Annotated in this window: 99 protein-coding genes and 1 other RNA gene (2 of these 100 cut by a window edge); 70 read left to right on the forward strand and 30 right to left on the reverse strand. The window is 41.3% G+C overall.

Features of this window, described 5'->3' with window-relative positions:
• The 8 genes from nuoH to JMX18_RS00250 form a co-directional block, all read left to right on the forward strand.
• Window positions 1–408: the 3' portion of an NADH-quinone oxidoreductase subunit NuoH gene (gene nuoH, locus JMX18_RS00215; protein WP_201588153.1), read on the forward strand. 588 nt of this gene lie to the left of the window's left edge; only the last 408 of its 996 coding nucleotides appear in the window; its start codon lies off the left edge, out of view; the stop codon is at window positions 406–408.
• 91 nt (window positions 409–499) lie between these two features.
• On the forward strand, window positions 500–1,048 hold the full coding sequence (nuoI, locus tag JMX18_RS00220) for an NADH-quinone oxidoreductase subunit NuoI (RefSeq protein ID WP_265088801.1): 549 nt from the start codon (window positions 500–502) through the stop codon (window positions 1,046–1,048).
• Complete coding sequence (gene nuoJ / locus JMX18_RS00225; RefSeq protein WP_201582566.1) at window positions 1,045–1,740, forward strand: NADH-quinone oxidoreductase subunit J; 696 nt, start codon at window positions 1,045–1,047, stop codon at window positions 1,738–1,740. Before nuoI ends, nuoJ begins: the two co-directional genes overlap by 4 nt.
• A gap of 98 nt (window positions 1,741–1,838) precedes the next feature.
• Window positions 1,839–2,147: an NADH-quinone oxidoreductase subunit NuoK gene (gene nuoK / locus JMX18_RS00230; RefSeq protein ID WP_201588155.1), complete on the forward strand. Its 309-nt coding sequence runs from the start codon at window positions 1,839–1,841 to the stop codon at window positions 2,145–2,147.
• 4 nt (window positions 2,148–2,151) lie between these two features.
• A complete protein-coding gene (gene nuoL / locus JMX18_RS00235; protein WP_201582568.1) occupies window positions 2,152–4,026 on the forward strand; it encodes an NADH-quinone oxidoreductase subunit L in 1,875 nt (624 codons plus the stop codon).
• 1 nt (window position 4,027) lies between these two features.
• Window positions 4,028–5,656: an NADH-quinone oxidoreductase subunit M gene (gene nuoM, locus JMX18_RS00240; protein ID WP_201582570.1), complete on the forward strand. Its 1,629-nt coding sequence runs from the start codon at window positions 4,028–4,030 to the stop codon at window positions 5,654–5,656.
• Between the two features lie 3 nt (window positions 5,657–5,659).
• On the forward strand, window positions 5,660–7,138 hold the full coding sequence (locus JMX18_RS00245) for an NADH-quinone oxidoreductase subunit N (protein ID WP_201582572.1): 1,479 nt from the start codon (window positions 5,660–5,662) through the stop codon (window positions 7,136–7,138).
• A gap of 225 nt (window positions 7,139–7,363) precedes the next feature.
• Window positions 7,364–8,185 (forward strand): ferredoxin--NADP reductase, encoded by an 822-nt coding sequence (locus tag JMX18_RS00250; protein ID WP_201582574.1) that lies wholly within the window; start codon window positions 7,364–7,366, stop codon window positions 8,183–8,185.
• 133 nt (window positions 8,186–8,318) lie between these two features.
• On the opposite strand, the gene JMX18_RS00255 is transcribed toward JMX18_RS00250, so the two are convergent.
• Window positions 8,319–9,203, reverse strand: coding sequence for a hypothetical protein (locus JMX18_RS00255; RefSeq protein ID WP_227674506.1), 885 nt, complete (start codon window positions 9,201–9,203; stop codon window positions 8,319–8,321).
• 265 nt (window positions 9,204–9,468) lie between these two features.
• Here JMX18_RS00255 and JMX18_RS00260 point away from each other — a divergent pair, with 265 nt between their 5' ends.
• Complete coding sequence (locus tag JMX18_RS00260; protein ID WP_201582576.1) at window positions 9,469–10,356, forward strand: energy transducer TonB; 888 nt, start codon at window positions 9,469–9,471, stop codon at window positions 10,354–10,356.
• Window positions 10,357–10,444: 88 nt separating this feature from the next.
• Complete coding sequence (locus tag JMX18_RS00265; protein ID WP_201582578.1) at window positions 10,445–11,323, forward strand: mechanosensitive ion channel family protein; 879 nt, start codon at window positions 10,445–10,447, stop codon at window positions 11,321–11,323.
• Between the two features lie 39 nt (window positions 11,324–11,362).
• Here JMX18_RS00265 and ybeY read toward each other — a convergent pair whose 3' ends face one another.
• Together ybeY and JMX18_RS00275 are read right to left on the reverse strand one after the other, a co-directional pair.
• Complete coding sequence (gene ybeY, locus JMX18_RS00270) at window positions 11,363–11,923, reverse strand: rRNA maturation RNase YbeY (RefSeq protein ID WP_201582582.1); 561 nt, start codon at window positions 11,921–11,923, stop codon at window positions 11,363–11,365.
• A 188-nt stretch (window positions 11,924–12,111) separates the two neighbouring features.
• Window positions 12,112–13,203, reverse strand: a complete 1,092-nt coding sequence (locus tag JMX18_RS00275) for a PhoH family protein (protein ID WP_201588157.1) — start codon at window positions 13,201–13,203, stop codon at window positions 12,112–12,114.
• A gap of 625 nt (window positions 13,204–13,828) precedes the next feature.
• Between JMX18_RS00275 and JMX18_RS00280 the strand changes: the two genes are divergently transcribed.
• The 5 genes from JMX18_RS00280 to JMX18_RS00300 all read left to right on the forward strand — a co-directional run bounded on the left by JMX18_RS00280 (window position 13,829) and on the right by JMX18_RS00300 (window position 19,669).
• Window positions 13,829–15,160, forward strand: coding sequence for a UbiH/UbiF/VisC/COQ6 family ubiquinone biosynthesis hydroxylase (locus tag JMX18_RS00280; RefSeq protein WP_201582583.1), 1,332 nt, complete (start codon window positions 13,829–13,831; stop codon window positions 15,158–15,160).
• A gap of 35 nt (window positions 15,161–15,195) precedes the next feature.
• The gene (locus JMX18_RS00285) at window positions 15,196–16,473 is read left to right on the forward strand and encodes an FAD-dependent oxidoreductase (RefSeq protein ID WP_201582584.1); all 1,278 of its coding nucleotides are present in this window, start codon (window positions 15,196–15,198) and stop codon (window positions 16,471–16,473) included.
• A 27-nt stretch (window positions 16,474–16,500) separates the two neighbouring features.
• Window positions 16,501–17,097 carry an OmpA family protein gene (locus JMX18_RS00290; protein ID WP_201582585.1) on the forward strand — a complete coding sequence of 199 codons (597 nt, stop codon included), beginning with the start codon at window positions 16,501–16,503 and terminating at the stop codon, window positions 17,095–17,097.
• A gap of 392 nt (window positions 17,098–17,489) precedes the next feature.
• A complete protein-coding gene (locus tag JMX18_RS00295; protein WP_201582586.1) occupies window positions 17,490–18,689 on the forward strand; it encodes a hypothetical protein in 1,200 nt (399 codons plus the stop codon).
• A 170-nt stretch (window positions 18,690–18,859) separates the two neighbouring features.
• Entirely contained in the window at window positions 18,860–19,669 is an 810-nt protein-coding gene (locus JMX18_RS00300) for a DUF3644 domain-containing protein (RefSeq protein WP_227674508.1), read from the forward strand.
• A 235-nt stretch (window positions 19,670–19,904) separates the two neighbouring features.
• Here the strand turns inward: JMX18_RS00300 and JMX18_RS00305 are convergent, their stop codons facing one another.
• The 3 genes from JMX18_RS00305 to nadA all read right to left on the reverse strand — a co-directional run bounded on the left by JMX18_RS00305 (window position 19,905) and on the right by nadA (window position 23,864).
• Window positions 19,905–20,816 carry a lysine exporter LysO family protein gene (locus JMX18_RS00305; RefSeq protein WP_201582587.1) on the reverse strand — a complete coding sequence of 304 codons (912 nt, stop codon included), beginning with the start codon at window positions 20,814–20,816 and terminating at the stop codon, window positions 19,905–19,907.
• A gap of 110 nt (window positions 20,817–20,926) precedes the next feature.
• On the reverse strand, window positions 20,927–22,723 hold the full coding sequence (gene nadB / locus JMX18_RS00310) for an L-aspartate oxidase (protein WP_227674509.1): 1,797 nt from the start codon (window positions 22,721–22,723) through the stop codon (window positions 20,927–20,929).
• Between the two features lies 1 nt (window position 22,724).
• Window positions 22,725–23,864 (reverse strand): quinolinate synthase NadA, encoded by a 1,140-nt coding sequence (nadA, locus tag JMX18_RS00315; RefSeq protein ID WP_201582588.1) that lies wholly within the window; start codon window positions 23,862–23,864, stop codon window positions 22,725–22,727.
• 326 nt (window positions 23,865–24,190) lie between these two features.
• Here nadA and JMX18_RS00320 point away from each other — a divergent pair, with 326 nt between their 5' ends.
• The 4 genes from JMX18_RS00320 to JMX18_RS00335 all read left to right on the forward strand — a co-directional run bounded on the left by JMX18_RS00320 (window position 24,191) and on the right by JMX18_RS00335 (window position 28,962).
• The gene (locus JMX18_RS00320) at window positions 24,191–25,231 is read left to right on the forward strand and encodes an NUDIX hydrolase (RefSeq protein WP_201582589.1); all 1,041 of its coding nucleotides are present in this window, start codon (window positions 24,191–24,193) and stop codon (window positions 25,229–25,231) included.
• Between the two features lie 134 nt (window positions 25,232–25,365).
• Window positions 25,366–26,226, forward strand: a complete 861-nt coding sequence (gene nadC, locus JMX18_RS00325; protein WP_201582591.1) for a carboxylating nicotinate-nucleotide diphosphorylase — start codon at window positions 25,366–25,368, stop codon at window positions 26,224–26,226.
• 396 nt (window positions 26,227–26,622) lie between these two features.
• Entirely contained in the window at window positions 26,623–27,264 is a 642-nt protein-coding gene (locus tag JMX18_RS00330; RefSeq protein ID WP_201582593.1) for a MarC family protein, read from the forward strand.
• A 315-nt stretch (window positions 27,265–27,579) separates the two neighbouring features.
• A complete protein-coding gene (locus JMX18_RS00335) occupies window positions 27,580–28,962 on the forward strand; it encodes a flavin-containing monooxygenase (RefSeq protein ID WP_201582595.1) in 1,383 nt (460 codons plus the stop codon).
• 322 nt (window positions 28,963–29,284) lie between these two features.
• On the opposite strand, the gene JMX18_RS00340 is transcribed toward JMX18_RS00335, so the two are convergent.
• Entirely contained in the window at window positions 29,285–29,887 is a 603-nt protein-coding gene (locus tag JMX18_RS00340) for a LysE/ArgO family amino acid transporter (protein WP_201582597.1), read from the reverse strand.
• A 148-nt stretch (window positions 29,888–30,035) separates the two neighbouring features.
• On the opposite strand from JMX18_RS00340, the gene JMX18_RS00345 reads away from it, so the two are divergent.
• The 3 genes from JMX18_RS00345 to JMX18_RS00355 are packed head-to-tail and all read left to right on the forward strand — an operon-like array spanning window position 30,036 to window position 32,090.
• The gene (locus JMX18_RS00345; protein WP_227674510.1) at window positions 30,036–30,833 is read left to right on the forward strand and encodes a hypothetical protein; all 798 of its coding nucleotides are present in this window, start codon (window positions 30,036–30,038) and stop codon (window positions 30,831–30,833) included.
• Between the two features lie 35 nt (window positions 30,834–30,868).
• On the forward strand, window positions 30,869–31,471 hold the full coding sequence (locus tag JMX18_RS00350; protein ID WP_201582599.1) for a hypothetical protein: 603 nt from the start codon (window positions 30,869–30,871) through the stop codon (window positions 31,469–31,471).
• 43 nt (window positions 31,472–31,514) lie between these two features.
• The gene (locus JMX18_RS00355) at window positions 31,515–32,090 is read left to right on the forward strand and encodes a hypothetical protein (protein ID WP_201582601.1); all 576 of its coding nucleotides are present in this window, start codon (window positions 31,515–31,517) and stop codon (window positions 32,088–32,090) included.
• 90 nt (window positions 32,091–32,180) lie between these two features.
• Here JMX18_RS00355 and rluB read toward each other — a convergent pair whose 3' ends face one another.
• The gene (gene rluB, locus JMX18_RS00360; protein ID WP_201582603.1) at window positions 32,181–33,110 is read right to left on the reverse strand and encodes a 23S rRNA pseudouridine(2605) synthase RluB; all 930 of its coding nucleotides are present in this window, start codon (window positions 33,108–33,110) and stop codon (window positions 32,181–32,183) included.
• 352 nt (window positions 33,111–33,462) lie between these two features.
• Between rluB and JMX18_RS00365 the strand changes: the two genes are divergently transcribed.
• From JMX18_RS00365 to JMX18_RS00505, 29 genes are all read left to right on the forward strand, one after another.
• Window positions 33,463–34,584 carry a polysaccharide biosynthesis/export family protein gene (locus tag JMX18_RS00365; protein ID WP_201582605.1) on the forward strand — a complete coding sequence of 374 codons (1,122 nt, stop codon included), beginning with the start codon at window positions 33,463–33,465 and terminating at the stop codon, window positions 34,582–34,584.
• Window positions 34,585–34,603: 19 nt separating this feature from the next.
• The gene (locus JMX18_RS00370) at window positions 34,604–35,035 is read left to right on the forward strand and encodes a low molecular weight protein-tyrosine-phosphatase (protein WP_201582607.1); all 432 of its coding nucleotides are present in this window, start codon (window positions 34,604–34,606) and stop codon (window positions 35,033–35,035) included.
• A gap of 19 nt (window positions 35,036–35,054) precedes the next feature.
• A complete protein-coding gene (locus JMX18_RS00375; protein ID WP_201582609.1) occupies window positions 35,055–37,268 on the forward strand; it encodes a polysaccharide biosynthesis tyrosine autokinase in 2,214 nt (737 codons plus the stop codon).
• A 41-nt stretch (window positions 37,269–37,309) separates the two neighbouring features.
• Window positions 37,310–39,331, forward strand: coding sequence for a polysaccharide biosynthesis protein (locus JMX18_RS00380; protein ID WP_201582611.1), 2,022 nt, complete (start codon window positions 37,310–37,312; stop codon window positions 39,329–39,331).
• A 23-nt stretch (window positions 39,332–39,354) separates the two neighbouring features.
• Window positions 39,355–40,632 (forward strand): lipopolysaccharide biosynthesis protein, encoded by a 1,278-nt coding sequence (locus tag JMX18_RS00385; RefSeq protein ID WP_201582616.1) that lies wholly within the window; start codon window positions 39,355–39,357, stop codon window positions 40,630–40,632.
• 7 nt (window positions 40,633–40,639) lie between these two features.
• On the forward strand, window positions 40,640–41,830 hold the full coding sequence (locus JMX18_RS00390) for a UDP-N-acetylglucosamine 4,6-dehydratase (RefSeq protein WP_227674511.1): 1,191 nt from the start codon (window positions 40,640–40,642) through the stop codon (window positions 41,828–41,830).
• Between the two features lie 7 nt (window positions 41,831–41,837).
• Complete coding sequence (locus tag JMX18_RS00395) at window positions 41,838–42,977, forward strand: LegC family aminotransferase (RefSeq protein ID WP_201582618.1); 1,140 nt, start codon at window positions 41,838–41,840, stop codon at window positions 42,975–42,977.
• 29 nt (window positions 42,978–43,006) lie between these two features.
• Entirely contained in the window at window positions 43,007–43,666 is a 660-nt protein-coding gene (locus tag JMX18_RS00400; RefSeq protein WP_201582620.1) for an acetyltransferase, read from the forward strand.
• Window positions 43,667–43,769: 103 nt separating this feature from the next.
• A complete protein-coding gene (gene neuB, locus JMX18_RS00405; protein WP_201582622.1) occupies window positions 43,770–44,771 on the forward strand; it encodes an N-acetylneuraminate synthase in 1,002 nt (333 codons plus the stop codon).
• Window positions 44,768–45,925 carry a UDP-N-acetylglucosamine 2-epimerase gene (gene neuC / locus JMX18_RS00410; RefSeq protein WP_201582624.1) on the forward strand — a complete coding sequence of 386 codons (1,158 nt, stop codon included), beginning with the start codon at window positions 44,768–44,770 and terminating at the stop codon, window positions 45,923–45,925. The genes neuB and neuC overlap by 4 nt, the downstream gene beginning before the upstream one ends.
• Before the next feature lie 19 nt (window positions 45,926–45,944).
• A complete protein-coding gene (locus JMX18_RS00415; protein WP_201582625.1) occupies window positions 45,945–47,006 on the forward strand; it encodes a nucleotidyltransferase family protein in 1,062 nt (353 codons plus the stop codon).
• A gap of 3 nt (window positions 47,007–47,009) precedes the next feature.
• Window positions 47,010–47,984, forward strand: coding sequence for a Gfo/Idh/MocA family protein (locus tag JMX18_RS00420; RefSeq protein WP_201582626.1), 975 nt, complete (start codon window positions 47,010–47,012; stop codon window positions 47,982–47,984).
• 4 nt (window positions 47,985–47,988) lie between these two features.
• A complete protein-coding gene (locus JMX18_RS00425) occupies window positions 47,989–48,699 on the forward strand; it encodes an acylneuraminate cytidylyltransferase family protein (RefSeq protein ID WP_201582627.1) in 711 nt (236 codons plus the stop codon).
• Complete coding sequence (locus tag JMX18_RS00430; protein WP_201582628.1) at window positions 48,677–49,447, forward strand: oxidoreductase; 771 nt, start codon at window positions 48,677–48,679, stop codon at window positions 49,445–49,447. The genes JMX18_RS00425 and JMX18_RS00430 overlap by 23 nt, the downstream gene beginning before the upstream one ends.
• Before the next feature lie 417 nt (window positions 49,448–49,864).
• Window positions 49,865–50,518 carry a hypothetical protein gene (locus JMX18_RS00435; RefSeq protein ID WP_201582629.1) on the forward strand — a complete coding sequence of 218 codons (654 nt, stop codon included), beginning with the start codon at window positions 49,865–49,867 and terminating at the stop codon, window positions 50,516–50,518.
• Between the two features lie 270 nt (window positions 50,519–50,788).
• Window positions 50,789–51,721, forward strand: a complete 933-nt coding sequence (locus JMX18_RS00440; RefSeq protein WP_201582630.1) for a glycosyltransferase family 52 — start codon at window positions 50,789–50,791, stop codon at window positions 51,719–51,721.
• Between the two features lie 85 nt (window positions 51,722–51,806).
• Window positions 51,807–52,880, forward strand: a complete 1,074-nt coding sequence (locus JMX18_RS00445; protein ID WP_201582631.1) for a glycosyltransferase family 4 protein — start codon at window positions 51,807–51,809, stop codon at window positions 52,878–52,880.
• Entirely contained in the window at window positions 52,881–53,969 is a 1,089-nt protein-coding gene (locus JMX18_RS00450) for a glycosyltransferase (RefSeq protein ID WP_201582639.1), read from the forward strand. It begins immediately after the preceding gene.
• Window positions 53,962–55,047, forward strand: a complete 1,086-nt coding sequence (locus JMX18_RS00455) for a hypothetical protein (protein ID WP_201582641.1) — start codon at window positions 53,962–53,964, stop codon at window positions 55,045–55,047. The genes JMX18_RS00450 and JMX18_RS00455 overlap by 8 nt, the downstream gene beginning before the upstream one ends.
• A 4-nt stretch (window positions 55,048–55,051) precedes the next feature.
• Window positions 55,052–56,179 carry a glycosyltransferase family 4 protein gene (locus tag JMX18_RS00460; protein WP_201582643.1) on the forward strand — a complete coding sequence of 376 codons (1,128 nt, stop codon included), beginning with the start codon at window positions 55,052–55,054 and terminating at the stop codon, window positions 56,177–56,179.
• Window positions 56,180–56,782 carry a sugar transferase gene (locus JMX18_RS00465; RefSeq protein ID WP_201582645.1) on the forward strand — a complete coding sequence of 201 codons (603 nt, stop codon included), beginning with the start codon at window positions 56,180–56,182 and terminating at the stop codon, window positions 56,780–56,782.
• Window positions 56,772–57,308 carry an acyltransferase gene (locus JMX18_RS00470; RefSeq protein ID WP_201582647.1) on the forward strand — a complete coding sequence of 179 codons (537 nt, stop codon included), beginning with the start codon at window positions 56,772–56,774 and terminating at the stop codon, window positions 57,306–57,308. Before JMX18_RS00465 ends, JMX18_RS00470 begins: the two co-directional genes overlap by 11 nt.
• A 151-nt stretch (window positions 57,309–57,459) precedes the next feature.
• Window positions 57,460–58,671, forward strand: coding sequence for a DegT/DnrJ/EryC1/StrS family aminotransferase (locus tag JMX18_RS00475; protein WP_201582649.1), 1,212 nt, complete (start codon window positions 57,460–57,462; stop codon window positions 58,669–58,671).
• A 110-nt stretch (window positions 58,672–58,781) separates the two neighbouring features.
• Window positions 58,782–60,215: a capsule assembly Wzi family protein gene (locus JMX18_RS00480; protein ID WP_201582651.1), complete on the forward strand. Its 1,434-nt coding sequence runs from the start codon at window positions 58,782–58,784 to the stop codon at window positions 60,213–60,215.
• A 178-nt stretch (window positions 60,216–60,393) separates the two neighbouring features.
• On the forward strand, window positions 60,394–62,211 hold the full coding sequence (locus JMX18_RS00485) for an acyltransferase family protein (protein ID WP_201582653.1): 1,818 nt from the start codon (window positions 60,394–60,396) through the stop codon (window positions 62,209–62,211).
• A gap of 45 nt (window positions 62,212–62,256) precedes the next feature.
• Entirely contained in the window at window positions 62,257–64,170 is a 1,914-nt protein-coding gene (locus JMX18_RS00490) for an acyltransferase family protein (RefSeq protein WP_201582658.1), read from the forward strand.
• Window positions 64,171–64,275: 105 nt separating this feature from the next.
• Window positions 64,276–66,213, forward strand: a complete 1,938-nt coding sequence (locus tag JMX18_RS00495) for an acyltransferase family protein (RefSeq protein WP_201582659.1) — start codon at window positions 64,276–64,278, stop codon at window positions 66,211–66,213.
• Window positions 66,214–66,328: 115 nt separating this feature from the next.
• On the forward strand, window positions 66,329–68,278 hold the full coding sequence (locus JMX18_RS00500) for an acyltransferase family protein (RefSeq protein WP_201582660.1): 1,950 nt from the start codon (window positions 66,329–66,331) through the stop codon (window positions 68,276–68,278).
• A gap of 236 nt (window positions 68,279–68,514) precedes the next feature.
• Window positions 68,515–70,425, forward strand: coding sequence for an acyltransferase family protein (locus tag JMX18_RS00505; protein ID WP_201582661.1), 1,911 nt, complete (start codon window positions 68,515–68,517; stop codon window positions 70,423–70,425).
• 15 nt (window positions 70,426–70,440) lie between these two features.
• On the opposite strand, the gene scpB is transcribed toward JMX18_RS00505, so the two are convergent.
• The 8 genes from scpB to mrdA form a co-directional block, all read right to left on the reverse strand.
• The gene (gene scpB, locus JMX18_RS00510; RefSeq protein WP_201582667.1) at window positions 70,441–70,992 is read right to left on the reverse strand and encodes an SMC-Scp complex subunit ScpB; all 552 of its coding nucleotides are present in this window, start codon (window positions 70,990–70,992) and stop codon (window positions 70,441–70,443) included.
• Between the two features lie 278 nt (window positions 70,993–71,270).
• Entirely contained in the window at window positions 71,271–72,104 is an 834-nt protein-coding gene (locus JMX18_RS00515) for a segregation and condensation protein A (protein WP_201582670.1), read from the reverse strand.
• 3 nt (window positions 72,105–72,107) lie between these two features.
• On the reverse strand, window positions 72,108–73,193 hold the full coding sequence (gene trpS / locus JMX18_RS00520) for a tryptophan--tRNA ligase (RefSeq protein ID WP_201582671.1): 1,086 nt from the start codon (window positions 73,191–73,193) through the stop codon (window positions 72,108–72,110).
• Window positions 73,194–73,303: 110 nt separating this feature from the next.
• On the reverse strand, window positions 73,304–74,395 hold the full coding sequence (locus JMX18_RS00525) for an LpxL/LpxP family acyltransferase (protein WP_201582672.1): 1,092 nt from the start codon (window positions 74,393–74,395) through the stop codon (window positions 73,304–73,306).
• Window positions 74,396–74,673: 278 nt separating this feature from the next.
• Window positions 74,674–75,060 (reverse strand): 30S ribosomal protein S9, encoded by a 387-nt coding sequence (gene rpsI / locus JMX18_RS00530; protein ID WP_201582673.1) that lies wholly within the window; start codon window positions 75,058–75,060, stop codon window positions 74,674–74,676.
• 10 nt (window positions 75,061–75,070) lie between these two features.
• Window positions 75,071–75,499: a 50S ribosomal protein L13 gene (rplM, locus tag JMX18_RS00535; RefSeq protein WP_201582674.1), complete on the reverse strand. Its 429-nt coding sequence runs from the start codon at window positions 75,497–75,499 to the stop codon at window positions 75,071–75,073.
• Window positions 75,500–75,837: 338 nt separating this feature from the next.
• Window positions 75,838–76,560: a 16S rRNA (guanine(966)-N(2))-methyltransferase RsmD gene (gene rsmD, locus JMX18_RS00540; RefSeq protein WP_201582677.1), complete on the reverse strand. Its 723-nt coding sequence runs from the start codon at window positions 76,558–76,560 to the stop codon at window positions 75,838–75,840.
• 70 nt (window positions 76,561–76,630) lie between these two features.
• Window positions 76,631–78,604: a penicillin-binding protein 2 gene (mrdA, locus tag JMX18_RS00545; RefSeq protein ID WP_201582682.1), complete on the reverse strand. Its 1,974-nt coding sequence runs from the start codon at window positions 78,602–78,604 to the stop codon at window positions 76,631–76,633.
• Window positions 78,605–79,198: 594 nt separating this feature from the next.
• Here mrdA and JMX18_RS00550 point away from each other — a divergent pair.
• The 5 genes from JMX18_RS00550 to adk all read left to right on the forward strand — a co-directional run bounded on the left by JMX18_RS00550 (window position 79,199) and on the right by adk (window position 85,562).
• Window positions 79,199–80,530 carry a hypothetical protein gene (locus JMX18_RS00550; protein ID WP_201582683.1) on the forward strand — a complete coding sequence of 444 codons (1,332 nt, stop codon included), beginning with the start codon at window positions 79,199–79,201 and terminating at the stop codon, window positions 80,528–80,530.
• A 327-nt stretch (window positions 80,531–80,857) separates the two neighbouring features.
• A complete protein-coding gene (locus tag JMX18_RS00555; RefSeq protein WP_201582684.1) occupies window positions 80,858–82,861 on the forward strand; it encodes a heme lyase CcmF/NrfE family subunit in 2,004 nt (667 codons plus the stop codon).
• A gap of 45 nt (window positions 82,862–82,906) precedes the next feature.
• Window positions 82,907–83,482: a cytochrome c-type biogenesis protein gene (locus JMX18_RS00560; RefSeq protein ID WP_201582685.1), complete on the forward strand. Its 576-nt coding sequence runs from the start codon at window positions 82,907–82,909 to the stop codon at window positions 83,480–83,482.
• A complete protein-coding gene (gene ccmI, locus JMX18_RS00565; protein ID WP_201582692.1) occupies window positions 83,479–84,762 on the forward strand; it encodes a c-type cytochrome biogenesis protein CcmI in 1,284 nt (427 codons plus the stop codon). Before JMX18_RS00560 ends, ccmI begins: the two co-directional genes overlap by 4 nt.
• Before the next feature lie 143 nt (window positions 84,763–84,905).
• A complete protein-coding gene (gene adk, locus JMX18_RS00570) occupies window positions 84,906–85,562 on the forward strand; it encodes an adenylate kinase (RefSeq protein ID WP_201582699.1) in 657 nt (218 codons plus the stop codon).
• A gap of 179 nt (window positions 85,563–85,741) precedes the next feature.
• On the opposite strand, the gene secB is transcribed toward adk, so the two are convergent.
• From secB to rsgA, 4 genes are all read right to left on the reverse strand, one after another.
• Window positions 85,742–86,194, reverse strand: coding sequence for a protein-export chaperone SecB (gene secB / locus JMX18_RS00575; protein ID WP_201582703.1), 453 nt, complete (start codon window positions 86,192–86,194; stop codon window positions 85,742–85,744).
• 132 nt (window positions 86,195–86,326) lie between these two features.
• Window positions 86,327–86,590 carry a glutaredoxin 3 gene (gene grxC, locus JMX18_RS00580; protein WP_201582707.1) on the reverse strand — a complete coding sequence of 88 codons (264 nt, stop codon included), beginning with the start codon at window positions 86,588–86,590 and terminating at the stop codon, window positions 86,327–86,329.
• Between the two features lie 337 nt (window positions 86,591–86,927).
• Entirely contained in the window at window positions 86,928–87,380 is a 453-nt protein-coding gene (locus JMX18_RS00585; RefSeq protein ID WP_201582708.1) for a rhodanese-like domain-containing protein, read from the reverse strand.
• 133 nt (window positions 87,381–87,513) lie between these two features.
• The gene (gene rsgA / locus JMX18_RS00590; protein WP_201582712.1) at window positions 87,514–88,614 is read right to left on the reverse strand and encodes a ribosome small subunit-dependent GTPase A; all 1,101 of its coding nucleotides are present in this window, start codon (window positions 88,612–88,614) and stop codon (window positions 87,514–87,516) included.
• Between the two features lie 141 nt (window positions 88,615–88,755).
• Between rsgA and orn the strand changes: the two genes are divergently transcribed.
• Window positions 88,756–89,349: an oligoribonuclease gene (gene orn / locus JMX18_RS00595; protein WP_201582713.1), complete on the forward strand. Its 594-nt coding sequence runs from the start codon at window positions 88,756–88,758 to the stop codon at window positions 89,347–89,349.
• A gap of 89 nt (window positions 89,350–89,438) precedes the next feature.
• Here the strand turns inward: orn and JMX18_RS00600 are convergent, their stop codons facing one another.
• Together JMX18_RS00600 and JMX18_RS00605 are read right to left on the reverse strand one after the other, a co-directional pair.
• A complete protein-coding gene (locus tag JMX18_RS00600; RefSeq protein ID WP_201582714.1) occupies window positions 89,439–90,266 on the reverse strand; it encodes a UDP-2,3-diacylglucosamine diphosphatase in 828 nt (275 codons plus the stop codon).
• Window positions 90,267–90,321: 55 nt separating this feature from the next.
• Window positions 90,322–90,837 (reverse strand): peptidylprolyl isomerase, encoded by a 516-nt coding sequence (locus JMX18_RS00605; protein WP_201582715.1) that lies wholly within the window; start codon window positions 90,835–90,837, stop codon window positions 90,322–90,324.
• Window positions 90,838–91,112: 275 nt separating this feature from the next.
• Between JMX18_RS00605 and JMX18_RS00610 the strand changes: the two genes are divergently transcribed.
• The 4 genes from JMX18_RS00610 to JMX18_RS00625 all read left to right on the forward strand — a co-directional run bounded on the left by JMX18_RS00610 (window position 91,113) and on the right by JMX18_RS00625 (window position 95,889).
• Complete coding sequence (locus JMX18_RS00610; protein ID WP_201582716.1) at window positions 91,113–92,855, forward strand: glutamine--tRNA ligase/YqeY domain fusion protein; 1,743 nt, start codon at window positions 91,113–91,115, stop codon at window positions 92,853–92,855.
• 303 nt (window positions 92,856–93,158) lie between these two features.
• Window positions 93,159–93,797, forward strand: coding sequence for a peroxiredoxin (locus tag JMX18_RS00615; RefSeq protein ID WP_201582717.1), 639 nt, complete (start codon window positions 93,159–93,161; stop codon window positions 93,795–93,797).
• A gap of 183 nt (window positions 93,798–93,980) precedes the next feature.
• Window positions 93,981–94,640 carry a glutathione S-transferase family protein gene (locus JMX18_RS00620; protein ID WP_201582719.1) on the forward strand — a complete coding sequence of 220 codons (660 nt, stop codon included), beginning with the start codon at window positions 93,981–93,983 and terminating at the stop codon, window positions 94,638–94,640.
• Window positions 94,641–94,965: 325 nt separating this feature from the next.
• Complete coding sequence (locus tag JMX18_RS00625) at window positions 94,966–95,889, forward strand: META domain-containing protein (protein ID WP_201582721.1); 924 nt, start codon at window positions 94,966–94,968, stop codon at window positions 95,887–95,889.
• A gap of 32 nt (window positions 95,890–95,921) precedes the next feature.
• On the opposite strand, the gene ruvC is transcribed toward JMX18_RS00625, so the two are convergent.
• A complete protein-coding gene (gene ruvC, locus JMX18_RS00630; protein WP_201582722.1) occupies window positions 95,922–96,506 on the reverse strand; it encodes a crossover junction endodeoxyribonuclease RuvC in 585 nt (194 codons plus the stop codon).
• Window positions 96,507–96,658: 152 nt separating this feature from the next.
• On the opposite strand from ruvC, the gene JMX18_RS00635 reads away from it, so the two are divergent.
• Complete coding sequence (locus JMX18_RS00635; protein ID WP_201582723.1) at window positions 96,659–97,273, forward strand: FxsA family protein; 615 nt, start codon at window positions 96,659–96,661, stop codon at window positions 97,271–97,273.
• A 150-nt stretch (window positions 97,274–97,423) separates the two neighbouring features.
• On the opposite strand, the gene ssrS is transcribed toward JMX18_RS00635, so the two are convergent.
• Window positions 97,424–97,619, reverse strand: a non-coding RNA gene (gene ssrS / locus JMX18_RS00640) — 6S RNA.
• 270 nt (window positions 97,620–97,889) lie between these two features.
• Between ssrS and gpmI the strand changes: the two genes are divergently transcribed.
• Window positions 97,890–99,530 (forward strand): 2,3-bisphosphoglycerate-independent phosphoglycerate mutase, encoded by a 1,641-nt coding sequence (gene gpmI, locus JMX18_RS00645; protein WP_201582727.1) that lies wholly within the window; start codon window positions 97,890–97,892, stop codon window positions 99,528–99,530.
• Window positions 99,531–99,774: 244 nt separating this feature from the next.
• Complete coding sequence (locus JMX18_RS00650; RefSeq protein WP_201582729.1) at window positions 99,775–101,301, forward strand: S41 family peptidase; 1,527 nt, start codon at window positions 99,775–99,777, stop codon at window positions 101,299–101,301.
• Between the two features lies 1 nt (window position 101,302).
• Here JMX18_RS00650 and JMX18_RS00655 read toward each other — a convergent pair whose 3' ends face one another.
• The 3 genes from JMX18_RS00655 to JMX18_RS00665 all read right to left on the reverse strand — a co-directional run bounded on the left by JMX18_RS00655 (window position 101,303) and on the right by JMX18_RS00665 (window position 105,745).
• Window positions 101,303–103,003 (reverse strand): sigma-54-dependent transcriptional regulator, encoded by a 1,701-nt coding sequence (locus JMX18_RS00655; protein ID WP_201582730.1) that lies wholly within the window; start codon window positions 103,001–103,003, stop codon window positions 101,303–101,305.
• 180 nt (window positions 103,004–103,183) lie between these two features.
• Entirely contained in the window at window positions 103,184–104,989 is a 1,806-nt protein-coding gene (locus JMX18_RS00660; protein WP_201582732.1) for a sensor histidine kinase, read from the reverse strand.
• 120 nt (window positions 104,990–105,109) lie between these two features.
• Window positions 105,110–105,745, reverse strand: a complete 636-nt coding sequence (locus tag JMX18_RS00665) for a response regulator (RefSeq protein ID WP_201582737.1) — start codon at window positions 105,743–105,745, stop codon at window positions 105,110–105,112.
• Window positions 105,746–106,130: 385 nt separating this feature from the next.
• Between JMX18_RS00665 and JMX18_RS00670 the strand changes: the two genes are divergently transcribed.
• Window positions 106,131–107,198, forward strand: coding sequence for a serine hydrolase (locus JMX18_RS00670; protein WP_201582738.1), 1,068 nt, complete (start codon window positions 106,131–106,133; stop codon window positions 107,196–107,198).
• A gap of 222 nt (window positions 107,199–107,420) precedes the next feature.
• Here JMX18_RS00670 and JMX18_RS00675 read toward each other — a convergent pair whose 3' ends face one another.
• A complete protein-coding gene (locus JMX18_RS00675; protein ID WP_201582739.1) occupies window positions 107,421–107,750 on the reverse strand; it encodes a TraR/DksA family transcriptional regulator in 330 nt (109 codons plus the stop codon).
• 283 nt (window positions 107,751–108,033) lie between these two features.
• On the opposite strand from JMX18_RS00675, the gene JMX18_RS00680 reads away from it, so the two are divergent.
• The 5 genes from JMX18_RS00680 (at window position 108,034) to ruvB (ending at window position 112,938) form a co-directional block, all read left to right on the forward strand.
• Window positions 108,034–109,251 (forward strand): phosphoglycerate kinase, encoded by a 1,218-nt coding sequence (locus JMX18_RS00680; protein WP_201582741.1) that lies wholly within the window; start codon window positions 108,034–108,036, stop codon window positions 109,249–109,251.
• Window positions 109,252–109,487: 236 nt separating this feature from the next.
• Window positions 109,488–109,832, forward strand: coding sequence for a hypothetical protein (locus JMX18_RS00685; RefSeq protein ID WP_201582742.1), 345 nt, complete (start codon window positions 109,488–109,490; stop codon window positions 109,830–109,832).
• 217 nt (window positions 109,833–110,049) lie between these two features.
• The gene (gene fba / locus JMX18_RS00690) at window positions 110,050–111,087 is read left to right on the forward strand and encodes a class II fructose-bisphosphate aldolase (RefSeq protein ID WP_201582744.1); all 1,038 of its coding nucleotides are present in this window, start codon (window positions 110,050–110,052) and stop codon (window positions 111,085–111,087) included.
• A gap of 61 nt (window positions 111,088–111,148) precedes the next feature.
• Complete coding sequence (gene ruvA / locus JMX18_RS00695; protein ID WP_201582746.1) at window positions 111,149–111,769, forward strand: Holliday junction branch migration protein RuvA; 621 nt, start codon at window positions 111,149–111,151, stop codon at window positions 111,767–111,769.
• A gap of 191 nt (window positions 111,770–111,960) precedes the next feature.
• Window positions 111,961–112,938 carry a Holliday junction branch migration DNA helicase RuvB gene (gene ruvB / locus JMX18_RS00700; protein WP_201588161.1) on the forward strand — a complete coding sequence of 326 codons (978 nt, stop codon included), beginning with the start codon at window positions 111,961–111,963 and terminating at the stop codon, window positions 112,936–112,938.
• A 132-nt stretch (window positions 112,939–113,070) separates the two neighbouring features.
• Here ruvB and JMX18_RS00705 read toward each other — a convergent pair whose 3' ends face one another.
• Window positions 113,071–114,501, reverse strand: a complete 1,431-nt coding sequence (locus JMX18_RS00705; protein ID WP_201582749.1) for an FAD-binding oxidoreductase — start codon at window positions 114,499–114,501, stop codon at window positions 113,071–113,073.
• A gap of 75 nt (window positions 114,502–114,576) precedes the next feature.
• Window positions 114,577–115,343, reverse strand: the 3' end of a protein-coding gene (locus JMX18_RS00710) for an ABC1 kinase family protein (RefSeq protein ID WP_201582754.1). It continues 904 nt past the right edge of the window; the window shows 767 of its 1,671 coding nt (coding positions 905–1,671); the start codon falls outside the window, past its right edge; it ends in the stop codon at window positions 114,577–114,579.

Here is a 115,343-nt window from a genome sequence, read left to right on the forward strand (position 1 = left end):
TTTGTAGTTGCTGGAGTAGCGGTAACTCACCGGCATCCCTTTGATCAACCAGAAGCGGAGCAAGAGCTTGCTGAAGGATATCATGTAGAATATTCTGGCATGAAATTCGGCATGTTCTTTATTGGCGAATATGTCAACGTAGTATTGATATCCGCCTTGATGACGACGCTGTTTTTTGGTGGCTGGCTGGCCCCGTTTAATTTAGATATTCCATTTATTCCACCAGCTTTTTGGTTCATTATTAAAACTTTGTTTTTTATGACTATGTTTGTTTTAGCTCGGGGCTCACTAATACGTCCGCGTTATGACCAAGTGATGAATTTTGGCTGGAAGGTTTGCTTGCCAATAACCTTAGTCAATCTGTTAGTGACGGCGGCGGTTATTTTGATCTTTTCCCCCGCTGGATAACTACAGTTAGCATTGACCAGCTAGCGTTGAATGACAGGCATTGATGTCATAAATGATGAATTAGGGTAAAGCTGATAAGGATAATAAATCCATGTTTACTAGCATAAAAAAAATTGTCGTTGGTTTCTATACCATCGTCCGCAGCATGTGGATGGTTAATAGCCACGCAATCAGGCCGCGCGATACTATTCTATACCCTGAAGAGCCGGTGCCGGTACCACCACGGTTTCGTGGGCGTATTATCCTAACTCGTGATCCTGATGGTGATGAGCGCTGTGTGGCTTGTAACCTATGTGCGGTAGCTTGTCCAGTGGGCTGCATCTCGCTACAAAAAGCTGAGCGTGAAGATGGACGTTGGTATCCAGAGTTTTTCCGCATTAACTTCTCGCGCTGTATCTTTTGTGGTATGTGTGAAGAAGCTTGTCCGACGACCGCTATTCAGATGACCCCTGACTTTGAGTTAGGTGAGTACGTTCGCCAAGATTTGGTCTATGAAAAAGAGCATTTACTAATATCAGGACCGGGTAAGTACCCTGATTACAACTATTATCGCGTAACGGGTATGGCGGTAGCAGATAAACCAAAAGGCTCAGCACAAAATGAAGCTGCGCCTGTGGATCTAAGGAGTTTGCTGCCATGATGGATTTTTTAAATCACCCTGAATTGGTAGGGTTTTATGCGCTAGGTGCGGTAGCAATTTTTGCCAGCTTACGTGTAGTCACTCAGGCCAATCCAGTGCACGCTATCTTATCGATGATTGTGTCGTTGTTAGCGGCAGCCGGCATTATGTTTATATTGGGTGCGCCATTTGCTGGTGCGCTTGAAGTAGTGGTTTATGCTGGCGCTATTTTGGTACTGTTCGTGTTTGTGATTATGATGCTCAATTTAGGTATGGAGAGCGAGGAGCGTGAGGAGCGCTGGCTCGATGCTCGTACTTGGGCGGTACCTACAGGATTAACCATTGTCATTGCGGTTACACTCTACGCAATGATTGGTCTGAATCATGATGAGACGGCAATGATTGGTGGCACTACGGTTTCTGCCAAGGCTGTTGGTACGGTATTATTTAGCAAATATGTAATGTTAGTAGAGGTGGCGGCTTTATTACTGCTCGCCGCACTGGTTGCCGCTTATCATTTAGGTAAAGCGTCGTTAGATGATGAAGGTATTGATGACAATACCATGAGTCAAGCTGATAGCTCTACAATTAATAATGAATCAACTGCTAATGCTACTGATGATGTTCAATCCACTGAAGCTTATGAATATACAGATGTCGATCCACATGATTATGTGGGTATACAACGAGTCACGCGCAAGGAGTCAGACTGATGGTACAAGCAGTGAGCGTGGCACAAGAAGTGTCGAACGTGCCGTTTGCCCATGAAGTGGTGGGCTTAGTACAGCCAGCTACTGAGGCGCAAAACGTACTGGGTATGATACCAATGAGCCATGGACTGATATTGGCTGGTATTATATTTGCAATCGGTTTGTGCGGCGTAATGGTGCGACGTAACTTCTTATTTATGTTGATGAGCCTTGAGATCATGATGAATGCAGCTGCGCTAGCATTTGTGGTGGCGGGCAGTCGCTGGGTTGATCCAGATGGGCAGATAATGTTCATCTTTATTTTAACCTTAGCCGCTGCTGAGGCTTCAATAGGGCTAGCAGTATTATTGCAGTTTTATCGTAAGCGTGGACACCTCGATGTCGATAGCGCCAATGAGATGAAAGGATGATGTCATGAGTTTATTACCATTAACCTTTATATTCCCGCTCATTGGCTTTTTAATTTTAGCCTTTATGCGTGACAGGTTAACCGAACAGGCAGCTGCGTTTGTAGGGGTGGGTAGCATGCTGCTATCGGCGCTGTGTACGCTGGCTGTCAGCTTTACTTTTTTAACCACTAATCCTGCTGGTACGGTGGTGCAAATACCACTATGGACTTGGTTTCAGGTAGGCGATTTTAATCCAGGCTTTAGCTTGAGTTTTGATGGACTGGCATTAACGATGACCGGGGTGATTACCGGAATCGGCTTTTTGATCCATCTATTTGCTGCTTGGTATATGAAGGGTGATACCGGTTTTGCCCGCTTCTTTAGCTATATGAATCTGTTCGTCGCCAGTATGTTATTACTGGTATTAGCGGATAATTTATTATTATTATATCTAGGCTGGGAAGGCGTTGGTATTTGCTCGTACTTGCTGATTGGTTTTTATTATCACGACCGTGCCAATGGGCGGGCGGCGATGAAAGCTTTTACGGTAACTCGGGTTGGTGATGTGTTTTTGGCCTTCGGATTGTTTTTATTGTTCCGCGAATTTGGCACCCTTAATATTCAAGAGATTATTACTCGTGCCCCTGAGCTATTCGATATCAATAACCCAACGATGATTTTGACCACCATGATGTTAGTGGGCGGTGCGATGGGTAAATCTGCTCAGCTACCATTACATACTTGGCTTGCTGATGCGATGGCAGGGCCAACGCCGGTATCAGCACTTATTCACGCTGCTACTATGGTAACGGCTGGGGTATATTTAATTGCCCGTATGCATCCGTTATTTATGCTAACCCCGGGTATCTTATTATACTGGGTTGGGGCAGTCGGGGCGTTAACCTTGGTGGTTGCTGGCTTTTGTGCATTGGCACAGACTGATATTAAGCGTATTCTTGCCTATTCGACCATGAGCCAAATTGGTTATATGTTCCTCGCTTTAGGTGTTGGCGCTTGGCAGGGGGCAGTGTTCCATCTGATGACCCATGCTTTCTTTAAAGCCTTGTTATTCTTATCCTCTGGTGCGGTTATTTTAGCGGTTCATCATGAGCAAAATATATTTAAGATGGGCGGCCTGCGTAAAAAGATACCGTTAGTATTTTGGAGCTATATCGTTGGTGGTGGGGCGCTGGCAGCCATTCCTTGGGTAACCGTTGGTTTCTATTCAAAAGAAGCTATCCTGTGGGAAGCCTATGCTACTGGTCATCAGGTGCTATTTTATATGGGGGTGTTCGGTGCCTTCTTAACCGCACTTTATACCTTTAGAATGATTTGGATTATCTTCTTTGGTGAAGAAAAAACCCCTGCGCATAAGTTATCAGGGATGTCATATTGGCTACCCCTTAGCGTATTGCTAGTACTATCGACCGCTGTTGGTGCCTTGATTGTTCCGCCTCTACAAGGCGTACTCCCTGAGAGCTTTGGACATTTATTAGAAGTGGCCAATCAAGCTGATGGTAAGCATACTGCCGAATATATTGCTATGGGAGCGATGGTTGCCGGTTTAGTGTTAGCCGCCTTATTATATGTTGCTGATAAAGGTCGGATGCTGACTCGCTTTAAGCAATCTAGCATTGGCGGAGCGCTATATCACTGGTGCTACCATGGTCTAGGCTTTGATGCGCTGTATGATTTGATTTTCGTAAAACCCTTTTTACTTATTGGCCGCTTATTTAAAGCCGATCCTATCGATAAGACTTGGAATATATTACCGACGCTGGCATCAGCGGGTAACAAAGCCATGTCCGCTACGCAAACAGGGTCACTTCGAGGCTATGCCGCAAGCTTTGGCTTGGGTGTCGCTGTGCTGTTAGTGCTGGTAATGATAACGGTGGTATAAAATGATAGAGTTACAACAAACGTGGATGCTACCGGCACTGATCGCTATTCCCTTTATTGCTGGATTGCTATGCTGGTTAGTTGAAAAAGTTAATAAACGCCTACCGCGTTGGATTGCTCTGATCGGTATGATATTGACTTTTGCGCTATCACTAGTGCTTTGGCAATATGGCGATTTTGCAGGCATGAGTAAGCAGGTGATAGCCCCTGATACTGCCGTACCTTGGATGGCTGAATTTATTGTACCTTGGGTACCTGCTATGGGTATTAGCTTTCATTTAGCGATGGATGGTATGTCGCTATTGATGATTGCCTTGACGGGTTTGCTAGGGATTGCTGCTGTTGCCTGTTCATGGAATGAGATCCAGCGCCGTGTTGGCTTTTTCCACTTGAACTTGTTATGGAGTTTAGGCGGCGTTATTGGCGTATTCTTAGCCATAGATATGTTTTTGTTCTTCTTCTTTTGGGAGATGATGCTGGTTCCTATCTACTTCTTGATTGCTATTTGGGGTCATGATGTGGTCGGCGGCAAAACTAAAGAATATGCGGCTACCAAATTTTTTATCTATACCCAGCTCTCTGGGCTTATCATGCTCATCGGTATCTTGCTATTGGTGTTATTCAACCAAGCTTATACTGGAGTTCTAAGCTTTAATTATAATGACTTAATCGGCACGCCTTTGGGTGGTTGGGAATATCCGATCATGCTGTGCTTCTTCATTGGTTTTGCGGTCAAGCTACCTATTGTGCCCTTTCATGGCTGGTTGCCGGACGCGCATGCGCAAGCACCAACAGCGGGCTCGGTGGATTTAGCTGGGGTATTGATTAAGACTGCCGCTTATGGTTTGATTCGTTTTGTCTTGCCATTTTTCCCTGAAGCCTCACAAGAGTTTGCTCCGATTGCCATTACTTTAGGTACTATTGGTATCTTCTACGGGGCGTGGCTGGCCTTTATGCAAACGGACATGAAGCGCTTACTGGCTTATACCAGTATCTCGCACATGGGTTTTGTAGTGTTAGCTATTTATGCCGGTACGCTAATCAGCCTACAGGGCCTAATGATACAAATGCTGGCGCACGGTCTAAGCTCAGCCGCCCTATTTATTATGGCAGGTCAGTTATACGAGCGCTTGCATACGCGTGATTTGACCTTGATGGGTGGTATGTGGGGCCAGTTCCGCTATTACGCTCCGCTATTGATGTTCTTCTGTGCCGCCTTGCTAGGTATTCCTGGTACCGGTAACTTCATCGGCGAGTTTATGATTTTGTTTGGTGCCTTTGGCCAGTATCCGGTATTTGTAGTGTTTGCAACCTTTAGCTTAGTGTTAGCAGGTTTGTACTCTCTCATCTTGATTCATCAAGCATTATTTGGGGTGAATAATACCAAGGAGTTGGCGCTACATGAGACCAAATCCCATGGTTTACCGACCCGACCACTAAAGGATTTGGGTAAGCGCGAGATATCATTGCTATTGATGTTGGCAGGAGGGTTAGTGTGGCTTGGCTTATATCCACAGCCTATATTGGACACTTCAAGTCATGCGATGCAGTGGATTAATAATGCGTATATTTATAGTGAAGTATCACAGATCAATATACTGCAGTCACTTGATGCGATGGAGGCACGTTAAGTCATGAATGATATTACGATGAATGATTTGATGGGATTGTTGCCTTACGCCTCAATAATTGCGGTAGTGATTACGGTGTTACTGGTGATGATTGCCATTACGATTAACCGCTCACATTTTATAACCGGTACGATTACGGTAGTAGGTCTAAACGTTGGTCTGTTTACCTTGCTGGGACAGATAACAGGGATAATAGGTAGCGGCTCGAGCTTACCGCAGATTGAGCAGCTGTTTGTTATAGATAACTTTGCCAAATTCAACATGGTGATTATCTTTATCTGTGCTTTGGCTTGCTGTACGCTTTCTTATGCTTATCTAGCTAAGTTTAAAGATAATAAAGAAGAGCTATATCTGCTGATACTGCTATCGACCGTCGGTGCTTTACTGATGGTGAGCGCTCAGCATATGGCTTCGTTCTTTGTCAGCTTAGAGCTGATGTCGATACCTATTTATGGTCTGTTGTCTTACACTTATTTGCGCAATCGCTCGCTGGAATCAGGACTCAAATACTTGGTGCTCTCAGCTACTGCTTCTGCCACTCTACTAATGGGTATGGCATTCGTATATGCGCAGGTAGGCTCATTAGGCTTTAAGTCAATTAGCCTGGTGTTGGTCAGTATGTTTGAGTCGCCGCTACTGATATTAGGCACGGCGCTGATGTTGTTTGGGATTACTTTTAAGCTCTCAGTAGCACCATTTCATACTTGGACACCCGATGTTTATGAAGGGGCGCCAGCACCGATTGCAACCTTTTTAGCTTCAGTCTCTAAAGTCGCTATGATGGCAGTGGCCATTCGCTTCTTGCTTGATACCAAACTATTAGCCTTACCCTCAGTACAGATGCTGATCATGGTCATGGCTACGCTATCTATTCTAGCGGGTAACTTATTAGCGATACGTCAGACCAATCTTAAGCGCCTATTAGGGTATTCCTCAATTGCGCACATGGGTTATGTGTTGATCGTGATTGTTAGTATTGGTGCCGCTGCCGATAGCATCTCTAGTATGTATATGGCCGCTTATGCCTTTACGTCTATCGGAGCTTTTGGGGTAGTGACTTTGATGTCGAGTCCTTATCGTTTGTCTGGTGAAGCTGATGAGCTCATTCACTATCAAGGACTATTCTGGCGTCGTCCGGTACTTACTGGCGTATTGACCATTATGATGTTGTCATTAGCAGGTATCCCTTTGACCGCCGGCTTTATTACCAAGCTATTTGCTATACTAGCAGCGGTACAAGGTACTCAGTGGTTCCTAGCCGCCATGATTATCATTGGTAGTGCGATTGGCCTATTCTATTACTTACGGGTCATGCTTACCCTGTTCAAGCGTCCAAAAGAGTTCCTTGAATTCGACGTCTCTGGACAGTGGGGTGTGCGTATGGGTGGTCTTATGGTTATCGGCGTTACCGCTGCCATTATCTTCTTTGGTATCTTACCTAGCAACTTGATTGAGTGGGCTAGATGGGCTCGTATTTGGTAACATTTATTACTAGTAGCAATTACTAAGGGTTAGTAGGCTAAATTACAGCAGAAGATTTTAGTTTAGCTCACTGCAATTTAGCTCATAACCCGCTCCTTAATGATTGTTACGGAGTGCAAAACAAGAAGCACCAAGTTTATGCTAAGCTTGGTGCTTCTTTTTATTCGTTTTCTAGTGCCTACTAATTATAAAATACCTATTAACTATAAATAAAGATGAAATATTATGAGTGAAAAAAACGTAGTACCAGTAACCGTACTGAGCAAAACCACTTGGACACCGAACTTATTTAGTTTTACCGTGACCCGTCCAGATAGCTTTAAATTTACCGCAGGACAGTTTGTACGTTTAGGCGTAAATCCCAGTAAGCTAAAGTATCATCAACAACAGAACTCAACGACGGATAAGGCCTTAGACGAGGATATTTTTCGTGCTTATTCTATAGTTTCCTCACCTTTTGATGAAGAGTTAGAGTTTTTCTCTATAGTCATTGCTGATGGTGCTTTTACCTCGCAGTTGCAGCACCTACAAGTGGGTGATGAGTTGATGCTCAATACTATCCCGTTTGGGTTTTTAACTTTAGCCCGTTATCAGCAGCCATTGCCTAAAGATTTATGGCTGTTAGCTACGGGTACCGGACTGGCACCTTTCTTATCTATGCTACAAGATTTGCAAACTTGGGAAGATTATGAGCATATTATCTTGGCTTATAGCGCCAGATCACAGGAGGAGTTGGCGTACGTTGAACAGATCGAGCAGCTGCAAGAAAACTTTGGCTCTTTAGTGGATAACCCTGCCAAGCTCATCTTTATACCGATTGTGACTCGTGAACCCATGGCAGGCGCCTTAACCGAGCGTTTACCGAAGCTATTGGTAGATGGCTCCTTACAACAAAAGGCTGGTGTGCCGTTAGATCCTGAAAGCGCACATGTAATGTTATGCGGCAACCCAGAGATGGTAGAGGATACCAAAGAGACCCTGAAAACTATGGGATTTGTGATGAATCGCCGCGGCGAAGGTAATATTGCCGTAGAGAATTATTGGTAAGAGCCTCTTTTAAAGGGTAGGGATTTAAATGCCGTGGTTTTAGAGAAAATCACGGCATCTGGTTACGAATTAAAGGTTAAATAGCCAGTAATAAGTCGGTTTGCTCTACAAGTTGGTTTGCTCTAAGAGTTTGCTACTCTTTGCTAGGGACGGCTGCGTCGTCTATAGGGTTTATAGGGCCTTTCATTAATGCTGGAGCTTCTTCGCCGCCATAATACTCACTAGCGTCAGCTTGTTTATCTTTATCGCCGATAATATCCTCACCGCTACTACCGCCTAACAAGTCGCGATAGTTGACCTGAGTTTTTAGGACAAGCTGCTCTTCTTCAACCTCGCCGTAATTCACTTGTACCTTATGTAAGGTGCTCATGATTTTGTCGTTTTTCTTGAGCCAACGATGAATATCTAAATAGATAATATCTTCTTTAGCACGAGCGATATTGATATAAGTTAAGATAACGCCTAACGGATCTTTTTTGAGCACACTATGATAGAACCAAATAGCCAGCTTGATACCTTTGAGCTTTACAAAGGACTCACAGCGCAGGTTTAATACATCAGTATAGGTTAATTGTCCAAATACAAAACGCTGCACATTACGATCCAGCTGCACGTGAACCAGACTAAAGTTACCGGCAACCTCAGCATAAATGCCTGCGACATTAACCGTACAATAAAGCCTAAACCACTCGTCGTGTAACTCAACACGCAGCTCTAGAATGGATGCGACATTGTCTGTGACGAATTTTTGTAGCGCATCATTGACGTACTTTTGGGCTACGGGTAGCGCAATTTCGTCATCAAGCTTATCAGTGGTTTTGTTATATAGATTTTTAATGGTATCGGTTAAGCTATCCCAACCATTATTAAAGGATTCAGTAAATCGGTAGCCGATATTCTCTGAAAAGTCATCAAAGCTCTCATGGCCAGCACTATCGGTATGATCAAAGCCATCATTATTAAAGCTACTGTGATCAAAGTTACGGGAATTAAGGCTATCAAAATCGCTCAAACTCATTATCCTTATGTTCTCTTGTAATAAAAATAGTATATAGTAAAACCGCATGGCACAGAACCAATGTGCTGGTATTGTAGCAAATCAACTAATTATTGCTTCTTGGATATTGTAAACGTTCAAGATATTATTAATAGTAAACCATGATGAATAGCAAGTATGGTGGTTTAATCGGTTCATGTTATCATAAGCAGCTTTATTAGCTCTTGGCTGCATCTGTTGGCTTTACTTATTGACTGTTGGATTGATTTATTAAACTGAGATCCCTGTGGCGCATATTAAAGACTCACAAAGTTACCACTTTTCAGCACAAACGCCCAAGCGTGACTTTAGCTTGCCTATAGCCACCTTTATTGCGGTTTTGGTCCATGTAATTATCATTTTTGGGGTCAGCTTTTCGATGGGTAAGGACCCAGCAGCCTTGATCCAAGACGTGGCCAAAGCGCTCACTGATAATGTGCAGCCCAATGAAGATGCGCATTATATTGCCAATGCCTCCCAGCAGGGCGGTGGCACTATACGCCAGCAGATTAGACAGGAGAGTGCGCAAACCAGTCCTTTATCTGCTGAGCAAATGAGTGAAACTCAGGATGTCATTGACTTACAACGGCAGGTACGCCAGCAGCGCTATCAAGAAAGCTACTTGCGTACCACTTTGAGCTGGCGTGAGGCTTCGGTTGAGTCTGATAACGATAGTAAGCAGCTCCAAGATGATTTAGCGGCACAAGAAGAGCGCATTCGTAAGCAGATTGCGACTTTAGAAGCCCAGCTATCGCAGCGTGAGCAGGTTTATGCAACCAAGTCGAAAGTGGTCACTATGGACAGTAATTCGACCACTCGCGGCGTAGCAGCTGACTATCTTGAGACCTTTCGGGAGCATGTTGAGCGCGTAGGTAATTTGCATTATCCGGTACAAGCCCGTGCCCAGGGTATCACTGGTGAGGTGCGGTTAATGGTTATTATTAGTGATGATGGTAATATCAAAGCCATTCGCTTGCTTGAAAGCTCGGGCTCCACTATTTTGGACGAAGCGGCAAAACAATCGGTACGTCAAGCGGCGCCATTTGGCAAGTTTACCGAAGATATGAGCGATATTGTAGAACTGCGCCTTATCCGCACTTACCGATACAGTGATAAGGTAGAAATCACTTATTAAAGAGTAGGGTTAAGTTAAGTTTAAAGATTATTGAGCCCTGAACGAACATAAAGCTATTAAATATAAAGCTATTGAGTAAAGAATCATTATGGAATTTTTAGGATTTACCCTTGATGTGGCAACGCTGACAGATAGTGCGCTTTCAGTATTATTCAAAATTACTTTGGCAATATTCATATTCGTAGTAGGGCGCTGGCTGGCCAAAAAGCTGGTCACTTTTGCTAATACGATTATGGTACGCAGCCACTTAGAGACTACAGCGGCCAACTTTTTGAGCCGTTTATTATATGGAATTCTATTAGTCGTTGTCACTTTGGCAGCGCTTAGTAAGGTGGGGGTGCAGACCACCTCGGTTGTCGCCATATTGGGCGGTGCAGCCGTTGCGATAGGTCTGGCATTAAAGGATCAGCTGTCTAATTTTGCCGCAGGTATCATGATTGTCACTTTTCGGCCGTTTGTACGGGGCGACTATGTGCAGATCAGCAGTTATACCGGTACGGTTACCGAGATTACCTTAGTTAATACTCACCTGACTACTATCAATAATCACGATATTATTATTCCTAACAGCGATATCACCACTTCAGCCATTACTAATTATACTGCCCTGCCGAATCGCCGGGTAGATATTACGGTAGGAATCGGCTATGACGCCGATATCAAAACCGCCAAAAATTTAATGTTAGATTTAGCTAGAAATAATCCGATGGCTTTTAGCGAGCCTGAACCGGTGATACGAGTGACTAATCTGGGTGATAATTCGGTTGATTTGACTCTTAATGTTTGGACAACCAATGATGACTGGTGGTCAATGCAGTGTGATTTACTTGAACAGTTCAAATACGCGCTTGACGATAATAAAATCGACATTCCATTCCCGCAGCGTAGTGTCCATGTTAAAGGTTTGGATGATATGATTAATCAGATGAATGAATCACAAAAATTACCGATGAAAAAGGAAAAGTGAAAGTAGATTAAGGCTGCCCTCGTTATAGTTATCAATAAGTTATAAATAGGGATTAGGTAGCCCTAAGTCTGCCAAAATATCAATCTCAAAACCCTCCATTTCATCTTGCTCTAGTTGTCCAATTTCATGGTCAAACCCCAGCAGGTGCAGCACCCCATGTATGACTAGGTGAGTTAAGTGCTGTGCTGATGTTTTATCTTGCTCGGCAGCTTCACGTATGACCACTTGATGGCAGATAATTAGCTCTCCCAGTGGCAAAGTGGGCATAAGCTCAAGGACGCTGGCAGGCAACTCACTAGGGTAAGATAAAATATTGGTGGCGTAGTCTTTAGCGCGCGCTGCCAAATTCAGCTCTCGGCCTTCACTATCGTCAGTGATATAGAGCGCTAATGATTTGGGCTTACTTTGCCAAAAATCGCTATCAATATCTGCAAAATAAGGCAGTGTTAGACCGTTATTAATGCGCTGCTCAATATAAGCTAAAGTCGCTGTTAGGACGGGCATTATACGCTGCTGATTGTACAGCTCATCTAGTAGCTGTCCATCGAGACTGTCTATAGCGCTGATATCCAGCTCAGCTTGATTATTAGAATGCTCCATTGCCTTGTTCCTTATCTTATGCGGCTAATAAACTCAAAAAGCTGAACTACTATGATATTGGACTGCTATGTTTATAGCCGTGTTAATAGCAGTCCAGTTGATAGTAATCCAGCTTTGGTAGTAATTCGACTTTTCGATACTGTAGTTATATATAGTTATAATTAATGGTTGAGCTTTAAAACTATAGATTAAAGCCTATTGGCCACATCAGCAATGGCTGCTTGTTTGCGTTCTTGCTCTTTAATACGCTCTTGTTTACGCTGCTCTTGTAGCGCCAATTGCTCATCGTCAAAGACATCGTAAGCTTCCACTATTTTTTGTACTAAATGATGACGAACCACGTCTTTTGAGTCAAACTTAGTGATATGAATCTCTTCGATACCACTTAGAATATCCATCGCCTGCGCAAGACCGGATTTGTGACCACGCGGTAAGTCCACTTGGGTAATGTCACCAGTAATGACCGCTCGTGAGCCAAAACCTAAACGGGTCAAGAACATCTTCATTTGTTCAGGCGTAGTGTTTTGCGCCTCGTCCAGAATTACAAATGAGTTATTAAGGGTACGACCACGCATATAGGCGAGTGGAGCAACTTCAATAGTTTGGCGCTCAAGCATTTTACCGACTTTTTCAAAGCCAATCATTTCATAAAGCGCATCATATAATGGGCGTAGATAAGGGTCGATCTTTTGGGTCAAATCACCAGGTAAAAAGCCCAGTTTTTCCCCAGCTTCAACCGCAGGGCGCACCAGTAAGATACGCTCAATCTCATTACGCTCAAGCATATCAACGGCGCAAGCTACTGCTAGATAGGTCTTACCAGTACCGGCAGGGCCGATGCCAAAGGAGACATCAGAGTCTAAGATGTTTTTGACATAACGTTGTTGGTTGCCGCCACGTGGGACGATTTTACCCTTACGAGTGCGTAAGCTTACCGGGGTAAAGTCACGAGCGGACTGTAGATCTTCTTCGCTATCATCAGCCGTTAAGTGCTCCTCGTCTTGCTGATCCTCATCACGGGAGAGACTAGATTGGATAATCAGGTGTAGCTCTTCTGCGCTGATATCTTTAGAGTTTTGCGCTTCATCAGCGAGCTTATATAAAATGCGCTCACCACGCTCAACACCCGTTAGGTCACCGCTCAAAGTGAAGTCACCTTGGCGCTGGCTAATCTTGATATCTAAGCGCTCTTGCAGATATTTCATATGGTTATTGTACTCACCTAACACAGTCTTTAATTGCGCAGGTGTCAACGATTCAAACTTTACACGACGGCTTATAGATTCAGTCAAGCGATTATCCTTTTATATGAGTTGCCTAGCTATCTTTGAAAGCGACATTTATAGGCAAAATAAATAAAGTAATTGTTTAATAAGTAGTTGTTTAATAGGTAATGATTTAAAGAGTTAGATAAAGTAGTTAAATGCTAGGTTGACCTGTTACGTCATAAAAATAACTAAATTTGCAGATAGTTATCAAATTAGGCTCAGACGAAATCAGGTTAATGCATGGTATGTCTTCATTATGGTTGATAGTTTTTAAATTTCAAGCACCACACCCCTTTAGTAAGACTGATTTTGTATGCCGATTGCAACTATTTAGCGCACCGTTAACAGCTTATTAGTTTTTTAACCTCGGCTTAATACTATCTAATTTATTATTTAATTAAATGCTTGAGCTTAGCGTTCACTAAAAACCTTAGCCATACAGTTAAGCTTAGTGAAATCTAAGCAATTCGTGATAACCTATGAGTCATCTAATAAAGGTTTCTTAATGATATTGAAAGCCGTACGATAGCATACAGTAATGATGGGTTTTCGCTAATGAATGAGCTTGTTAAATAGCTTGTTCAAAGACTTATCGAAAGGTTTTTTGACTCAGTAGATAACTACATAGGAGTAGATAATGGATAATAATAATTTACAGCATTCAAGCACTACCTCAGCTAATACGGCTAATAACGAGCCAAATAAAAAAAGTACCGCTAAGCTTACTGAGCAACAAGTACTCATCGCTGGTGGCGGCCATGTCGGCTTATCATTTGCGCTGCTATTGGCGCACCATGGTATTGCGAGCACCTTGCTTGAGAAGAATAGCTATCCTGAGATTAGCCCTGACGATGATGAGCAGCGTAGCCACTATTTGGATAGCCGTAATACGGCGCTATCACGGCGCACGGTACAAATTTATGAGGAAATTGGTTTATGGGAACAGCTACAAAGTCATGCTTGCCGCATTGATGCGGTCAAAATCAGCGAGCAAGGCAGCTTTGGACAAGCGCAGCTCAATAAAGCAGATGAAAATGTCGAATCCTTTGGACAAGTGATGGAAAATGCTTGGCTAGGGCGCAAGTTATTATTGGCCGCTCAGCAAGAGCCTTTAATTACCCTGATTGATAATGCTGATGTTACTGCGGTTGATCAACAGTATGACGGCGTTACCTTGAGCTTTAATTATTACGGTGATGAAGAAGGCGAGCAGCAATTGCAAGCCAGCGTCTTGGTCGCCTGTGATGGTAGAGACTCAACCGTGCGTCAATTATTAGGTATCGGCACCACGACTTATGATTATGAGCAAACCGCCATTGTAGGGGTGGTCGAGACCGACAAGGCGCACGAGCATGTCGCCATTGAACGCTTTAGCCCAGCGGGGCCGCTCGCTGTCCTGCCATTGACGGATCCCAATGGCGATGGCAATGATGAGTATCAACAAGGGTATAGACGTTCGGTAGTTTGGGTGTGTCCCAAAGGCGAGGAGACTCAATACCTAGAGGATGATGAGCACTTTTTGCAGACCTTGCAACAAGCTTTTGGTCAGCGTGCTGGCAAGTTTATAGCGGCAGGTCGCAGAGGCGCTTATCCTTTAACCCGAGTATTAGCGGACCAACAAGTCAAGGGTCGCTGCGTGATTATGGGCAACTCAGCGCATACCTTGCACCCGGTAGCGGGTCAAGGGTTTAACTTATGTATGCGTGATGCTCATGTACTGGCGCAAATGATGAGCAGACAGGTGCTAAAAGGAGAAGATCTTGGTGATCCGAGCCTGCTTAAGCGTTATGAAAAAGCCCGTCAGACCGATCAAAAGCGGGTTATTCGTTTCTGCGATGCGGTCGTTCATGGCTTTACCCATCCCAATCCAGCGATTAAGCTGGCGCGTAATGTGGCCTTGGTAGCTTTTGATAAACTGCCTAATATTAAGCCATTGGTTGCCAATTATGCCATGGGCTTAAAATCGTAATATAAATTAATAGCTTATACATTGAGAGATATCTTATGAAAAATAACCATACGCTGATTATTGGGGGCGGTATAGTTGGCGCTACGCTTGCGCTGAAGCTGGCTCAAGCCAAGCATCCAGTAACCTTAATCGATGCCCGCCCTAAGCGTAACCAAGCCGATTGGGAGCAAGTACTTAATAACCGTGATGCTCGCGTTTATGCGCTTAGCCTAGCTAGTATTGGTCTACTAAAAGAAGCAGGCGCTTGGCAAAAGATAGCTAGCTCAGGTCGCAAGGCGGATTACTCACAAATGCAAGTTTGGCAACGTAATGGTATCGGCGAACTGCTATTTGGCGAGAATGACAGTAGCAATGATAATAGCAATGATAGCGCAAAGCCTGAGATGCTAGGAAGTATGGTTGAGCCTTTGGTCATTGAGTATGCGCTGTGGCAACGCTTTTTTGAGCCCGATGTTAGCGACTATCTAACCGTTATTGACGGGCACAAAGTGGTACAAATGGATTGGCTGGGATCACAGCAAGGTTATCGGGTGACCTTGGATGATGGAACCGCTATTCAAGCGGCATTATTGATAGGCGCTGATGGTCGAGGATCGTTTGTCCGTAAGCAAGCCGGTATTGAGCTTGATACCCTTGATTATAAGCAAACCGCTATTTGCTGTGCTATTCAGACCGCCAAACCGCACCGTGCTACCGCTCGCCAAGCTATGCTACCGACTGGTACGCTGGCGCTATTGCCACTCGCCGATATCACCGATGAAGACAAAGCTCGCCCGCAACATTGGCAGTCAGTAGTTTGGACTTTGCCGCGTAATCAAGCGTTGTCATTGTTAGAAGAGGATGCGCGCGTTATCGCTGATAAACTTGCTGCTGCCAGCACTTATGAGCTTGGTGCTATAGATAAAGTTGAATCTATCGCCAGCTTTCCACTGGCGGCTCAGCAAGCTAAAAGTTACGTCGCTGATAATTTAGTACTGATAGGAGACGCCGCCCATGGGGTGCATCCGCTGGCGGGACAGGGGCTTAACTTGGGTATGCTCGATGTAAAAGAGCTATTTGAGCAACTGACTCACGATTTTGCCCGTAGTGGCGGTACGCTTTGGGGTGCTAATCAAACCCTGCGCACTTATGAGCGTCTGCGTCGCCCGCATAATAGTTTGATGATGCATAGCTTTTCGCTACTTAACTGGCTGTTTGCAGGGGAGTTGGCGCAATTGCGTCCTATCCAAATAATTCGTAATGAGGGCATGTATCGGGTGAGCAAGATTAGACCTTTGATGCGGTTATTTGCTAAGCAGGCGAGTGGGGTTTAGGGGTTTGGACTTAACGAAGAGTAGAGTATGAACGTGAAATTATGGACAATAGCGTCAATTATGATAGGCACTTTAGTACTGACAGGTTGCCAAACTACTAATTTGTCTAATCGAACAAGTCAAGCTATCAACATACCAACGGTTGTGGTTAATGTAGATAGCGACGGTGATGGTGTACCTGATGATTTAGATCAATGTCCAGCTACGCCATATAACGTGGTTGTCGATGAAAGAGGCTGCCCTTTTACGATGCCTGGGGTAGGTCTAAAAATGGAATATCGCGCTTTTTTTGATAAAGATAGCAGTGAGCTGTTGCCAAAGTATCAAGCCGAGCTTGACAAGGTAGGTATGAAATTGCAAGAGCATAAAACCGCTACCATATTGATTGAAGGTCATAATTCAAGAACTGAAGTTGATATCGCCTCTATAAACGAAGCGAATGCCTTGGCGCAAAACAGAGCCAATAAGGTTAAAAATTATTTAATATCGAAATATAACATTGCCTCTGAGCGCATCACGGCGACTGAGTATGGCGCAAGAAGACCAATTGCGCCTTCTGATAGTGAAGAGGGTAATATGTTGAACCGGCGCGTATATGCGATTGCGTCTGAACCTCAGGAGTAAAAATAACTTTATTACTCAAACGATTTGAGGTAACTCGTAAAGTCTAATTGAATAAGGACTCCAATTAGATATGAAAATAAATTTATATCTAGCCGGTACCATTTTTTTAGTTCTTTTGGGTTATCGGCGTGTCAAATCACTCTAACTATGCCGTTTAAAGATACAGCTCAACATGAAATTATCAGAACGATGCAGGCAGAGACTGATTTAGATGACAATAGTATGAGCTGATACCGATAAAATGAGAGTCCAGAAATAGAGAACCGCCACTTGCAAAAGCAGAGGTGACGGTCATATTGATATCTATATTATCATGTAAAAAGAAGGCATGTTATATTTTTTAGCAAACACACAAAAAATTACTATGAATATTAAGAGTAAAAGGCAAACCTATGCTCATCCCCAAATACTGGGCGCAGTATAAGCAGCGCTTTACCTCTCAAACGACAGGTGATAGCGGTTCTAAACAAGCCACTATCAAGCGTTATGGTTGGTCAGATGTTAGCCAAGTTGAAGCATTAAGCCATGCCAAAGCGCGCGTCACTGAAGCGCATCAGCGCTGGCTAGCTGGTGAGGATATCGTGCGCCGTGAACGCAAGGAGGAGTATAACCAAAGCAACGGCATTCCCATTCGTGAACAAATTATCTCTGAGCAGACTTATCCTAGCTCAAATTTATCTAACAGCTCTATACCTCTAACCCAGCTTATCGTTACTCGCAATAGCTACGGCGCCCAAGTGGCAAACGTCGATAATATCGCCATTATAGACATTGATAACGCTGAACTGTTGCATCATCTTTATCCAGATGACTATGATCAAGATGGCTTTATAACCACAAATTCAGTCAATAAAAGCCAACCTTCAACTAAGCTGATAGTTTGGAGCTTCATTATCGTCTCTGCGGTTATCGCCAGTATCATAGCGTGGCAAGAGTTATCTTGGCTGTGGCTGATTGCACTGATGATAGCCGCAACCGCTTTTTTATGGCAAAAAGCCAGTAAACAAGAGCAGGCGCGCCAGCAAAAATCAGAGGCTGATTTGGCTTCACTGCTACCGTTTATGACTGACTTAATTCAACAGCGTATTACTAATCATCCCGATGAAAGCTTTCGTTTGTATCAGACGCCCGCCGGCTTTCGTATTATCGCGACGCATGATGTTACTTTGCCTAGTGATAGCGTAGTTGCCGAGTGGTTTGAGTATTTCCATGCGGACGCCAATTATGCTCGTCTTTGTCAGTCGCAGCAGTGCTTTCGGGCGCGCTTGACGGCCAAGCCTTGGCGTATGACTAAGGTTACGGAGACTGGTAAATTGGATAAAGATATTCCAACCAAAGACTTTTGCTTTGGAGCTGATACTGAGGCGAGTGATGACATTAAGCGCCGTCAAGATAAGTTAAAAGCGCGTAGACAGTGGATTGCTGACTATGATGGTTTTGCTAAGGGTTATAAGGCTTGCCGTTATGTTGCAAGTTTTGACGGTAGAGACGCTACAACTCCTAACAATCAGCCTATACAAAAAGCTATTGATGAGTTTATACAGTGGCATGATAAGGTTTGTCAGGTGGATAGGGATTTGCCGTTAGCTTGATGGGTTTTTTAAATTTTCATTTGTTTTTGGTATAAGTTCATGGCACGATTATTTTATTAGATTCTAATTTTGAGTTCTATGATGACTATTGAAAGTGATGCCATTGTAACGGAAGGACAATAAGATCACATTTTTATTTTGATAATTATTTAAGCTAAAGTGGCTATAAAATGACTAAACTTAGAAAAGGTACTAAAAAATACGAATTAGTTATGAAGTCGAGAGAGGCTGCTTTAGCGGCAGTTCAAATATTCAACAACCCTAATATCACCTTTAAGTCAGAGTCATTTTCGGTATTGATAATAATTAGTTGGACATATTTATTACACGCTTATTATGAAAATAAAGGTATTGAATATCGTTACTACAAGAAGCCTAATAAACGTAAGATTTTTGACAGAACCAAGCATGGCGCATATAAGCACTGGGAGCTTGAAAGATGTTTAGATAATGATAAAAGTCCAATAGACTACGAGTCTGCTCTAAATTTAAAGTTTCTAATAGGGTTACGTCATGAGATTGAGCATCAAATGACATCTAGAATCGATGATAGTCTGAGTGCTCGATATCAAGCCTGTTGTTTGAACTATAATCATTATATCTGCAAGTTTTTTGGTAAAGAGCACGGAATAGAAAAACACTTGTCTTTTAGTCTTCAGTTTTCTAGTATATCTGAAGAACAAAAAAATCTTCTTTCTGAATTTGAAGAATTACCCGAAAATATTAAAAGCTACATAACTAAATTTGACGAGTCTATATCGGATGAAGAATATGGTAGCCCAAAATATGCCTACAGAATATTATTCGTACCTAAAACTGTTAATAAAAGAGGACAGGCAGATAAAGTCATTGAGTTTTTGAAGCATGATGACCCCTTGGCTGCAAAAGTGAATACAGAGTATCAGTTAATAAAGGAAACTGAGAAGGTTAAATATCTACCTAAAAAAATTGTAAGTATCAGAATGATGAAGGGTTCGTAAACTTTAAGATTCATCATCATACTAATTTATGGAAATCTTTAGATGGAAAAAATAAGTCTCAAGGATATGGCGTAAAAATTGAAAAACAATGGTATTGGTATGAGAGATGGTTGTATGTTGTAAGGAAGCACTGTCAAGACAACGCCAATCAGTATAGATAACTAATGAATTATAAATTATTTGTTATCTATGAGTATTATTTTACTCGAACCATTTTAGATTAAGTTCAAACCAGCTACCACCAAGCCGCAAACACCACCATCAATACCGGCGACACAATATTAATTATAAAACCAAAACTAATCGCTAACGGTACCACCTTTAAGCCGCCAGATTGCTGAATAATAGGCAGAGTAAAGTCCAAACTGGTCGCGCCGCCAAGGCCTACCGATGCTGACGGATACTTACGCATAAATACCGGAATAAATATCAGCGCAAAGAATTCCCGTATCAAGTCATTAAACAATGCGACACTGCCCCAAATCGCTCCATAAGCATCGGTCATCACGATAGCAGACAGCGAGTACCAACCAAAGCCCGAGGCCAGTGCCAAACCTTTTGTCCATGAGACCTCAGTGAATAGTAGCGCAAAAATCAGCCCGCCAATCAATACTGACAGCGTGAAGATAACACTCATCTCCACCCCGCGCTTATTAAGCAGCACCTGTTTGAGGGTGATGCCCGAGCCTTTAAGTCCAACGCCGACCAGTAATATCAATATCATTAGCATAATGGTCATGGTATTTTCAGGCGGCATGTAACCAGCGGGCAAGAAATAACCGATGATCATACCAATCACCACGCAGCTGACTTGCGCCAAACTGCCACGAATACTGACTCGATGTTGCTCGGTTTTAGTCGTTGTTTTTTTGGCCTGCCAAGGACGCCAGTGGTCGAATATCATCAGGGCCACTAAGCCGGTTCCAATGGTTAATATCGATAAAACGGTGACATACAGCGCAATCTCGCCCAACTGGCTGCCAAGCCCTTCGACTTGCGACAGCTCAATCCCGATAAGGGTTAAGATGATAAATACCAGATAAGACAGACCCTTGTCGGCAAGAAGCGTGATCCTGCGGTTGGAGGGCAGGGCAAAGCCAATAAACATCGGCATCAGTACCAAGACGAGGGTAATAAGGTTTTGCATGGTCTACAGGCTCGTAACATTTTGACAAGGCGTTTTTACAAGCCGGAGATTGTACCATACTAGGGGTCAAAAGCTGGTATAGGGCAGGATTTTTAGCTTTATAAAGGGGTTTAGCTCGCTACTTCTAAAGCGCTGTGGTTAGGCTGTTTTATCTTAGTGGGTTGAGGATTATTCTTTGGCGTGCTGTTTTCTTTAACTAGCGGCTCAATAATACTGACTTTCGGCTCAGCGGCTAAATTGGGGTAATCCGTTCGATAGTGCCCACCGCGACTCTCCTGCCGCTGATAAGCAGATTGAATAATCAGGCTAGCCAGCCCTAATTGGCGTGTAAGTCGAAAATAAGCCAGCCTGCCCATTTTATTTGGGAATGCGCAGTCAGAATCTCCCAGCATGGATTGCCATTTATTTATTTGTGCTAAGGCTTGCTCTAACGACTTAGCGCTACGCACAATACCTAAATTATTCGTCAGCAAAGCTTTTAATGGCGTCGTTATTTTATCGATGTCAGTAACAATATCAATATCGATATGACGGTTGTCATTAGCAATGACACCAGCAGTAAAATTAGCTTGCGATAAGTGAACAGACTGGTTATTCGATAAAGTAGGGGTTGCCCAAATATTAGTCATTAAATAGTGTGGTAAATGTGCCGCAATATTGCGACCAACCACTACGCATTCTAATAACGAATTACTGGCCAAGCGATTGGCACCATGCAGTCCTGTGTAAGCGACCTCGCCAGCGGCATACAGCCCTTGCAGGTCGCTCAAGCCATTAGCACAAGTGACGACCCCGCCGCAGCTATAATGAGCGGTCGGTGCAACGGGAATGGGGTCTGTGGTAATATCAATGCCAAGCGCTAATAGCGTCTGATAAATTTGCGGAAAGTGCGCTTGTATAAATTGACTTGGTAAATGGCTGATATCAAGATGCACATAACCCAGACCGTTATCGCTGATTTGTTCGGCAATCGCTCGGGCGACAATATCTCTAGGAGCAAGCTCAGCTCGCTCGTCTACATCTAACATAAAGCGCTTGCCGGTCTGCGGACAATACAAGCGTCCGCCTTCACCGCGCAGGGCTTCGGATATCAAAAAGCTGCTGTCATCCAGCGCTAATCCTGTCGGATGAAACTGGATAAATTCTAAATTCGCCAAACGACAACCTGCTTGCCAAGCCATCATCACCCCATCACCAACACAAACATCGGGGGCGCTGGCACGTTGAAACAGTTTACCTAAGCCGCCACTGGCGAGCACCACCGCTTGGCTATGAATAGTAAGCTGACGTTGGCTACGATGATCAAAAACGATGGCGCCTTGGCATTGTTTATCGCCGGTAGTATTAGCGTGCAGATTTGCCGCTGACGATTCTGTTAGTAAGCTTAAAGCCTCACAAAAAGGCATAATCGTAATATTAGCCGCCGCTTTTGCCTTGTTAATTAAAGTGTCCATGATATGGCGACCAGTGGCATCATCAGCGTGAGCCACTCGGCGACGGCCATGACCGCCTTCTTGCGTTAAATGCAGATTATCAGTATATAAAGTTTGAGCGGGCTCTTGAGCATGCTGGTTTTTCTGCGGAATTTGAGTAAAAGGCACGCCTTGCTCGCACAGCCATTGCACCGCTTGTTGGCCAGCGCTTAAAATATTACTAGTATTGTCAGCGGCGCATAGTCCGGCGCCAGCGATAAGCGTATCGGCGACATGATCGCTTACCTTATCGTCTTTATCTAAGCTCGCTGCGATGCCGCCTTGCGCGTAGTGACTAGAGCCGCTCTCCAGCGCCCCTTTACTTAGCACCATAACGGTTAACGATTTAGGCAGTGATAGGGCAGTGCTTAGTCCGGCAAGCCCAGCACCGATAATCAATACATCGGTCTGCTTACTTTGGCTATATTGAGCCATTTTATGCCGCTCCGACATTGGCAAATAATTCACGGTCTTTGACGATGTCACCGCTCGCTGCTACCCGCTGCTTTTGCGATTCGGCAAAGTCGAGCATACGCTGCAAAGGCTTTTTGGCGGCATCTGCTAGCTCTGGCGTCATGGTTATTTCGCCAGTTTTATGCAGCAGACACTGCTCGATACCTTGGAGGCCATTCATCGCCATCCATGGGCAAAAGGCACAACTTTTGCAGCTGGCACTTTCTCCAGCAGTGGGCGCCGCTAAGAAACGTTTATTCGGTGAGCGTTTTTGCATCTCGTGCAAGATACCCAAATCGGTGGCAACGATAAAGGTATCAGCGTCCATTTCATAAGTTGATTTGAGCAGCTTACTAGTAGAGCCCACGACATCGGCAAGTGCAACCACGCTATCAGGTGATTCAGGATGCACCAACACTTTCGCATCAGGATGCTCGGCTTTTAATTGCTCAAGCTCAGTGGCCTTAAACTCGTTATGTACTAAGCACGAGCCTTGCCATAACAGCATATCAGCGCCGGTCTCACGAGCGATATAGTTACCCAAATGACGGTCAGGCCCCCAAATGATAGCTTCACCTTGCTCATGCAAATGACGAATAATATCGATACCGACGGATGAGGTTACCACCCAATCAGCACGTGCTTTCACCGCAGCGCTAGTATTGGCATAGACTACCACTGTACGCTCAGGATGAGCATCACAGAATGCGGAGAACTCCTCGGCAGGACAGCCCAAATCAAGCGAGCATTCCGCTTCCAAATCCGGCATCAATACGGTCTTTTCCATACTTAATATTTTGGCAGACTCGCCCATAAAGCGTACGCCTGCAACTACTAAAGTTTGGGCGCTATGCGCTTGCCCAAAGCGAGCCATCTCCAGCGAATCACCGACACAGCCGCCAGTAGCTAATGCTAAATCTTGGATAAAAGGATCGACATAATAGTGGGCCACCAGCACTGCATTGTGCTCTTTTAATAAGCGTTTTATATTGCTTTCGATAGCGCGGCGCTCAGTACGGCTTAAGTCTTTTGGAATTTTAGCTTTGGCGTGCTCAATATCAAGCGTAGCTACGCTGCTATTATCAGTACTCAAGATAGGGGCGTCGTAAGGATAAGTATTCATGGCGGCAAGCCTCCGTGCAATAGCGATAATGATTATAGAAATAAGTTATAAAAATAAGTGATATAAATAAGAAGTAGTGAGTAATTCATCTAAAAAATAGGATTTATTAATAAGCTGTTTGTAATTATGCTCATTATGAGCATAATTACAAGTGGTTTTTCTATATTTTTATAAGTTTAATAAAATTATCTAACTGATTTAACAAAATTAGCACGGCCAAGTTGCATCCAGTAGCCACGATAGAACACAATCCACGCTATACTAAAGGCTATTAATTGAGCCTTATTATCAATAATTTATAATCAATAAAGGGTAATTATAAAAGGATGACTTTATCTTATTCACATGCGCACCAGCAGGGCAGTGGCACGACTGAGGTGGTCGCGGTACTTGTCGCTATTACCAATCATACGGCGCGCGTGCTAACCGTTGATCAGGGTAAGCTATTGCCGAACGGACCTTTGATGCCGCTTCACCGCTCCCTGCAAGCGGGCGTGCGCCAATGGGTGGAGGAGCAAACCGAGCAGCCACTCGGCTACATTGAGCAGTTATATACTTTTGTCGATACCAATAGGCGTAACGTTGATGGTCATGCTCTAGTCTATGTCAGTTATTTGGGGCTGGTACAAGAAGAGCAAACCCAGGAATTGCCTAGCAAAGCCTTATGGCGAGATTGGTATGATTATTTTCCGTGGGAGAATCATCTACAGGGCATGCCGAGTATAATTACTGACTTTATCCTTCCGGCTTTGTTTGACTGGGCAGCTGCAGCGCCAGATGAGATCACTCAGCAACGCCGCCGTCAGCGCATTGGTTTGTGCTGGGGAATAAACGGAGACGGTCCTGGTAACAGCACTCAAAGCACATCGAAAAATTACACCGATAGTAATGATGATAAAAACCAGCATGGTGGCTGGCTGCCAGAGCACGTGCTGCTACGTTATGAAATGCTTTATGAAGCAGGACTTATTCCGGAGGCGCCTAGTTATTCGCCTAGCAGTCAGGCTAGTAAGCTCCCTGCCGATTGGTCACAGATTATAGGCATGCCCATGTATTATGATCATCGCCGAGTGATAGCGACCGCAATCTCAAGACTGCGAGCGAAGATAGAGTATCGTCCGCTTATATTTGGCCTAATGCCTGATACTTTTACTTTGTCGCAGTTACAGCAAAGCGTGGAAGCGCTCTCAGGAGTGCGCTTGCATAAACAAAACTTTCGAAGATTGCTGGACTCGCAAAACTTGGTGATGGCAACAGGAGAGAGTAGTAGTGCTCAGCGTGGTCGCCCAGCCAAGCTCTACCGTTTCTGTCATGATATTGAGCTACAAAGCCTACTGATGGATAGTAAGCTACCTAAACGCAAATAGGTTTTATTGACGCAAACCTTCATCTTATCTTGTCAGCTTGGACACATTACGCTATATTTATGCTCATTTTGAGTTTAATTCAGTTAGATTTACTATCATAGATTATTTACCATTATTAATAAGGGTCAGAATAAATGAGCGTCCACATAGAGCCAGCGATAGATGAAGTGTTACTAAAACCTTTGGTGCAAGCAGCATTGGTAGAGGATTTGGGCAGGCGGGGCGATGTGACTTCGCAAGCCACCATTCCCGCCGATAAGCAAGCGCAGTTACAGATTAGAGCGCGGCAAGCTGGGGTGATTTGCGGGATGGACCTAGCGCACTTATCATTTGCTCTGATTGATAAACAGATTGAGTTTAGCGCCCAAGTGCATGATGGCGAATATGTCGAAGCTAATACCGTATTAGCAACGGTCAGCGGTAATGCGCGTCATTTATTAACGGGCGAGCGTACGGCGCTGAATTTTATGACCCATCTAAGCGGTATTGCCACCGCCACTCGGCAGATTGTCGATAGTGTCGCTGATTACCCAGCGCAGATTACTTGTACCCGTAAGACCATTCCGGGCTTACGTATCGTGCAAAAGTATGCAGTACGCTGCGGCGGTGGACGCAATCACCGTTTGGGACTCGACGATGCTATTTTAATCAAAGACAATCATATCGCTATCGCAGGTGACATCAAAACCGCTATTAAGCAAGCACAAGATTTTGCTGGGCATCTGATTCCTATCGAAGTTGAGGTTGATACCCTAGAGCAGTTGCAGCAAGCGCTAGACGCTGGCGCAAACTTGGTACTGCTGGACAATATGACGCCTGAAACGTTAAAACAGGCGGTAGCACTATGCAAAGGGCGAGCAAAAACCGAGGCTTCTGGCGGCATTACGCCTGAAACCGTAACAGCCGTTGCAGAGGCTGGCGTGGACTTTATTGCCATGGGTTATCTGACCCATAGCACCACCGCGCTCGATATTGGCCTTGATTTTAGTGCTTAGCGTTGCAGAGGTTTTTTGATTAGAATTTAGAAACAATTTGTATATAGTAACGTTTTAAGAGGACTAAATAGTATTTTATTAATGGGTGTTTTTATAAGATAAAATCAATCGAAGTTAATGATTTTATTAGCTTATCTACCTATGGTACAATGCCGCTGTCATCGCCTATTGGGATGCCTACTGGGCCATCGTCGCACTCGCACGATGGCCTTATTTTTTGCTAGATGTTGATGATATAGTTAGGTCAATATAAAAAATATACAGCTAGACTGGGACGAATTCTTTGCAGCCTCTGTCAGCGTAGACACAGCACGCCAGTGAAATTTGTTCCAGTCTGGCGCTATAGTTTAGTGTACCTATTGAATTTAGTATCAACTATAAACAAGCGAGCGCTCAGTGAATACTGAAATTATTAAAATTATTTTAGCCTTTGTGGTATTGATCAATCCATTTAGTGCTTTGACGCTGTTCTTAGATTTAACCCGTGGCTACTCGATGATTAATCGGCGCAAAGTGGCACGAGTGTCCTGTTTAACTATCTTTATCACCATCACCTTTTTTACCATAGCGGGGGAGACCTTACTAAAGGCTTTAGGTATCTCTATCGGCTCGTTCCAGTTGGCAGGGGGCATACTAGTGTTCTTAATCGCCCTTAATATGATGAATGGTGAGGGCAACCCGGTCAAACCGGATCAAGAAAACTTTGATGTCGAATACGATAAATTTGCGCCGCCAAGTACTGCCTCAGCGGTAGTGCCACTAGCTATTCCGATGATGATTGGCCCTGGTGGTATTTCCACGGTCATCATCTATTCCTCACAAGTATCAGGAATCTTGCAGGTATCAGCGGTGATTATTGCCGGCTTGCTTATTAGTTTGTTCTGCTATTTAGCGCTGATTTCTGCAGGACGTATCAGCCGTATACTGGGCGATACCGGACTTAACATCATGAGCCGGATCATGGGTATGCTGCTGGCTGCGGTGTCGATTGAGATTATCGTCAATGCTTTACGGACTCTTTTTCCTAATTTAATGTAAGTCGCCCAACTTCGTAGTCACAGATGTAACAATTTTATACTTGTGACTTTTTACGCTCTGTAATCCTGTTACTCACGCAGCAACTTTCCCCATAGCCCTAAATCAAAGGGCTACCTCCTATTTATAGATATTTCATTCTAAAACTTTTAAAGTTAAAATATTTTATTATTAATGGACTTTTGTTTATTAAAGAGTCCATTTTTCTGCTAGTTGCACTCATATTCTTACAGATCAATTGCTAATAGTGTCCTCAGTTTATAATATCCATAATAATATGTTATAGTTGAGCTCCACTAATTTTAGCAGGAGTGTACTTTGAGTAAGACAAGAATTGCTATTTTAGGCGCAGGTCCTAGCGGTCTGGCGCAATTACGTGCTTTTGAAGCAGCTCGTTTAGCCGGTGCTAAAAATTTGCCTGAAATAGTTTGTTATGAGAAACAAAATGCAATCGGCGGTATGTGGAATTATAGCTGGCGTACCGGTTTAGATAGAAACGGTGAGCCGGTTCATGGCAGTATGTACCGCTATCTATGGTCGAATGGTCCCAAAGAGTGTTTAGAGTTTGCTGACTATTCTTTTGAAGAGCATTTTGGTCAACCTATCCCGTCATATCCCCCACGTGAAGTGTTAAAAGACTACATCATGGGTCGTATTGATAAACAAGATATTCATAAATACATCCGTTTTGAATGTCCTGTACGCTGGGTATCTTATGATGATGAGACCGAAAAGTTTACGGTTACAGTCATGAATCATAAAACGGATGAACAAGAAGTTGAAGAGTTTGATTACGTCGTAGTTGCGACTGGTCATTTCTCCACCCCCAATATGCCTTATTTTGAAGGCTTAGAAGAGTTCCCGGGTCGTATCATGCACGCTCACGACTTCCGTGATGCTCTAGAATTTAAAGACAAAGATATTTTATTAGTAGGCAGTAGTTATTCAGCCGAAGATATCGGTACCCAGTGCTATAAGTATGGTACCAACTCAGTAACGATCAGCTATCGTAGCAAAGCGTTGGGTTATGACTGGCCAGAAGGTATTAAAGAAGTGCCTCTAGTCACTCATTTTGAAGAAGACGTGGCCCACTTTGCTGATGGTACCAGTCAGAGCTTCGATGCGGTTATCATGTGTACCGGTTATTTGTTCCATTTCCCGTTCCTGCCTGATGAGCTACGTTTGCAAACGCACAACTGTCTATATCCAGCGAACCTATATAAAGGTATCTTTTGGCAGCCTAACCCTAAGCTTATCTACTTAGGTATGCAGGATCAGTATTTCACCTTTAATATGTTCGATGCGCAAGCTTGGTATGCCCGCGACGTGATCATGGGTGATATTGAAATGCCTGACCTTGAGACTCGTCAGCAGGATGAGGAAAAATGGTTAGCGACTTATGCCAAGACCGTAACGGTCAGTGATTCTATCGACTTTCAGGCGGCATATATTCGTGATCTGACCAATCCTACTGACTATCCTGAGTTCGCAGTAGAGCAGCAAGCTGAGCTGTTAAAAGAATGGCAAGAGCATAAGAAAGAAGGCATCATGACTTTCAGAGAAAAGTCTTATCGCTCTACCTTAACGGGCACATTAGCGCCTGAGCTACCAATGCCTTGGCTTGATGTGCTAGATGATTCATTAGAGCACTTTTTGAACTTGTCATTTGAGAAGCCTAAAAAGGCCAAAAAGGCATCTTAAGATAGTTAGTAGTTTGATAGATTTATTGTCAATAACCTAGCATAAATATAGATGCTAAAAGCCAAACATACCGCAGAGGTGTGTTTGGCTTTTTTATTGTCAAATATTTAGTCAGATTAATGGTTGATTCTTAGCTTAACAAGCTTGATAAAGTTAATCGTATTTTTTGGGTTTGCTATAGTCAGGTCAATATAAAAAAGATACAGCTAGACTGGGACGAATTTTGCGCAGCCTCTGTCAGCGTAGACACAGCACGCAAGTGAAATTTGTTCCAGTCTAGCGCTATAGTTTAGTGTATTTATTTAATTTGGCATCAACTATATTAACTCGAATATAAATGCCAAGCCAAATAAAGCATCAATAGTCCAACCAAAGCGTCAAGTATATTCCAAGCTTTGGGTTTGCTGAATAATGGCTGCAATAAACGTGCTCCATAACCTAAGGCAAAAAAGAAAAAGAACGAGGCACTAACTGCGCCGCTGGCAAAGGTTAATTTACTACTGGCTCCGGTTGAAACCATACCGACTAATACCAATGTATCTAAGTAGACATGGGGATTCAGCCACGTAAAACCGAAGCATAATAATAATGACTTTTTTAAGCTGGTAACGACTTGTCCCTCAGCGCTCAAAGCATGCGATAGGCGTAAGCTAGCATATAAGCTTTGTAAGCCATAGCCTACTAAAAACACCGTACCCGCTAACTTGGCAATCTCTACCACTTGCGGATAACGCGCCGTTACCGCCCCAAATCCGGCAACCCCGGCGGAGATGAGCAGGGCATCACTAACGGCGCAAAATAGGCAAATATAAAAGATATGCTCGCGCTTGATACCTTGTTTTAGCACAAAGGCATTTTGCGAGCCGATAGCAATGATCAATGACAGTCCGAGCAAAAAACCTGAAATATAATCGGGGGCATTCATAATATTAAGCTCGAGTTTTGAGAGAGAATCATTGACGTTTGCTTACTGGCAGAGTCGAAAAAAACTGTTAAGATACGTTATCAACTCAGCATAAGCAATATAAAATTGAGCATGTAAAAACTAATATAAGTAAGGAGCAGCGTAGGTCATGGTCATAAGTTTGACAAGAATGCTACAGTCATTTGGGCAAGCACAGGATGACCTGCCGACGACGGCTGCCAATAATATTCAGCAAGCCGCCGCTAATAACACAAAGAGTAGTGAGCATAACCCCGTGCCAGCCAATGCTAAAGGCATTAAAGGTGCTGAAGGTATTAAGAACGCTGAAGGCATTAATAGCGCTGAAGGCTCTACGCTAACTGCGCCCGAGCGAGTGGAGCGTATCTGTGACGCTTTAGCTCAAGTGAGTGATACCCGCTCACCAACGCCGTTGACCGATCGTTACTTGGCTAACAAGGTAAATTGGCGTTCGCCCAATCGCCCTCCTTTTGACCCTGATACTTTATGGTATCTCAAACATGGACGCGCTCCAATTATGACTGAACTTGTCGATGTGGTCGATGAAGCCACTCTAAATGCAATGCCGATTGAGGCTGTGGCGATTCTAGACCGAATCAACGGTAAGCTCAAACGCTATCGTGACTGGAGTCAAGAGCTTAATGAGCAGCAACAACAGCAGCACAATGAGCGGCAGTTCGTTATTGATAAGCTAGTAACCGAGAGTATTCCAGAAGCGCTCTATCATTATGAGCAGCTGCTACGTTTCAGTCCGCATCGAACTAAAAGCAGTACCGTTCAAGGTAATATGACCGCCGGCGATATGCTCACTGATCTGTTTTTGGAGATAGATTACGAGCTCGACGAATTACTCGATGAGCTGCATCAAACGGTGTTAAATCGTCTGGCCTCCACTCATCGTTATGTCAAAAGCCGTACCAAAAATTAACTTCATTAAATTAATTTTATAACAAGGATAACCTAATGACCCAAGTAACCGCCATGTTTGTCATGTTTATCTTGTATGGAGTATTGCCAGCTGCGGGTATATACCTAGGTTATCGCGGGATCAAAAAAGTCACGGCGCCCAAGATGCTTGAATATAAGGCGATGCCGCAATTGGGTTATATTCCTGAAAAGAGCTTACCGGCGGAAGTAAAAGCGGCGCTGGCTGAAATCAATCAAAAAGGCGAGAAGCTGCGCGTTATTTACGGTGATACCAATAATGATGGCAAAATTGATGATACTGATACGGTGAGTGAAACCTATATCATGATTCAAAACCTAATGGATAAGCATATTCCGCAAGCAGTGGCGGATTATCGTCGTCTGCATGATCTCGATGGCGCTCGTGCCGACAATACCAAAATTAAACACTCTGATGTGACCGGTAAGGAAGCACTGCTCGAGGTACTAGGAACTATTAATACTCAATTTGACGATTTATTAGCGGCATCCTACCATCAAGATGGGCAAAAGCTATTAGTAACTCAGCGTTATCTGCAACAGCGTTTTGAGGGTTCTAGTACTATTGATAACTCGAACACCCAAACCCTGCAAGCGCCTAAGATTAGTAGTGATGAGTAATAGGTGCTGCCAGCGTAGACACAGTACGCAAGGATAAATGAAGATGAGTATATTAATAGGCGTTGGTATTGCTACTACCATTACCGCCTTTTATTTGGGTAAAAAAAGCTGGCAGGCTTTTCATAAAGCCGTTGGCATTACCCCTGGAGTCCTTACTTATCAAGATCCTCATGCTCCTGTTATCTTATCGCGTTTAAAGTGGCAGCAACTAAACCTTAATAGCCAGCATTTGCAATGTTTAAGTGATGCACAATTGCGGCAACTGCAGCGTATCGATGATAAGCTAGCCCTTTATCAGCGGTATTTGACAGATTATCAGCAGCATTTAACAGAGCAAGGTAGAACGCCAACCGTTGACGAACCGCAAATCGTATTACAAAAACTGCTGTATACACGCTTGCCGGAAATACTTGCTAGTTATTACTATTTAGTCAATAACTCAGTTGCTGACAATGCTAATGCTACTGCGCAAGATAACAAGCAAGCGGAAGCTCGACATTTATTGCAACAAGCGTTGCATAATATTGAACGGCGTTTGGATCAAGGGTTAGAGCAAATGGATGATCAACATCTACAAGACCTGCGGGTTATGAAGCGTTACTTAGACAGTCGTGATTAGAGCATACTTGAGAGGTTAGAGTAACCCAAAAACAAGCAGCCAATGAATTTATCATTGGCCGCTTTTTTTTAACCATAGCTTATCAAAGCTTTAGCGCTGATTATTACGGTCACGATTATTGCGGCTACCACGGCTGGCAGGTTTTGCACTGCTCTTAGCGGTAGCGCTATTGCTAGAGCTATGACTACGTTTGTTGTCAGCACGGCGCGCTTTTAGCGGCTTATCTTTGATACGTTCTTGCTTGCGCTTGGCAGCACCATGTAAGCCGGTGCCATGACGGGGACGTAAATCAACCAAGTCGGTTAGGGTGTTGATCTCTTTTTTATCCAGCTCTAAAAAGCGCCCGGTACGCAGCTCTTTGGGTAGAGCGATGCTACCATAGCTGGTACGTAATAGACGGCTAACTTTTAGGCCTTGAGACTCAAATAAACGGCGTACTTCGCGGTTACGGCCTTCTTTAAGCTTGACGTGATACCATTTATTAACCCCTTCACCGCCGCCTTCTTTTATATCTTCAAACTGAGCCATGCCATCTTCTAGCATCACCCCTGAGGTTAGATTGCGGGCGATATCGGGGGTGACTTCACCGAGTACTCGTACCGCATATTCACGGGTAATCTCACTAGAGGGATGCATCAAGCGATGCGCCATCTCCCCATCATTGGTGAATAGCAATAGCCCTGTTGAGTTGATATCCAAGCGACCGACCATCACCCAGCGGTCATGAGTTAACTTTGGCAAGCGTTCAAAGACAGTGGGGCGACCTTCGGGGTCATTGGCAGAGCAGACTTCACCTTCAGGCTTATAATATGCCAGCACTCGGCGGCGTTTTTCATTTTCGGCGGTATACTTGATTAAGCGTCCGTCGACGCGAATCTCATCGCCTTGCTCTACACGATCGCCAATAGTGGCAGGGCCACTATTAACAGAAACTCGTCCTGCTTTAATGACTTCTTCCATTTGACGACGTGAGCCTAGACCCATGCGGGCAAGGGCTTTCTGTAATTTCTCATCTTTCATAACCATATCCTTGAATCGGTTGGTAATACATTTCGCAATGTATTGGGTTCGGAAAACTAGTGTTTAACAATAAACAATATTGATGCTTAAAAACATTAATATTAAAAAACTAAACAAGCGCTATATTCTACGCTAATTAAGATAATTAAGCATCTTTTGCAAAGATGTTTTCTCAGATAAAGCATTTACAGCCTTAAGTTGACTAAAAATTTACTAGGGTAATACCTAGTAGCTTAATATTTGTGCTATATTGCGATTAAATTTTTGATGCTGATTGGGCATCAACATGCTAGAATTACGGATTAGTTTAACGAACTATTTAGCTAACGCCATGTATTATAAGGTCTTTACTATGCATCGAACCTCTAAGCTACTGGGTGCAACAAGCTTACTGCTCATTAGTTTGCTTTCTGGTTGTGCAACCACTTCTGCACCTACTATTAATGCAGGATTAAAAGCGGGAAGCTTACCACCGGTTGGTAGTTTTACGGCTGAAAATGGCATACAATTCAATATCCAACCTCTAAACCTAGCGACATTGCCGCCGCCTCAAGTAGCCCAGCCTAATAACGATATTAATCATTTGATTCAAAGCTCTACTAAAGCTCAGTATCGTATTACTCCAGGTGATATTTTAAGTATCAATCTAGTAGGCTATCCAGAGATGAATGCAAGCTCATCCGGGTCTGGAGGGAGTACCCCCTACGCTTCAGGTTATCCTGTAGATCAGCAAGGCTTTATTCAGTTTCCTCTAATAGGACGTATACAAGCCTCCGGCTTAAGTGTGCCGCAGTTCACAGAAAATCTACGGGGACGGCTTGAGCGCTATTTGAAGTATTCAGATCCACAAGTAAAGATTATCAATTACCGTGGTAATAAGTTCTTTATCGATGGTGAAGTCAAGCAGCCTGGTGAGTTTTCTATTGAAGACTCTCCTGTCTCTCTCTATAGTGCTATTTCTATGGCGGGCGGTGCAACCGATACCGGTGATTCCAATAGTATTGTCCTTAATCGCAATGGCCGTAATTATAATATTGGCCTGCAAGACCTACGTCAGATTGGCGCTTCAGGTAATCAGATTTACATTCAAGATGGCGATTCTATCCATGTCAATAGTGAAGACCGCAAGAAGGTTTATTTACTAGGGGAGTTCGGTCTGGTTAATCCAGTGGCAATTCCTGAGCAAGGGCTAAGTTTAGCTCAAGTATTAGGCGAATCGAGAGGGCTTAATTCAAGTACTGCTAATGCAGCTAAAGTATACGTAGTTCGAGATAATCCAAACTATCAGCGTACTAATATATATTATGTTGACATGCAAACTATGACCAATTTTGCGCTTGCTAATCGTTTTGAGATGCATCCGAATGACATCCTTTATGTGGATCCAACAGGCTTAACCCGTTGGAACCGTATTATTAGTGCCATACTGCCATCTACTTCGGCAGTCGCTGCGGTTACAAATCTCGCTGAATAGTTAATAAGGTATATATGTTATGGCATTTGATAATATTTTAGTAGTTTGCGTAGGGAATATATGCCGTAGTCCTATAGCTGAAGCATTATTATCTGAACAATACCCACAAAAAAATATTGATTCTGCAGGAGTATCTGCGTTAGTAGGGCATAGTGCGGATTCTAAAGCTATAGAAGCAATGAAGAACGATGGCATAGATATCAGTAATCATATTGCCAAGCAGATAGATGAATCATTGGTGGTAAAATCAGATTTGATCTTGACTATGTCTGATCATCAAACGAAATGGATTGAGAGTCAATGGCCGCATAGCCGGGGTAAGACCTTTAAAATCGGCCATTGGATTGATAAAGATATTGCGGATCCGTATAAGTTAGATAAACAAGCATTTGAGACTGCGAAGCAAGATATCATTGATAGCCTTGATCAGTGGACTGATAAAATTAGTTAAGTTGCGGATAGTTATGAGTATGAATTCACAGACACAAAACAAGCAAAAGTCTACTGCAGAGCAGAGCAATGATGATATTGATCTGATGGCTTTATTGTTAGTACTATTACGCGGCTGGAAAGTCGTGGTTTTTTTTGCTCTTTTAGGATTAGCATTGGGGATAGTGTATAGCCGTTATGTCAATCCAGTATTTAAGGCAGATGCGTTAATACAGATCGAAGACAATACAAAAGGCCTATCAGGACTTGGATCAAATATCTCTGAATTACTAGAAGGGTCTGATTCTAGTAAAGCTCAAACAGAAGCAGAGCTTATAAGATCACGCATGATACTAGAGCCAGTCGTTGAGCTATTGCATCTTCGAGTACGCCTTTCTAATCCTAATATTGGGTTTATAGACAGAGTAGCAAGAGATAGTATTAATACTCAAATAAATACGTCTGAAGGTGTCAGTTTAAGAACTCAAGATGGCAAAGTGGATATCAGTCAGTTTAATGTATCACGTGCTTACCTTAATCAGCCTTTTACCTTAGTTAGATCTGGGACTGGTTTTATATTAAGTAACGGTTTTGATGAATTCAAAGGTCAGCTAAACCAGTCACACACATTTAAAGGAACAAATGGACAAGTTCAAATCACAGTCATTGATCTACCTGATGATAACTATCCTATCAATATTGCTAAGCAATCTTTACAGACAGCTACTGACTCTATAAATGCTGCTTTATCTGTAGTAGAAAAAGGGCAGCAGACAGGTATTATTGAGCTGTCTATGACAGGTTCAAACCAACAGCAAGTTAGTTTGATACTAAAAGAAATTATTTTTTCTTACGTGGATCAAAATCAGTCTAGGGGATCAGAAGAGACTACTAGAACGCTAGAGTTCATGGAATCTCAAATTCCTGTGCTTAAAAAGAAGCTAGAAGCTTCCGAAGCGGCATTCAATGAATTTCGTACAAAGTATGGCACTATCGATGTTGAACAAGAAGCAGGTTTACTCTTAACAGAAACTTCTAATATTGATAGACAGTTAAGTGAGCTAAAACTAAAAAAAGCAGATCTAACGACTTATTATACGGAAGAGCATCCTTTAGTTATCCAAATTAATGATCAGATTGAAGTCTTAAATAACAGAAAGCAAGAGCTCGAAAATACAATTTCTGAATTACCCGAAGTTCAAAGAGAATTTTTAACGTTATCTGAAGATACAGCTATTGATAGAGAAATCTATTTAAACATGCTTAAAAACTATCAACAATTACAGATCGTTAAAGCGGGTCAGGTTGGCTATGCTCGAATTATTGATTTACCTTTAAGCAATTTTAATATTATTGCTCCTAAGAAACTAATAATTTGGCTCTTAGCTACCTTGATAGGTACGATGCTAGGTATGTTACTAGTATTAATTAGAGGCTTGTTTAGAAAAACGGTTAAAGATCCTGAGCGTCTTGAAGCCAAAACAGGTGTTCCTGTTGTTGCGACTATTCCACGCTCACCGTTACTGACAAGGTTGAATAAAAACAAAAAATCTTCGAGTCGGTTACTCGCTCAAGCTGATAGTAATAGCTTAAGCTATGAGGCTATAAAAAGTTTAAGAACGAATTTAATGTTCAGTATGCCGAAAGTAGGTAAAGCTGGTAAACGAGCCAAGGTGATATTAATTACTGGTGAGAGCCCTGGAGTAGGTAAGTCTTTTATATCTTCAAACCTATCTGAAGTTTTTTCGCAGCTCGATAAAAAGGTACTTATTATTGATGCAGATATGCGGCTAGGAGAGTTACATAAAGTATTCAATATGACGCAGGATAATGGTTTAGCCGATTACTTTATTCAAGAGACAGATAGCATAGTCGATATCGTTCATCCGACGAGCTTAGATAATGTTGACTTTATACCTCGAGGACAACATCCTCGCAATCCTACTTCATTGCTATCTGGTGGTAAGTTTAACATCTTAATGGCAGAGCTCAGTGATCATTACGATTATATTATTATCGACTCACCACCTGTGCTCGCAGCTTCTGACGCTATGATCTTGTCGCAATTTGCTGATCAAGTATTGATGGTAACTCGATATGATACCTCAGTAGAAGGTCAGTTAGTTTATGCAGTTAATCAGCTGGGTAAGGCTAATGTAGAAGTAGATGGTATCGTTCTTAATGATGTACAGCAAGGTATTATGAGTAAATACAGCTATCATTATAATTATGCTTATGGCAATGATAGCCAGTAAACAACTGGTAAGTGTTATACCTTAGAATGAGTATTTTATTTATGAATTTAGTCCCGAACGAAGATGATTATCAACCCTCTAATAAACAAACCAGCGTCAATACTAGCTGGTTTTTTAATAGTACCCAGCGACTATTATCTCTACCACGTAGTATCAAGCGGGCTATTTTAATAACTGCCGACTTTGTAATGGCAGTCATCTGCTTATATCTTGCATTAGCGTTACGTTACAATTACATTGCTAATCATATTAGTCTCTCAGCATTATTCTTCTACGCACTTATTCCGGTTATTGGTTTATACCTTATTGGGTTTTATAGAGGGCTATCAAGGGCATTTTTTGAAGGTTTGATCGGCAGTGTGTTACAGCTATCAGTCATCCTTATTATCGTTTATCAAATTATTTTATCCTTTGATATTTTTCCTGATATGCCGCGCTCAGTACCCTTTATATTTTCATTTATGTATTTAGTTTGGTTATGGAACAGTAGACTGACTATTCGGGAGTTACTAACTCGATCACAAAGTAAATATCAGAAAAGTCTTAAAGGAAATGCTGATTATGACAACGTTATTATTTATGGAGCAGGCGAAGCTGGCAAAGAGTTATTAGAGGGGCTCAAAAATTCGCATAAATATAATGTAGTCGCTTATGTAGATGACGATCCCCAACTTACTGGTGCTTATTTATTAGGTAAAAAGATTCATGCAGCAGATGAGTTATTAGATGTAGTGGATAAGCTCAATATAGCGCAAGTGTTTTTAGCTATTCCTTCTATCAGTAGGGCGCATAAGCGCCAAATTATTGATAAGCTAGAAGGTATCTCTATCAAAATAAAAGAGCTACCTAGTCTAGAAGAGATCGCTGAAGAAAAAGTTACTGTTAGCAGTATGCGTAAAGTGGATATTCTAGATGTCTTAAACCGTCAGACGGTTGAACCAGACGTTCGATTGCTACAAAAAAACATAACAGGTAAGTCTATATTGGTTACGGGTGCAGGAGGGTCTATTGGTAGCGAGCTCTGTCGCCAAATCATCAAAAACAAGCCCAAATCTTTAGTGCTCTATGAGCTGTCCGAGTTCGCGCTTTATAGTATCCATCAGGAGCTGCTAGCGAAGCAAGCTAGCGAGCCTAATTATCAAGGTATTAGTATTATTGCTATTATTGGCAGTGTGACTAATGAGGATAATCTATTTAGAGTATTTGAGTCATACGATGTACAAACCGTTTATCATGCTGCAGCATACAAACATGTACCGATAGTCGAGCACAACCCTTTTGAAGGGGCTATCAACAATAGCAAGGGTACCTATCATTGCGCTCAGGCTGCAATAAGAGCTAAAGTTGAGACCTTTGTTTTGATCTCTACAGACAAAGCAGTAAGACCGACCAATATAATGGGCGCTAGTAAGCGTTTGGCAGAATTAGTGTGTCAAGGTTTTAGCCAAAAAAACAATCCGAATAATAATCACACCCTTATTAGTATGGTACGTTTTGGTAATGTATTAGGTTCATCAGGCTCGGTAGTCCCAGTATTTACCAAACAAATAGAGCAAGGTAAGCCGATAACGGTCACTCATCCTGATGTCACTCGTTACTTTATGACTATTCCAGAGGCAGCTAATTTAGTTATTCAAGCCGGAGCAATGGCAACGGGAGGCGAAGTGTTCGTCTTGGATATGGGTAAACCAGTTAAGATTGTCGATCTTGCTCGCCGGATGATTCATTTAAGTGGACATAAAGTTAGAGACTCTAATAACCCTGATGGTGATATAGATATTGTGTTTACAGGACTAAGACCTGGCGAGAAGCTCTATGAAGAGCTCATAATCGGTGAGGATAACGTTAAAAATACAGATCATCCCCTTATTATGCAAGCTATAGAGCACAGCTTCCCTTTAACTGATATCGAAGATACATTGTTTCAACTTACGGATAAAGCGAAAAATCAAGATATAAAGTGGCTCAAAGCGCAGTTCAAATATTTTGTAGATGGGTATACTGGCGGATCTACTGTGGATACTTCAAAGAATACAGTTATAGATTCCCAAAAAATTATTTAATATGCTGACTGAGCTTTCTTATTATGAAAATGATTAAAAAAAGTAGCTTTGTTAGTGGAGCGGGCGTCTATTTATTTTCTAATATTCTAAACGCTATTATACCGTTCATTCTGCTACCTATATTAACACGCTATCTTGATCCTGCGGAGTATGGCGAAGTAGCCATGTTTCAAACGTTATTGGGTGCGTTAGGTGCATTTGTGGGGGTAGCCTTTGTAGGGGCTATAAGTAGGAAATACTACGATCCTGACATTACTAAAGAGGAAATGGCTAGTTTTATTGGTTCCTGTGTTCAGCTAATTGTTATCTTTTCGCTGATAGTCTTTTCTGTTCTTTTTGTTTTTCAAGATAAGTTTGCTGAATGGTTAAGTCTAAAACCGAGTTATATCTTTTTTGCAGTGCTTGTTGCTTTTTGTATGGTAATTATAAGTATACGTTTAGCACAATGGCAGGTTCAAAAAAAATCAGTAAAATACGGTATATTACAAATATCGCAAAGCCTATTGAATATGCTCTTATCCCTTCTATTAGTAGTAGTGCTTTTAAGGGGTGCAGAAGGACGTATAGATGCTCTAATAATTGTAAACTTAGTTTTCGTAGTGATAGCCTTAATTCTCTTGAAGAAAGATAAGCTGCTGACTATCTTTGTGTGGCGAAAGGACTATTTATCAGAAGCGCTGAAGTTCGGTATACCTCTTATGCCTCATATAGCAGGAGGGTTTCTATTAACCACAGTGGATAGGTTTGTCATTAATAAGGAAATCGGTCTTGCTGAAGCAGGTATCTATATGGTTGCTGTTCAATTGACAGCGGCTATAGGTATTGTATTTGATGCTATTAATAAAGCCTATGTGCCTTGGTTATTTGAGAAGTTAAAAGCGGATCAAACAAAAGATAAACAAAAGATAGTTAAATTAACCTATGCATGGTTTGTTTTAATTATAGTCGGTGTTATGCTGTCTTTTTTAATTGGTCCTCCATTAGTAGTGTTAATAGCTGGTGAAGAGTATGCAGAAGCAGGAGAGATAATAGGATGGTTAGTATTAGGTCAAGGCTTTCAGGGCATGTACCTAATGATTACTAATTATATATTCTATTCAAAAAGAACCGGTCTGCTATCAGTTGCTTCTATCAGCTCTGGTATACTAAATTTAGTTTTATTAGTTGTATTAATCCGTATCTTTGGCTTAGAGGGTGCAGCGGTTGCATTTGCTATTTCAATGGGTATTCGTTTTTTATTAACTTGGTGGATAGCACAAAAACGGCATCCAATGCCTTGGTTCAGTTTTAATAAGCAATAGGTCTATTATGAATTCTATTTTAAAGTTAATTGGCAGAGAAAAAGAGCTTTTTACTACGGATATTAAAAATAACTCAGGAACACTTGAAGAAATTGTTTCTAACTCTAAGTTTCTAGTTTTGGGCGGGGCAGGTTCTATTGGTCAAGCAGTGGTCAAAGAGATTTTTAAGCGCAATCCTAAAAAGCTCCATGTCGTAGATATTAGCGAAAATAATATGGTCGAACTAGTTCGTGATATTCGCAGCTCTTTTGGTTATATTGATGGTGACTTTCAGACTTTTGCTTTGGATATAGGATCATTAGAATATGATGCTTTTATCAAGGCTGATGGACAATTTGATTACGTTCTCAATTTATCAGCCTTAAAACATGTGCGCAGTGAAAAAGACCCCTATACTTTAATGCGTATGATAGATGTCAATATATTTAATACGGATAAAACCCTTAAGCAGTCTATTGACGCTGGAGTAAAGAAGTACTTCTGTGTTTCTACTGATAAAGCAGCCAATCCTGTAAATATGATGGGTGCATCCAAGCGTATTATGGAGATGTTCTTAATGCGTCGCAGCTTAGAGATTGATATCTCTACTGCGCGTTTTGCCAATGTCGCTTTTTCTGATGGTTCGCTACTGCATAGCTTCAATCAGCGCTTAGAGAAACGTCAGCCTATTGTTGCTCCTAATGATATAAAACGTTATTTTGTGACTCCTCAAGAGTCTGGTGAGTTATGCTTGATGTCCTGTTTATTCGGCGATAACCGAGATATCTTTTTTCCTAAGTTGAGCGAAAGCTTACATTTGATATCTTTTGCAGATATAGCGGTTAGATACCTCGAACAAAAAGGCTTTGAGCCGGTATTGTGTAGTAGTGAAGAAGAAGCTCGTGAGCTAACCAAGACTTTACCTGGGCAAGGTAAGTGGCCTTGTTTGTTTACTGGTAGCGATACCACAGGTGAAAAAGATTTTGAAGAATTCTTCACCGATTCAGAAACCCTTGATATGGAGCGTTTCGAAAACTTAGGCATCATTAAGAATCAAGCGGTATTTGATTCACAATTACTACTTGAGTTTGAAAGTACTATTGCTGCAATGAAGGAAGATCTTGCTTGGGATAAAGAGTCTATTGTTGAACTGTTCTTTAAGATGATTCCTGATTTTGGTCATAAAGAGACTGGTAAATATCTTGATAGCAAGATGTGAGATGATAATGCAAAAGCAACTTATTAATTTAGTAAGAGATATTTATTCTTCTAATGAATTCATACCTTTACATGCACCTTCTTTTAATGGTAATGAGCATGCTTATTTGGCTGAGACTATCGATAGTACCTTTGTATCTAGTGTCGGTAAATTTGTAGACGAGTTTGAGACGAAGGTGCAAGATTTCACTAATTCTAATCGTGCTATCGCTACTGTTAATGGAACAGCAGCCTTAAATACTGCTTTAAATTTAGCCGATGTCAGAGCTGGTGATTTAGTCTTAACTCAAGCTTTAACCTTTGTGGCAACCTGTAATGCTTTATATCATATGGGAGCAAAGCCCGTTTTTATTGATATAGAACTCAATTCATTTGGTTTATGCCCCAAGGCGGTATCTGAATGGTTGTATGAGAATGCTATAGTTGATAACGATGGCCAATGCCGTCACAAGCAAAGCGATGCGGCTATCAAAGCAGTAATGCCAATGCATACTTTTGGTCATCCTATACAAATTGATGAACTTCTAGCCATTTGTAAAGAATGGAATTTAACCTTAATCGAAGATGCTGCTGAGAGTTTAGGTTCTTACTATAAAGGCAAACATACCGGAACTTTAGGACGATTTGGTGCGTTGAGCTTTAATGGTAATAAAGTGATTACTACTGGTGGTGGTGGGATGTTGTTATGCCAGCATGAAAACGATGGCGTGAGAGCTAAACACATAACGACTACGGCTAAAGTACCTCATGCTTATGAGTTTTATCATGACGAACCGGGTTTTAATTATCGCATGCCTAATCTTAATGCAGCTTTAGGCTGTGCGCAAATGGAACAGCTAGAAGCAAAGCTTATGAGCAAAAGAGCTGTTGCCAAGCGATACGAGGACTATTTCGAAGATAGTAAGTTCAAGTTTGTCAAAGAGCCTGAATACGCTCATTCTAACTATTGGTTAAATGCCGTAGTATGCCCTGATTTAGATAGTCGTAATCACTTGTTAGAAGCTACTAATGCTCAAGGAGTAATGACGCGTCCTGTTTGGCAGCTTATGCATAGACTACCGATGTTTGCTGATTCGTTAAGTGGAAGCTTGGTTAACTCTGAGTGGGCAGAGGCAAGATTGGTTAATTTGCCTAGCTCTCCTTTATAAACAAATTGTTCAATGAATAGGCTGGAAATATGAGATCTATATATATTATTGGTGCTAGCGGATTTGCTTCAGAAATATCTGAATATATTAGTAATGATAACGAATACAGTGTAGCAGGCTATTTTGATAAAAATAAAAATGATTATGATAAGTATGATTTTAAATCACCATTCTTAAACCTTGAAAAGGATTTTGATTTTAAGGAAGGTGACTGTGCCATAATTTCAATTGCTGAACCTACAATCAAAGGTAAAATATATAGAGAGATGAAGTCTAGAGGGGTTGATTTACCTACATTTATAAGTAAACAAGCTTATGTTTCCACAAAATGTATTATAGGTGAAGCATCTATTATATGCCCTTTTGTAGCTATCACTTCCAATGCTCGTATAGGTGTCAATTTTCATGCAAATATCTATAGCTATGTAGCGCATGACTGCATAATAGGCGACAATGTTACTTTTGCCCCAGCAGTTAAATGTAATGGCAATGTAATAATAGAGGATAATGTTTATATCGGTACTGGTGCTATAATATTTCAGGGGAAACCTGATAAGCCTATGGTGATAGGTGAGAATTCTATAATTGCTGCGGGATCAGTTGTTACTAAGAGTGTGCCTAAAAACACAACAGTTTTTGGTAGCCCAGCCGTTGAGTTTACTAAAGAAAATATAAAAAGACGGTCTTAGTCTAAATTGTCTTTATAATTCTTAATCTATAATGAATAGATTCATTTAAACTAACATTATCTATTTTTTATAGAGATAATATTATTAAAAGGGTTCAATAATTATGAAAAAAGTTTTTGTAATAGCTGAAGCAGGCGTTAATCATAATGGCTCTATCGAACTTGCTAAAAATCTTATTGATGTTGCAGCAGAAGCAGGAGCAAATGCTGTGAAATTTCAAACCTTCAAGACAGAGCTTTGTATAACTAAAAATGCTGTAAAAGCTGATTATCAAATTGATAACACTAAAGATTCTAAAGAAAGTCAATTTGAGATGGTTAAGAAGTTAGAGTTAAATGAAAGTGCCCATGAGGAGCTCATAGACTATTGCAGAAAGAAAAATATTTTATTTTTATCAACTCCATTTGATCATGATAGTATTAATTTGTTAGATAAGCTAGGATTAGAAATATTTAAAATTCCGAGTGGAGAGATTACTAACTTACCTTATTTACGGCATATAGGACAGCTAAATAAACAGCTTGTACTCTCTACAGGTATGGCTAGTTTAGGCGAGGTAGAGGCTGCTATTGATGTATTAATAAAAGCAGGTTCTCAACGAGACAATATAACTGTTTTACACGCTAATACTGAATATCCAACGCCTATAGAAGATGTAAATCTAAAAGCTATGATTACTCTAGGAAAGGCTTTTAACATTAATTATGGTTATAGTGATCATACAAACGGTATAGAGGTTCCTATAGCTGCAGTTGCTATGGGTGCAAGTGTCATTGAAAAACATTTTACTCTAGATAAAAACATGGATGGTCCAGATCATAAAGCTAGTTTAGAGCCGAGTGAGCTCATAGATATGATAAAAGCTATTCGTAATATAGAACTAGCCCTAGGTAGTCAAATTAAACAGCCTAGTCCTAGCGAATCTAAAAATATACTTGTAGCTCGTAAGTCTTTGATTGCTAACAAAGATATTCTTGAAGGGGAAGTATTCACTGAACATAACTTAAGTGTTAAACGTCCAGGTACAGGTGTTAGTCCCATGCGCTGGGATGAAATTATAGGCACTAAAGCGAGTAGAAGTTATAAAGAAGATGAATTGATATGAAAAAAAAGATATGCGTAGTCACAGGCACTCGAGCTGAATATGGTTTATTGTATTGGTTAATGAAAGGTATTCAACAAGACAAGGACTTAGAGTTACAGCTTATTGTGACGGGCATGCATCTTAGTCCCGAATTTGGTTCTACCTATATAGAAATAGAAAAAGAATTTAAAATAGATAAAAAAGTAGAAATGCTTCTGTCTTCTGACACTATAGTTGGTGTTTCTAAGTCTGTCGGATTGGCGCAAATTGGTTTTGCTGATGCTTATAATGATTTAAAGCCTGATCTATTAATAGTATTAGGAGATAGGTACGAGATCTTCAGCGCAGTAAGTGCTGCAATGATTTCTAGAATTCCTATAGCACACCTTCACGGTGGAGAAACTACAGAAGGAGCTTTCGATGAAGCTATACGCCATAGTATAACTAAAATGAGTCATCTTCATTTTACAGCGACTAAAGACTATAGACGTAGAGTTATTCAACTGGGTGAGCAGCCTGATCGTGTATTTAATGTAGGTGGTTTGGGAATTGAAAATATATTAAAACTTAAACTTTTAAGTAAGAAAGATTTCGAGGAATCAATTGGTTTTAGGTTAGCCCTGAAAAATATCCTAGTTACATTTCATCCAGTTACTTTGGAAAAGTCGACTTCAAAGAGCCAGTTTCAGGAGTTACTTAGTGCAATAGATGAATTAGAGAATACTCATATAATTTTAACTAAAGCAAATAGTGACACTGACGGTCGTATTATTAATGAAATGATAGATAATTATGTTAGTCAAAATAGTGACAAAGCAGTAGCATTCCACTCATTAGGCCAATTAAGATATATAAGCTCTCTTCAGTATATGGATGCAGTAGTAGGTAATAGTTCTAGTGGTTTAGCGGAGGCTCCAAGTTTTAAAATAGGTACTATAAACATAGGTGATAGGCAGAAAGGAAGAGTTAAGTCTAAAAGTGTCATAGATGCTTTACCTAATAAAGAAAGTATATTGGATTCATTCGATCGTTTATATTCTGACTCTTTTCAACAATTATTGACTGAAGCAGAAAATCCTTATGGTAAAGGGTGTGCGAGCGAAAAAATAATTGAAGAAATAAAGCGTGTTAATTTAACTGATATATTGAAAAAAAGTTTTTATGATCTAAATTAAAAGCTTTTGGGATTTGAAAATGGATAATTGGAAAGATGTGATTCTTAAGGTTGATTCAACTATTCGCGATGCTATGCGGATTATCGATAAGTCTGGAATACGTATTGGTTTAGTAATTAACGAACAAGAAAAATTGTTGGGAACAGTCACAGATGGTGATATTCGTCGTGGTCTATTAGCTTCAGGTGATATGGACGATTCTGTTGTTTCAGTTATGAATGCCAATCCTATAATCATAAAACCCTCTCATACTAGACAACAACGCATTGATATAATGGATAAGTATGACGTATTAGTTTTACCTGTAGTTGATGATAATAATTATCTAGTAGGATTAGAGACATTACACCAAATTTTACAGCCTAAAAAACGTGATAATCCTGTTTTTATTATGGCTGGAGGATTTGGCACTCGTTTGCGTCCTTTAACTGATCATTGCCCTAAGCCTATGCTACATGTGGGTGATAAGCCTATGTTAGAGCATCTTATCAGACAATTTATCAAATTTGGTTTTCACGATTTTTACATCTCTACACATTATATGCCTGAACAGATTCATGAACACTTTGGAGATGGTAGCAAATGGAATATCAGTGTCACTTATATCCATGAAGATGAACCATTAGGCACAGGTGGTGCATTAGGTTTGCTGCCTAAGAGCTTGCCCGAGCTGCCATTGATTATGATGAATGGTGATGTATTGACTAAAGTAGATTTTAAACGTTTGTTAGATCATCATGAATCGAACAATTTTGATGCTACTATGTGCGTGCGTGAGTTAGAGCATAAAGTATCTTTTGGAGTGGTAGAGAGTCAGGATGACTTGGTTACAGCTATGGTCGAAAAACCAACATATCGTTATCATATTAATACAGGTATATATGTCCTAAGTCCCGAATGTGTAGCTTCTGTAGAACCAAACGAGAAAATAGATCTGCCTACACTGCTTGAAAACAGAATGCAAAAGAATAAAAAAGTTGGAATCTATACCAGTTATGATTATTGGCTAGATATTGGACAAATGGCTGACTATCAAAAAGCTCAGCAAGATATAAAAAATTATTTTACTGAAAGAAACTAGAATATGAGAAAAATCGCTGTAATAGGTTTAGGTAATATTACTAATAGACATCGAAAAAACCTAAAGAAAATTTACCCTCATTCCATCATTTATGCTATGTCAGCAAGTGGCCGTATACCTACAGATGAAGTTAGCAATGCAGATATAGTTGTTAACGACATTTGTGAGATAATAGATCATAGGCCAGATATGGCAATTGTAGCATCTCCAGCTACCCTTCATACCAAACACGCTATACCATTGATTGAAGCTGGAATTCCTGTACTTATTGAAAAGCCTTTAGCTGCCAATAAATTAGATACAGCAGCAGTTATTGAGGCAGCAAATAAATATAAGACTCCTGTTGCTGTTGGATATTGTATTCGCTATTTGTCAAGTAGCAAGTGCATGAAGGTGCTATTAGAAGAAGAAATTATTGGCAAAGTTTATAATGCATTTGTTGAGGTAGGACAGTATCTTCCAGATTGGCGTCCTAATACGGATTATCTTAATAGTGTGTCAGCTAATTTAAATCTTGGTGGAGGTGCTTTACTTGAGTTAAGCCACGAACTCGATTATGCACAATGGTTATTTGGATCGTTACAATCACATTATGCTATTTTACGGTCATCAGAAGAGCTCTCATTAGAGGTCGAAGATGCAGTAGATATATTAGCTACTAATGAGGAAGGAGTCGTTGTATCAATTCATTTAGACTTCTTACAGCGTAAAGCATATAGAAAGTGTCGAATTATAGGAAGCAAGGGTAGCATCGAATGGGATTTGATTGAAAATGAGATAACACTCACGACAGCAAGTTATAAAAAGGTGCTTTTTAGTGAGCCTGAATGGGATAAAAATAGAATGTATCTTGATATGATATTAGATTTTGAAAATTTGATATCAGGTAAAGATAACCAATGCATTACTCTTTTAGAAGCAAAAAATACAGTTTCTTTGATAGATCATATTAAACACTCAATAACTAATAAAAAGTAATTTTATGAAAAACTATGCATTTATTTTTGTTCGAGGTGGCTCTAAGGGGCTACCTGGTAAGAACATAAAAAAACTAGCTGGTAAGCCGTTATTATCCTATTCTATAGAAACCGCTAAAGCGACTCCTTCTATAGAAAAAGTATTTGTATCAACGGATGATAAGGATATTGAGTCAATAGCACAAGAGAATGGTGCTATTGTGATCTTTCGCCCCAAAGAATTAGCTACGGATAATGCTCCAGAATGGCTGGCCTGGCGCCATGCTATCGAATGGACAATAAGTCATTATGGTTCTTTCGATGAGTTTATAAGTTTACCTGCTACTAGTCCTTTGCGTAGTATAGAAGATGTTGAAGGTGCAATCCTAAAGAGAAGAGAACAAAAAGCCGATATATGTATTGGAGTTACACCTGCTAGTAGAAGCCCTTATTTTAATATGGTTAAGCGTAGCGATGATGGTGTTGTCGAACTAGTGAATAAGCCAAAAGATAGTCTAACACGTCGTCAAGATGCTCCAAAAGTATTCGATATAACGACTGTTGTTTACGTATCAACTCCTAAATTTATTATGGAAAATTATGGATTGTTTTCAGGCAAGGTAACTAGCATTGAAGTACCTAAGTCCAGGGCTGTAGATATTGATGATATATATGATTTTAAGCTAGCTGAAGCAATTTTATTAGGAGTAAAAAATGAAAGATTTATTAAAGAATAAAACTATATTGATCGCTGGTGCAGGAGGGTTATTAGGAAGTCGTTTAGTGGTTGGAATCCTATCACAAGGTGGTAACGTGATAGCTGCTGATATTAATGTTGAAGAGACAAAGAAATTATTAAGTGAGTTAGATGCTAATATTGCTCAATCATGCCTTCAAGTTGTACCTTTAGATATTACTAATAAAAATAGTATTAAAGAGATTTTCTTGAAAAATCCTAATATTGATGGTGCCGTTAATGCTACTTATCCTCGTAATAAAAGTTATGGTGCACATTTTTTTGATGTAACGCCTGAAAGTTTTAATGAAAATATATCTTTACATTTAGGTAGTTCATTTTTATTCACACAACAGTGTGCTGCTTATTTTAAAACTAATAAAAAAGAATTCTCTCTGGTAAATATTTCATCTATTTATGGTGTTGTTGCTCCAGACTTTTCCATATACGAAAATACTTCCATGACTATGTCTGTTGAGTATGCTGCAATAAAATCAGGTTTATTGCATCTGAATAAATATGTTGTTAATTATATCAATGATAGTAAATTTCGCATTAATGCAGTTAGTCCAGGTGGTCTTTTTGACAGTCAACCAAAGCCTTTTCTAGAAGCGTATAAGAAGAAAACCCATGGCAACGGAATGCTGGACTCTCAAGATATACTGGGGGCTATATTATTCTTACTTTCTAACCAGTCACGTTACGTAACTGGGCAAAACATCATTGTTGACGATGGCTTTAGTTTATAAAGGTTTGTTTGTAATCACACTTAATATTATTGATGGTTTATTAAGAATCGTACTGATTAAAATTTGAATAGTTTTTAAATATTCAAATGCCAAATAAAATTGCTGAACTAAACATGAACACTATTTTATTGTCTTAGTTTTTATTGCGAGCATCCTTTTTAGAAAACCATCATATTATTAATGGCCTATATAATAAAGAAAGATTTATAGTCAGTAAACACTGTATTTTATTCTTACCAACCTATAGCTCAATCTTCTAGATAAAAAGTAGGCTTAAGCAGGGTTTATATGACAAAGCTAGGTATAGGATAGTTTATCTGAATTTTCTAATAATATTTGTCTTAGTTATAGTAATTACAATTATATTTCGGGCTGACTATATATCAATTATACAAAAAATTAATGAGAGTTATTAGTATGAATAATATTGGTGATAAGCTTATATCAGATTTAACAATCGACGATATCATGGATGATTTGATAAAAAAACTTAATAATTTTTTCTTTGTCAGTAAAGATGAAGTTAAAGCTATGCTACAGGTAAAAGAGGTAGTATTTCAGCGCTTAGAAAACTGTATTAAAAACATAGATAATAAGTATTTCATTAAGGATGGAAATCCATATTTTTCCTATATACACTCTGGCCAGTATTTAATTTTTCTTTATATTTTTTCTAATGAAATAAGTAAAATGAATCTTATTTCATTAAAAGAAAAGCTTTATTATCTAAATAAAATTTTACATTCAGTTGATATCTATCCGGATGTTGAGTTACCAGAATGTTTCTTTCTTGAACACCCTATGGGAACTGTATTAGGACGAGCCGAATATGGAAATAACTTTATGGCAATGCAAGGGTGTACTATTGGAGGTGATAAAGGAGTCTATCCAGTTTTAGGAAGTAATTTAAAGATGTACTCTAATTCAAAAATACTAGGGAACTGCAATATAGGTAGCAATGTGAGTATTGGTGCAGATGCTAGTATAAAGAACCAGGACATACAGGATAATTGTTTAGTTTTTGGACAATCACCTAACTTAATAATAAAGCCTGTCCATAATAAAAAATAACTTATCTAACCTAGTTTGGTCTTTTTCAATAGGTGGTTGATCCCATAAAATTTTAACCAAAGTCAAGATATCAATAGATAAAATACTAAATATTAATTTATATATTGTTTATACAAAACTTTTAAACCCTCAAGAGTTGACTATACTTTAATTAGCATAATTTTTATAAAATACTATATTTCTAACTAGAAAGTTTTTTAAATAGTATAATAATCATAAAATTTTTTTGACCATTGGTTTGCAATAAAAATTAAATAACAAGGTGTATGAATGTCATCATTACTTATAATTAGAACGCCTTTTCAAGCATTTTTGGCTCAAAAAATTATTGAAATAGAAAATATATTATCCTATGATCTGATTTATTTTACTGAACATAATTCTGAGGAGGATATATACTATTTTAGACAACTTTCTTCTAGGGCTAGAAATTCTGATTATTATTACGTAAATATGAAAGGACCTTCAATTCTATCTTCATTTGTATTTAAGTATAAAACTTTAAAATGGTATAAAGAAAAAACCTATCAAAACATTATATGTGCAAGCATTGATGCATTATTCATTAACTCTCTAATTAAACACTATTCGAATGCAAAACTAATTACTATGGATGATGGTGCTGCAAATATATATGAGAATGGAATATATTTCAAAGAGCATAGTTATCTAAGAATAAAAGTTTATCATTTTTTATTACAGTCTTTATCTTTGTCTAAGGTTAAATCTCGTATAGATCATCACTATACTATATATGATGGTAAGCGTAATATAGTTCCTCATCATAAACTTATACCTATCAAGAAGTTGCTTAACAATAATATAAATAAAAATAAGGGTAGCTCAAAAACTTACTTTATAGGTGCTCCATTTGAATATTGTATGAACCCTGAACAAATCAAAAGACTCGAAAATTTAATTGAAACTTTTGATATTGACTATTATATAAAGCACCCTAGAGAAAATAAAAGATTAAATATCGAAATACCTTATTTGAATAAAAACGGAAGAATTGCAGAAGAGGCGATTCTAGTTAACTCTAAATCTGAGAATATTATCCTGATTGGCTGGTTCAGCTCAGTTCTACTTAATATGGGAGACCTGTGTCTTAAACGAATTGTATTATTAGCTAGAGATTCAGATAACACCAAAGAACTGACCAAAATGAGTAGAGACGCAGGCTGTGAAGTTATTCTGTTTTAGAAGCTCTTATAACTTTTGGAGCATCAAACATTATACTCGTATTAAATAGATGATTATCAGTTAAAAATGTATTAAGGTTATCAATATGATATGTATTTACTCACCTAGTGAGAATATTTGGGGTGGTGGTCAGGTTTATATAGAATACTTATGTAACTATATGAATGATAAAGGCTTATCTGCCGTTATTGCAACTTCAGAACCAAAGAGCTTCTCTTGTCCTACTATAAAGATGGACTCTGTCCTTTCTAAAAAGAAAAGACTACTAGATTCGCATTCTTTTGCTAAGAGAATTAAGAAAGAGGGTGCAAAAGTGATAGTCCTTAACGATTTATCCTCTCTTTGGCTAGCACCAATATTTAAATCTCACGGCTTAAGAGTAGTAGCACTTTTACATATATATCTTCATAAGAAAAACTCTGCTGGACTAGGTTATAGCACTTTTGAATATCATCTCCTAAGAGCTTCTAGTCTATTTTGTGACAAAGTATTTAGTGTAAATAAAGAGAACGTGAGTGCCTTTCCAGTTAAAGTGGAATTCGTTGGTAATTTTGTTTCTCCTTGGTTCTTTGGGTCAACAACTATGCCCAAGAAGTATGACTTAGCCATTATCTCTAGACTTTCTAAAGAAAAAAATATTCCCTTGTTTGTAAAACTAATTGAAAATCTAAATAGCAATAAAGCTGTTGATATTAAGGCTCTCATACTAGGTCGCGGCGAAGAAAAAGATAAAATAATTAAAGCTATTAAATCAGCAGGATTGGAAGATAGTATTGATTTACAAGACTGGGTAGATAGAGCAGAATTACCCAGTATATACGACAGTATTAGATGTTTTGCTATCACTAGTTATCATGAGGGATTTGCTACTACGCTGTTAGAGGCTCACGCTCGCGGTGTACCTTCTATCACAACTAAAAGTGCCGGATTCTGTGCTGAATTTATAGAAGGTTACGGAGCAGAAACGGGTATCGCTTTTACTCCCGAAGATATAAATTCAACAGAATTTCAACAAAAAGTTCTTTCATTAATTGATAATGCAGAAAGTTATTATGATGATTGTATCAATAAAGCTAAGTTATTCAATGAAGATGAAGTACTAGGAAGAATTACTCATGGCGTTGAACTATTGTTAGATAAAAATCAGAAGGTAAGGTAAGTGAAAATATTATACGTAGTGACAGGGTTAGCTAACGGCGGGGCTGAACGTGTTGTTTGTGACTTAGCTAATGAGATGTTTGTAAGAGGTCATGAAGTTAAGATAGCTTATCTTACAGGTGAAGTTCTCACTCAACCAGATTATAAAGAGATTGAACTTATCAAGGTTAATCTTAATGATCTTAAGACATTGTTGCCTGCGTATCTTAAATTGTCGAAAATAATCAAAAAATTTAGACCAGATGTAGTACATTCGCATATGGTACACGCGAATATACTAATGCGCCTAGTCAGAATAACCACACCAATAGATAAACTAATAAGCACAGCTCATAATAGTAATGAAGGTGGCGCTTTACGCATGATCAGTTATAGAGTAACTCACCGTTTAGCAGATGTCTCTACTAACGTCAGTCAAGAAGCTACTCAAGCTTTTGAAGATATGGGTGCAGTGCCTAAGGATGGAATGCAGACTGTATATAATGGTATTAGCTTGAAAAAATTCCGTTATATCTCAGGAGCTAGAGCAAGATTAGAAGAAGAGTTAGGTTTCACTGAGAGTTATAGAGTCATTCTGGCCGTTGGAAGGTTCAATGAGCAAAAGGACTATCCTAATTTATTAAAGGCTATCAGTCTGCTAAAAGAAGAGACAACCTATCCATTTAAAGTCATAATTGCTGGTGATGGCGAGTTAAGAGATACTATAGAAAATAAAGTTAATAATTTGGGTTTAAAAGATGAGGTATTATTACTGGGTAGAAGAACCAACATACCGGAGCTTATGAGCGCTGCAGACTTATTTGTACTGCCTTCCAAATATGAAGGTTTTGGCTTAGTAGTTGCAGAAGCTATGGCATGCAGATGTTTGGTGGTAGCTACTGATTCTGGAGGAGTGGCAGAAGTATTGAATAATCCTGAATTCTTAGTGCCGCCTTCTGATGCCTTGGCTTTGAAGACTAAGATTAAGTATGCCCTTGAACTCAATAGTAAAGATAAGGATAAGATAGTTGACGTAAACTTCAAACATGTCCGAGACAGCTTTTCTTTAGAAAATGCAATACAGAAATGGATTGCTTTATATCATGAATAGTAATGGTAAGTTTTTCGAAAGAATTCCCAATTCTATTATATTCTTATTTATAATAATTGTTTTTTTCTTAAAAACAGTTGTCTATGTATTTATAAAGCTTCAGTCATCAGGTATTGTGTTAGGGGGCGGAAGTGATGCTTCATATTATCATGGTTATGTCCAAGGATATACAAATTTAGCGGTTAATATATGGCCGGTAATGTTAAGGTATCTTAATGATATCGGTTTATATTCAAGAGAAGGTGTATCCTATTTCTTATTTCTCTTAAGTTTAGTCTTTATCCCATTCATAACTGCTAGATTAACAGGGCTTAGTTTTAAAAAAAATCAAAAGTATTATCTTTATATAATCTTATTATGTTCTGTCTATCCTGCATTGTTTTTCTATTCATTCGATATTTATCGTGATGTGTTTATGGTATCTGTGTTTTTGCTAGGTTGTCTTTCAGCAAAAAGAGCATTGGATAGTCGGAATTTTCTATATTCTATTTTTTATTTTATAATATCTATAGCAATTGGGATGCTTCTCTTAGAATTGAGAGCTTACTTAGGATACGCTTTTCTGCTAAGTTTGTTTTTATGGAAAATAACATTTACTAAAAGAAGAATTATATTTCTGGGTGCTTTATATCTTATAGTTCTCTTTATTGCAAATTATATTGGAGTTTTCGAGTCTTTAACTGAATACCGAGCTGGATTTGAAGAAAATAGTGGTGGTTCTACGCTAGGTTTAGATTTCTCTAACCCAGCATTGTTTATTCCTAACTTTATTTTAAGTTTTTTAGGACAGATGCTAGGGTTGTATGTTACAAATCCATTGGCTCTTGTCCTGTTATTAGTCGAGACATTACCATTCTTTCTTATGCTCCTTTATGTAATGAAGAATATCAAGCTTGCAGATAGCTTCGTGCGTTTTTTAATCATATTTTTTGTATTATATGCTAGTGTCTGGTTAGTTGGTAATGATAATTTGGGTACGGCAGTACGATTGAGAATGTATAATTACTTAGCAATATATATAAGCTTCTTTTATATTCTGAGATTAAAAATTCAATCCGTAGAAGCTCACAGGTTATAAATACATGAAATTAGTCATTATAGGTACAGTAGCAAGTAGTTTTTTTGGGTTTCGTGCTGACTTTATCAAAGCTTTGCTCGAAAAAAACTATACTGTCTATGCTTTTACCTCAGAATATTCGAATGAAGATTTACAAAAAATAGAAGCTTTGGGTGCTATACCAGTTACTTATCGGCTCAATCGCGGAGGTATAAATCCTTTAGCCGATATAAAAGCAACCTACGAGCTTTCCAAAAAAATTAAAGATATAGCACCAAATATGGTGTTCTCTTATTTTTCTAAACCAGTTATTTTTGGTACACTTGCCGCAAAATTAGCTAGAGTGCCGAAGATTACAGGTATGCTGGAAGGCTTGGGCTATACTTTTACTGAGCAGCCTAATCAAGTCAATAAAAAGACCCAAATTATCAAAAAAGCTCAAGTCCTGCTTTATAAAATAGCCTTACCACAGCTAGACAAGATTATATTTTTAAATCCTGATGATCCACGTGACTTGTTAGATAAATATAATATTAAGGTCAAAAAGGTAGAAGTTCTAGGCGGTATTGGATTGAATCTAACAGAATATCCTTACTCAAATACTTACCCTTCGACACCGACCTTTATTTTTGTAGCTAGGTTACTTGCTGAAAAAGGCATACATGATTATTTGGCTGCTGCTAAAATTGTAAAGCACAATTATCCTGAGACGAAGTTTATAGTACTAGGTACTATAGATAAAGAAGCATTAGGAGCACTTACGCCTGCTCAATTACAAGAATTTACCAAACAGAATATTGTAGAGTATCCCGGGCACGTTGATAATGTATCAGAATGGATAGCGAGTTCTAGTGTGTTTGTCTTGCCTTCTTATTATCGCGAGGGTGTGCCGCGTAGTACTCAGGAAGCAATGGCCATGGGAAGAGCGGTTATCACTACCGATGTTCCCGGTTGTCGTGAAACGGTAGTTGATGGCATAAACGGCTTCCTAATTGAAAAATGGAATCCTCGAGCGTTAGCTGAAAAAATGACTTACTTTATAGAAAACCCTAAAGCCATTAAAGAGATGGGTTATGAAAGTAATAAAATGGCTCAAGAAAAGTTTGACGCAGAAAAAGTAAATAAACGTTTATTAAATATTTTAGGTTTATAAATGATAAAACGCCTCTTCGATATAACCGCTGCTACAGCCGCAATAGTAGCTTTATCTCCGGTATATGCTATCACCGCCTACAAAGTTAAGAAAAATTTAGGCTCACCAGTGCTATTTCGTCAGACTCGTCCTGGCCTCTATGGTAAGCCATTTGAGATGGTCAAGTTTCGTACTATGAAAGACGCTGTAGATAGCGAGGGCAATCCTTTACCTGATAGTGAGCGCTTGACTGATTTTGGCAAAGCGCTACGTAATAGCAGTCTTGATGAGTTACCTGAGCTGTGGAATGTGCTAAAAGGCGACATGAGTTTGGTTGGCCCGCGCCCACTGATGATGCAATATCTGCCCTTATATAATGAAGAACAAGCGCGCCGTCATGATGTACGTCCGGGTATCACAGGTCTGGCTCAAGTCAACGGTCGTAACGCTATTGGTTGGCTGGAAAAGTTTGAGCTAGATACTTGGTATGTCGATAATCAATCGTTATTGTTGGATGCCAAGATCCTAGTAAAAACAGTATATAAGGTGTTGTCTCGCGATGACATCAATGAAGATGGTCAAGCCACCGCATCACCGTTTAGAGGAAATACAAATGAATTATAAAATCTACGATACTGCAAAGATTATCAATAAAGATCATTTGACGATAGGTCATGATTCACAAATTGATGACTTCGTGTTTTTTAATGCAGGCGAAGAAAGCATTATAGGCAGCTTTGTCCATATTGCTTGCTCTAGTAGTATTATCGGTGGCGGTAAGCTCTATATGGATCATTTTAGTGCACTAAGCGCTGGTTGCCGGATCATTACTGGCAGTGATGACTTTGTAGGGGGCTATCTAGCTGGTCCCACTATCCCCAAAAAATATACCAATGTCAAAACATCTACTATTCGTATCGGTAGTCACGCCATATTAGGTACCAATGCTATTGTGATGCCCGGCATCACGATCGGAGAGGGGGCTGTTGTTGGCGCAGGTGTCTTAGTACGTAAAGATTTAGAACCATGGACAGTATACGTAGGTGCAGATTGTAGACCCATAAAAAAACGGGATGCAAGTCAAGTTTTGGCTCAAAGACAAGAACTGCTTGACGAGCTAGGTATTAGCTTAGAGCGCATTATCAAATAATATAGATCGGCTAGTATTAAAAGGTAAAACCGAAGTTTATTTGATTTAGTTAGCAGTATTTTGGTATTTTTAAGCAGTTAAAACACGGTCGCTTATACTATATTTAGCATGAGCTGACACTTCAATTTATAAGTAATGCATTGAGATCACTATGTTAAACACTTCCTTTTCACCATGGCCAAGCTTTACTCAACAGGAAGCCGACGCCGTTAGCCAAGTCTTATTATCTAACAAAGTCAACTACTGGACCGGTACTGAGTGTCGCCAATTTGAAGAAGAGTTCGCTACTTGGGCTGATAGCAAGTTCGCTATCGCCTTAGGTAATGGTACTTTAGCTTTAGATGTGGCGTTGCAAGCACTAGGTTTGGGAGAGGGGGACGAGGTCATCGTCACGCCGCGTACCTTTATCGCTAGTATCTCGAGCGTTGTCAATGCCGGTGCTACGCCCGTATTTGCTGATGTCGATGCGGCGACAGGCAATATCACTCCTGAAACCATAGCAGCGGTATTGACTGATAAGACTAAAGGTATTGTCTGTGTGCATTTAGCGGGCTGGCCCTGTGATATGGACGGCATCATGGCGCTGGCGGATAAGCATGATTTATACGTCATTGAGGATTGTGCTCAAGCGCACGGTGCACTATACAAAGGTCGCAGTGTGGGTAGTATTGGTCATGTTGGCGCATGGAGCTTTTGCCAAGACAAGATTATGACCACTGGTGGTGAGGGCGGTATGGTCACTACCAATGATGAGCAGCTATGGCGCAAAATGTGGGCGTACAAGGATCATGGTAAGAGCTATGCAGCAGTCTATGAGACTGAGCATGCCCCAGGCTACCGCTGGCTGCATGAAAGCTTCGGTACCAACTGGCGCATGACAGAGATGCAAGGGGTTATAGGCCGCATTCAACTAGGTAGGATGGATGACTGGACAGCGGCTCGCACGGAGAATGCACAAGCTATATTGCAAGCGTGCGCTAAGTGGGAGGCTAAAGGGTATTTATCGGCTCCCAAACTAGAGCAGACCCCTGAATTTGCAGATTGCAAACATGCCTATTATAAATTATACGTTTACGTAAAGCCTGAGAATCTACCTAAAGGCTGGTCACGTGAGCGTATTATTGATGAGATAAACCAGTTAGGCGTTCCTTGTTTTTCAGGTTCAGCTTCTGAGGTTTATTTAGAAAAAGCCTTTGATAATACTGGCTTGCGTCCAGAGACTAGACTGCCCATAGCCAAGCAGCTAGGGGAGACCAGTCTGATGTTGTTAGTACATCCTACCTTAAAAGAGGCTGAAATTGAGCAAACCGTTGCCGCAATAAATAGCGTATTTGCTAAAATTGATAATTCAAACGATGATTAATTAATATATAATAGATTTTTTAATTATTAACTATCTAGCATTAAGTTATTAAAAACAATAAGTTAGTGCTAATTATGTATGACAAAACACCTTTATAAAAGTAGCTGATTATGTATAAAAGACTGAGCGTTCTACTGGGTTTTGGTATGGTATCGGTGCTGGCATCGGCACAGAATTTACATATGAATGACCTAAAATTAAAGTCAGAGCTTGATTGGTTGAACAGTCAAGGAGTGACCCAGATTAGCACCAGTACTTGGCCGCTAACCACCAATGAGATCAATCGAGCTTTAGCTACTGCTAGAATAAAGACCGCTACTCAACAACAAGTCGTACAGGCGGTACAAGCTAAAGTTGCTGAGCAGTCAAGATTAGGCGTTAATGGGGCTGCAAAACTGTATCTACAGACTGATAGAGATCAGCTACCCCAGACCTTTGCAGATAATCAGTTGGCAGGTCAACAAGCTACAGTTGAGCTAGGCTTTAGTGATACCCAGTGGGAAGCCAATCTACAAGTCAATATCAAGAACGATAAGCTGATTGAAGAGGCGAGCGATGTCAGTCTTGAAGGCTCATATATAGCAGGTACACTGGGTAATCAGTGGTTGGTCGCTGGGCAAATACCAACGTGGTGGGGACCGGGAAATGATGGCAGCCTTATCCGCGGAGATGCCAGTTTACCAGTAATGGGGTTTACTATGCAGCGTGATGAGCAAAATGCGCCCGCATCTCAGTATTTATCTTGGGTAGGCCCATGGCAATATCAACTATTTGCTGGCCAACTTGACGACTACGAAGCGATACCAGATACCAAGCTATTTGGTGCTCGCCTTACTGCTAGTCCATGGGAATGGTTAGAGGTGGGTGCTTCTCGTACCTTTATGTGGGGCGGAGAGGGACGGCCGTCAGATTTTAGCTCCTTTATCGATGCTATTAAAGGCACTAAAGATAATGGGGGGAGAGATGGTGGCGACCCTGCTAACCAGCTTGGCGGCTTTGATGCTAAATTAAAACTATCTTCATTGGTTGATGTACCAGCTACCGTTTATGCTCAGTATACTGGAGAAGATGAAGCTGGCGGCTTACCGGCCAAGAATATGTATTTAGCTGGTGCAGACTATGCTTCTGCTGCTTACGGTAAGCCTTATCAGCTCTATGCTGAATATGCAGATACCCGTACTAGTGGCGATGTTAGAGGTATTTCTTATAGCCATAGTATCTATACAGATGGTTATTATCAGCATGGCTATCCACTCGGTCATGCGTTGGGCGGTGATACCCAGAGTGTCTCGCTAGGTGGTAAGTTATGGCTTGATAATCGTAATTTTATCAATGCTAAAGTACAGCATGCTAAAGTCAACCAATCAAATCTCTCTATCAACCATGCCTTCCCCGTGGAAGACAAGCTAACAGGGATCGACTTGGCTTGGGAGCATCAATTGCAGCCCCAAGCTTTAGTCACTACTAGAGTTTGGGCAGTAGATTCTGATACTCAGTCGAGTGATATTGGTGCAGGAATTGGACTGGAATTGAAAACACGTTAACTTCAACAATAATTCAACTAGATAGCAAAAACAAACGTATCAAATCTAATCGTTAATTAATATTAGGTTTGATACGTTTTTAGTTTCAAACATTAGTGTTTTGAAGTAAATAAATTTTATTATATTATTTCTTCAATTTTAGTTAATTACTACTAGCTTTAGGAATCCAGGGTCCCGTATGAATTATCGTGCAGATATACAAGTGATAAGAGGAATAGCTGTAATACTTGTAGTGTTATTTCATTTAGGCTTTAGTTCAATTAAGAGTGGTTTTTTAGGTGTAGACGTCTTTTTTGTTATTAGTGGTTTTTTAATGGCTGTCCTATACGATAAGAACAATATTTCTAATTTTTATTTAAGACGAGCTAAAAGGCTATTACCTGCTTACTATGCAACGATACTTTTTACTCTGCTATTCTCATATTTATTGACTACTCCAAATGAAGCGGTACAAGTAGCTAACCAAGCAAAGTATGCCATTGCTTTTGCATCTAACTTGGGTTTCTGGGCTCAAAACTCTTACTTTAGTACTACTGATTTTAACCCCCTTCTACACTTATGGTCTTTGGGCGTTGAAATGCAGTTCTATCTTATTGTTCCCATACTTTATTGGCTATTCAGTAAGAATAAATACATTTTCCTAGTAATCTTAATCATAAGTTTAGTTACGTGTTTCTTTGTCGTTGGCATCTCTCCAAAAACCTCGTTTTTTATGCTTCCCTTCAGATTATGGGAGTTTCTGCTAGGTTATGGAGCGGCTTATTATTTCACCAATCAAGGTAACTTAAAGTTTACTAGATATAAAGGGTTGGGTTTAGTGGGACTTGTTATATTATTTATAATTCCACTTTTCACTGTAAATGGAGAAGCGCTTAACGTTGTTGATGGTCACCCAGGATTATTTGCTCTAATAGTCACTATCGCTACTGCATTGATTTTAGTCTTTGGTATACCAAGTTTTATTGAAAGCTCTATGGTAGCAAAGCTCTTGGAAAGAATCGGTAAGTATTCATATTCTATTTACTTAGCACACTTCCCTGTCATAGTGCTTTATTTGTCAAAACCATTTAGCGGTACAAATTTAATCATTCCTAGCCTAAAAGATGGCATTATTATAACAATACTCACTATATTGACTTCGGCTTTATTATATTACTTTTTTGAACATAAACGACTCAAGTACAGTGTCAGAAGTCTTGTTATAGGCTCCTCATTAGTAATAGCTTTGTTAGTTTTAATATTACCCCTTATACAGAATAAGTTTTTTACACCACAAGAACATCTGATTTTCCAAGCTTTTAAAGATAGAGGTAATTATCGCTGCGGTAAAATGATAAGAATATTAGAGCCAACAGCTATATCCTGCGATTTGACTCCTGAAATTGATAATCCTAAGCAAAATTTGATGCTTGTTGGGAACAGCCATAGTGATTCAATCAAAGATAGCTTCGTTGAAGAGGCAAAAAAATATCAAGCCAAGCTATTTTTTATGGTTTCAAATGAGCCTTTAATGGAAGGTGATATTAGCGCCAAAAGTTTAATTGAAGAAGCATCTACGAAAGGAGTAAATAAGTTAATTCTTCATTTTAAAAAATCTTCAATATCTGAAGAAACTATTAAAGAGGTAGTTAAAGAAGCAAGGCTTGTTGGGATTAGTGTTTATTTTATTGAACCTGTACCCGAATGGCAAGATAGTGTGCCCGTCTTTATGTATGATGACATTCATAAACAGGATTATGAGGTTGAAAAACAAACTAAAGCGGATTACCTGAGTGATAATTTTAACCAAATTAGTTTTGTTAGAGCCATTGACGAAGATAATTTTGTCTCATTGCCAGTAGTTGATTATTTTTGTACTCCAAATTGCCGATATGCATCTGAGGAGGGTAGGCCATTTTATTTCGATAGCCATCATTTGACTATCACTGGTAGTCATCTCTTTAAAGAGATATACAACACTATTTTACGAGATCAAAAGTCGTTAGCCCCATCGTGAGACTTATTAATTACTATACTGAATAATATTTTGGCGTCTAATCCTATGAAATTTAGAAAAGATATTAATGGCCTTAGGGCGCTTGCTGTTATCTCTGTAGTGTTATTTCACTTTAATGCGGCATGGATGCCAGGTGGCTTTGCCGGAGTTGATGTTTTTTTCGTCATCTCTGGCTTTCTCATGACTGGAATTATTTTTAGAGGTATTGAACAACAAAACTTCTCTATTCTAAAATTCTATGTAGCTCGAGCAAATAGAATCATTCCTGCTTTAGCTTTACTATGCCTAGTATTACTGGTGTTTGGCTGGTTTTATCTAACTCCCATGGAGTACAAAGCACTGGGTAAGCATGCCGCTAGTAGTGTTAGTTTCCTCTCTAATATTGTTTATTGGACAGAAGCGAATTATTTTGATGCCGCTTCTCATGAAAAATGGTTATTACATAGTTGGTCACTATCAGTTGAATGGCAGTTTTATATTATCTATCCGTTAATCTTGGTAGCAATGCGTAAATTCATGTCGATAAAGACTATGAAAGTTATGTTGATAGTAGGAACCGTAGTAGGATTCATATTTTGTGCTTTGGCTAGTTACAGATGGGCAAGCGCTTCTTATTATCTATTGCCGACCAGAGCTTGGGAGATGATGATTGGCGGTGTCGCGTATCTATATCCTTGGACATTATCAGAAAAACGTAAGAAGCTGGTAGAGTGGGTGGGCATAATCTCAATTATTGGTTCTTACTTTTTAGTATCTGCTACAGACCCATGGCCAGGCTATTTAGCTTTATTTCCAGTAATCGGCTCATTCCTAATTATACAAGCTCAACGTAATGATAGTTTTATCACCAGTAATATTGTCTTTCAGAAGTTAGGAAGTTGGTCTTATTCTATTTATCTATGGCACTGGCCACTTGTGGTTGCTATCTACATCTTCTCAATGCCTGACCAGTATATATATATAGGTATGGCATTATCAATATTACTTGGTTTTCTAAGCTATAAATATGTGGAACGAATTAAATTTAAGAGTAATTTCAATAGCTTATTGAGTTATTTTCGTAGCAAGCCTATTTACATTGCAGGTTTTGTAGGGGTAATAGCAGGTCTTGTTTTTATACAAAATGGTGTTGGAAGTCGTTTCTCTTTAAGTGCTACTGATACAGCTATAGCAAAAGATTTAGTCATTCCTTATAGGAGTAATGGTTATTGCTTTTACTCCTCTCACGATCCAAGCTTTGTTGTAAGTCAAAGTGTAGGTACCAACTGCTATTTGGGAGATAAGGAAAAACAATCAACGACTTTACTATTTGGAGATTCCTATGCTGGTCATCTTGAGCCGTTCTTTGATGAAGTATTTAAAGATAATAACGCTTCATTCCAATCTATAGTGACTAATTGGTGTATGCCTTCTCTCAGTGAAAACTATACAGGACCTAAATCTGATAGCGCTTATGACCAATGCTTGTTGAATAGAGCTTATCTAAAAGAAAATATGAGCAATTATAAAAATATAATATTCGCAGGCTCTTGGGATGGTGCTTTAAATCTAGGTTATTTTGAAGATATTGAGCAAGTAGTCGATGAAGCAGCTGAGCTTGATATTAATGTGTTTATTATGGCAGCACCTCATCGTTATATGAAGAGTCCGTTACAGAGCTTCTATAGAAGCATGTATTTTCAAAAGCCATTTAATATGAGCAATATACAAGAGAATGATGTCCTTGTGACTGATGCTAACACGAGATTAGAAAGATTGTCTGAAAACTATGCCAACGTTTACTATCTTGATAGAAGTTTACTCTACCGAGACACTAATACTTTTAATATAGAAGATTATACTATTCCATATAGTTTTGATGGCGGTCATATCTCTGTTCTTGGATCTAAATATGCAGCTAAGCATTTTATGAATCAACAAGATTATGAATTGGTAATGAGCCATTTCGATTTGAAATAGATTATCAATAATTTTTATTAAGAAATACTACATAAAAATTCACAAAGATTCTTTCTCTATCTTAATATCAATCACTATTATTTTAGAATACTGGCTAATTAACCTATGAAATTTAGAAAAGACATAAACGGCTTAAGAGCTATTGCGGTTATAGCTGTAGTCCTGTTTCATTTTAATGCGACATGGATGCCAGGCGGCTTTGCTGGGGTTGATGTATTCTTCGTTATCTCTGGTTTTTTAATGACTGGGATTATCTTTAGAGGTATTGAGCAAGATGATTTCTCTATTCTAAAATTCTATGTAGCCCGAGCCAATCGAATTATTCCTGCTTTAGCGTTGTTGTGTTTAGTATTGCTAGTTTTTGGTTGGTTTTATTTAACACCTTTTGACTATCGAGCTTTAGGTAAACATGCTGCTAGCAGCGTAGGCTTTTTATCTAACTTTGTTTATTGGTCAGAAGCGGGATACTTTGATGCTTCTTCACATGAGAAATGGCTGTTGCATAGTTGGTCGTTATCGGTTGAATGGCAGTTTTATATTATTTACCCTTTAATATTGGTAGCAATGCGTAAATTCATGTCAATAAAGACTATGAAAATTATGCTGATAATAGGAACCGTGATAGGTTTTATATTCTGTGCGTTTGCTAGCTACAAATGGGTAAGTGCCTCATATTATCTACTACCAGCCCGAGCATGGGAGATGATGATTGGTGGTGTCGCGTATCTGTATCCTTGGAGATTACCAGAAAAGCGTAAGAAGATAATAGAATGGATAGGAATAATTGCAATTGTCGGCTCCTACTTTTTAGTATCTGCTGCAAATCCTTGGCCAGGCTATTTAGGACTATTTCCAGTTGTTGGTGCCTTTTTAATTCTTCAGGCCCAAAGAGATGATAGCTTTGTTACTGGAAATATTGTTTTTCAAAAGCTAGGAAGTTGGTCTTATTCTATTTATCTATGGCATTGGCCAATTGTAGTAGCTATATATTATTTTTCCTTAAACGACGCTTACATCTACATAGGTATGATGCTGTCAATATTACTTGGCTTTCTTAGCTACAAGTATGTAGAGAAGATTAGATTTAGAAGTAATTTTTCAACGTTATTCAGTTATTTTAAAAGTGTACCATTATATATTGCAGGAGTATTAGGTGTACTAGGAAGTTTGGTCTATGTACAGTATGACAAGTTGAGTCCTTATCGTTTTACACCAGAGCAAATTAAAATAGTAAATCAACAAAAGAAAGATCCTAGGGAAGGGATGTGTAGCATAGTTACCGATGGTGTATCTGCTAGCTGTACTTATGGCAATGGACCTGTAAAGGCAATAGTTATCGGAGACAGCCACGCTATGGCTCAGAATATCGCTATTGGTAATAGAGCTTCGTTAAATAATGGAAGTATTCTAAGTTTACAGCTTTCAGGGTGCCCTACTATTAAAAATGTTTATACGGTTGATGGTCAAAACAAGGATTATAATTGTGGAAAGTTAGTCGCAAATGCTATTACGACTGCTGCAAAAGATTATCCGAACATTCCAGTTATCATTATTAATAGAGCTTCAGCATATACATACGGAGCTAATGAAGAGTTAGATTTTGAATCACTACCACCTAATAAGTTTGTTGATAAAGTTTTTACCAAAAGAAACGATGAATATAGAGTAAATATAGCAGATCATATGGTCAATACTATATGCGAGTTTACTGAAAGTAATCCCGTTTATCTAATGAGACCGATACCTGAGCTAAAAGTAAATGTGCCTACCACTATGTTTAAAGCATTAAGTTTAAAACAAAATGTAGAAAGAATTAGAATAACACGTGCTGAATACAGTCAACGTCAACAATGGGTTTTTGAGATGCAAAATGAGGCTGTCAAAAGATGTGGCGCTAAGACCATAGATCCTACTCCTTATCTATGTGATAGTGAATATTGCTATGGAGATATCAATGGTATTCCTGCTTATTATGATGATGATCATTTAAGCTTATATGGTGCAGAAGTGATTTCGCCTATATATGACGAGATACTTGAATAGTATTTATTCCAAATGTCAGCAAAAAATATAAAGTGGATATATTCGACACCTCTATTATGCTATTACAACTCAGTATTATTTTATAGAAAAAAGATTTTAGTAGGCCTTTGAACTTATGAAATTTAGAAAAGATATTAATGGCCTTAGGGCGCTTGCTGTTATCTCTGTAGTGTTATTTCACTTTAATGCGGCATGGATGCCAGGTGGCTTTGCCGGAGTTGATGTGTTTTTCGTCATCTCTGGTTTTCTAATGACAGGTATTATTTTTAGAGGTATCGAACAAGATAATTTTTCAGTTCTTAATTTTTATGTTGCTCGTGCTAATAGGATCATTCCTGCTTTAGCGCTACTTTGCTTAGTATTATTAGTATTTGGCTGGTTTTACCTCACACCCTTAGAATACAGATCATTAGGTAAACATGCCGCTAGTAGCGTAGGGTTTTTGTCTAATTTTGTCTATTGGTCAGAAGCGGGTTATTTTGATGCCGCTTCTCATGAGAAATGGCTATTACATACTTGGTCGCTATCGGTTGAATGGCAATTTTATATTATATATCCATTAATACTCTTAGCGTTACGTAGGTTCTTATCTATAAAGGCTTTAAAGTTATTAATTATAGTAGGCACCGTAGGTGGCTTCATCTTCTCTGCTATTGCTACTTACAAATGGCCAAGTGCATCCTACTATCTTTTTCCAATGAGAGCTTGGGAGATGATGATAGGTGGTATCGCCTACCTTTATCCTTTTAAAGTACAAGAGAATAAAAAGCGAATTATAGAATGGACAGGTTTGATTTTAGTTATTGGCTCTTACTTTCTAATATCAGCAGAAAATCCTTGGCCTGGGTATTTAGCTATATTTCCTGTTGTAGGCTCGTTTTTAATTTTACAAGCGCAACGTGACGACAGTATAGTTACTGGTAATGTTGTCTCTCAAAAGCTAGGCTCTTGGTCTTACTCAATCTACCTATGGCATTGGCCTTTGGTCGTTGCCATTTACTTGTTCTCACTACCTACTTACTATATTTATATAGGTATGGCGCTTTCAGTACTGCTTGGCTTCTTAAGTTACAAATATATTGAAAAAATTAAGTTTCAAAGAAGCTTTCCTACTCTTTTAAGTTACTTAAAGAGTAAGCCAATATATATAGCGGGTATTGTTGGTATTTTAGCAGCTACCTTAGTTATAGAGGATGAGACAGTCAGAAGCTATCGTATGTCACCTCAACAAATAGCATTTGTTGATAGTATGGAAAGAGGGAATTATGAGTGCTTTGACAAACCATACCAACATCTTATAGAGAGTGAGTTTTGCACAGTAACGGAAGGTAAAGAGAAGCTTTTAGCTTTTGGAGACAGCCATTCCTATTCACTATTACCCGCAATTGAGAATTTAGCTAAAAATAATAAATTACAGCTTACATACACCGGATATAGTGGGTGTCCCCCTCTTGTAGATACTTATGTGAAACGGGATGACCAAGAAGAAAAGTCGTGCTATGAGTTAAATAATAAAATAAAAGAAAATATTTTGAGTGGCGTCTACGACTATGTACTCTTATCTGCAAGATGGACATACTATACAGAAGGCAACTACGAGAATCCTGACATTCAGTTTATTTATAATGATGCCAATCAAAGTGTAAGTCAGGAAAATTCAATCGAAGTATTCAAGTCAAGTGTTAAAGAGACTTTTGCAGAGTACGCAAAAAGCGATTCTGATATATACGTTATGCTTCAAGTACCTTTACAAGAGAATAAGCCTGATAAAATACTTTTTAATTCGTCAGAAAATAAGGCAACTAACATTGAAGAGCTAAATAGAAACTCTATTTCTACAGAAAAACATAATAATTTTCAGAAAAAGACCAATGATATAATCAATGAAGAAGCAGATCTTTATGCGAATATTAATGTTATAGACCCTACAGCTGCTATGTGTAATAAAGACAACTGTCCAGTTGGAGATATAGAAAGTTCATATTACTTTGATAATGACCATTTGTCTATTGTAGGAAGTTTGAGGCTAGAGGGTTGGTTAGAAGATACTATGATTTCTAAATGACAAAATTATTATACTAGAAGACCAGTTTCTCAGTGGTAACCTTCTCTCCCAGACGTTAGGATAATCATCCCTAAAAGTAAAAACTAAACCGTCCCAAGTATGGGCAATGGCGGCTTCACACCATAAAAGATCAACTTAGGCGGCTTAACTTTATTTGATTAGTGTTTTATGGTTGGGGAAATTGCCTACTCAGTACTATTTTATAGAAAAGAAGACTTTAGTAGGCCTTTAAACTTATGAAATTCAGAAAAGATATCAATGGCTTAAGAGCCTTTGCCGTTATTGCGGTAGTCCTGTTTCACTTCAATGCCGCTTGGATGCCGGGTGGTTTTGCTGGTGTTGATGTCTTTTTCGTCATCTCCGGTTTTTTGATGACTAGCATTATCTTTAGAGGTATCGAACAGCAAGACTTCTCTATTGCAAAGTTCTATATCGCTCGAGGCAATAGAATCATTCCCGCATTAGCGCTACTTTGTGTGGTGCTATTGGTATTTGGTTGGTTTTATTTGACCCCATTAGAATATAAAGCCTTAGGTAAACACGCTGCTCGTACTATTGGTTTTGTATCCAACCACACTTACCTAAAAGAAGCAGGCTATTTTGAAGCGGCCTCTCATGAAAAATGGTTACTACATAGCTGGTCATTATCGGTTGAATGGCAGTTTTATATCATCTATCCATTGATACTATTGGGTTTGCGCAAACTGGTATCACTCAATACTATGAAGCTATTACTGGTATTTGGGACGATTGTCGGTTTTATCTATTGCGTATTTGTGAGTTACTCTACTCCAAACGCTGCTTATTACTTATTACCTGCTAGAGCTTGGGAGATGATGATAGGCGGGGTAGCTTATCTATATCCATTTAAACTATCAGAACCACGAAAGAAAGGGCTAGAATTACTAGGTTTAGCTCTGATCATTGGCTCTTGTTTTTGGATATCAGCAGAAAATGCTTGGCCAGGTTATCTGGCGCTATTTCCAGTACTAGGTTCGTTCTTTATCATTCAAGCACAGCGCAACGACAGTTTGCTTACTGGCAACTTTGTTTTCCAAAAAATAGGTGCTTGGTCTTATTCCATTTATCTTTGGCATTGGCCTATTGTAGTTTTTATTTATAGGGCCTCGTTAGATTCGTTTTATATCTATCTTGGAATGGGACTATCTATTTTTTTAGGCTATCTCAGTTATAAGTACGTCGAGAGAGCCAAGTTAGCTTCATATAGTCAGTGGAAGAATTTATGGCGAGTCAAGCCACTTTATATATTGTTGGCTACTTTTGCATTAGGAACATTGATTTATAAATCTGAGGGTGCCGATATAGATAGGCGCGCTGGAGCTAACTCAGAACAAGCAAAATTTTTGGATTACTATACCACTCAGCACCAAAACTTAGATGAAACCTATTGGCTAAAGTGTAATTCCTATTCTGCTTTAGAAGAAACAGGAACTACTGATATAGATCCTAGTTGTATCACTAAAAAAGGTCATGGCGGTATATTTCTTTGGGGTGATTCTCATGCTGAAGCGCTATCTTTTGGTTTAAGAGAGCTTGCAGAAGCGCAAAACATACCTTTTTATCAAAAGACTTCAGCAGGCTGTATAGTCTCGCTAAGTGAGACTGATAAGCAGACAGGATTAGGCAAAAAAGCTTGTGACTCTTCTAATAAGTTAGCTCTACAAAGTATTAAAAAGCTTAATCCTACTTTAGTAGTTATTGCGCAAGCCAACAGTCATGAAGAGCAAGACTGGCAACAAATAAGTGCTAAAGTAGCATCAATAGCTGACACAAAAATAATAGTGGTTGGACCTGTGTCTCAGTGGCAGCCCTCTCTACCAGACATTATGATCAAACCTAAAAACTGGAAGAGTAAACCACAAATGATAGCTGATAATGGCTTAGATTTAGATATGATAGCTACCGATCAGATAATGAAGAGCCGCAATGAAAACGGCTATAAATACATATCATTAATTGACCAGCTGTGTGAAGAGCATAAAGATGAAGAGGTATACTATTGCAAAGTGCTTGCTGATGATGGAGAGTTGCTACAGGTTGATTATGGTCATCTAAGTAAATCGGGATCTTTGCTCGTAGTTAACGAGATTCTAGCAGAGCCTTTATTAAACCTATATAACAAGTAAAACTTTAGGTTGTTTTCAATGTTCTGTACTCTTTATCGCTGCCAAATCCGGCATCGGCGGCAACTCATCCAAATGACTTAGTCCAAAAGCATCTAAAAACTGCGGCGTCGTATGTAGCAACGCTGGACGCCCTAAAGTATCTTTGTAACCTTCCTCTTTAATCCAGCCTTTATCAAACAGTTGCCGTAATATATTACTCGATAAAGTCACCCCGCGCACGTATTCAATATCGCTACGAGTAACCGGCTGCTTATAAGCTATTACGCTTAGGGTCTCTAGCAACGCCTGACTTAGACGCTGTTGGCGCTGCGGAAACACCCGCTGAATCAGGGCGCTATAACTATCAGCTATTTGCAAGCGATAGCCACTAGCGGTTTCATTTAGACTAAGTACGCCATCACTTAGGCGCTGCTGTAACAGTACCAACGACTGCTCTAACTCTGCTGTCGATAGCGATAAATGCTTTTTTATCGCATTGGCTGTGAGCGGAGTTTCAGAGGCGTGCAATAGTACTTCAATATGTCGGCTATGCGCTTCGGCATTATGGATATCATTGTTGTTTGCCATGCTGGGTTTGCTCTTTATCATTACACCAACCACTCTAGCTTTGACTCACTAATTTGCTTGTGGTTTTCGGTTTTTGTAGGGTGCGTTCCACGCACCAACGCATAAATATGAAAAATATTTCTTTCTATAAACATAGTTTTATGTTCATTTGTTTTTCAAATAACGCTTTTGTATTCAAAATCCAACTCTTAAGTGGTGCGCCGGGCGCACCCTACAATAAGTTAATTTAAGCAAAATATTTTGTATACATTGCAAATGTTGTAGGGTAGCACAGCATACTACACCAACCACTCTAACTGTAGCTGGTTACTATCTTCATGGGTAGCACTTTCCATCACTCCAACCAATTGCCGTTTCATAAGCTCTAACACCGCCACAAAGCTAACTACCACACCGATTTTGCCTTGCGATTTATCTAGTAATGCAAAGAAAGGTAGCGAACCGTTACTACTCAATTGACGGCTGATACTAGCGATACGATCAGATAGAGGGATAGCATCAACCTTGATCGTGTGCATCTGGTAATCGGGCTGTAATTGCATTTTAAAAAGGCTGTCTATCAGTAAGTTGGGCGAATAGCTTGGCAGCTCAGCATTCATGATGCTTTGGTCGGGGATGCTGACTAGCGATAAGAATACGTCACGCTCAAGGCGCACTAGACTGTCTAAGCGCTGGCTGGCTGACTTAATCTGCGCATAGGCCTCTAAACGCTCAATCAGTTCAGCTTTTGGATCACGCTCATCATGCGGTGCTTGCGGTTTGGGTAATAGCAGCTCGGTTTTGATAGCAATCAAGGTCGAGGCCATCAGTAGATAATCGCCCGCCAACTCAAAATGCTCATGACTTAAGCCTTCGATATAAGCTAAGTACTGCTCAGTGATCGGCAGAATGGGCATTTGAGTCAGATCAACGTTGTTCTTTTTGACCAAATACAATAAAAAGTCCAGCGGCCCGGCAAATTGCTCTAGCCAAATAGCAAAAGCGCCAGGGGGTATGTATAAATCCTCTGGCAACTGCTGCACGGGCGTTTGGTAGATACGAATGCTATCAATGCTATCAGGCTCATGATTAATGGCAGCATTGTTAGCAGGATAGCTCGGACTGATCTGCATTAGCTATTTAAGCTTAGCAAGCGGGCGAATCCCAATAGCACGGCGAGTCTTATCCAATTGCTTACGGCTATGACGGCGGGCTTTATCCGCACCCATTTGCAGTATCTCTTCTAACTCTTTGGGATTGTCCATCAGCTGTTGATAACGCTCACGGAAGGGCGCAATCTCGCTATTAATTTTGTCAAATAACACTTGCTTGGCATCACCCCAGCCGATACCTGCGGCGTACTGGGCACGCATATCGGCAATCTCTGCTGGCGTGGCAAAAGCTTTATAAATCTCAAACAGCGCCGAATCATCAGGATCTTTGGGCTCATCTGGCAACTGCGAGTTGGTGACGATTTTCATGATGGCTTTATGCATCTGCTTCTCAGAGCTTACTTGCGGATTGATCTCACCAAACAGCGGGATAGTATTAGCATAGCTTTTACTCATTTTGCGCCCATCAAGCCCTGTTAGTAGCGGAATATCATCATCGACAACCGCACTTGGTAGGGTAAATAGCGACTTATATCTATGGTTGAAAGTACCGGCGATATCTCGTGCCATCTCGATATGCTGAACTTGATCACGGCCCACAGGAACATGAGTGGCATTGAACATCAAAATATCAGCTGCCATTAGCACCGGATAGCCAAACAGTCCCATAGTGACGCCCTGATCAGGATCGACGTCGTCCTTTTCCATATTGATGTCAACGGCTGCTTTATAGGCGTGGGCACGGTTCATCAGCCCTTTAGCACAGGAGCAGTTTAAGATCCAAGCGAGCTCTGGTATCTCAGCGATGTCAGATTGACGATAAAAAGTCACCCGCTCAGGGTCAAGGCCACAGGCGATCCAAGTGGCGGCGATGGCTTTGGTAGATTCATGAATAACAGCCGGGTCATAGCAGCCAATAATGCCGTGATAGTCTGCCAAAAAGAAAAACGCCTCATGATCGCTATTTTGGATAGACTGAATCGCTGGGCGAATGGCACCGACATAATTACCTAGATGCGGAATACCGGTAGGCTTGATGCCGGTTAAAATACGTTTGCTTTCTGAACTAGGAGCGGCATTTGCAGGCACGGCGGCATTATTATTACTCATGAAAAATCCATTATTTATTGTAGAAGCTAAAAGTTAAGGCTATAAAAGGTTAAAAAGGGCGACTTACCGAATACGAAGGATAAATTATAACAAATCTAGCGCTAGGCATATCACTTATAAATATCAGTACGTCCCTCAGGGCCATTTTTAAAGCGTTTATGAAACCACATCCACTGAGTAGGATCAATACGAATCAGCCCTTCTAGAATCTCATTAACCCGAGTAGCATCAGCGACCTCATCCTGCGAGGGATAATTAACCAGCGCCGGCGTAATGGTCAAATGATAATGTGGACGTTTACCGCTGGGCAGGCTATCGGGGGTTTGCCGATAGGTATGTAACGCCATTACGGCTGGAGGATGCTGTTTGCTGCCCATTTTTGCCAAGCGCCGCGGCGTAGTAATTGTAGCCGCCGGAACCCCAAAGAAGGGCGCCATTACCCCTTGCTTCAGTCCATAGTCCTGATCAGGGGAGTACCAAATAACATGGCCTGATTTGATAGAGTTGACCAAACTGCGCATATCCCGGCTGGAGATTTGCTTACCAAAGATAGTGGTACGGCCATTATAGATAAACCAGTCAAGGAGCGCATTATTCTGGGGTCGATACATACAGTCAGTAGCGAAAAACTGAGTACAAAGCAGGCCTCCCAAATCTAACATGGTGTAATGGGCTCCCAATAAAATAACAGCGCGGCCTTCATTTTGAGCATTTACTAAGTGTTGTAGTCCCGATATAGAAACCGTGCGGGTAAATACGTTGGGACGAAACCAAGCGCATAGAGTTTCAAATACGCCGATACCTTGATTGACAAAGACTTGTTTGGCCATCAGCTCGCGTTCAGCTGCTGGCTTTTCAGGAAAGGCCAAGCCTAAGTTAATTAAAGTATCACGGCGCCGCGAGCCTGCTAGCTTGTAAATTAATATACCGAGCTTACGCCCTAGCCAAAACTGCCAACGCAAAGGCAAATAAATCAGCGGCATGATAATAGCAAAGAGTAGCCAAAACCCCCAATATTTAGGCAACAAAAACTGCCACTGAAAGGGTTTTTTAGGCGCTTCAGCGGTCCGCTTTTGGGTTTGCTTGATGGTCGGGGTGCCAGCAGCAATGGCAGGGGATTTAATAGGCTTGCCCTGCGGTGACGACTGTTCTGGCGAATCCTGTTTGGATTTTTTGGGATCAAATAATTCGGGCGCTTTCATAATAAGGGAGCTGATAATAAAAGTTGCTATTATGATGGGGTAGCTGGGCTGGCTTTACAAGGTGAATTTAAAGCTGTTTTGATGAAGTTTTGCTGCGTAAAACGCACGCTAGGCAACGGTAAATATATCTGTACGAGCAATTATTAACCAACCATCAGCCACAAAAAAACCTTATAAGCTGTGACCAACTTATAAGGTTCTGCAAATCTATTACTTTATCTACTCCGCTAGCTTTGATACCAAAGTAATAGCGGTAAATAGATAAAAAATAGCTTTGATTAACGTTTGGAGAATTGTGGACGTTTACGTGCTTTACGTAGACCCACTTTCTTACGTTCAACTTTACGTGGATCACGAGTTACAAAGCCAGCTGCTTTTAGAGCAGGCTTTAGAGTCTCGTCAGCTTCGATAAGAGCGCGAGTGATGCCATGACGAATGGCACCAGCTTGACCACTAATACCACCACCAGCGACAGTAACGTATAAGTCATAGTCGTTAGTAGAGTCTAATAGTTCTAATGGCTGACGAACAACCATGCGTGAAGTTTCACGGCTAAAATATTCATCAAGTGGCTTACCGTTAACAACGATGCTACCAGTACCTTTTGATAAAAAGACACGAGCGGTAGAAGTCTTGCGGCGACCAGTTCCGTAATTGCGTTCCATAAGTATATCCTTAGATGTCTAGTTCTTTAGGTTGCTGGGCTTCATGTGGATGCTCAGTACCCGCATAAAGTTTCAGCTTCTTGATCATCGCATAGCCAAGAGGACCTTTTGGAAGCATGCCCTTAACTGCTTTGTGTAGAACATCTTCAGGCTTATGTGCAATCAGCTTGGTGAAGTTGGTTTCTTTGATACCGCCTGGGTAGCCGCTGTGACGATAATATTTCTTATCTTGAGCTTTTTTACCAGTAACAGCAATCTTTTCGGCATTGATGACCACAATATAGTCACCAGTGTCAACGTGCGGAGTAAAAGAAGCCTTATGCTTACCGCGTAGGCGATGAGCGATTTGGCTAGCTAGGCGACCAAGGGTTTTGCCGTCAGCATCGACAACGTACCAGTCATGGGTCACTTCAGCTGGTTTTGCACTAAGTGTTTTCATGATAAAACCTTAAAATTAAAATTCGTTGAGAGTTTGTCTGGGAACGGGGCTCTCAAAAAACAGACTGCACATTATAAGCAGTAGCGTCTAAGCATGCAAGCTGCATTGTGGTTTATTTTAGCCTGCCGAGTATTAAACAGCTACATTTGGCAGTTTTTAGTCAAAATTTGTAAATTGACGGCTATTATATCATAGCGACTCGCCCGCTAGGTTAATAAAAAAGCTTAAAGCAAAAATTATTAAGATGAAATACTTATGGCGATGAGGGTTAAGACTAGTTTTGCTAGGACCAAGACTATTATGACCAAGACTGTTATGATAAAGAGTGTAATTAAAAATTAAGGGCTCAGTTGATAAAGTCCAGCGACCACTTGACCTACTTTAGTCTGTTTTATGCACTCAAAGCCATTTGGCTTTTGCACTGTCAAAACGGTTTCCATAGAGACGACCCACTGCTGTAAATGCTCAGTCAAATCCTTATCAGCTTCAATATAAATCAGCGTAGTGTTATCAATCAATTCAGCCCTTAGCAGCGCAGTCAAAATAGGCTGCCATAAATCAGCTGCATAAGGCGGGTCAATAAAGACGATATCAAAGGTCGGGTTGCCAGTAGAGTTATTAACACTACTTATTTCATGCTCTGAGCTTTGATTGAACGGATTTAATTGATCGAGCACTTGCTCCGCTGGGCCATATAACACCTGATAACTAGCACTATCGAGGGACAGTTGCTCAGCGCTTTTACGGAGCATTTGGCTCTGCGCTTGATTGGCTTCAATAAAGGTACAGTGCGCCGCCCCGCGTGATAAAGCCTCAAATCCTAAGACGCCGCTACCTGCACAGCTATCTAGCACTCGTGCGCCGTGCAAGTCATTTAATAACCAGTTAAATAAGGTTTCACGCAAACGATCCGGGGTAGGGCGTAGGCCTTCAGCGTCAATAAAGGACACCACTCGCCGTTTAAATTGACCACCTATAATGCGTACATTGCCGACCGCTGAGTTTTTATTTTTAGCGGCTGCTTTTGGCTTACGTTGCCGTGCTGGGGATCTTTTGGCCATAATGACTGCTCTGTTACTGCGGTTTTAATATTATATTTACGATTTTATTCATTGGTTTTATTTATTGATTTTATTCATGGCTTGGCGCTGTCGTTGACTGTGCTTGCTCTTTAAGCGCTGCTTGTTGATCACGGATAGCATCACGTTTGGCTTTTTCTAAGGCTTTTTGCCGTTTGATAACTTTTAGTTGGTCCGCATTAGGGGGCAAGATAGGGTTTTGGTTACGTTGCAGCACCCAATAGTCAAAGAGCGCCCGTCCAATAGGGGCGGCCACCGCACTACCACCGCCGCCATTTTCGACCAAGACCGCTAGCGCAATCTCTGGATTTTCAACCGGTGCAAAGCCGTTGAACCAAGCATGATCCCAGTGGCGTTTATCGAGGGCAGACTTATCATAGCTCTTACCTTGGGCAATAGATTTTACTTGGGCGGTACCGGTTTTGCCAGCGATACGGTAGCGATCGGTATAAATACCGCGCGCCGTGCCTCTCTTAACCGTATCTTCCATGGCATCCTGCATACGTACCCAGTCGCTATCCTGACCGTTATAATCGATTTTGCCATCAGGTTTTTCGATTACCTCAACCTGAGCCGCACCTTCACTACGTTTTAATAAATGCGGGGTAATATGATGGCCTTTATTGGCGGTCATAGCGGTAGCATTAGCCACTTGTAGCGGGGTTGCCAAAAAATAACCCTGACCGATACTCACGGATATAGTCTCACCGGGTAACCAGTCTTTATTATAAGTGTCTTTTTTCCACTGCGGTGACGGCATAATACCCGCCTTTTCATGCGGCAAGTCGATACCGGTTTCTTCACCAAAACCGAAGCGCACCATCCAATCATGTAAACGCTGAATCCCCATCTCATAAGCCAGTTTATAATAATAAGTATCGACCGACATCACGATAGACTTTTTTAGATCTACCGTACCATGACCGCCACGCTTCCAGTCACGAAAGCGATGGCTATCACCCGGCAAACTAAAATAGCCGGGGTCATAAATAGTGGTATCCCAGTTGCGCAGTCCATAATGAATACCGCCTAAACCCTCAAAAGGCTTGATAGTAGAGCCGGGTGGATAGGTCCCTTGCAGCGCTCGGTTATAAAGCGGCTCATCAGGATCTTCGCGCAGCGCCCCATAATCCTTAAAGGAAATACCGGAGATAAAGGGGTTAGGGTCGTAGCTTGGATTACTAACAAAGGCCAGTACATCACCATTTCTCGGATCAATGGCGACAATAGCACCGCGCCGACCGTCCAGTTGCTGCTGAGCAACGGTTTGCAGTCCATAATCTAAGCTTAAAGTAATATCGTTACCAGCGGTGGGCGGCTGGGTATCTAATTGGCGCAGAATATTGCCATGAGCATCAGTTTCAACCGATTGATAGCCTGGTTGCCCTAGTAGGATATCTTCATAATGCTTTTCGATACCGATTTTCCCGATAAGGTCGGTGCCAGCGTAGCGATCCTTATTGATTTGCTTGGTCTCTTTATCATTGATACGGCCCACATAGCCAATGACATGGGCAAATAGCTCATCATAAGGATACGAACGGGTCAGTTTGCTCTGGATAGTTACCCCGCGAAAGAAGGGTTTACGCTCGCTAAACTGCGCCAGCTGGGCTTCGGTTAGATCTATTTTAATAGTCACAGCATCGTTTTTACTTTTGCTCAAACGAGCCAATATATCGGTGATATCAGTCTCAGTTAAATCAAAGATAGGCGCCAGTAAAGCTAAAGTACGCTCAGGATCTTTGGCCTCATTTGGGCTGAGCATCGCCGTAAAAACCGGCTTATTATCTGCCAATAAAATACCGTTGCGATCATAAATATAGCCTCGGCTTGGAGGCGCTGAGATCAGTTTTATACGGTTGTTTTCGGCCTGAGTTTGATATTTTTCATGTTCATAGAGCTGCAAATAACCATAACGCAGCAACAGAACGGTTAGACCCAAAAATATGATAACGCCTAAAACAAGCACTCGCTGAATAAAGATGCGATTGATATGTTCAGTTTCTGAGGCTAAAGGCTTATTCATGTAAATTCAGTATTCATAATGGTAATGGCATAATAATAGATAGGAACAATAAAAACAGGAACAATAAAAACAGAAACGATAAAAACAGAAACGATAAAAACAGGATAAAAGCAGAAACAGTAGCAGTAGGTAAGATAGAGTTTATAAGGGGTGTAGATTGATAACTATAAATTATAGCAGAATAGTCTAGAGCCTGTATAGAACTAGGCCTATAACTGAGTATAGAACTTAAATCGAGCTGGGCATGGAATTTGGCTTGGGACTTGAAGCGGAACTCAACGAGTATCACTGGGCAGCCGAGAGCTGATAACGGAAGCTGATAATGAGCGATCTCATAGCCCAAAATACGGCCTTCAATTAACCGCTAGCAAAGTATGCTACTAATAGTCATAAGTTGTAGCGGCTCAAGAAGTGCTAAATAATGACAAGTATGCTAAAATCACTCGATTTATTTTAGCCTATATTTCTAATAATAAGTCATCTTTGTCAAGTGCTTATGATAAGTACGCTGGTTTATTACTGATAGAGTGAAAACATCGCCAAAGTAACGATAATCGGTCAATAATAATGGCCAAGTTAGGGGCACCAACAGTCATGTTCGCAACTATATGGCAGACGCTCGCCGAGCATCCAGAATTCTTTGCTATGCTGACCATTCCGCCAGTGACTGCATTTGTTACTTGGGCGCACGTATGGATGGCGCTAAAGATGCTATTTCACCCCATTAAGTTTTGGGGGATTCGCATTCCTAACTTTCCTTTTTTTGGCTTACCTGGCATCGGCTGGCAAGGCATCGTCCCCCGTAAAGCGGGCAAAATATCTGGGGTTATTGTCGATCAAACGCTATCCAAGCTGGGCTCACTCGACGAGTTTTTTCAAGCTATGGAGCCTGAAGAAATGGCGGTTTTTATCACCGATACGGTCGATGAAAATTTAGAATCGCTCATTGATGAGATCATGTTGGAACACTCTGGAGCTTTGTGGGGCAGTCTTCCTTACGCCGTGAAGCGCCGTATCTATGCTCAAGCTCATCAAGAGTTGCCGGAGATTATGCAGTCTTTGGTGGTCGATTTGACCTATAATGTCGAAGACTTGGTTGATATGCGCCAGATGATTGTCAATAAGATGGAAAGTGATCGCAAGTTGATGGTCAATATGTTCCTAAAAGTAGGGCAGAAAGAAATTGACTTTATTTGGCACATCAGTGCGCTGATTGGCTTGGTGTTTGGTATTATCCAGATGTTTATTTTCTTGGTAGTGCCGCAGCATTGGACCGTACCGTTCTTCGCTGCCATTTGGGGCTTTTTGACCAACTGGATTGCGATTTGGATGGTGTTTAATCCTGTAGAGCCGCGCTTTATCTCTTATTTGCAGTTTTTTACCCGCCGTAGTGGTTTTCCTTTTATTAAACTACAGTTTCCTCATATCGCCCAGTTTCGCTTTCAAGGCGGTTTTATGAAACGCCAAGAAGAAGTCTCAGAGGTGTTTGCCGAGATTGTGGTCAATGACTTAGTGACGCTTGAAAATATCATGAATGAGATGATGTATGGCGCTCGCGCGGCACAAACTCGTGAATTGATGAAATCGCACCTTTACAAAGTACTGGAGTCGCCCATCGTTAGTACCACCCTGCGGATGGGGCTTGGCCGCCGTGAGTACGGCCAGCTAAAGAACACTATTATTGATAAATCCATCTCTGCGACTATGGTGCCTCTGCGCGATCCGGAGCTCAATGAGAGCCGAGCTAGTAAAATATTCGGGCTGTTTCGAGATCGTATTCGCGCATTATCACCTGATGAGTTTCAGAACTTACTGCGCCCTGCGTTTCGTGAAGATGAAATGACCCTGATTGTACTGGGCGGCTTGACTGGGTTTTTGGCCGGGTGGTTGCATCTGGTTTTGGTGTTTTTTCCAGCAGTACAATAAAGCCGCACTGAGAGTATAAACTGAGTATTAAAGGCTTACTACATAGCTGCTACAGGGTAGATACATCTGCGTGATAAGTAAAAGTTAATGTACGCTAATGTAAATATAGTAAGTTAATGTAAAGCTATCAGAAACCAATTTATAAATACTAAACCAAAATAGAATGGCAACTGCTAACAAATATAACTAAGTAAAGATAAGTAAGTCAGTATTCATAATTAAGTATAAGTAGTATAGCCACGCAGATAATGGATGCTTGTAGAGACTGACAAGTCCGATCTGTCACCGTAACTTATGACCGTATTAAGGTAAACAAGGTTAGACCGTATGTTAATCACAGAATTGGGTTATTTTGCCTTGCTGGCCGCTTTTGTGCTGGCGATTTTGCAAGTTGTATTACCTACCGTTGGAATCATGCATGGCCAAATATCATTGCAGCGCTTGGCACCAAGCTTAGCTTGGGCACAATTTGTGGCTATGATGTTCTCCTTTTGCGCTTTGATGGCAGGCTTTTACTATAACGACTTTAGCCTTTCCTATGTCGCTCAGCACTCTAACAGCTTATTACCTTGGTACTATAAGCTATCAGCCACATGGGGTGGTCACGAAGGTTCGCTATTATTATGGCTTACTATTATGGCCACTTGGTGTGCCTTGGTTTCCTACTTTAGTCGCGGTTTACCGCTGTCGATGCGGTCACGGGTATTGGTTATTTTAGCTGGTGTGCAGTTGATGATGCTAGCGATGTTAATCTTTACCTCCTCTCCCTTTGAGCGCACTCTACCTAATTTATTGGTCGATGGCGCTGACTTAAACCCGTTATTGCAGGATCCGGGATTAATTTTCCATCCACCGATGCTGTATATGGGTTATGTAGGTATGGTGGTGCCGTTTGCGTTTTGTATGGCGGCATTATGGGCAGGGCGTTTGGACGCAGTTTGGACACGTTGGTCGCGTCCTTGGGCATTAGCGGCTTGGGGGTTTTTGACCATCGGTATCGCTCTGGGCTCATGGTGGGCTTATTATGAGCTTGGCTGGGGTGGTTGGTGGTTCTGGGATCCAGTAGAGAATGCTTCATTAATGCCATGGCTTGCTGGTACCGCTTTGATCCACTCTTTGGCAGTGACCGAAAAGCGTGGGGTATTTAAAGCTTGGACGATTATGCTGGCGATTTTCGCTTTTGCACTCAGCCTGCTCGGTACTTTCCTAGTACGCTCTGGGGTCATTACCTCTGTGCACTCGTTCGCAGCTGATCCCACTCGTGGTCTGGTTATCTTAATTATTCTTGGTGTTATCGTCGGTAGTGGTTTGCTGATGTTCGCTGTGCGTGGTTGGCGCTTGACGGTTGAGAGCCAATATCAGCTGGTGTCACGTGAATCATTTTTAGTGATTAATAACGCTATTATTTTGATCGCAACGCTAGTGGTGTTGCTCGGTACCCTTTACCCTATCATCGCTGATGCCTTTAGTCTTGGTCAGGTATCTGTAGGCCCTCCATACTTTAATGCGCTGTTTGTGCCTTTAACTTGGCTATTATTAATCGCTATGGGGATGGGCTCTAATATTCGCTGGAAGCAAGATAAACGTCCATTATTAGGTATTAGTGTGGCGATCGCCGCTAGTAGTATCGTATTGGCCGCTATTATCGCTTACTTTACCAGTCCGTCTGCCATGTTCAATATTGGTATGACTTTAGCAGTAAGCTTTTGGGTGCTGCTATGGATGATCGTTGATTTTAGAGACAAAACTAAGAACGCCCCTAATTTCTTTAAAGGCTTGGGTCAGCTGCGTCTCAGTTATTGGGGTCAGCAAACCGCCCATATAGGGGTGATTGTCGCCTGTATTGGGGTGGCGTTTGTCACCAGTTTAGATATCGAGCGCGATGTGGCGATGGGACCTGGCGATACGGTGCACGTACAAGGCTATGACTTTAAGGTGGTGGAATTTACCGAAGTCAAAGGCAGTAACTACGATGCTACTCAAGCTCAGGTTGATGTTACCAAAGACGGCCGCGCCGTAGCTACCCTTTATCCGCAGAAACGTACTTATGTGGTTAGTATGATGCCGATGACCGAAGCGTCAATTGATGAGAGTCTACTACGTGATGTCTATGTGGCTTTGGGAGAGCCTATCGCTGAAGATAGTAATCAGTGGGCACTACGCATTTATGTGAAGCCCTTGATTCGTTGGATATGGTTAGGTTCGATCATTATGACTTTGGGTGCTCTACTCAGTATGCTCGATAAGCGTTATCGTCTCAAAAAAACCAAAATAGCGGCTGAAATCACTACTGATCATTTAGATTCAGTACCTGCAGCGGGGGAGAGGTAATATGAGCTTTTTAGAGAATCCGCTTCAACTTGAGGAGGCTTGACAATGAAAGCTACCCAAATACTATTGCAGCAAAAAGCGCCGCTACTCTTTAAGCTGGTGGCTTTGATGCTGGCGTGTATGCTCACTATGACTGGCTACGCTGCTATTGATGTTTATGATTTTGATTCGCCACGACAAGAAGCCCAGTATCGAGGGCTTATTGAGGAGCTGCGCTGTCCCAAATGTCAAAACCAAAACCTTGCGGCATCAGATGCGCCTATTGCGCAAGACTTGAAGCAAAAGACTTATGACATGGTCAAAGATGGCCGTAGCGATGCTGAGATTCGTGATTACATGCAAGAGCGTTATGGCGACTTTATCAGTTATAAGCCGCCTGTACGCCCTTCAACCTGGATTTTATGGTTTTTTCCACCGTTATTATTAATTGCGCTTATCGTCGGCTGGTTTTGGCAAAGTAAACGCCGTCAAGTGGTTGCCAGTGGTAAGGGCGCTACTACGGTAGAGCGTACTACGACAGCGCTTAGCACCGAAGAGCAAGCGGAATTAGATCGTCTGTTATCACGTACGGAAGGTGATAGTAGCAATCATGACATCACCAGCACAGAGGACAAAAAATGACCATATTTTCCACTTTTGGCTTATTTGTTGCCCTAAGCTTATTTATTGCTTTAATATTAGCGGTTATCGCTATTATGCCGTGGTTAAAGTCGTCAAAACGTAACGCTCAGCCCGTTGACGATCAATTATTAGATATCAACGTGGCGGTGTTTCGTGAGCGTCTAGCAGAGCTGCAAATCGATAAAGACCAGGGCACGATCGATGACGCTCATTATCAAAACCAAAAGCTTGAGCTGGAACGCCAATTACTAGATGTACAGCGCCAAGTAGCCACGATGACACCTCCGGATACCAAAAGCCGTTTGATGGTTATGGTTTGGGTGCCGCTGCTAGCGGGGCTGGCCTATATCTTGATCGGTGATCGCACGCCTACTTTTGATTTTTGGGCGGCAGAGGATAAAGTAGGCCAAGTTGCTGATGATCTGTTAACTGGAAAAATAGATCAGCCACCTGCCTGGGCTATTGAAGACGAAGGACGTGAGCTTATCACTCAAATGCAAGCTAACGTTCATCATCATGCTCATGATGCGGATCGTTGGATGCGTTTATCTGAGCTGTTTTTATCCTTAGAAGCGAATGAAGCCGCTCTAGAGGCTTTATCGCGCGCCTACCGTCTATCACCCGATAATGAAGAGATTGCCACTACTTATGCGCAGATTAGCTTTTTTGCTAATCAAGGTCAGCTAGATGCTAGTAGTCGCCGTGTACTAAAAGAAGTACTGGCAAAAAATCCAGAGCATGAAGGCGCACAGATGCTGATGGCAATGGGTGAAGCACGAGCCAGTAACTTCGATGAAGCTCAGAGCTGGATCAAAAGATTACGTGATAGTATCGCTGCAAAACCAGGCGATCATACTCAGGCTTTAGCCAGTCTAGATGAATTGAGCGCTAATGTGGTTATTCAACAGCAGCAAGCCTCGCAAGGTATTGAAGTAAATGTAACGGTCAATCCAAGTCTGCTACCGTTAGTAAAGGCTGATGATATCCTATTTATAGCGATTCGTGATGTCAATGGCGGCGCACCTTATGCGGCAAAGCGTCTACCTATTACGGTGATTCAGCAAGGTCAGGCTAGTATCAGCTTAAGTGATCTGGATGCCATGATGCCGGAACGTACTATTGCCTCAGCACGTAGTGAAAAAGTACAGCTGGCGGTGGTTGCTCGTATTAGTCACAGTGGTACTGCTGGTGCAGAGTCAGGTGACCTATCGGGTAACCCGGTAGTTATTGCAGCGGATCAAAATCAGGTCAATGTTGAGATCAATCAACAAGTACCCTAATAGATAGGTCAAGTGCCATAGGTGTTAAGCTGGGTACAATAATAATACTTGAGCTTTATAAATCCACAAGGTAAGGTAGATTTTGCTTTCGAGCATTTGACCAATCCCTAAAATTCAACATTTTTATTCAGGAGAGACGTATTATGATGCGTATTATTTTGCTAGGACCACCTGGCGCTGGTAAAGGCACTCAAGCACAGTTCATCTCACAAGAGTTTGATATCCCGCAAATCTCTACCGGTGATATGCTAAGAGCGGCGATTAAAGAGGGTAGTGAGCTTGGCAAACAAGCTAAAGATGTGATGAATGCAGGTGGTCTGGTTTCTGACGACCTTATTATTGACTTGGTAAAAGAGCGTATTAGCAAGCCTGACTGTGCCAATGGCTGCATCCTTGATGGCTTCCCGCGCACCATTCCACAGGCTCAAGCCCTTGCCGAAGCCAATGTTGCAATCGATCACGTGATCGAAATTAGTGTGCCAGATGACGAGATTGTTAAACGTCTCTCAGGTCGTCGCCAGCATGCAGGCTCAGGTCGGGTTTACCATATTGACCACAATCCGCCAAAACAAGCAGGCATCGATGATGTCACTGGCGAAGCGCTTATCCAGCGTGAAGACGATAAAGAGTCAACCATTCGTGATCGCTTAGCTACTTATCATCAGCAAACCTCGGCTTTGGTTGGTTTTTATCAAGATAAAGCTAAAGAGCAAGCCGATGCTCCTAAATATGATAAGTTCGATGGCACTCAACCTATTGACGAAGTGAAGCAGCAGATCCTATCTACTCTAAAAGGCTAATACTCTTTTAGACGATGATAAACGATATCATGAGCACTGCCACACAAACAAACCCTGCTAATTTATAAATTAGCAGGGTTTTTGATTTTTGAGTCTTTAAATCATTAAGCTATAGCATTTCTAATGCAGCGTTTGATAGATATTAAATCAAAACACATGATGAAAGCTTATTTTAAAGATTAAGCGTTACCTTGAGCATCAACTTGGGCTTGTTGCTGGCTTTGGGCATACGCTTGATCAAAGTTCACAGGAGCCAATAATAACTGCGGGAAGCTACCACGAGTCACGATATCGCTAATGACTTCACGTGCATACGGGAACAAAACGTTAGGGCAATAGGCGCCTAGGATTTGTCCGATTTGATCTTCAGGAATATTCTTAAGTAAGAAAATACCTGCTTGATGCACTTCGGCTATAAAGGCCGCTTCTTCAGCGTTCTTTGCAGTAACACTAACAGTGAGCACCACTTGATAATGGTCATCATCCAACTTTTCAGCATTGCTTGATAAGTTGATATCGAGCTCAGGATTCCACTCCTTGGTGAATACATCGGCACCAGGGACTTCAAGTGACATATCTTTAACATAAATGCGTTCTAATGCTAGCTGCGGTTGTACTTGTTCTTCAGCCATGATGGCTCCTCTAATAATGAATCAAATAATGATACAGAGTATAAGCTTAATTGGGAGTTAATGATAATACTCTCTACCGACATCTTGCGGTGGCTAATATTATAGCGAAGTGTGGTAAAGCAATATAGTCCTTTAACCGGCTAATAACTGGTCAAGCTTATCTTGCTGATTGAGCTGATTAAGCTCATCAAAACCACCAATGAAAATCTCACCGATGAAAATCTGCGGCACAGTGCGATAGTTATTGGTCTTTTGCATCAACGCACGGCGCTCATCGCTACTAATGTCATACATACTGATTTCTTGGTATTCAACGCCTTTGTTTTCTAGTATTTTTTTAGCGTTGGTGCAGTAGGGGCAGATAGGAGTGGTATAAACTTTTACAGGAACGGTCATAATGAATCCTTGTTAGGTAAATGTGAAGGTTATAAATTAGATATAAATATAAAAAATATGACTATAGCAAGCCGATTTTATTATTAATGCCAATATTAGCAATGCAAATTTTGCTAAGCACATATTAAGTGATGCTAATTATAAAGTGGGGATAGGGATTATGAATTCAAGTGAGTAAGCTGAGGGCTTACCAAACTACCCAAATCATCCCGATTCAGACAACCCTTAGTTATAGGCCTTAGTTGTAGGGTCACGGTGTTGGCTGGATAACATGCAAATAAAAAAGACACCATTTAATATGATGTCTTTTATAATAATTTCTAAAAATCCTATACTGTTATTTGCTTAGCTTAGGTTTCGATTTACCTTTTTTAGCTTGCGCATCTTTTATGCCTACTAAAGGCATGCCAGCCCCTTGCCAACCACCAATGCCGCCTTCTAAGCGATAGACATTGTCCTTACCAAGCATTTGTACCGCAGCGCCTGCTTGCACACCGATATCACAGATAACAATCACCGGCTGCTCAATAGCGCGAATCTCTGCCAAGCGGTCTTTAAGCTCAGTAAAAGGAATATTACGACTGCCTTGAATATAGCCACTCTCAAATTTCTTTTTGGGGCGAATATCAATCAGCTGCGCATTTTGGGAATTAACCATCATACCGAGGGTGTTGGGCGATATTTTTTTACCGCTACGCTTATTTTCAATAGTGAAAAATAATATAATAAGTACGGCTAAAATACCGAATAAAAACGGGTGGTTACCCATAAATTCAAGTGCACGATCCAAACCATACCTCCAAAAAATAAGTGTTCTATTAAGCTATAGAAATAAAAGGCTATAAACAGCAGCTTAATAAACATGAACAAGGCGCTATTATACCGATTAGCCTCGCTATAGTAAACGTACGATAACGAGATGGTTAATAAGGTTTGGTATCGGCTTCAGCCTGCAAAGTAACTAAGTTCTCCACACGGCGTTGGAGTACTTCGCCCTCCTCAACCGCCTGCCACAGAGCGCAGCCTTTACTATTATGAGTGTGCTTGCAGTCGCGAAACTTACAATAACCAGCTAATGGCGCCAGCTCAATAAAGCCTGAGATAATATCCTCAGGCGTCAGGTGCCAAATACCATACTCACGAATACCGGGCGTATCGACAATCCCGCCCGCCGTCAAGTCGTCAGGATTAAAAGGCAGTAAGCGGCTAGTAGTGGTGGTATGCTGCCCAAGCTGGGAGTTCTCTGAGATCACATTGACGCTTTGTACCGACTCAGGCAATAGCGCATTGACCAAGCTGCTTTTGCCAACGCCTGACTGACCTGCAAAAATGACTAATTTGTTATCGATATGGTGTTTTAAATCATCGAGCCCTTGTTGATCGTTACTATCGGCAATATTTTCGGGACAATCAACCGAGGTGAGCACGCTGTCATAACCTAGCGCAGCGTACTCGGTTAGCAGCTGCTTGGTATCAGCATCATCCTCTGCTAATAAATCGGCTTTATTAAGCACCAATAACGGCTGCACGCCGGCATGATGACAAACCACCAAATAACGATCTATCAGCGACGGCGCGGCGGCAGGTAGCGGCGCAAATACAATCGCCAAGATATCGACGTTAGCCGCAACGGGCTTGAGCTTATGGTAACGATCAGGGCGTGAGACTAAAGAGGTACGCGGCTTGACAGATTCAATACGGCCAAAGCCAGTATTGGAATCAGCGCTCCAGCGTACTTGATCGCCGGCGGCCAGCATCGGCAAATTGGTACGAGCATGGCAGCGCCAAATATCACCAAGCGCCAATTCTTGCCAAAAAGGTTCAGGATCATCAGGGCCAATTTCAGGAGGCTCAGGAATGACAGCAGGCAAGCTGGTCACTTGTACCTCTAATTGCTTGCCATAGTGCGCCATGACTACGCCGTCCATCAAGCTATCATCAATGCTATCTTGACTTTCTAATTGCTGCTTATCAATGCGACGAATCTGCTGCTTGGTCAGTTTGCGTTGCCGGATTAATGCCATAAGTGGAGCCTATCAAAAAATTTCTCTAAGTGTAGCGTGAAAGTTTGCTAACATACAGCCTAAAGCGAATGATACTAATAGCGGTTTTGTAACGCTTTAACCGCTAAGAAATGATAAAAATTATTGATCATAGGATATTTAATGAGTACTGACGACCACCCTAATAAAGTTAAAATCAAGAATCAAGGCAAAAAAGGTCTGATTTGGATAGACTTAGAGATGACTGGGCTTGATACTTTAAATGATGAAATTATTGAGATTGCGACGGTCGTGACCGATGAGGACTTGAATGTTTTGGCTGAAGGGCCGGTATTTGCTATCAAGGTATCCGACCAAGTCCTGAATAAGATGGACGAATGGAATACCAAGCAGCATGGACAATCAGGATTGGTTGATCGGGTGCGCCGTAGCACGGTGACTTTGGCGCAAGCAGAAGCGGAGACTATTAAGTTCTTGAATAAATGGGTCGATGAGGGCAAGTCGCCTATGTGCGGTAATTCCATTTGCCAAGACCGCCGCTTTTTGGCAAGACAGATGCCGAAGCTGGAAAAGTTTTTCCACTATCGCAATTTAGATGTGTCATCGATTAAAGAGCTATGTTTTCGCTGGCGTCCTGATATCTTAAAGAACTTTGAAAAAGGCGGCAGTCATTTAGCATTGGACGATATCCGTGATTCTATCCGTGAGCTGAAGCATTATCGTCAGCACTTTTTTAAGTTGATGCCAAGAGATTAGGTTTTAATATATTTTCGTATAAAAAAAGGTTTGTTTAATTAACAAACCTTTTTTCTTTATTGAGTTTTTATGGGGTTGTAAGAGGCACCCTACACCAAAATCCTAAAATCCACCAAGCTAAACTCGGCACCGTCATCGTTCTCAGTCACTGCGCCAATGACTGCGCTGACTTTTGGCTGGCGTGTTTCTTCATCGATTAAGCGCCAATCGCCGAGTACATAGCGTTTTTTATTATCCATTTGATGAACGGCGGGGCGATGGGTATGCCCATGTAATAGCGCATCGTTATTTTGGAGTACAGTTCTGACCGCATCATCGTTTACATCCATGATATAAGCGGCTTTCATAGTGTTATTTTGCTTGCTTTTTTGACGGATATCCTCAGCAATGCCGAGACGTTTTTCTAAAGATTTATTAAGCAAATACCACTTAGCGAAACGGCTGCGTATTACTTTGCGAAAGAGCTGATACTTTTTATCATCAGTACATAATGCATCACCGTGCTCTAGCCGGTAAGTTTTTGCTCCCAATGCCAAAGTATAAGGCTCATAAATAAGCTCGCCGCCAAATAAGTTGCAAAAAGGCTGATCTAATAAAAAATCACGATTGCCGTGCATCACCAAGATCTCACAGCCATTGATGCGTAATTGCTTTAAGCGCCTGATCAGCGGTGTTAGCCAGTGCGCTTGTCTTGCATCCTCTGAGAGCGCTAAATAAGCATCATCACCGAGCCAAACCTCAAACCAATCTCCCAAAATAAACAAGCGTTTAAGATTAGGCAGTGCTAGCGCGTCATCCAGCAATAGCAAAAAAGCCTGCACTAGGGCAGGCTCATCTGGCGATAAATGCAAATCGCTAATCAATAGTTGTCGCACCTCATGAGGACGGGTAGTTATTAGATGGTCAAAACTTTGCATTTATCTTAATCTCACCTCAATTGCTAATGAGTCAGTTATGAAAGGCAAAAACCGTTTACTCAGCAACAATCTTTGCTGATTGGATAATAACTGGCTCTTTGGGTACGTCGGCATGCATACCGTAACGTCCGGTTGGCACGCTACGCATTTTTTCGATAACATCCATACCGCTGGTCACTTTACCAAAGACCGTGTAACCCCAACCTTGGGCATTTTTGCCAGTGTGGTTTAAAAAGTCGTTGTCTTTGACGTTGATAAAGAACTGACTGGTCGCTGAATGTGGGTCTTGGGTACGCGCCATGGCGATAGTGCCCTTGTCATTCTTTAGACCATTATCCGCTTCGTTTTGGATAGGGGCATTGGTCGCTTTTTCATTCATGTCAGCGTCCATACCGCCGCCTTGAATCATAAAGCCGTCGATAATGCGATGGAAAATCGTGCCTTCATAATGACCTGATTTAACATAGTTTAAAAAGTTTTCTACCGTTTTTGGCGCTTTTTCTTCGTTGAGTTCGATAACGATAGCACCCATATTGGTGTCAAGTTCTACTACTGGTGGCATATCTACCATGTGATAATCCTTTTTTATTACTGGTATCAAAATTGATACGGGGTGAGTGAGTGGTAAAAGTCATGGTTAGTCTAACGACTTTTTTATCCTGTGTCATGTATCAGGCTGTTAATGAGTTTGCAAAAGCTGATAGAATGACGCAATCTTAGCTTTTTGTTATAGAAAGGCTGCAAACTTCTTTGTTTTAACTTGAACCCTCTCTAAATTGAACCATCTATCAAATATTGCCCGATTAAATAATGAATCGACTATACCTTGCTTAGGAGCAATGAGTAATGAGTGAGCACAACAATATTACTGAAAAACAAGCCGCTGAACAAAAAAACGATTTTATTCGTAATATCATTCGTGACGATGTTAAAGAACAAAAATATCAGCAAATCGTCACCCGTTTCCCGCCCGAGCCTAATGGCTATCTGCATCTTGGGCACGTAAAATCTATCTGCCTAAATTTTGGGGTGGCTGAAGAGTTCGGCGGTGTCTGTCATTTACGTTATGACGATACTAACCCGACCGCTGAGAAGCAAGATTATATCGATAATATCAAAAAAGATGTGCAATGGCTGGGCTTTGAGTGGGTAGGTGAGGCACTGCATGCGTCAAGCTATTTTGACCAGCTCTATAAGTGGGCGGTGCAATTGATTGAACAAGGCGATGCTTATGTCGATTTGCAAACGCCTGAGCAAATCAAGGAAAATCGCGGCTCATTTAATGAAGTGGGCACCCCATCGCCGCAGCGTGATGCCAGTGTAGAAGATAATCTACAGCTATTTTCAGCTATGAAGGCTGGCAACTATGCCGAGGGCGAGGCGGTACTCAGAGCCAAGATCGATATGGCGCATCCCAATATGAATATGCGTGACCCGATTATCTATCGGGTGATGCATCAACAGCATCATCAGACTGGCGATAGCTGGTGTATTTATCCTATGTATGATTTTGCCCATCCGTTATCCGATGCTATTGAAGAGATTACCCATTCGTTATGTACGCTGGAGTTTGAAGATCACCGTCCATTCTATGACTGGGTAGTGGAGAAGATTGGTTTTGAGCAGCCACCGCATCAGTATGAGTTTGCCCGCTTAAATGTCGACCATACGATGACCAGTAAACGTAAGCTCAAACAGCTGGTGGATGAAGGTATCGTCAGCGGTTGGGATGATCCACGGATGCCGACAGTCGCTGGTATGCGTCGCCGTGGCTATACGCCAGAAGGTTTGCGTGACTTTTGTGATCGGGTAGGCGTCACCAAAGCCGATAGCGTGGTTGATTTTCGCTTATTAGAGTTTAGCATTCGTCAGTCACTAGAGACCACTACGGCGCGCGGTATGGCGGTGTTAAAACCTCTTAAAGTGACCATCACTAACTTTATTGAGGCGGTTAATCAGTGGGAAGATCTAAAAGCCGATAGCGTGAGCGCGCGTTGGGATGAGGATGCGCAAACCTTATGGCTGACTCAACCTAAGCACCCCAACGTTGATATGGGCGAGCGTGAAATCCCCTTTACCGAAACCCTTTATATCGACCAAGGCGATTATGAGATTGAGCCGCCAGCAGGTTATAAGCGTCTGTCGCCAGAAAAGCCGGAGATTCGTCTGCGTAATACCTATGTATTAGCGGTGACCGAGCACATTACTGATGATAATGGTAAGGTTATCGAGCTAAAAGCCACTATTGATCCAGCAACCTTAGGCAATAATCCTGAAGGTCGCAAAGTCAAAGGGGTTATCCATTGGGTATCAGCTGACCAAGGTATTCCAGCGACGGTGCGTTTATACCAGCAATTATTTGCGGTTGAAGATCCAAGTAGCGTCAGCGATGTACACGATGCGCTAAATCCTAATTCGCTAACTGTACTTGATGCGGTAGTTGAGCCCTCACTAGCAGAGGCGCAGGCGGGCACGCGCTTTCAGTTTGAGCGTGAAGGCTACTTTATCACCGATAGCGAGGATCATAGTAGCGACAAGCCGGTGTTCAATCAAATCGTCAGCTTGCGTGACAGTTATAAGCCTGCTTAAGCTATAATTAAGTTTATTTTAGTAGCTGTATATTTTTTATATTGACCTGACTATAGTACGCTAGGAATGGGCTTTTTTGAGTTAGAGAAGTAGCGGTTAGAGGGTTTGTTTTTTTCTACTTACCCCTAAATGGAATAACCGAATTACAATCCGTCACAAGACATTCATAACCGTTTTGATAAGATGGAATAGGTTTAATGACATGCCGAAAGCTATCTGCTGGATAACTGAGCATGCTAACGATAATAATATAGCGCTGGCAGTATGCTGTTGGCGCTCAACATTGAAAATAAGGAGCCAAGAATGGCACATTTACGTTTAGGTGATGATGCACCGAATTTTGACGCCCCAACTACCGACGGTGATATCAATTTTTATGATTGGGCAGGAGACAACTGGGTGGTGTTCTTCTCACACCCTGCAGACTTTACCCCAGTATGTACTACAGAGCTTGGCCGCGCGGCTTCTCTGAATGAAGAGTTTAAGAAGCGTAATGTCAAACAAATCGCTATTTCAGTAGACAGCTTAGAAGATCATAAAGCTTGGGCGAGCGACATTGGTGAAACTCAAGGTACTGATCTCAACTTCCCAATTATTGCAGATCCAAACAAAGAAGTGGCTGAGTTATATGACATGATGCACCCTAATGTCGATAGCACCCACACAGTACGTAGCGTATTTATCATTGATCCTAATAAAAAGATCCGTTTAACCCTGACTTATCCTGCCAGTACTGGCCGTAACTTTGATGAGATTTTACGAGTGATTGATGCTCTGCAATTATCGGATGAGTATAATGTGGCAACACCAGTCGATTGGAAAGAAGGTGATGATGTTATCATTCCACCAAGTGTGAAAAACGAAGACATCCCTGCTAAGTATCCTAAAGGCCACACTGAAATCAAACCTTATCTACGTACCACACCTGCCCCTAATAAATAACTATTTATTGGTCTAAGGTTTTCTAAAAACAAGAGCCTCATAACTTTAAGTTATGGGGTTTTTTACTATTCAGTTAACAAGACTTGATAAGGTTTTGTTATCATGATGAAGATAGATGGATATAATTAAAACGTTGTAGGTAATAAAAAACTATAATCAAAAATGACTTAAAAGGAATTAACTATGAAAAAACTCTATGTTACTCGCACCGCCCCTAATCCTCGTAAAGCCCTTATTTTATTAGCATCGAAAGGTATTGATGTTGATGATATGGATGATCTCGATGTGGTAGATATCGATTTTGCGGCTAATGAGCAGATGTCAGATGAATTTACCAAAATAAATCCGATGCAGACGGTGCCGGTATTGACGCTAGATGATGGTACTGTACTCAATGACTCACAGGCCGTTTGTGAATATCTTGATCGAGTTTATGGAGTGCGCTCAGTCATGGGAAATGACGTGGTTCAGCGGGCGCAAGTTTGTTCCATGCGCCGTATTGCTGAGTTTGAAGTATTATATAATCTAATGCTTGCATTCCAGCATAGTCACCCGTCCAAAGCCCAGCGAGTAGAGCAAGTGCCCGAGTTTGTAGCGCCTTCTATTGCCCGCGCTGTAAAAGCTTTAGATTATTTTGAGACTGCCTTAGAAGGTAACGACTACTTAGTGGGTAATCAGTTGAGCTTTGCTGATATCGTGCTGTATTTAGGCTTAGATTTTGGTAAAGCCCTGAAAGTGAATCCTACCGAGCAGGGAGATAATTTGGCGCGCTTTTACCAGACGATGCATGAGCGTTTTAGTATAAAAAAGATGGCTAAAGCCAAACCAACAGCAGCGGAATAAGCGTTTTGATATAGGTTGTGGTTTTATTCACTTTATTTTTAAGTTTTTTATCAAATCAATCAATTATGGGTAACTGTAGTAATCAGTTATCCATATTTTTTTTGAGATTAATTGCTGAAACATCAAGGTCCAGCCATAGTCTATTTCAGCCACAGCTATTATTAAATACACTTAAAGAAATTAAGTAATAAATATAAACATGTTGTTACAAGTAGTAAGCTTATAAGGTTTATAATTATTGTTATAAAAATAATTGTAATAATCAGGTGTCAGAAAGGTTTTAGAACTTTAGATTTTTAGAAAAGAAATAAAAGAGAAGTAGCGTATGTTAGTTATTAATAGAAAATTAAATTTGAAAGTAGCATTATTACCCAGCTTGTTAGTAGGGGCGTTAGTCTTAAGTGCCTGCAGCGATCCGGCGGCAACTAGCGAGACTGACGCAGAAGCCGCCGATGAACAAGCAACATTGACGGCTAATAGCAATGAAAGCGGTGTTGAGCAAACCGATACCACTGGCACCGAAAGCGTTTCTAATATTAATGCTGAACAACAAATGATTGATAAGTTGGCGCGCTATCGTTGGACTTTGGTGGAAGCTACTGATAATGAGGCCCAGCCTCTTACGTCGCTGCTAAATATTAAAGATCAGGTGACCCTTAAGTTTAATCAGTCTCAAGGCAGAAACGCTATTAACTATAGTGTGGGCTGTAATACTATGAGCGCCCTCTATCAGCTTCAAAATAATAAAATGACTGCTGAAAATAGCATGAGCACCAAGATGTCATGTGGTGAACTAAATGTGGCGGAAGATCGGTTAAATAAAATGATGCAAGGTGTTAGTCAATTAACTCTGACTGATGGAGACACTCCCACGCTAAAACAAGTTACTAGCGATTCTGCGACGCTAGTTTGGGGAGGAGAGATGACGGCTCAAGCTAAGTATAATAGTAAAGGCGAAACAGTATTTTGGGCGGTAGATGCTAACACTAAACCTTGTACCCAGAACAGTACTGAGCAGTGTTTGCAAATAAAACCTATTACCTATGACGATCAAGGCTTAAAGGTTAGTGAAGGCGAATGGACTGAGTTTGTAGGTGATATTGAAGGCTATCAACATGATGGCCAGCATGACGAGGTGTTACGTTTGCAAAGGTATAAGCTAAATAATACGGATACAACCGCAGCTATAGCAGATGATAATTATGCTTATGTACTTGATACTGTGATTGAGAGTGCAGTGGTAAAGTAGCTATAAAGCTTTATTATCTTGGTATAATAACTTCAGCGTAGGTTACCCAAATCCTCTTCACTCAAGCGCCATCGTCCTTTTTTCTTAGAGGTTCCGCGTCCACGTAGCGCACTATTGAGTAGCAGCTTATTCATAGAATGGCTTGAATGGGCGTGGCAGATAGCGCAGGCCAGACCATCGGCGGCATCGGCTTGAGGCACTACATCTAGCTTGAGAATACGACAGACCATCTCTTGCACTTGCTCTTTGCCAGCAGCGCCATAACCGCAGACCGCTTGTTTTATTTGCCGAGCTGTATATTCAGATACTTCTAAATCCAGGGCTACCATAGCAGCTATAGCGGCCCCACGTGCTTGACCAAGCTTCAGCGCTGAATCTGGGTTTTCAGCCATAAATACTTGCTCAATAGCGGTATAAATAGGCTCGTTGGCGTATTTAATATGATACTCAGTAATTCGCGTCAAACCATTAAAGATACGTTTTAAGCGCTCAGGCATCTCTTTGGTGTCGGTACGAATAGTCCCGGCATCAAGATAAGTCAGCTTGTCGCCCGTTTGCTGGACGATACCATAACCCGTCATGCGTGAGCCGGGATCGATTCCAATGATAATTGCCATAATATTCCAGATTACTTACATTTTATTTAATAACTTAAAAAGCAGCTACAAGTTTGATAGTATAGCAAGCCATCCCCATATATATCATTAGTTAACCATTTTAATTTGCGTAAAGCTTAAATTTTAGTTTCAATTTTATAGGACAACATTCTATGGGTCAGATAGTAGGTATTGCCATTGTTTGGTTTATTATCGAGATGCTGCTTTGGTATTTGCTAGCCCAGTTCATTAGTGGCTGGCTGGTATTTATTTGGTTTATTATTGCTGCCGTTATTGGTATTGCGCTTATCCGTAAAGGTATGGCGGCTCTCAATCCTATGGCGCAGCAAATGAAAGCAGGCGGCATGATGAACCCTGCTATGCGTCCTCAAGAGTCTACTATGATTAAGAGTGTCGCTATGGCTGTAGCTGGTATTCTACTGCTGATTCCAGGGGTCCTTAGTGATTTGTTAGCGTTACTGTTAGTTTTACCACCAGTCCAAAAGAAATTAAAAGACATGGCTAATAACTACGTTATGAATAATCAGCAAAAAATGATGGAAATGATGGCCAAGCAAATGGGCGGCCAAAGTCCATTTGGCGGCGCTGGTGGTATGGGCGGCCAAAATCCGTTTGGTGGAGCTGGTATGGGCAATCAAAACCCTTTTGATAGACAGCAACAAAATCCGTTTGGCGATGTCTTCAAGCAGCATACGACTGTCGATGGGACGGCCAAAACTGTGCCTAAAGATGTCAAAAAAATCACCAAATCAGCTAACGATGAGTAATCTCGGCTAATATCATAAAAAAGCCCCCTTCGTCGATAACGAAGGGGGCTTTTAAGTGACAACTATCAGCTATTTTAGCGATTAGGAGTACTTTAGTTATTGGTTAGTTATTGAAAGTACTGCAGCTATTAACCATAGCTATCACTGAATTTAACAACCGAAGTGCCGCCGTGGAGTGGTGACCCATGAACCGTGAAGTTCAGGGCGGATGCGTCATTGTCTCGGCAGGTTTCCTGATACACTGCAAGCAGTGCAGGCATACACAATGAGACAATAGGTAGCGCATCCATTTAACGCATTATCGGCTCAGGGAATAACACTCCACTAGCCAACACTTCAGAATAGTCTTATCTTAACCAATGAAATACGGGATTGCAAGTCTGATTTATGAATAGCTCAGAATATGTGCTATATGATGAATATAATGCCTAGCAGTCTGCCAAGTTCAATTGAACTTAATTAATTATATGAAATAACTACGCAATAATGGACATAAAATAGTAAGCAAAAATGCTCAGTTTTCGGCTATTTTGAGAATTGTGTTAACATAGAGGCCTTTAAAGCGCTAATCCTAATAATACAAACAGGCTTTCATCCACTTGAGGAGCGGTAACCTATGATGAGTACACCACAGCAAGCTGAGTCTGATAACGCTAAGCAACAGCTTGATAATCAACAAAATAAAAAAGTCCCGCATGTGCTAATGATCTTGGATGGTTTTGGACATCGTGAAGACGATAAGGACAATGCTATTGCTGCTGCCAATACCCCTAATCTTGATAAAATTTATGAGCAGTATCCCCATGGCTTAATCTCAGCCTCGGGTGAGGATGTGGGATTGCCAGAAGGACAATTCGGCAACTCAGAGGTCGGTCATATGAATTTGGGCGCAGGTCGAGTGTTATATCAGGACTCTACTCGCATCTCAAATGAGCTTGCCAACCGTGAATTCTATAAGAATGAGGCCTTGGTTAATGCGGTAAAGGCGGCTAATGAATTGGGCGGTAATGTGCATATTATGGGCTTGTTATCCGATGGGGGCGTGCATTCGCATCAAGACCATATCGAGGGTATGTGCCACTCTGCCTTAGTTCATGGTGCTAAAAATGTCTTTGTTCATTGCTTCTTAGATGGCCGTGATACCCCGCCCAAATCGGCAGATAAATATATCAATCGATTACGTGATTATATTAATCAGCTCAATGCCCATTATGAAGGCCGAGTGCAGATCGCCAGTATTATTGGGCGTTACTATGCCATGGATCGTGATAACCGCTGGGACCGGGTACAAAAAGCTTATGAGCTAATCACTGAGGGCAAAGCAGACCGTTTATCAACTCGTGCTGATGGTGCCGTCCAAGCAGCGTATAAAGCACGTGAAACTGATGAATTTATTAGTCCAACGACGGTGATTGGACGTGATGAGATACCTTATACCGTTGAAGATAATGATGCGTTGATATTTATGAATTTCCGTGCTGACCGTGCACGTGAGTTAGCGCAAGCGTTTGTATTGCCGGATCATGAGTTTTCAGGGTTTGCCCGTAATAAGCATCCTAGGCTTGCCGCTTTTGTAATGCTAACTAAGTACTCCGACATTTTGGCTGACAATAGCAAAACTAGCATTGCCTATTATCCAGCATCGTTATCTAACACTCTTGGTGAGTATCTACAAGATCAGGGTAAGACCCAACTGCGCATTGCTGAAACTGAAAAATATGCGCATGTAACCTTTTTCTTTAGCGGTGGTCGTGAGGAGGAGTATGTAGGCGAGACCCGTATATTGGTCCCTTCGCCCGATGTCGCTACTTACGATTTACAGCCGGAGATGAGTGCACCGGAGGTTACTGATAAGTTAGTAGCCGCTATTGAGTCAGGCAAATACGATGTGCTAATCGTCAACTATGCCAATGGTGATATGGTGGGTCATACCGGAGTGTTTGATGCTGCTGTACAAGCCGTAGAAGCCTTAGATAGCTGCGTAGGTCGTATTGAGTCAGCCGTACGAGCAGCGGGTGGTGATATGCTTATCACCGCCGATCATGGGAACTGTGAGCAAATGCAGGATTATGAAAGTGGACAAGTTCATACCCAGCATACTACCGAACATGTGCCATTGATCTATGTGGGTGAAAAACAGCTAAAGGTGCGTAGTGGCGGCCGACTAAGCGACGTAGCGCCCACCATTTTAGCATTAATGGATATTAAATCGCCTAGCGAGATGACAGGCGAAAATCTATTGATGCCTTTGTCTTAACCCTTTGCAGCATAACGATCTAAACGATGTAAATAAAAGGAAGAATAGCGATTATTCTTCCTTTTTTTATGAGCGTACACTTTTTTGTGTTTTAGATTTATTGCAGCTAATATTTTTATTTATACCAAAGTTAATGACAGCGATTGCAATATTGCCATAGTTTTTAGTCCGCTGTTAATGCTATCTTATAGCTCTATAAGTTGTGCATCTTGCCTTATTATTTTATCGTCTATACGAGTTTTTTATGCGTCTATTTGCTCTTAGGTTGCCATTTTTTTTAGTTCCTCTCATAGTAAAGTCTAAACTGCCTAGACCTGCACTGGTGGCTGGGTTATTGGGTTTTAGCAGTATCGCTTCTGTCCAAGCCGCCGCTGCACCTAATCCTGTATCGATGACTGCTAACCAAGCATCAAGCATAAGTAACGTCGATGCCAAGGTAGTTAAGGAGTCTGCTGCTCAATCTAGTAAAGTCCGTCCCACCGCAGATTTGCAGCTTATAGATCTGACAGATGAGTTATCTACTAACGATGATATGTTGAATGCCGCTGATCAGGCTGATGACTGGCTAGATGGCGATGATATTGACAGTATTCCGGATGATAGTGCTCTTATTGATGATGGCGGTTATATTGATACTGACATTCCGGCTGAGGTAGCAGGAGTCTCTTTAAATGCTATTTCACCTGAGACCTTAAAGACCTTTGTCGCTGTAGTAGGTTTAGTACGCCGTGAGTATGTGGATACGGTCAATGATGAAGAGTTGTTTAATAACGCTATGAGTGGCATGCTGACCAAGCTTGATAGTCACGCTGAGTTTTTAGATGCCGAAGCGTATGAGAACTTGCGTGCATTTACCCAGGGCGATGTGGGGGATGTGGGTATAAAGGTTAGCTATCAACCAGAAGCAGAGCATTGGGTGGTTACCGAAGTTACTACAGGCTCCTCGGCGGCTGACAAAGGAATTGCCGTAGGAGACTACTTGCATCAAGTGGATGAGTTTAAACTCGATATCGACATAGAGACTTATGACATAAAGCAGTTGCTAACCGGTATTGCGGGCACCCAAGTGGATGTAGTGACTTCAAAGGCGGGGCGGCGTAAACGAGTTTCAACTTTACAGCGTAATAATACCAACCCTCAGACTATCGAAGCTCGACTAGATAATGGTATTGCGATTATCAAATTACCGGTCTTTCAAGATGATAGCCGTGAAAAGTTGTTAAATAGCTTAACCCGTTTAAATGCGCCGGTATCCGGTATTTTGTTAGATCTACGCGATAACCCAGGCGGGGTACTGACCTCAGCAATAAATGTTGCCAGTTTATTCATGACTGATAGCGACGTTGTCAAAGTAAAGGGCCGTGATAGTGAGCAGCGCACTTTATCGACCCGAGGGGCAGCCATCCTAAAACCCTTACCCGTAGCTATTTTACAAAATCGTTATTCAGCGTCAGCAGCAGAGGTACTTGCCAGTAGTTTGCAAACTCAGAAACGGGCGACGATTATCGGTGAGCTCAGTTATGGTAAAGGCTCGGTACAATCGGTGATAGCGCTTGATAACGAGCAGGCGGTAAAATTAACGGTAGCCCATTATTTGACTCCAGATGGGAGAGAGATTGAGAATGTTGGGGTCAAGCCCGATGTGATCTTATCCGGTAAGGAGAATACTTGGGAGCAGCAGGCACTTAGCGTCTTACGTCAAAAAACCAATCCTGCAAACGCTATTCGCTTCGTACAAAAGAGCAGTACACAAGGTAGCAGTGCTCCCTAATTTAGCTGTGCTGCTCTTCATCAATGCCTAGTTTTTTCATTCGATAACGTAGCGAGCGAAAACTGGTGCCCAGTAGCTCAGCTGCCTGAGTTTTATTCCAGTCGGTTTGCTTGAGTGCGGTAATAATCAGTTGTTTCTCTTGCTCTTGTAGATAAGCTTCCAGTCCTTTCTCTGGTAACTCGTGCTCAAAGCTAGGCTTAGAATTAAGAGTATGCTCAGAATCAAAAGTGTGCTCGGGTACTGGCTGCATGGATGCCAGTAGAGTCTCATCAGCGGTCGAGCCTGATGTTGATTTTAGCTTGTTGGTTATAGCATTGTAGTTCTTTTTTACCTTATGAATAGAGGCCTTTGTAGCAGTGGGATAGGGATTATTGGGAATGCGATAAGGATGCAGGTTGCTCTGGGACTCTTTTATCTGCGTATTTGACTGCTCACTAGGCGTTGCTATAGAGTTGGAAGGCTGAGTTAATGCAGCGTTAGCGCCAGTACCAACCTCACTTGCACGAGTGCTAGACGCTAGCTCCTGCTGTGCAGTATCATTAAGCCCTAAATGCTTGCTATCAATAATTTGGCTATCAGCTAAGGTTATAGCCCGTTCTAGTATATTACGTAGCTCGCGGACATTACCTGCAAACTCATATTGCTGCAAGCGTTGCAGAGCAGATTCGGTAAGCTCTAAGGTTGAATCCAAATGCCATTCTGTAGCAATCAAGCCCAAAAAGTGCTGCGCTAATGCGGGAATATCAGCGCTGCGTGTATTTAGTTGAGGGAGCTGTAATTCAATCACGTTGATACGATAATATAAATCCTGGCGAAAAAGACCTTCTTTCACCAGTTGTTCTAAATGCTTATGAGTGGCCGAGAGAATACGAATATCAACCGGCAACTCTTTGGTGTCGCCAATAGCGCGCACGGTTTTTTCTTGAATGGCACGCAGTAGTTTGACTTGCATAGCAAGCGGCAAATCAGCGACTTCGTCTAAAAATAAAGTACCGCCATTGGCTTGTTGGAACAGTCCTTGTTTATCCCCAACCGCACCGGTAAAACTACCCTTTTTATGACCAAAAAACTCAGATTCCATCAGCTCTGATGGTATAGCCCCGCAGTTCACTGGGACAAAACTGCCATCACGGCGTGGACTTAAATCGTGAATAAGTCGAGCGACTACTTCTTTACCTGTCCCTGATGCTCCTGACAAAAAAACCGGCGCTTGCGAACGTGCTAGCTTGAGAATAGTGGTCTTTAAAGTTTGCATGACTGCAGAATCACCGATTAAGCGACTGTCCAATAGCTGTTGCTCAGGAGTCAGCTTGGTGGCTGCTTGTGAATTTCCATCTTGACGGATGACTTTAAGCGCATTTTCTACTAACAGGCGCAGTCTTGGTAATTCAAGAGGCTTATTGACGAAATCAAAAGCACCCAGTTTCAGCGCTTCAATAGCCAAATCCATACTGCCATGCGCAGTGATAACCGCAACCGGTACATTGGAGTGATCACTAATCTGTTTGACCAAATCTAGTCCTGAACCATCAGGTAGCTTAAGGTCGGTTAAACAAAAATCGTAATCGTTATGCTCCCAATAGGTCTGCGCCTGCGCTAAAGTATAAGCCACATCGCTTTTGATGCCCATCTTGGTCAGGGTAATTTGCATCAGACGACATAAATCTACTTCGTCGTCGACGACTAACGCAGTGGCTGTCATAGGTAACCTCATGTGTAAGCAGTAAAAGTAAAGTGTTAAAAATTATAGCAAAGTATGACTTGTTAGAGGTTCTTATTTGACTCATAAGATAAATTAGTTACTGCTTTAAGAGCTAGCTTGGAGATAGTTAGTTGAATACAAAGGCAATATAGTCCTGCGCCATAATCTAACTTAGCTATTTTATTTGGTATTGACCATAAAAGCTTCAGGCATTATTAAGCGAAAGCAGGTTTTTTCATGCTCAGCTATATAAAGTAGCCGAGCATGATTGGCTTCACAAAATGCTTGTGATAAATACAATCCTAAACCCGTTCCGGATTGGCTGGTAGTAAAGAACGGATCGAATAGATATTCTAAATCCTCAGAGCGCACTCCAGCACCGATATCCAGCACATCGATAATAACGTCGTTATTTATACGATAAATCTCAATCTCGACGTAAGCATGGGGATGAGCGTAACTACTGTAGCGTAGACCATTATTAATAAGATTAATAAAGATTTGTTCTAACTGGTGAGTATCAAAACTGATAGTAGGCTGCGCATGTAGATGCAAAAAAACATCGTGTTCACGAAAAAAATTATCTAAAAACTGCGGCATCCAGTCAGCAAGAGTGATAACTTGCTGCTGAGGCAACTTTTGACGAGATAGTTTTAATACATCCTCAATAATACGATCTACCCGTTTGGTTTGCTCAAATATCATTTGGTAGAGCTCATGATTGTCCGAGCTAGCATGAGTATGACGGGGTGTATGAAGGTGCGCATCGTTATGCTGATCATTGAGCTCATTTATCTCCTCCATAAGCAGCTGACTGGCTTGGGAGATAGCGGCCAAAGGATTACGTACTTCATGAGCGATACTGGCGGTCAACTGACCCAGAGAAGCCAGTTTTAACTGTTGAGCGCTGGCTTGTTCGCGTGACAGGTCTTCAAGAAAGATAAGACGGCTATCATCTTTTAAAGGAATGGTTTGAACCCGTAGCCTGGTCGTTATCGAAGTGCTAGCACTCATAGGTAGCTCATAAGTAAAAGTGCGAGACTGGCCACTAGGTACTGCCAAGCAGCTTTCAATCAGTGGGGCGTGTAACTCAGTCAGCTGTTGTTGAAAGTGAGATAGAGAGTCGTTATAGCTGGACGAGATTAGGGGAGTTGACGAGCTACTGGTTATCGATTCATTTTTTTGCTCATTATGCTTGCTAACGTTAGAGGCTTGTTCTTGAGCCGCTAAACACACTGGCGCAGATTCGGTAATACCAAGTAAGTGGCAAGTGGCTTTATTAAATAGGACTATGTGTTGGCGATCAACGACTATAACTCCATTAATCATCTGGCTAATGACTTGTTGATTGATCGCATTTAAATGCTCGACTTCTTTGGCCTGACTGGCGGCCATTTTTTCAACATTGACTAACCTTTGGGTAAGGGTCCAACTAAGGAACCCTACGGCCAAAAAACTGGCCGATATTAATAAAGCATTGCCTAAATTAGTCAGGCTCATGCTATTAGTAATCGCATAAAAAAACTGCTGATAAATGACAAAAATAATAGCCATTAAGGTGACGATAAGTGCTTGGGTGCCATGCAGGAGCATAAAACTAGCAGCAACCACCACGGTGTAAAGCATGGTCAACTGTAGAACAGGCGCGCCATTGGTATAGAGTAATAGACTTAAAATAACAATATCTAAGGCCAAACCAAATGCTAACTGGCGGCGTTGATTACTAGGCACTATATAAAATAAACCCAATAAAATTAGGCTGAGTACCACATAAAATATTAGAGCCGTTTGTTGTAAAAAGCTAGGTAACAGTAGACGGTCATTATCGGTTATAGCGGCATAAGACATTAACAAGAAAAATAAGCTAATAATAAAGCGATAGCTACTATAAATAAGCCCCAGTCGACGTAATTGTGCTGGAGGTAAAGTATCTGCTTGTTGGAAGTGTCTACTAATCAAAGTATGCGCTCTAGAAGCAGCTATCATAAGAGCGCTACAGTAAATAAAATAAAAGCACTTAAAGCGGGCGTTAAGGTCACAAGTTAAGCCTTAGAGAATGGATTATTACTTAAGTGATTAGGAGGGTTCTAATTATAACTATCACCGTTAGGGTTGCACTAAACCATGACGAATGGCCAAATGGGTAAGCTTAACGTCACTATCTACTCCTACTTTTTCGTAAATACGATAACGATAGGTATTAATGGTTTTGACGCTAACAAATAATTGATCGGCAATTTGCTGCGGGCTTTGACAATTAACCACCATCATCGCTACTTGCTTTTCACGGTCACTTAGCAAATCAAAAGGAGAGGCCGCATTATCTGATAATAAGGATTCTGCTAATTGATCAGCAATATCATGACTAAAGTAGCGCCCGCCCTGATACACCTTTTTGATACCGCGAATCATCTCATCAAGAGGAGTACCTTTGGTAATATAGCCATGCACGCCGGCTTTGAGTAGCATTGAAGGATAGGGCTGGGCCGCCATACTACTCACAGCCAAAATTTTGATGCCCAGATCCAGTTGTACCAAACGTTTGGTGGCTTCCAGCCCCCCTATATTAGGCATATTAACATCAAGAAGCACCACATCAGGATGTAGTTGTCTTGCAAGCTTAAGCGCCATATCGCCACTATCTGCTTCGCCAACCACCTCAATATCAGCGCTGTCAGCTAACATACGACTAATACCCATACGTACTAAATCATGATCATCTACTACTAATACTCGAATCATAGTTGTGCTCTTTTTAAATGACATTATCCGTTAATTTGATCTAAATTATTATGTTTTAAACCAATAGAGTTCAAAAGGTAACTATAAGCTTGATTAATATGATATTTTATTAGATAGTTATCTTTTAATTCGAAACATTGCTAAAGTGTTAACTAATATCACGCAAACCTAAACCGTATGTAGCAAAGTTTGATTTTTTATAAAAAATGCTTATAAGGTCAAACAACTAGATTAGAATTAACTACAATCCATGATACACTAAAAGTACAAAAATTCTATATGAGTACTTAGAAACGCATCTGATAACGTTATATGTACCTGTTGTAATTTAATTTTACACTGACGTAATCAAAGGTTGATGCGCTATTAATTAGCCGGGGGAAAAATGAAGAATCTACCATTAACTAAGAAGCAATTGGTCGCTGCTGTAATTTCATTGAGTTTAGGTGGCGTAGCACAAGCCGCATTGACTATTAATGGTAGCTCCGAATCTAGTGCCCGTATTGGTTGGGGCGGTGTTGATAACTTATCTGAAGCCCGAAGTATCATGTATAACGGTAATAGTGGCAGCACTATTAAAAAGGTCGATAATGGCTATGGTACTACCAATATTACCAATGCTAATAGTTTTGGTAGCAATGCCAACCGCTATAATACGACTTATCGTGGCAGCTTTGGTAGTAGTGATATGCTACCGATTAGTACCAGCTCACGTAGTGTAGCCGTAATTGATGCCGAGACTGGCGAAGCTATCTATGAAAAAGATGCCGATATCGCACGGCCCATGGCGAGTATTACTAAGGTAATGACGGCAATGGTGGTTCTAGATAGTGGCCTTGATATGAGTGAAGAGCTGATTTTAGAGCCAGAGGACTTTATTGGTCCTAAACGTGCCAGCTCACGTCTTAAATCTGGCGATCGTCTGAATCGTGCCGAGATGTTACTGATGTCGCTGATGAAATCAGAGAATCCAGCAGCCAAGAGCTTAGCTCGTAACTATCCAGGTGGCTACGACGCCTTTATGCGTGCTATGAATCGTAAAGCGCAAGAGCTGGGTATGACCACCGCTTTCTTCGGTGATCCAACCGGACTGGATAAGCGTAATGTAGCTTCTTCTAATGATTTGGTTAAAATGGTACGTGCAGCAGGGAACTACGATGTTATCCGCCGTTTCTCTACTACCAAGAGCTATGATTTCTTCGTTGCTAACTATGCCAGCGGCAACCGCACTTATAAAGCCAATAATACCAGCAGCTTAGTACGCTCAGGTGATTATCCCATCGGTATCTCAAAAACAGGTTTCATTAACGAAGCCGGACGTTGTGTGGTAATGGAAACTCGGGTTAATAACCGTCCTGCCATTATTGTCATCTTGGGCGCTAATAGCTCAGCTACTCGCTGGGGCGATGCCAAAAATATTATGACCAGTTTGGCAACCCGCCGTACCGTTTAAATATTAAATTAAACATGAATATTTGAACCTTACTGCGACTAAATAATTCACTGTTGCTAAATAAACTGTTACTAAATAAGAAGGGCCGTTATAGTATGCTATAACGGCCCTTTGTTGTTAATATCGGTTTTAGTAACCGTTTGTTTATTGGCATAAGTTCATTATTATTATGTCGGCTATTGTGCTTGTTGAGTTTTAATTTATACCAATACTTTTATTTAGCTATTCAGCATGTTCCATACATAATGTGGCATAAGGCAGGGCTTGTAGACGCTTTTCTTCTATATCTTTACCGCAAACCTCGCACTCACCATAAGTACCATTTTCGATACGGCTCAATGCATTTTCGACATAAATCAAACTTTGACGCGCCTCACCCATTAAGCTTTTACGCATATCGTTCTGACGATAAGAGATGGCCTGATCTTCCCAATGTTCATTCAAGTCATCTTGTGGGTTTTGGATATGATCCTCAATCTTATTAATGCGAGTTTCATATTCGTCTTTTAGTTTTAATAGTTCTTGTTTGGCAACGTCTAAATCGATGCTCATTTTAATCTCCTAATAGGTTGTGGTGGTATACGCTGCTAGCATAAGACGAAAGGGCGGTGAGTACCACCACAAAATGTTACTGATGTTATAAAATAGAGCTTTAAGATTATTAGGGCCTACTCAACCCTCGATAGCAGTTAAAAGTTGACGATAGGATAAGCGCACGGCTAAAATGCACAGCAGCAATCAAGCGCTCAAGAATAGTGCTGATAGTGCCGTTTAATATCAGATTTTTAAAATCAATAGTAATAACGATAGCAACCATAATACAGTAGGAGCAGTAATGAATTTTTTGCGTATGAGTGAACTGGATTTAACCGATAAAGTGGTGTTGATTCGTGAAGATCTTAATGTGCCTATTAAAGAAGGTAAGGTTGCTAGCGATGCCCGCCTGCAAGCCAGTTTGCCAACGATTAAATTAGCACTCGATAAAGGTGCTGCTGTAATTGTTTGCTCACATTTAGGTCGTCCAGTAGAAGGCAATCCTGAAGCAATATACTCGCTAGCTCCGGTAGCGGATTATCTTACCGACAAACTGAACAGCAAAATTATCAAGCCGGTGACTCTCAATAAGGACTATCTAACCAATGGCGTTGATGTCAATAGCGGTGAAGTGGTATTGCTTGAAAACGTGCGCTTTAACGAAGGTGAAAAGAAAAATGATGCTACGCTTGCCAAAGCTTATGCAGATTTGTGTGATGTATTCGTGATGGATGCGTTTGGCACCGCCCATCGGGCGCAAGCGTCGACAGAAGGGGTCACTCAAGCGATGCGTCAAGCTAATAAGGTAGTTTGCGCTGGCCCTTTATTGGCCGCTGAGCTTGATGCCTTGAGTCAAGCACTCAAAACTCCTGATCAGCCTATGCTTGCTATCGTAGGAGGTTCAAAGGTTTCAACAAAACTTGAAGTGCTACATAGTTTGGCTGAAGTTTGTACGCAGATTATCGTAGGCGGTGGTATAGCCAATACTTTCTTAGCGGCGCAAGGTCATAAAGTGGGAGCGTCACTATATGAAGCAGATCTAATCGAGACCGCCAAAGAGATTATGCAAAAGACTGAGATTTTGTTGCCAGAACAAGTGGTGGTTGCTAATAAAAAAGAGATTAATTTTGACGATTTCGTTGGCTCTTTACAGCGAGCGCAAGCAAGCATTAAAGACGTCGATAATATCGGTACTGATGATATGATCTTGGATATTGCTCCTGAGAGTGCCAAGAAGTTAGCCGCAGCAATTATTAATGCCAAAACTATCTTGTGGAATGGACCGGTTGGCGTATTTGAAGTAGATTCTTTCGGTGCCGGCACGGAGATCTTGGCAGAAGCAGTCAAGCAAAGTGAAGGGTTTTCGATAGCTGGAGGCGGCGATACTTTGGCCGCTATTGATAAATATCAAGTAGCGGACGGGGTTAGCTACATGTCGACAGGCGGTGGGGCCTTTTTAGAGTTTGTAGAAGGGAAGGTATTGCCAGCAGTAGCAGCTTTACAGACCCAAACCCAGTAACATGAGCTGTACAGTTGTTACTAGCTAGCTGGGTTAAGCTATTATCGTTTGAACAGTTACTAACTTTTAAGTATCTTCTTTTAGCCCTGTTATAAAAGGCTATTAATAATAGTTGATAATAAAGCGGTAATAGTTATTTGTTAATATACTAAAAATTGTTATTGCATGTCCTATTTGCTATCTATAAAATAGCGATATCATGCACTTTGACATGTATTATTCAAAAGAGGTTTATTATGTTAAAACGTCATTTATTACTTGCTAGTGTTCTGGCTGGTACTTTTGCAATCGCCGGCTGTAGCCAAGAAACTCAGGATAAAGCTGGAGCTACTGCAGAATCTGCTGGTGATGATATTGAAGCGAACACCGAAGCTGCTGCTGCTGAAGCCGAAGCGGCCGCCGCCGAAGCAGAAGTTGCTGCGGAAAATACGGGTGATGCTATCGCTGATGGCGCTAACCAAGCGGTTGAAAGTACGGCTACCGCAGTTTCTGAAGGTGCTGACTCAGTATCTGATGGTGCCGCTGAAGTTGCTGCTGACGCTGAAGCCAATCAAAATGTTCCGGAAGATCAACAGTACTAATTAATCGACGATTACGATTTAATTTCGACTAGTGAACCTCTGATTTATCTAAAAAGCCTTGGTTATAACCAAGGCTTTTTGTTGTCTGACAATAAGTGCTACGAGAGCAAAGGGAAATTTGCTATAATCACTGCCCATTAGCTTAGCGGTTTCAACTGGCTATATTTATCCCTATCTAGACTCTTTATCCTATCTTATTTTAATCTGAGAGCGTTTTATGGCTTTAATCTCTTTACGTCAACTTTTAGACCATGCTGCTGAGCATAATTACGGTGTACCTGCATTTAATGTCAATAATTTGGAGCAAATGCGAGCCATCATGATGGCAGCTGATGCTTGCGATTCACCAGTCATTGTACAAGCTAGTGCTGGCGCGCGCAGTTATGCAGGATCGGCTTTTTTACGTCATTTAATTATCGCCGCTATTGAAGAGTGGCCGCATATTCCAGTAGTGATGCACCAAGATCATGGGATGTCACCAGCAATCTGCCAGCGTTCTATTCAACTTGGCTTCTCCTCAGTGATGATGGATGGCTCATTAGGAGAAGATGGAAAGACGCCAATGGACTATGATTATAATGCCAGTGTTACCCGCGAAGTGGTCAAGTTGGCGCATGCTTGCGGAGTTTCAGTAGAAGGTGAGATTGGCTGCTTGGGCAGTTTGGAAACTGGTATGGCAGGAGAAGAAGACGGTTCTGGAGCAGAAGGCGTACTGGATCACGAGCAGCTATTGACCAGCGCTGATGAAGCTGAGCAATTTGTCAAAGATACCAATGTTGATGCGCTAGCTATCGCCATCGGCACCAGTCATGGCGCTTACAAGTTCACTCGTCCACCCACAGGCGATATTTTATCTATTGAGCGCGTAAAAGAGATTCATGCACGTATTCCTAACACTCATCTGGTAATGCACGGTTCATCCTCTGTACCTCAAGAGTGGCTAAAAATCATCAACGAGTATGGCGGTGATATTGGTGAGACTTACGGGGTGCCGGTTGAGCAAATCGTTGAAGCGATCAAACACGGGGTACGTAAAGTTAACATCGATACCGATTTACGATTGGCATCGACTGGCGCTATTCGTCAGTACTTAGCAAACAATCCTAGCGAATTTGATCCACGCAAATACTTTAAAGCCTCTATGGTAGCGATGTCTGATATTTGTACCAATCGTTTTGAAGCGTTTGGCTCAGCTGGGCATGCTAGCAGTATTCGCCCGATTAGCCTGGAGAAAATGGTTGATTTTTATCAATAAGCTATAGCGTTTGGTGGTAACTAGAGCTGCTCAATAGAAAACTTAGAACAGGTGACAGATTATGATAGGACTTATTAGTGGTCAAGTGCAATATTTGATGGCACCAACGGCTTGTATCATGACCGCATCTGGGGTTGGTTATGATATTGAGCTGCCATTGCCCTCATTTTGCCAATTACAGCTAGATCAACAGGCGCTTATCTGGACGCATCTGCATGTGCGTGAGGATGCGCAGCTGCTATATGGCTTTATAGACCGAAAAGAGCGTGAAGTGTTTCGTCAATTGATTAAAATCAATGGCGTGGGTGCAAAAATGGCTTTAGCTATGTTATCAGCGATGTCAGCTGCTGAGCTGAAAATGCATGTTGAGCAAGACTCGGAAGCGGCATTAACCCGCATCCCTGGTATCGGTAAAAAAACCGCTCAACGCTTGTTAATCGAGCTCAAAGACAAGCTGAAAAATATCGAGGTTGATAATAGCAATCTAGAGCTCAGCGTACAGCCCGTCGCAGTCTCTGCGGAGGGTAGTATTATTGCCGAGGTAGAAGGCGCTTTAATCAGTCTAGGCTATAAAGAAAAAGAGGCGCAGCAAGCTATCAAGGCGGCAAAAAGTAGCGGCGAGGTATTTGCCGATACTCAAGGGTTATTAAAGGCTACCTTGCAGCAGTTATCAGGGTTTTAATAATTCAATTTAAAAGTAATAAAAACAAGCGACACTAGTTGTCGCTTGTTTTTATTCTGATAGCGACTTTAAGATATTTTGCATGACTTGTCGGGTAGCTTTGGTTATGCTGTTACTAGCTTTTATATTATTTACTCTTTATTATTTAACTCTTTATTATTTACCTCTTTTATATAACGATAAAATCTATGATGCAAGACCGTTTGATTAATCCACTAGAAGGTGCAGATGATGCTCCTGATACGAACATTCGTCCTGCGCTGCTGGCTGAATATATTGGTCAGCCGGTTGTACGTGAGCAGATGGAAGTCTTTATTGGTGCGGCGCGCGCCCGTGCCGAGGCTTTGGATCACACTTTAATTTTTGGGCCTCCGGGCTTGGGCAAGACCACCCTTGCTAATATTATCGCTCGTGAAATGGGTGGTAATTTGCGCTCGACCTCAGGACCGGTGTTGGAGCGTGCTGGCGATTTGGCGGCAATGCTGACCAATCTAGAAGCTGGCGATGTGTTATTTATTGATGAGATTCATCGATTAAGCCCCGTAATCGAAGAGATTCTTTATCCGGCGATGGAAGATTTTCAGTTGGATATTATGATTGGAGAAGGGCCTGCTGCTCGCTCTATTAAGCTTGATCTGCCGCCATTTACGTTGGTTGCTGCTACTACTAGGGCGGGACTATTAACCTCGCCGCTGCGTGACCGTTTTGGGATTGTGCAGCGCCTTGAATTTTATAATATTACCGATCTCACTACCATTGTAAGCCGGGCAGCGCGGTTGATGCGCGTAGCGATGAGTGAAGATGGTGCGGTTGAGATTGCCCGCCGTGCTCGTGGTACGCCTAGGATTGCCAATCGCTTATTGCGCCGAGTGCGCGACTATGCAGAATTCAAAGGTGATGGGCAGGTCAACGGTCAGATTGCAGCTAGCGCCCTTGATATGCTAGCGGTTGATAGACGGGGGCTGGATCATTTAGATCGACGTTATATTGAGATCTTGTATGAGCGTTTCGATGGTGGTCCTGCTGGTGTGGAAGCGATAGCGGCGGCAATGGCTGAGGATCGCGGTACGCTTGAAGACGTGATTGAGCCTTATTTAATCCAACAAGGCTATGTACTGCGTACAGCACGGGGACGGGTATTAACCCAAATGGCGATAGATCAGATGTAGTAAGTGATTGTATAAAGCCGTATCATAAAATAAGCTATAAATTAAACATAAAAATGCGCAGACTTTAAATGAATAAAGTCTGCGCATTTTTTATTAACTAGGCAATTGTAGTTCTGATATTTTGTTTTATTATTATAGATTTGCGACTGTCGATTGTGGCCATATCTTACCGGGATTTAATATATTTTTAGGATCTAGAGCAGACTTGATAGCTTGCATCACAGCGACGGCGTTGCCATGCTCTTGCTCCATATATTTTTGCTTACCTTGACCGATACCATGCTCACCGGTACAAGTCCCATCCATCTCAATAGCCCGCATGGCAAGGCGGCTGATAATACCGTCGGCAGCAGCGACCTCGGCAGGATCTTGGGTATCAACTAATAATAACACATGGAAGTTGCCATCACCTACGTGACCGACTATAGGGCCAATCATTCCTGCCTCTTCAACGTCCTTTGCTGTAGCGCTGACACATTCCGCTAAGCGCGAGATGGGCACGCAAGCGTCGGTAGATAAAGCGCTAGATCCTGGTCTGAGGGCGCAGCTGGCGTGATAAGCATTGTGCCGTGCTTGCCAAAGGCGTTTACGCTCACGCTCGTCGGTATCCCAAGCAAAGTCAGTGCCACCGAACTCTTCGATAATCTCGTTAAAGGTCTGCGCTTGTTCGCGTACGCTCGCTTCGGTACCATGAAATTCGACGAACAGGGTAGGGGTTTCTTTGAGATCAAGATTGTCGTATTGGTTACAGGCTTTGACTTGTAGCGCATCGAGGAGTTCAATACGGGCGATAGGCAGGCACATCTGAATGGTCATCATCACCGCCTGACAAGCATCCTCAATGGTCGGAAAATGACAGATGCCACTACCGATACTTTCGCTAATACCAAACAGCTTAAGGGTAACTTCGGTCACAATCCCAAGCGTGCCCTCAGAACCAATCATGAGACGGGTCAAGTCATAACCAGCCGCAGACTTTTTAGCCCGTGTACCGGTACGGATAATCTCGCCGTTAGCGGTCACTACTTCTAATGCCAATACCACATCTTTCATCGTGCCATAACGAACCGCATTAGTACCGGATGCACGGGTTGCTACCATGCCGCCAATACTGGCATTAGCGCCTGGGTCTATCGGAAAAAATAAACCAGTATCGCGCAAATAATGGTTGAGCTGTTCACGGGTAACCCCTGGCTGCACGGTCACCGTTAGATCTTCGTTATTGACCTGTAAGATAGCATCCATAGCATGCATGTCGATACAGAGACCACCAGACGGGGCGTTTAACTGCCCCTCTAGCGAGGAGCCAATGCCAAAAGCGATAACGGGCATTTCATACTGGTTACAAATAGCCACGGCGGCGGCTACGTCTGCTTTATCATGAGCGGTCAGTACCGCATCGGGTGGCTGATTGGCAAGCCAAGTCATAGTATGACCATGCTGCTCACGGGTGGTTGGATTGACACTCAATTGCTTGCCAAACTGCTCTTGTAAAGCGTTAGTTGCCGCTTCATGAGTAACTTTTGCTTCATTAGTAGACGTACTGCTTGTGGAAATCGTCATAAATACTTTCCTGGTTGATTCTGAAAAATCTTTATTAGTTTTTTATTCAAGCTCATTGGACTTGGAAAAGTTTGATTAAGCTAAGATGCGCCAAACGACGGCCAGTAAGGCTAAAATATAAAAGATAGGTGCCAAGAAGCCCACTTGGGTAGCGATGGCGACAAAGACGCCAAACCCTGCTAAAGCTATCCAGTCGCGACGGCGATCGTTGAGCATATCAGCGCGAATTTGCTGAATTTCACGCAATTGGCTATCCTGCCTTGAGCCTTGAGAAGCTAGACTTTGCAGGCTTTGATCTAATAGTTTTGGAATATCAGTGCTGGATAATAAAATCTCTGGCAGCTGAGTGCGTAGCTGTTGCAGATTACGCATTGGATCAAGTTGCTCTTTAATCCAGCCGCTCAATATAGGCTTAGCTAACGACCAAATATCCAGATCAGGATAGAGATCACGCCCCAAGCCTTCGACATGCACTAAGGTCTTAAGCAGCAGCATTAATTGCGGCGGAATGCTCATATGATGACGACGGGCAATATCTAATATCTGCATCAGCACCCCAGCAAAGTCGATATCGTTGATCGATTTTTGTAGCATCGGCCCGACCGTTCGGCTCATGTCACGCATCAAGGCGTGCTTATCAGTATTAGGCGGTATCCAGCCGGCACGGCTGACGATATCAACCAAGGCGGTAAAGTTATTATTCATCACCGCCAATAGCATCCGTGCCACTATCATCTGATCTTCTTTTGATAGCGTACCCATAATGGCGCAGTCAAGACCGATATAGCGTGGCTGGTGACCTAAACGAGCTGAAGAGGTTTCATCGCTCATAGCAGCGCTTA

It is taken from the genome of Psychrobacter jeotgali, assembly GCF_904846315.1.
Classification (GTDB): Bacteria; Pseudomonadota; Gammaproteobacteria; order Pseudomonadales; family Moraxellaceae; genus Psychrobacter; species Psychrobacter jeotgali.

Coding starts and splice junctions, on each gene's coding strand:
- JMX18_RS00635 (WP_201582723.1), top strand. CDS start 96,659: ATGGGTCAGATAGTAGGTATTGCCATTGTTTGGTTTATTATCGAGATG.
- JMX18_RS00340 (WP_201582597.1), bottom strand. CDS start 29,887: ATGAATGCCCCCGATTATATTTCAGGTTTTTTGCTCGGACTGTCATTG.
- ruvA (WP_201582746.1), top strand. CDS start 111,149: ATGATAGGACTTATTAGTGGTCAAGTGCAATATTTGATGGCACCAACG.
- JMX18_RS00485 (WP_201582653.1), top strand. CDS start 60,394: ATGAATTATCGTGCAGATATACAAGTGATAAGAGGAATAGCTGTAATA.
- nadB (WP_227674509.1), bottom strand. CDS start 22,723: ATGGCTCAATATAGCCAAAGTAAGCAGACCGATGTATTGATTATCGGT.
- grxC (WP_201582707.1), bottom strand. CDS start 86,590: ATGACCGTTCCTGTAAAAGTTTATACCACTCCTATCTGCCCCTACTGC.
- JMX18_RS00620 (WP_201582719.1), top strand. CDS start 93,981: ATGAAAAAACTCTATGTTACTCGCACCGCCCCTAATCCTCGTAAAGCC.
- JMX18_RS00515 (WP_201582670.1), bottom strand. CDS start 72,104: ATGCAGATCAGTCCGAGCTATCCTGCTAACAATGCTGCCATTAATCAT.
- trpS (WP_201582671.1), bottom strand. CDS start 73,193: ATGAGTAATAATAATGCCGCCGTGCCTGCAAATGCCGCTCCTAGTTCA.
- rluB (WP_201582603.1), bottom strand. CDS start 33,110: ATGAAAGATGAGAAATTACAGAAAGCCCTTGCCCGCATGGGTCTAGGC.
- JMX18_RS00280 (WP_201582583.1), top strand. CDS start 13,829: ATGGATAATAATAATTTACAGCATTCAAGCACTACCTCAGCTAATACG.
- JMX18_RS00665 (WP_201582737.1), bottom strand. CDS start 105,745: ATGATTCGAGTATTAGTAGTAGATGATCATGATTTAGTACGTATGGGT.
- ruvB (WP_201588161.1), top strand. CDS start 111,961: ATGCAAGACCGTTTGATTAATCCACTAGAAGGTGCAGATGATGCTCCT.
- fba (WP_201582744.1), top strand. CDS start 110,050: ATGGCTTTAATCTCTTTACGTCAACTTTTAGACCATGCTGCTGAGCAT.
- rplM (WP_201582674.1), bottom strand. CDS start 75,499: ATGAAAACACTTAGTGCAAAACCAGCTGAAGTGACCCATGACTGGTAC.
- JMX18_RS00600 (WP_201582714.1), bottom strand. CDS start 90,266: ATGCAAAGTTTTGACCATCTAATAACTACCCGTCCTCATGAGGTGCGA.
- JMX18_RS00385 (WP_201582616.1), top strand. CDS start 39,355: ATGAAAATGATTAAAAAAAGTAGCTTTGTTAGTGGAGCGGGCGTCTAT.
- rsmD (WP_201582677.1), bottom strand. CDS start 76,560: ATGGCCAAAAGATCCCCAGCACGGCAACGTAAGCCAAAAGCAGCCGCT.
- JMX18_RS00605 (WP_201582715.1), bottom strand. CDS start 90,837: ATGGTAGATATGCCACCAGTAGTAGAACTTGACACCAATATGGGTGCT.
- neuC (WP_201582624.1), top strand. CDS start 44,768: ATGAAAAAAAAGATATGCGTAGTCACAGGCACTCGAGCTGAATATGGT.
- nuoJ (WP_201582566.1), top strand. CDS start 1,045: ATGATGGATTTTTTAAATCACCCTGAATTGGTAGGGTTTTATGCGCTA.
- nadA (WP_201582588.1), bottom strand. CDS start 23,864: ATGAATACTTATCCTTACGACGCCCCTATCTTGAGTACTGATAATAGC.
- JMX18_RS00265 (WP_201582578.1), top strand. CDS start 10,445: ATGGAATTTTTAGGATTTACCCTTGATGTGGCAACGCTGACAGATAGT.
- ybeY (WP_201582582.1), bottom strand. CDS start 11,923: ATGGAGCATTCTAATAATCAAGCTGAGCTGGATATCAGCGCTATAGAC.
- JMX18_RS00470 (WP_201582647.1), top strand. CDS start 56,772: ATGAATTATAAAATCTACGATACTGCAAAGATTATCAATAAAGATCAT.
- JMX18_RS00420 (WP_201582626.1), top strand. CDS start 47,010: ATGAGAAAAATCGCTGTAATAGGTTTAGGTAATATTACTAATAGACAT.
- JMX18_RS00610 (WP_201582716.1), top strand. CDS start 91,113: ATGAGTGAGCACAACAATATTACTGAAAAACAAGCCGCTGAACAAAAA.
- JMX18_RS00255 (WP_227674506.1), bottom strand. CDS start 9,203: ATGAGTTTGAGCGATTTTGATAGCCTTAATTCCCGTAACTTTGATCAC.
- JMX18_RS00670 (WP_201582738.1), top strand. CDS start 106,131: ATGAAGAATCTACCATTAACTAAGAAGCAATTGGTCGCTGCTGTAATT.
- JMX18_RS00435 (WP_201582629.1), top strand. CDS start 49,865: ATGAATAATATTGGTGATAAGCTTATATCAGATTTAACAATCGACGAT.
- ruvC (WP_201582722.1), bottom strand. CDS start 96,506: ATGGCAATTATCATTGGAATCGATCCCGGCTCACGCATGACGGGTTAT.
- JMX18_RS00400 (WP_201582620.1), top strand. CDS start 43,007: ATGAGATCTATATATATTATTGGTGCTAGCGGATTTGCTTCAGAAATA.
- JMX18_RS00505 (WP_201582661.1), top strand. CDS start 68,515: ATGAAATTCAGAAAAGATATCAATGGCTTAAGAGCCTTTGCCGTTATT.
- JMX18_RS00425 (WP_201582627.1), top strand. CDS start 47,989: ATGAAAAACTATGCATTTATTTTTGTTCGAGGTGGCTCTAAGGGGCTA.
- JMX18_RS00455 (WP_201582641.1), top strand. CDS start 53,962: ATGAATAGTAATGGTAAGTTTTTCGAAAGAATTCCCAATTCTATTATA.
- JMX18_RS00480 (WP_201582651.1), top strand. CDS start 58,782: ATGTATAAAAGACTGAGCGTTCTACTGGGTTTTGGTATGGTATCGGTG.
- JMX18_RS00355 (WP_201582601.1), top strand. CDS start 31,515: ATGAGTATATTAATAGGCGTTGGTATTGCTACTACCATTACCGCCTTT.
- nuoI (WP_265088801.1), top strand. CDS start 500: ATGTTTACTAGCATAAAAAAAATTGTCGTTGGTTTCTATACCATCGTC.
- JMX18_RS00615 (WP_201582717.1), top strand. CDS start 93,159: ATGGCACATTTACGTTTAGGTGATGATGCACCGAATTTTGACGCCCCA.
- JMX18_RS00320 (WP_201582589.1), top strand. CDS start 24,191: ATGACTTTATCTTATTCACATGCGCACCAGCAGGGCAGTGGCACGACT.
- JMX18_RS00305 (WP_201582587.1), bottom strand. CDS start 20,816: ATGCAAAACCTTATTACCCTCGTCTTGGTACTGATGCCGATGTTTATT.
- JMX18_RS00250 (WP_201582574.1), top strand. CDS start 7,364: ATGAGTGAAAAAAACGTAGTACCAGTAACCGTACTGAGCAAAACCACT.
- JMX18_RS00245 (WP_201582572.1), top strand. CDS start 5,660: ATGAATGATATTACGATGAATGATTTGATGGGATTGTTGCCTTACGCC.
- JMX18_RS00500 (WP_201582660.1), top strand. CDS start 66,329: ATGAAATTTAGAAAAGATATTAATGGCCTTAGGGCGCTTGCTGTTATC.
- JMX18_RS00685 (WP_201582742.1), top strand. CDS start 109,488: ATGTTAAAACGTCATTTATTACTTGCTAGTGTTCTGGCTGGTACTTTT.
- JMX18_RS00440 (WP_201582630.1), top strand. CDS start 50,789: ATGTCATCATTACTTATAATTAGAACGCCTTTTCAAGCATTTTTGGCT.
- JMX18_RS00300 (WP_227674508.1), top strand. CDS start 18,860: ATGACTAAACTTAGAAAAGGTACTAAAAAATACGAATTAGTTATGAAG.
- JMX18_RS00490 (WP_201582658.1), top strand. CDS start 62,257: ATGAAATTTAGAAAAGATATTAATGGCCTTAGGGCGCTTGCTGTTATC.
- rsgA (WP_201582712.1), bottom strand. CDS start 88,614: ATGGCATTAATCCGGCAACGCAAACTGACCAAGCAGCAGATTCGTCGC.
- JMX18_RS00560 (WP_201582685.1), top strand. CDS start 82,907: ATGAAAGCTACCCAAATACTATTGCAGCAAAAAGCGCCGCTACTCTTT.
- JMX18_RS00550 (WP_201582683.1), top strand. CDS start 79,199: ATGTTCGCAACTATATGGCAGACGCTCGCCGAGCATCCAGAATTCTTT.
- JMX18_RS00475 (WP_201582649.1), top strand. CDS start 57,460: ATGTTAAACACTTCCTTTTCACCATGGCCAAGCTTTACTCAACAGGAA.
- neuB (WP_201582622.1), top strand. CDS start 43,770: ATGAAAAAAGTTTTTGTAATAGCTGAAGCAGGCGTTAATCATAATGGC.
- JMX18_RS00655 (WP_201582730.1), bottom strand. CDS start 103,003: ATGACAGCCACTGCGTTAGTCGTCGACGACGAAGTAGATTTATGTCGT.
- JMX18_RS00345 (WP_227674510.1), top strand. CDS start 30,036: ATGGTCATAAGTTTGACAAGAATGCTACAGTCATTTGGGCAAGCACAG.
- JMX18_RS00370 (WP_201582607.1), top strand. CDS start 34,604: ATGGCATTTGATAATATTTTAGTAGTTTGCGTAGGGAATATATGCCGT.
- JMX18_RS00445 (WP_201582631.1), top strand. CDS start 51,807: ATGATATGTATTTACTCACCTAGTGAGAATATTTGGGGTGGTGGTCAG.
- JMX18_RS00295 (WP_201582586.1), top strand. CDS start 17,490: ATGCTCATCCCCAAATACTGGGCGCAGTATAAGCAGCGCTTTACCTCT.
- JMX18_RS00285 (WP_201582584.1), top strand. CDS start 15,196: ATGAAAAATAACCATACGCTGATTATTGGGGGCGGTATAGTTGGCGCT.
- JMX18_RS00495 (WP_201582659.1), top strand. CDS start 64,276: ATGAAATTTAGAAAAGACATAAACGGCTTAAGAGCTATTGCGGTTATA.
- JMX18_RS00525 (WP_201582672.1), bottom strand. CDS start 74,395: ATGAAAGCGCCCGAATTATTTGATCCCAAAAAATCCAAACAGGATTCG.
- JMX18_RS00465 (WP_201582645.1), top strand. CDS start 56,180: ATGATAAAACGCCTCTTCGATATAACCGCTGCTACAGCCGCAATAGTA.
- JMX18_RS00555 (WP_201582684.1), top strand. CDS start 80,858: ATGTTAATCACAGAATTGGGTTATTTTGCCTTGCTGGCCGCTTTTGTG.
- JMX18_RS00415 (WP_201582625.1), top strand. CDS start 45,945: ATGGATAATTGGAAAGATGTGATTCTTAAGGTTGATTCAACTATTCGC.
- scpB (WP_201582667.1), bottom strand. CDS start 70,992: ATGGCAAACAACAATGATATCCATAATGCCGAAGCGCATAGCCGACAT.
- nuoL (WP_201582568.1), top strand. CDS start 2,152: ATGAGTTTATTACCATTAACCTTTATATTCCCGCTCATTGGCTTTTTA.
- JMX18_RS00660 (WP_201582732.1), bottom strand. CDS start 104,989: ATGATAGCTGCTTCTAGAGCGCATACTTTGATTAGTAGACACTTCCAA.
- JMX18_RS00675 (WP_201582739.1), bottom strand. CDS start 107,750: ATGAGCATCGATTTAGACGTTGCCAAACAAGAACTATTAAAACTAAAA.
- adk (WP_201582699.1), top strand. CDS start 84,906: ATGATGCGTATTATTTTGCTAGGACCACCTGGCGCTGGTAAAGGCACT.
- ccmI (WP_201582692.1), top strand. CDS start 83,479: ATGACCATATTTTCCACTTTTGGCTTATTTGTTGCCCTAAGCTTATTT.
- nadC (WP_201582591.1), top strand. CDS start 25,366: ATGAGCGTCCACATAGAGCCAGCGATAGATGAAGTGTTACTAAAACCT.
- gpmI (WP_201582727.1), top strand. CDS start 97,890: ATGATGAGTACACCACAGCAAGCTGAGTCTGATAACGCTAAGCAACAG.
- JMX18_RS00380 (WP_201582611.1), top strand. CDS start 37,310: ATGAATTTAGTCCCGAACGAAGATGATTATCAACCCTCTAATAAACAA.
- JMX18_RS00350 (WP_201582599.1), top strand. CDS start 30,869: ATGACCCAAGTAACCGCCATGTTTGTCATGTTTATCTTGTATGGAGTA.
- orn (WP_201582713.1), top strand. CDS start 88,756: ATGAGTACTGACGACCACCCTAATAAAGTTAAAATCAAGAATCAAGGC.
- nuoM (WP_201582570.1), top strand. CDS start 4,028: ATGATAGAGTTACAACAAACGTGGATGCTACCGGCACTGATCGCTATT.
- JMX18_RS00390 (WP_227674511.1), top strand. CDS start 40,640: ATGAATTCTATTTTAAAGTTAATTGGCAGAGAAAAAGAGCTTTTTACT.
- JMX18_RS00680 (WP_201582741.1), top strand. CDS start 108,034: ATGAATTTTTTGCGTATGAGTGAACTGGATTTAACCGATAAAGTGGTG.
- JMX18_RS00705 (WP_201582749.1), bottom strand. CDS start 114,501: ATGACGATTTCCACAAGCAGTACGTCTACTAATGAAGCAAAAGTTACT.
- mrdA (WP_201582682.1), bottom strand. CDS start 78,604: ATGAATAAGCCTTTAGCCTCAGAAACTGAACATATCAATCGCATCTTT.
- JMX18_RS00430 (WP_201582628.1), top strand. CDS start 48,677: ATGAAAGATTTATTAAAGAATAAAACTATATTGATCGCTGGTGCAGGA.
- JMX18_RS00375 (WP_201582609.1), top strand. CDS start 35,055: ATGAATTCACAGACACAAAACAAGCAAAAGTCTACTGCAGAGCAGAGC.
- JMX18_RS00290 (WP_201582585.1), top strand. CDS start 16,501: ATGAACGTGAAATTATGGACAATAGCGTCAATTATGATAGGCACTTTA.
- JMX18_RS00650 (WP_201582729.1), top strand. CDS start 99,775: ATGCGTCTATTTGCTCTTAGGTTGCCATTTTTTTTAGTTCCTCTCATA.
- secB (WP_201582703.1), bottom strand. CDS start 86,194: ATGGCTGAAGAACAAGTACAACCGCAGCTAGCATTAGAACGCATTTAT.
- JMX18_RS00365 (WP_201582605.1), top strand. CDS start 33,463: ATGCATCGAACCTCTAAGCTACTGGGTGCAACAAGCTTACTGCTCATT.
- JMX18_RS00395 (WP_201582618.1), top strand. CDS start 41,838: ATGCAAAAGCAACTTATTAATTTAGTAAGAGATATTTATTCTTCTAAT.
- JMX18_RS00460 (WP_201582643.1), top strand. CDS start 55,052: ATGAAATTAGTCATTATAGGTACAGTAGCAAGTAGTTTTTTTGGGTTT.
- JMX18_RS00625 (WP_201582721.1), top strand. CDS start 94,966: ATGTTAGTTATTAATAGAAAATTAAATTTGAAAGTAGCATTATTACCC.
- rpsI (WP_201582673.1), bottom strand. CDS start 75,060: ATGGAACGCAATTACGGAACTGGTCGCCGCAAGACTTCTACCGCTCGT.